General features: G+C 64.8%; 87 protein-coding genes, 1 tRNA gene, 1 rRNA gene and 1 pseudogene (1 of these 90 cut by a window edge). 61 read left to right on the forward strand and 29 right to left on the reverse strand.

Translation table 11 applies throughout. The features are described 5' to 3' along the window. The 4 genes in view from nadA to ASH04_RS10335 are tightly spaced (at most 33 nt apart) and all read left to right on the forward strand, a layout consistent with a single transcriptional unit that may run on beyond the window. Nucleotides 1–259: the end of a quinolinate synthase NadA gene (nadA, locus tag ASH04_RS10320; RefSeq protein ID WP_048318691.1), read on the forward strand. Its footprint begins 800 nt before the window's first position; 259 of the gene's 1,059 nt are visible here — the last part of the coding sequence; its start codon lies beyond the left edge, outside the window; the stop codon is at nucleotides 257–259. Beyond that, nucleotides 256–1,824: an L-aspartate oxidase gene (locus ASH04_RS10325; protein ID WP_057473428.1), complete on the forward strand. Its 1,569-nt coding sequence runs from the start codon at nucleotides 256–258 to the stop codon at nucleotides 1,822–1,824. Before nadA ends, ASH04_RS10325 begins: the two co-directional genes overlap by 4 nt. Nucleotide 1,825: 1 nt before the next feature. Further along, nucleotides 1,826–2,701 (forward strand): carboxylating nicotinate-nucleotide diphosphorylase, encoded by an 876-nt coding sequence (gene nadC / locus ASH04_RS10330; RefSeq protein WP_032368081.1) that lies wholly within the window; start codon nucleotides 1,826–1,828, stop codon nucleotides 2,699–2,701. Between the two features lie 33 nt (nucleotides 2,702–2,734). After that, nucleotides 2,735–3,109, forward strand: a complete 375-nt coding sequence (locus ASH04_RS10335) for an RNA-binding S4 domain-containing protein (protein ID WP_057473429.1) — start codon at nucleotides 2,735–2,737, stop codon at nucleotides 3,107–3,109. 51 nt (nucleotides 3,110–3,160) lie between these two features. Here ASH04_RS10335 and ASH04_RS10340 read toward each other — a convergent pair whose 3' ends face one another. Next, complete coding sequence (locus ASH04_RS10340; RefSeq protein ID WP_057473430.1) at nucleotides 3,161–4,144, reverse strand: LysR family transcriptional regulator; 984 nt, start codon at nucleotides 4,142–4,144, stop codon at nucleotides 3,161–3,163. Nucleotides 4,145–4,222: 78 nt separating this feature from the next. Here ASH04_RS10340 and ASH04_RS10345 point away from each other — a divergent pair, with 78 nt between their 5' ends. Beyond that, nucleotides 4,223–4,639 (forward strand): DUF5997 family protein, encoded by a 417-nt coding sequence (locus ASH04_RS10345; RefSeq protein WP_082519216.1) that lies wholly within the window; start codon nucleotides 4,223–4,225, stop codon nucleotides 4,637–4,639. On the opposite strand, the gene ASH04_RS10350 is transcribed toward ASH04_RS10345, so the two are convergent. The 3 genes from ASH04_RS10350 to rhtB are packed head-to-tail and all read right to left on the reverse strand — an operon-like array spanning nucleotide 4,636 to nucleotide 5,803. Continuing rightward, a complete protein-coding gene (locus tag ASH04_RS10350) occupies nucleotides 4,636–5,019 on the reverse strand; it encodes a YchJ family protein (protein WP_057473431.1) in 384 nt (127 codons plus the stop codon). The genes ASH04_RS10345 and ASH04_RS10350 overlap by 4 nt on opposite strands. After that, nucleotides 5,016–5,180, reverse strand: a complete 165-nt coding sequence (locus ASH04_RS26905) for a hypothetical protein (RefSeq protein ID WP_200937309.1) — start codon at nucleotides 5,178–5,180, stop codon at nucleotides 5,016–5,018. Before ASH04_RS26905 ends, ASH04_RS10350 begins: the two co-directional genes overlap by 4 nt. Further along, nucleotides 5,177–5,803 carry a homoserine/homoserine lactone efflux protein gene (rhtB, locus tag ASH04_RS10355; protein ID WP_057473432.1) on the reverse strand — a complete coding sequence of 209 codons (627 nt, stop codon included), beginning with the start codon at nucleotides 5,801–5,803 and terminating at the stop codon, nucleotides 5,177–5,179. Before rhtB ends, ASH04_RS26905 begins: the two co-directional genes overlap by 4 nt. Before the next feature lie 83 nt (nucleotides 5,804–5,886). Between rhtB and ASH04_RS10360 the strand changes: the two genes are divergently transcribed. From ASH04_RS10360 to hisI, 12 genes are all read left to right on the forward strand, one after another. After that, the gene (locus ASH04_RS10360; protein WP_032374332.1) at nucleotides 5,887–6,354 is read left to right on the forward strand and encodes an SRPBCC family protein; all 468 of its coding nucleotides are present in this window, start codon (nucleotides 5,887–5,889) and stop codon (nucleotides 6,352–6,354) included. Between the two features lie 49 nt (nucleotides 6,355–6,403). Beyond that, the gene (locus ASH04_RS10365) at nucleotides 6,404–6,922 is read left to right on the forward strand and encodes a DinB family protein (RefSeq protein ID WP_032400064.1); all 519 of its coding nucleotides are present in this window, start codon (nucleotides 6,404–6,406) and stop codon (nucleotides 6,920–6,922) included. 89 nt (nucleotides 6,923–7,011) lie between these two features. After that, nucleotides 7,012–8,364, forward strand: a complete 1,353-nt coding sequence (hisD, locus tag ASH04_RS10370; RefSeq protein ID WP_057473490.1) for a histidinol dehydrogenase — start codon at nucleotides 7,012–7,014, stop codon at nucleotides 8,362–8,364. Next, nucleotides 8,361–9,491, forward strand: coding sequence for a histidinol-phosphate transaminase (locus ASH04_RS10375; RefSeq protein WP_057473433.1), 1,131 nt, complete (start codon nucleotides 8,361–8,363; stop codon nucleotides 9,489–9,491). Before hisD ends, ASH04_RS10375 begins: the two co-directional genes overlap by 4 nt. Next, nucleotides 9,488–10,111 (forward strand): imidazoleglycerol-phosphate dehydratase HisB, encoded by a 624-nt coding sequence (hisB, locus tag ASH04_RS10380; RefSeq protein ID WP_027497292.1) that lies wholly within the window; start codon nucleotides 9,488–9,490, stop codon nucleotides 10,109–10,111. Before ASH04_RS10375 ends, hisB begins: the two co-directional genes overlap by 4 nt. A gap of 61 nt (nucleotides 10,112–10,172) precedes the next feature. Further along, nucleotides 10,173–11,279 (forward strand): MFS transporter, encoded by a 1,107-nt coding sequence (locus ASH04_RS10385; protein ID WP_032386917.1) that lies wholly within the window; start codon nucleotides 10,173–10,175, stop codon nucleotides 11,277–11,279. A 9-nt stretch (nucleotides 11,280–11,288) separates the two neighbouring features. Beyond that, nucleotides 11,289–11,918 (forward strand): imidazole glycerol phosphate synthase subunit HisH, encoded by a 630-nt coding sequence (hisH, locus tag ASH04_RS10390; RefSeq protein ID WP_032386916.1) that lies wholly within the window; start codon nucleotides 11,289–11,291, stop codon nucleotides 11,916–11,918. Further along, nucleotides 11,915–12,130: a hypothetical protein gene (locus ASH04_RS10395; protein ID WP_027497289.1), complete on the forward strand. Its 216-nt coding sequence runs from the start codon at nucleotides 11,915–11,917 to the stop codon at nucleotides 12,128–12,130. Before hisH ends, ASH04_RS10395 begins: the two co-directional genes overlap by 4 nt. Nucleotides 12,131–12,213: 83 nt before the next feature. Continuing rightward, entirely contained in the window at nucleotides 12,214–12,948 is a 735-nt protein-coding gene (gene priA / locus ASH04_RS10400; protein ID WP_032370327.1) for a bifunctional 1-(5-phosphoribosyl)-5-((5-phosphoribosylamino)methylideneamino)imidazole-4-carboxamide isomerase/phosphoribosylanthranilate isomerase PriA, read from the forward strand. 6 nt (nucleotides 12,949–12,954) lie between these two features. Further along, a complete protein-coding gene (locus ASH04_RS10405) occupies nucleotides 12,955–13,785 on the forward strand; it encodes an inositol monophosphatase family protein (RefSeq protein WP_032370328.1) in 831 nt (276 codons plus the stop codon). After that, nucleotides 13,782–14,555, forward strand: a complete 774-nt coding sequence (gene hisF / locus ASH04_RS10410; RefSeq protein ID WP_027497286.1) for an imidazole glycerol phosphate synthase subunit HisF — start codon at nucleotides 13,782–13,784, stop codon at nucleotides 14,553–14,555. The genes ASH04_RS10405 and hisF overlap by 4 nt, the downstream gene beginning before the upstream one ends. Nucleotides 14,556–14,569: 14 nt before the next feature. Beyond that, nucleotides 14,570–14,923 (forward strand): phosphoribosyl-AMP cyclohydrolase, encoded by a 354-nt coding sequence (hisI, locus tag ASH04_RS10415; RefSeq protein WP_032374328.1) that lies wholly within the window; start codon nucleotides 14,570–14,572, stop codon nucleotides 14,921–14,923. Here the strand turns inward: hisI and ASH04_RS10420 are convergent. Both ASH04_RS10420 and ASH04_RS10425 read right to left on the reverse strand, forming a co-directional pair. Beyond that, nucleotides 14,914–15,420 carry a MarR family winged helix-turn-helix transcriptional regulator gene (locus ASH04_RS10420; RefSeq protein WP_045841353.1) on the reverse strand — a complete coding sequence of 169 codons (507 nt, stop codon included), beginning with the start codon at nucleotides 15,418–15,420 and terminating at the stop codon, nucleotides 14,914–14,916. The genes hisI and ASH04_RS10420 overlap by 10 nt on opposite strands. A gap of 88 nt (nucleotides 15,421–15,508) precedes the next feature. Continuing rightward, on the reverse strand, nucleotides 15,509–15,970 hold the full coding sequence (locus tag ASH04_RS10425; protein WP_027497283.1) for a peroxiredoxin: 462 nt from the start codon (nucleotides 15,968–15,970) through the stop codon (nucleotides 15,509–15,511). A 104-nt stretch (nucleotides 15,971–16,074) separates the two neighbouring features. Here ASH04_RS10425 and ASH04_RS10430 point away from each other — a divergent pair, with 104 nt between their 5' ends. From ASH04_RS10430 to ASH04_RS10485, 12 genes and pseudogenes are all read left to right on the forward strand, one after another. Further along, nucleotides 16,075–17,631 carry an anthranilate synthase component I gene (locus ASH04_RS10430; RefSeq protein WP_228139413.1) on the forward strand — a complete coding sequence of 519 codons (1,557 nt, stop codon included), beginning with the start codon at nucleotides 16,075–16,077 and terminating at the stop codon, nucleotides 17,629–17,631. Next, nucleotides 17,628–18,293, forward strand: a complete 666-nt coding sequence (locus ASH04_RS10435; RefSeq protein WP_027497281.1) for a TIGR02234 family membrane protein — start codon at nucleotides 17,628–17,630, stop codon at nucleotides 18,291–18,293. The genes ASH04_RS10430 and ASH04_RS10435 overlap by 4 nt, the downstream gene beginning before the upstream one ends. Before the next feature lie 79 nt (nucleotides 18,294–18,372). Further along, nucleotides 18,373–19,182, forward strand: a complete 810-nt coding sequence (trpC, locus tag ASH04_RS10440) for an indole-3-glycerol phosphate synthase TrpC (protein ID WP_027497280.1) — start codon at nucleotides 18,373–18,375, stop codon at nucleotides 19,180–19,182. A 120-nt stretch (nucleotides 19,183–19,302) separates the two neighbouring features. Next, a complete protein-coding gene (gene trpB, locus ASH04_RS10445) occupies nucleotides 19,303–20,574 on the forward strand; it encodes a tryptophan synthase subunit beta (protein ID WP_045841352.1) in 1,272 nt (423 codons plus the stop codon). Beyond that, the gene (gene trpA, locus ASH04_RS10450) at nucleotides 20,571–21,374 is read left to right on the forward strand and encodes a tryptophan synthase subunit alpha (RefSeq protein WP_032374327.1); all 804 of its coding nucleotides are present in this window, start codon (nucleotides 20,571–20,573) and stop codon (nucleotides 21,372–21,374) included. The genes trpB and trpA overlap by 4 nt, the downstream gene beginning before the upstream one ends. Then, entirely contained in the window at nucleotides 21,371–22,357 is a 987-nt protein-coding gene (lgt, locus tag ASH04_RS10455; protein WP_057473434.1) for a prolipoprotein diacylglyceryl transferase, read from the forward strand. Before trpA ends, lgt begins: the two co-directional genes overlap by 4 nt. Further along, the gene (locus tag ASH04_RS10460) at nucleotides 22,350–23,249 is read left to right on the forward strand and encodes a TM2 domain-containing protein (protein WP_057473435.1); all 900 of its coding nucleotides are present in this window, start codon (nucleotides 22,350–22,352) and stop codon (nucleotides 23,247–23,249) included. Before lgt ends, ASH04_RS10460 begins: the two co-directional genes overlap by 8 nt. Before the next feature lie 145 nt (nucleotides 23,250–23,394). Further along, nucleotides 23,395–23,904: pseudogene (locus ASH04_RS26135) on the forward strand (TM2 domain-containing protein); the annotation flags it as partial. Between the two features lie 263 nt (nucleotides 23,905–24,167). Continuing rightward, nucleotides 24,168–28,736, forward strand: coding sequence for a glutamate synthase large subunit (gltB, locus tag ASH04_RS10470; protein WP_442971191.1), 4,569 nt, complete (start codon nucleotides 24,168–24,170; stop codon nucleotides 28,734–28,736). Next, nucleotides 28,729–30,234, forward strand: a complete 1,506-nt coding sequence (locus ASH04_RS10475; RefSeq protein ID WP_057473436.1) for a glutamate synthase subunit beta — start codon at nucleotides 28,729–28,731, stop codon at nucleotides 30,232–30,234. The genes gltB and ASH04_RS10475 overlap by 8 nt, the downstream gene beginning before the upstream one ends. Before the next feature lie 122 nt (nucleotides 30,235–30,356). Continuing rightward, nucleotides 30,357–31,775: a pyruvate kinase gene (gene pyk, locus ASH04_RS10480; RefSeq protein ID WP_027497274.1), complete on the forward strand. Its 1,419-nt coding sequence runs from the start codon at nucleotides 30,357–30,359 to the stop codon at nucleotides 31,773–31,775. Next, nucleotides 31,776–32,705, forward strand: coding sequence for an acyl-CoA thioesterase (locus ASH04_RS10485; protein WP_032374325.1), 930 nt, complete (start codon nucleotides 31,776–31,778; stop codon nucleotides 32,703–32,705). Here ASH04_RS10485 and ASH04_RS10490 read toward each other — a convergent pair. Continuing rightward, nucleotides 32,671–33,192, reverse strand: coding sequence for a DNA-deoxyinosine glycosylase (locus ASH04_RS10490; RefSeq protein ID WP_032368067.1), 522 nt, complete (start codon nucleotides 33,190–33,192; stop codon nucleotides 32,671–32,673). The two genes, ASH04_RS10485 and ASH04_RS10490, sit on opposite strands and share 35 nt — an antisense overlap. Nucleotides 33,193–33,248: 56 nt before the next feature. On the opposite strand from ASH04_RS10490, the gene ASH04_RS10495 reads away from it, so the two are divergent. After that, nucleotides 33,249–33,452: a hypothetical protein gene (locus ASH04_RS10495; protein ID WP_027497271.1), complete on the forward strand. Its 204-nt coding sequence runs from the start codon at nucleotides 33,249–33,251 to the stop codon at nucleotides 33,450–33,452. On the opposite strand, the gene ASH04_RS10500 is transcribed toward ASH04_RS10495, so the two are convergent. Further along, entirely contained in the window at nucleotides 33,428–33,919 is a 492-nt protein-coding gene (locus ASH04_RS10500) for an anthrone oxygenase family protein (protein WP_032374324.1), read from the reverse strand. The two genes, ASH04_RS10495 and ASH04_RS10500, sit on opposite strands and share 25 nt — an antisense overlap. Before the next feature lie 122 nt (nucleotides 33,920–34,041). Between ASH04_RS10500 and ASH04_RS10505 the strand changes: the two genes are divergently transcribed. After that, the gene (locus ASH04_RS10505; protein WP_032374323.1) at nucleotides 34,042–35,031 is read left to right on the forward strand and encodes an AraC family transcriptional regulator; all 990 of its coding nucleotides are present in this window, start codon (nucleotides 34,042–34,044) and stop codon (nucleotides 35,029–35,031) included. On the opposite strand, the gene ASH04_RS10510 is transcribed toward ASH04_RS10505, so the two are convergent. The 3 genes from ASH04_RS10510 to ASH04_RS10515 form a co-directional block, all read right to left on the reverse strand. Further along, on the reverse strand, nucleotides 35,016–35,747 hold the full coding sequence (locus ASH04_RS10510) for an AAA family ATPase (protein ID WP_032374322.1): 732 nt from the start codon (nucleotides 35,745–35,747) through the stop codon (nucleotides 35,016–35,018). The genes ASH04_RS10505 and ASH04_RS10510 overlap by 16 nt on opposite strands. 3 nt (nucleotides 35,748–35,750) lie before the next feature. Next, nucleotides 35,751–35,927, reverse strand: coding sequence for a hypothetical protein (locus ASH04_RS26910; protein WP_165430221.1), 177 nt, complete (start codon nucleotides 35,925–35,927; stop codon nucleotides 35,751–35,753). Nucleotides 35,928–35,990: 63 nt separating this feature from the next. Then, nucleotides 35,991–36,067: transfer RNA gene (locus tag ASH04_RS10515), tRNA-Leu, on the reverse strand. A 120-nt stretch (nucleotides 36,068–36,187) separates the two neighbouring features. On the opposite strand from ASH04_RS10515, the gene ASH04_RS10520 reads away from it, so the two are divergent. Together ASH04_RS10520 and ASH04_RS10525 are read left to right on the forward strand one after the other, a co-directional pair. Further along, nucleotides 36,188–36,820, forward strand: a complete 633-nt coding sequence (locus tag ASH04_RS10520) for an ANTAR domain-containing response regulator (RefSeq protein ID WP_027497267.1) — start codon at nucleotides 36,188–36,190, stop codon at nucleotides 36,818–36,820. Between the two features lie 174 nt (nucleotides 36,821–36,994). After that, a complete protein-coding gene (locus ASH04_RS10525) occupies nucleotides 36,995–38,329 on the forward strand; it encodes an ABC transporter substrate-binding protein (RefSeq protein WP_032374321.1) in 1,335 nt (444 codons plus the stop codon). Nucleotides 38,330–38,480: 151 nt separating this feature from the next. Here ASH04_RS10525 and ASH04_RS10530 read toward each other — a convergent pair whose 3' ends face one another. Genes ASH04_RS10530 through ASH04_RS10545 form a run of 4 tightly spaced genes read right to left on the reverse strand, consistent with a single transcriptional unit; the run spans nucleotide 38,481 to nucleotide 42,708 of the window. Further along, entirely contained in the window at nucleotides 38,481–39,284 is an 804-nt protein-coding gene (locus ASH04_RS10530) for an ABC transporter ATP-binding protein (RefSeq protein ID WP_027497265.1), read from the reverse strand. After that, entirely contained in the window at nucleotides 39,284–40,378 is a 1,095-nt protein-coding gene (locus ASH04_RS10535) for an ABC transporter ATP-binding protein (protein WP_027497264.1), read from the reverse strand. The genes ASH04_RS10530 and ASH04_RS10535 overlap by 1 nt, the downstream gene beginning before the upstream one ends. Continuing rightward, nucleotides 40,371–41,360 carry a branched-chain amino acid ABC transporter permease gene (locus ASH04_RS10540; RefSeq protein WP_027497263.1) on the reverse strand — a complete coding sequence of 330 codons (990 nt, stop codon included), beginning with the start codon at nucleotides 41,358–41,360 and terminating at the stop codon, nucleotides 40,371–40,373. Before ASH04_RS10540 ends, ASH04_RS10535 begins: the two co-directional genes overlap by 8 nt. 7 nt (nucleotides 41,361–41,367) lie before the next feature. Further along, the gene (locus tag ASH04_RS10545; RefSeq protein WP_051365155.1) at nucleotides 41,368–42,708 is read right to left on the reverse strand and encodes a branched-chain amino acid ABC transporter permease; all 1,341 of its coding nucleotides are present in this window, start codon (nucleotides 42,706–42,708) and stop codon (nucleotides 41,368–41,370) included. A gap of 259 nt (nucleotides 42,709–42,967) precedes the next feature. On the opposite strand from ASH04_RS10545, the gene polA reads away from it, so the two are divergent. Beyond that, nucleotides 42,968–45,709 carry a DNA polymerase I gene (gene polA, locus ASH04_RS10550; protein WP_032370336.1) on the forward strand — a complete coding sequence of 914 codons (2,742 nt, stop codon included), beginning with the start codon at nucleotides 42,968–42,970 and terminating at the stop codon, nucleotides 45,707–45,709. Between the two features lie 78 nt (nucleotides 45,710–45,787). Here polA and trxA read toward each other — a convergent pair whose 3' ends face one another. From trxA to ASH04_RS10565, 3 genes are all read right to left on the reverse strand, one after another. Continuing rightward, a complete protein-coding gene (gene trxA, locus ASH04_RS10555) occupies nucleotides 45,788–46,159 on the reverse strand; it encodes a thioredoxin (protein WP_027497260.1) in 372 nt (123 codons plus the stop codon). 89 nt (nucleotides 46,160–46,248) lie between these two features. Then, the gene (locus ASH04_RS10560; RefSeq protein WP_032365530.1) at nucleotides 46,249–47,247 is read right to left on the reverse strand and encodes a helix-turn-helix domain-containing protein; all 999 of its coding nucleotides are present in this window, start codon (nucleotides 47,245–47,247) and stop codon (nucleotides 46,249–46,251) included. A gap of 210 nt (nucleotides 47,248–47,457) precedes the next feature. Continuing rightward, nucleotides 47,458–47,964: a 2'-5' RNA ligase family protein gene (locus ASH04_RS10565; RefSeq protein ID WP_027497258.1), complete on the reverse strand. Its 507-nt coding sequence runs from the start codon at nucleotides 47,962–47,964 to the stop codon at nucleotides 47,458–47,460. A gap of 9 nt (nucleotides 47,965–47,973) precedes the next feature. Here ASH04_RS10565 and ASH04_RS10570 point away from each other — a divergent pair, with 9 nt between their 5' ends. Then, nucleotides 47,974–49,071: an isocitrate/isopropylmalate dehydrogenase family protein gene (locus tag ASH04_RS10570; protein ID WP_057473492.1), complete on the forward strand. Its 1,098-nt coding sequence runs from the start codon at nucleotides 47,974–47,976 to the stop codon at nucleotides 49,069–49,071. A 12-nt stretch (nucleotides 49,072–49,083) separates the two neighbouring features. Here ASH04_RS10570 and ASH04_RS10575 read toward each other — a convergent pair whose 3' ends face one another. After that, entirely contained in the window at nucleotides 49,084–49,911 is an 828-nt protein-coding gene (locus ASH04_RS10575; protein ID WP_032382851.1) for a class I SAM-dependent methyltransferase, read from the reverse strand. Nucleotides 49,912–50,125: 214 nt separating this feature from the next. On the opposite strand from ASH04_RS10575, the gene rpsA reads away from it, so the two are divergent. After that, nucleotides 50,126–51,604, forward strand: coding sequence for a 30S ribosomal protein S1 (rpsA, locus tag ASH04_RS10580; RefSeq protein ID WP_027497255.1), 1,479 nt, complete (start codon nucleotides 50,126–50,128; stop codon nucleotides 51,602–51,604). A gap of 148 nt (nucleotides 51,605–51,752) precedes the next feature. Here rpsA and ASH04_RS10585 read toward each other — a convergent pair whose 3' ends face one another. After that, on the reverse strand, nucleotides 51,753–51,962 hold the full coding sequence (locus tag ASH04_RS10585) for a hypothetical protein (RefSeq protein ID WP_027497254.1): 210 nt from the start codon (nucleotides 51,960–51,962) through the stop codon (nucleotides 51,753–51,755). Between the two features lie 129 nt (nucleotides 51,963–52,091). Here ASH04_RS10585 and coaE point away from each other — a divergent pair, with 129 nt between their 5' ends. Continuing rightward, a complete protein-coding gene (gene coaE / locus ASH04_RS10590) occupies nucleotides 52,092–53,309 on the forward strand; it encodes a dephospho-CoA kinase (protein WP_057473493.1) in 1,218 nt (405 codons plus the stop codon). A gap of 16 nt (nucleotides 53,310–53,325) precedes the next feature. Here coaE and ASH04_RS10595 read toward each other — a convergent pair whose 3' ends face one another. After that, nucleotides 53,326–53,871 carry a DUF402 domain-containing protein gene (locus ASH04_RS10595; RefSeq protein ID WP_032365527.1) on the reverse strand — a complete coding sequence of 182 codons (546 nt, stop codon included), beginning with the start codon at nucleotides 53,869–53,871 and terminating at the stop codon, nucleotides 53,326–53,328. A gap of 78 nt (nucleotides 53,872–53,949) precedes the next feature. Here ASH04_RS10595 and uvrB point away from each other — a divergent pair, with 78 nt between their 5' ends. Both uvrB and ASH04_RS10605 read left to right on the forward strand, forming a co-directional pair. Then, nucleotides 53,950–56,112 carry an excinuclease ABC subunit UvrB gene (gene uvrB / locus ASH04_RS10600; protein WP_027497251.1) on the forward strand — a complete coding sequence of 721 codons (2,163 nt, stop codon included), beginning with the start codon at nucleotides 53,950–53,952 and terminating at the stop codon, nucleotides 56,110–56,112. A gap of 64 nt (nucleotides 56,113–56,176) precedes the next feature. Continuing rightward, nucleotides 56,177–57,043: an SCO6745 family protein gene (locus tag ASH04_RS10605; RefSeq protein WP_057473437.1), complete on the forward strand. Its 867-nt coding sequence runs from the start codon at nucleotides 56,177–56,179 to the stop codon at nucleotides 57,041–57,043. A gap of 6 nt (nucleotides 57,044–57,049) precedes the next feature. On the opposite strand, the gene ASH04_RS10610 is transcribed toward ASH04_RS10605, so the two are convergent. Both ASH04_RS10610 and ASH04_RS10615 read right to left on the reverse strand, forming a co-directional pair. After that, complete coding sequence (locus tag ASH04_RS10610; protein ID WP_057473438.1) at nucleotides 57,050–57,907, reverse strand: ABC transporter permease; 858 nt, start codon at nucleotides 57,905–57,907, stop codon at nucleotides 57,050–57,052. After that, nucleotides 57,904–60,774: an alpha/beta fold hydrolase gene (locus tag ASH04_RS10615; protein WP_057473439.1), complete on the reverse strand. Its 2,871-nt coding sequence runs from the start codon at nucleotides 60,772–60,774 to the stop codon at nucleotides 57,904–57,906. Before ASH04_RS10615 ends, ASH04_RS10610 begins: the two co-directional genes overlap by 4 nt. 182 nt (nucleotides 60,775–60,956) lie before the next feature. On the opposite strand from ASH04_RS10615, the gene ASH04_RS10620 reads away from it, so the two are divergent. Continuing rightward, the gene (locus tag ASH04_RS10620) at nucleotides 60,957–61,409 is read left to right on the forward strand and encodes a universal stress protein (protein ID WP_008715916.1); all 453 of its coding nucleotides are present in this window, start codon (nucleotides 60,957–60,959) and stop codon (nucleotides 61,407–61,409) included. Nucleotides 61,410–61,487: 78 nt separating this feature from the next. Here the strand turns inward: ASH04_RS10620 and ASH04_RS10625 are convergent, their stop codons facing one another. From ASH04_RS10625 to ASH04_RS10635, 3 genes are all read right to left on the reverse strand, one after another. Then, entirely contained in the window at nucleotides 61,488–63,809 is a 2,322-nt protein-coding gene (locus tag ASH04_RS10625) for a HelD family protein (RefSeq protein WP_057473440.1), read from the reverse strand. 146 nt (nucleotides 63,810–63,955) lie between these two features. Beyond that, nucleotides 63,956–65,146 carry a DoxX family protein gene (locus ASH04_RS10630; protein WP_027497246.1) on the reverse strand — a complete coding sequence of 397 codons (1,191 nt, stop codon included), beginning with the start codon at nucleotides 65,144–65,146 and terminating at the stop codon, nucleotides 63,956–63,958. Nucleotides 65,147–65,286: 140 nt separating this feature from the next. Beyond that, on the reverse strand, nucleotides 65,287–65,976 hold the full coding sequence (locus tag ASH04_RS10635; protein WP_032374317.1) for an MBL fold metallo-hydrolase: 690 nt from the start codon (nucleotides 65,974–65,976) through the stop codon (nucleotides 65,287–65,289). Between the two features lie 258 nt (nucleotides 65,977–66,234). Between ASH04_RS10635 and uvrA the strand changes: the two genes are divergently transcribed. Beyond that, complete coding sequence (uvrA, locus tag ASH04_RS10640; RefSeq protein WP_032374518.1) at nucleotides 66,235–69,159, forward strand: excinuclease ABC subunit UvrA; 2,925 nt, start codon at nucleotides 66,235–66,237, stop codon at nucleotides 69,157–69,159. Between the two features lie 81 nt (nucleotides 69,160–69,240). Here uvrA and ASH04_RS10645 read toward each other — a convergent pair whose 3' ends face one another. Beyond that, a complete protein-coding gene (locus ASH04_RS10645) occupies nucleotides 69,241–69,621 on the reverse strand; it encodes a DUF1844 domain-containing protein (protein WP_032365519.1) in 381 nt (126 codons plus the stop codon). Nucleotides 69,622–70,000: 379 nt separating this feature from the next. Here ASH04_RS10645 and infC point away from each other — a divergent pair, with 379 nt between their 5' ends. From infC to ASH04_RS10730, 17 genes are all read left to right on the forward strand, one after another. Continuing rightward, nucleotides 70,001–70,741, forward strand: coding sequence for a translation initiation factor IF-3 (infC, locus tag ASH04_RS10650; protein ID WP_045841242.1), 741 nt, complete (start codon nucleotides 70,001–70,003; stop codon nucleotides 70,739–70,741). Between the two features lie 116 nt (nucleotides 70,742–70,857). Then, a complete protein-coding gene (rpmI, locus tag ASH04_RS10655; protein WP_008715923.1) occupies nucleotides 70,858–71,052 on the forward strand; it encodes a 50S ribosomal protein L35 in 195 nt (64 codons plus the stop codon). 86 nt (nucleotides 71,053–71,138) lie between these two features. Next, entirely contained in the window at nucleotides 71,139–71,528 is a 390-nt protein-coding gene (gene rplT / locus ASH04_RS10660; RefSeq protein ID WP_008715924.1) for a 50S ribosomal protein L20, read from the forward strand. A gap of 38 nt (nucleotides 71,529–71,566) precedes the next feature. Beyond that, nucleotides 71,567–72,373 (forward strand): TrmH family RNA methyltransferase, encoded by an 807-nt coding sequence (locus ASH04_RS10665; protein WP_032365517.1) that lies wholly within the window; start codon nucleotides 71,567–71,569, stop codon nucleotides 72,371–72,373. Between the two features lie 70 nt (nucleotides 72,374–72,443). Next, on the forward strand, nucleotides 72,444–73,511 hold the full coding sequence (gene pheS / locus ASH04_RS10670) for a phenylalanine--tRNA ligase subunit alpha (protein ID WP_032365516.1): 1,068 nt from the start codon (nucleotides 72,444–72,446) through the stop codon (nucleotides 73,509–73,511). 55 nt (nucleotides 73,512–73,566) lie between these two features. Further along, nucleotides 73,567–76,053 (forward strand): phenylalanine--tRNA ligase subunit beta, encoded by a 2,487-nt coding sequence (pheT, locus tag ASH04_RS10675; protein WP_057473441.1) that lies wholly within the window; start codon nucleotides 73,567–73,569, stop codon nucleotides 76,051–76,053. Nucleotides 76,054–76,122: 69 nt separating this feature from the next. After that, entirely contained in the window at nucleotides 76,123–76,677 is a 555-nt protein-coding gene (locus ASH04_RS10680) for a hypothetical protein (protein ID WP_057473442.1), read from the forward strand. 52 nt (nucleotides 76,678–76,729) lie between these two features. Further along, the gene (argC, locus tag ASH04_RS10685; RefSeq protein ID WP_032391049.1) at nucleotides 76,730–77,785 is read left to right on the forward strand and encodes an N-acetyl-gamma-glutamyl-phosphate reductase; all 1,056 of its coding nucleotides are present in this window, start codon (nucleotides 76,730–76,732) and stop codon (nucleotides 77,783–77,785) included. After that, the gene (gene argJ, locus ASH04_RS10690; RefSeq protein WP_048318716.1) at nucleotides 77,782–79,020 is read left to right on the forward strand and encodes a bifunctional glutamate N-acetyltransferase/amino-acid acetyltransferase ArgJ; all 1,239 of its coding nucleotides are present in this window, start codon (nucleotides 77,782–77,784) and stop codon (nucleotides 79,018–79,020) included. Before argC ends, argJ begins: the two co-directional genes overlap by 4 nt. Beyond that, entirely contained in the window at nucleotides 79,017–79,931 is a 915-nt protein-coding gene (gene argB / locus ASH04_RS10695; RefSeq protein WP_027497235.1) for an acetylglutamate kinase, read from the forward strand. Before argJ ends, argB begins: the two co-directional genes overlap by 4 nt. After that, nucleotides 79,928–81,133 carry an acetylornithine transaminase gene (locus ASH04_RS10700; RefSeq protein WP_027497234.1) on the forward strand — a complete coding sequence of 402 codons (1,206 nt, stop codon included), beginning with the start codon at nucleotides 79,928–79,930 and terminating at the stop codon, nucleotides 81,131–81,133. Before argB ends, ASH04_RS10700 begins: the two co-directional genes overlap by 4 nt. Continuing rightward, nucleotides 81,130–82,065: an ornithine carbamoyltransferase gene (argF, locus tag ASH04_RS10705; protein ID WP_032365513.1), complete on the forward strand. Its 936-nt coding sequence runs from the start codon at nucleotides 81,130–81,132 to the stop codon at nucleotides 82,063–82,065. Before ASH04_RS10700 ends, argF begins: the two co-directional genes overlap by 4 nt. Continuing rightward, nucleotides 82,062–82,577, forward strand: a complete 516-nt coding sequence (locus ASH04_RS10710) for an arginine repressor (protein WP_032365512.1) — start codon at nucleotides 82,062–82,064, stop codon at nucleotides 82,575–82,577. Before argF ends, ASH04_RS10710 begins: the two co-directional genes overlap by 4 nt. A gap of 52 nt (nucleotides 82,578–82,629) precedes the next feature. Continuing rightward, entirely contained in the window at nucleotides 82,630–83,829 is a 1,200-nt protein-coding gene (locus ASH04_RS10715; protein ID WP_032370344.1) for an argininosuccinate synthase, read from the forward strand. Further along, nucleotides 83,826–85,274 (forward strand): argininosuccinate lyase, encoded by a 1,449-nt coding sequence (gene argH, locus ASH04_RS10720; protein ID WP_057473443.1) that lies wholly within the window; start codon nucleotides 83,826–83,828, stop codon nucleotides 85,272–85,274. Before ASH04_RS10715 ends, argH begins: the two co-directional genes overlap by 4 nt. Before the next feature lie 100 nt (nucleotides 85,275–85,374). After that, nucleotides 85,375–88,392, forward strand: a complete 3,018-nt coding sequence (locus ASH04_RS10725; RefSeq protein WP_032365532.1) for an AMP-binding protein — start codon at nucleotides 85,375–85,377, stop codon at nucleotides 88,390–88,392. A 104-nt stretch (nucleotides 88,393–88,496) separates the two neighbouring features. Then, on the forward strand, nucleotides 88,497–88,703 hold the full coding sequence (locus ASH04_RS10730) for a Trm112 family protein (RefSeq protein ID WP_032365531.1): 207 nt from the start codon (nucleotides 88,497–88,499) through the stop codon (nucleotides 88,701–88,703). Between the two features lie 10 nt (nucleotides 88,704–88,713). Here ASH04_RS10730 and ASH04_RS10735 read toward each other — a convergent pair whose 3' ends face one another. Next, nucleotides 88,714–89,469, reverse strand: a complete 756-nt coding sequence (locus ASH04_RS10735; RefSeq protein WP_057473444.1) for an ABC transporter permease — start codon at nucleotides 89,467–89,469, stop codon at nucleotides 88,714–88,716. After that, a complete protein-coding gene (locus tag ASH04_RS10740; RefSeq protein ID WP_027497226.1) occupies nucleotides 89,466–90,197 on the reverse strand; it encodes an ABC transporter ATP-binding protein in 732 nt (243 codons plus the stop codon). Before ASH04_RS10740 ends, ASH04_RS10735 begins: the two co-directional genes overlap by 4 nt. Before the next feature lie 73 nt (nucleotides 90,198–90,270). Between ASH04_RS10740 and ASH04_RS10745 the strand changes: the two genes are divergently transcribed. The 3 genes from ASH04_RS10745 to ASH04_RS10755 form a co-directional block, all read left to right on the forward strand. Next, nucleotides 90,271–90,924 carry a DNA-3-methyladenine glycosylase gene (locus tag ASH04_RS10745; protein WP_057473445.1) on the forward strand — a complete coding sequence of 218 codons (654 nt, stop codon included), beginning with the start codon at nucleotides 90,271–90,273 and terminating at the stop codon, nucleotides 90,922–90,924. 38 nt (nucleotides 90,925–90,962) lie between these two features. After that, nucleotides 90,963–92,237 (forward strand): tyrosine--tRNA ligase, encoded by a 1,275-nt coding sequence (tyrS, locus tag ASH04_RS10750; protein WP_027497224.1) that lies wholly within the window; start codon nucleotides 90,963–90,965, stop codon nucleotides 92,235–92,237. Between the two features lie 662 nt (nucleotides 92,238–92,899). Continuing rightward, nucleotides 92,900–93,011, forward strand: a 16S ribosomal RNA gene (locus ASH04_RS10755); the annotation flags it as partial.

Genomic DNA, 93,011 nt, shown 5'->3' on the forward strand with positions numbered 1-93,011 from the left:
CACCGAATCCAAGCAGGTTCTGGTCGCCACCGAGATCGGGATGCTGCATCAACTCCGCAGGGCTGCACCCGATGTCGACTTCTTGGCCGTCAACGACCGCGCGTCGTGCGGATACATGAAGATGATCACGCCCGCCGCGCTGTTGCGCTGCCTCGTCGAAGGGCGCGACGAGGTCCACGTCGACCTCGAAACGGCGAACATCGCCAGCAAGTCGGTGCAACGCATGATCGAGATCGGCACACCCGGCGGCGGCGAGTGAACCCGTCGGTCGCCTGGGAAACCGCGGCCGACCTCGTCGTCGTCGGCGGCGGAATCGCCGGACTGACCGCGGCTCGCACGGCCGCCGCTCGCGGCCTGCGCGTGCTGACGGTCAGCAAGGGCAGTTCGGTCGATACCGCGACCAAGTATGCGCAGGGCGGAATCGCAGTCGTCGGCACCGATCTCGGCGACTCGATCGACGCGCACGTGTCGGATACCTGCGCAGCAGGCGCGGGCCTGTGCGACGCGGATGCGGTGCGTTCCATCGTGTCGGGCGGCCGCGCGGCGATCGCGTCGCTCGAAGTCGCCGGCGCACATTTCGATCGTGCGCCCGACGGTTCGGTTTCCCGCACCCGAGAGGGTGGCCACAGTGTGCGCCGAATCATCCATTCCGGCGGCGATGCCACCGGAGCGGAGGTACAACGCGCACTGGACTCCGCAGTGCCTTCGGTGGAATTCGACACCACCGCGCTCCGTGTACTGACCACCGACGGCGAGGTGGCCGGACTCCTCGTGCGCGGGCCTCGCGGTGTCGGCGTCGTTCGCACTCCGACGGTGTTGCTCGCGACAGGCGGCCTGGGACAACTGTTCTCGTGCAGTACCAACCCGGCCGGTGCCACGGCCGACGGCATTGCGCTGGCTCTGGATGCGGGCGCACGTGTCGCGGATCTGGAGTTCGTTCAGTTCCACCCGACCGTGCTGTTCGCTGCAGGGTCGACGGGCCGTCGCCCGTTGATCAGCGAAGCGGTGCGCGGAGAGGGTGCACGCTTGGTCGATGCCACCGGCCGCGCATTCATGGACGGTGTTCATCCCATGGGCGACCTCGCACCACGCGACGTGGTCTCGCGTGCCATCGCCGAGTTGCTGTACCGCAGCGGCGACGACCACGTGTTGCTGGACGCCCGTCGCGTCGAGCACGTGCGTGAGCGTTTCCCGACCGTGACGGCATCGTGCCTGGACGCCGGCATCGATCCCGCAACGGATCTCATCCCCGTTGCACCCGCCGCGCACTACTCGTGCGGAGGGATCGTGACCGACACGTTCGGACGGACGTCCGTCTCGGGATTGCTCGCCGCGGGCGAGGTGGCGCGCACCGGGCTGCACGGTGCCAACCGGTTGGCGTCGAACAGTCTGCTCGAGGGTCTGGTGGTCGGCGAACGCGCTGCGCTCGTCGCCGCGGAGCGGGTCGGAACCACGGTCGCCGTGTCCGATACCGCGCTGCCTGTCTACCGGCGGATCGATCGCGCGGTACTGCAGCGAACCATGACCACGGACGTCGGTGTCGTCCGCGATGCGTCCGGTCTAGCGGCGGCACAGAACGTGCTGGCACACGGCGTGGTGTCGGAACCGCCGGTCGACGGCGTAGCTGTCGAGGATGCCGCCCTGACGGCAGCGGCAGACGTGATCGTGCTGGCTGCGGCGCACCGCCGAGAGAGCCGAGGGTGTCACACCCGACGGGATTTCCCGGACAGCATGCTCGAGTACCGACGGAGCCTGTATGTCGAACGCGACGACGACGGACGACTGACGATCGTGAACGATGACGTGATGACGGGAGCAAGCTGACATGACCGGTACTGCCGACGAAGTGAACCCGGGAGTCGACCGCGACGAGGTTCTCGCACTCATCCGCACCGCGCTCGACGAGGATCTCCGGTACGGGCCGGATATCACCACCATGGCAACGGTTCCCGAGGACGCCGTGGCCACGGCGTCGGTGGTGTCTCGACAGTTCGGCACCCTCGCGGGCCTGGATGTCGGACTGCTGGTTCTCGACGAGGTGATCGGTTCGGGCGCGTACTCGATCCGCCACAGGACCGCCGACGGATCGAATGTCGAACCCGGACAGGCTGTTCTGACGGTCGAAGCTCCCACCCGTGGATTGCTCACCGCCGAGCGCACCATGCTCAATATCGTCTGTCACCTGTCGGGTATCGCAACTGCCACGGCCGGCTGGGTCGCCGAGGTCGCAGAGACCGAGTGTCGCATTCGAGACAGTCGAAAGACGTTGCCCGGACTGCGATCGCTGCAGAAGTACGCGGTACGGGCGGGCGGCGGTGTCAACCATCGGATGGGTCTCGGTGACGCCGCGCTGATCAAGGACAACCACGTCGCGGCGGCCGGCTCCGTCGTCGCTGCCCTGCGAGCCGTGCGTGCCGCTGCGCCGAACATCGCCTGCGAGGTAGAGGTCGACAGTCTCGAACAACTCGACGAGGTGCTCGCCGAGAACGTCGAACTCGTTCTGCTGGACAACTTCGCGCTGTGGCAGACGCAGATGGCAGTGCAGCGCCGCGACAAGTTCGCGCCGGACACCAAGTTGGAATCCTCGGGTGGACTGACCGTCGACGTGGCTCGGGATTACGCGCGTACGGGGGTCGACTTCCTGGCGGTGGGCGGTCTGACACACTCGGTGACAGTGCTCGACCTCGGCCTGGACATGTAGCCGAGCCTAACGATTCGAGGAAGACGTTCGAAGATGGAATTGCAGAGTGCCCGTCTGGACAGCTGGATCTGGGCGGTGCGACTGTTCAAGACGCGGTCTGCCGCTGCCGCAGCCTGTCGCGGTGGGCATGTCCGCGTCAACGGCACCCCCGCAAAGCCCGGCCAACGCATCGGGCCGGACGACGAGATCCGGTTGCGCGTGGAGGGCGTGGAGAAGATCGTCGTCGTCGTACGTGCCATCACCAAACGCGTCGGCGCGTCGCTGGTACCCGAGTGCATGATCGATCGCAGTCCGCCGCCGCCACCGAAAGAGGTTCTGGCGTCGGTTCCCCGGCGTGACCGCGGAACGGGCCGTCCGACCAAGCGTGATCGACGTGACATCGATCGGCTGCGGCTGCGCCCCTCGTGAGTGTTGTGCGTACCTCCGGGGGCGCACAACGCGCACGAGGGCGAAGCCCGGCTAGCGTCTCTTTCCGCTGCGACGTGCGTTCGTTTTGGTCTTGACGACCGGTCGAGCCGGTTTGGAGGGCTGCGCCTTCTTCTTCTTGACGGGCGCGTCGTCCGACGATCCGCGTGAACTTCGCGTCGACCGGCCCCGCACGATGCCGATGAATTCTTCGATGCGGTCGTCTTCCCGCTCCGCCACCCAGGCCAGTGCGATCTGTGACTGCTCGACGTCGGTGACCGGGCGGTACACGAGATCTTTGCGAGCGTTGAAACGCGCAACCGAGTGCGGGACGATCGCCACCCCCAGCCCGGCAGCCACGTATTCGAAAGTCTCCGCAGTGCTGTTCATCGGTGGCAGTGCGGGACGATCGCCGGTGCTCAGTTCTGTTGCAACAGCAGCGCATTCGGGCACCGAGGCCGGATCGGCGAGCAGGTGTTCGTCGGCGAGGTCCAGCGCGGTGACCGAGTCGAATGCTGCGACCGCATGGTCTTTGGGCACCACCACGACCTGAACTTCCTGATACAGCCCGATGGCGTTCAGACCCTCACGGTCGATCGGCGGCCTGACGAAGCTGACGTCGACCGTTCTGTCACGCAGATGAGACACCTGCGTGTCCGGAGTCGTCGCCACGACGGACAACGCGACATCGGGAAACCGATCGGCCCAGATTCGCGTCCACTTGGTCAGCGTCACGCCCTCGGCGTATCCGATGGTGAAACTGCGCGGCTCGCCGGCAGCAACCTGCGCAACCTCCGAACGCCGATCGTCCTCGGCGATCTCGACCAACGCGCGTTCGAGCAGATCGCGTCCGTCGGCGGTGAGTTCGGTGGGGGAGGCACCCGGCACGAACAGGTCGACGCCGAGCAACTCTTCGAGTTCCACCACGGTCTTGCTGAGGCGGATTCGGGAGATTCCGAGCGACTGAGCAGCGCGGGCGAAATGCAGTTGTTGCGCCACTGCCGCATACCAGCGCAGTGTCTGCACATCGATGTTCACGGAGTCGAGCCTATGGGACGGTGCACGAAGCGCGGGACGGTGGCGTCGGGACCACCGATTGGCGGATAAGCTGGTCCGGTGAGCCCGGAGAACAAACAGCAGACCATGAAGCCATTGACCGCGGCGAACAAGCTCGGCATCTATCTACCCGCAGCGCCGGAAGAGTTCCAGAACTCGATGATCAGCAGATCCGACCTGGACGCCCTGCGCAGCGACCCGCCGCAGTGGCTGACCGACTTGCAGACCGACGGACCCTTCCCCCGCGACGTGATCGCGAAGAAGCTCGGCGTGTCCATCGCCGGATTGGCACGCGGCGGAGTCACCGAAGCGTTGACCAGCGTGGAGATCGAGGAACTGATCGCCAGCCCACCGCAGTGGCTGGTACGCGAGCGTCGGACTCAGATCCAGGTTCGCAAGGATGCCGAGCGCATCAAGGAGAAGCAGGAAGCGCGTCGCACCGCGGGCAATCGGCCCACGAAACTACGCAACCTCTAGGGCGCGACGACTCCGTCGAGGTAGCGCCACCGGCCGTCGACCCGGACGAAACGGCTGATCTCCGACATCGTGCCGGCACCGTCGGGATGCCTGTACCGTGCCTCGAACTGCACGGTGCCGGTCTCGTCGAAAAGTCCGCCTGCGTCGGCAGCAAGGATGTCGAGTCGATACCACCGTTGGTCGGGGTCCAACTCCAGGTCGGCCGGTGCGGTGTCGGGATGCCAGGACGTCCGCAGGTAGGCAACGTCACCGACGGCGAACGCGGTGAAGCGCGAGCGCATCAGCTTCTCGGCCGTCGGTGCATCGACGGGGCCCGTCAGGTACGGCTCGCAACATGCATCGAACGTGTCCCCACTCGAACACGGACACCGTCCACTCACTCGACGACCTCCACTTCGACCGAGTACGTGCCGAGTTCGTGCTCGTCCCGCTTGCCCACGTCCTGAATCCACGTGTTGGCTTCGAGCAGAGTGTCGAAGAGCCCCAACGGAATCGGATCTCCGCCGAGCGCATTCTTCATGATCACGCGGTATTTCCTCATGGGGTCACCCTTCGTACCGTGGCCAGAAATGTTGCGGCGGTAAAGAACAGGCCGGCGAACGTGCGGTTCATGGTCTTCTGCTGACGGTGCGACCGCATCATGCGGAGGACTCGCGATGCCAGAGAGGTGTAACCGGTCATCACCAGCATGTCGACGACGACCATGGTCGCGGCGATGGCGAGGTACTGGGTGATCAGCGGCCGCGTCGGGTCGAGAAACTGGGGCAGCACAGCGACCATGAACACGACGGCTTTCGGGTTGCTCGCGTTGACGAGAAATCCCCGCGCGAGCATCGTCGTGCCTCGATCCGCCACCGCGGGGGCGTCCGCGACTTCGGACGGAGCCGACCGCCACTGGCGGATGCCGAGGTAGACCAGATAGGCGACACCGAACCACTTGATCGCGGTGAAGGCCAGGGCCGAATTGGCAAGGACAGCACCCAGTCCGACTGCGACGATGCCGATCTGGACCAGTAGGCCGATCTGCAGCCCGAAGATGTTCCAGTACCCGCGGCGCAGGCCGTAGCGCAGACCTGTGGACATCGACGCGATGGCTCCGGCTCCGGGAGACAGACTGATGACGATGCTCGCGCCGAGGAAGGCGAGCCACACTGACCAGGACATGTGTTCATTGAACTACGCCCGTCAATTCGCATTCTGCGCGGTGGCCGGGTGTCGATACGGTCATTGTGGGGTAGACGCTGCAGATGGCAGACATCAGAACCATCGACACCGGTCCCCAGCAGGTCACGAGACAGACCGAGGTTCGGGCACCGGCAGCCGAACTGTTCGACATCGTGGCCGATCCCACCCGGCACGGCGAGCTGGACGGATCCGGCACAGTCAAGGACACCGTCCGTGGACCCGAGAGGCTGAGCAGCGGCGCGAAATTCTCCGTCGGCATGAAGCAGTACGGCGTGCCGTACAAGATCACCAGCACCGTGACCGAGTTCGTGGATGCGGATCGACACAAGATCATCGAGTGGCAGCACCCGATGGGCCACAGCTGGCGCTGGGAATTCGAGGAGAAGCAGCCCGGCCTGACCACTGTCACCGAGAGCTTCGTCTACGGCACCGCCAAGGTTCCGAAAATGCTCGAGTTGTTCAAGATGCCGCAGAAGAATGCGCAGGGCATCACGAGCACACTGCACAATCTGGCTGCTCGTTACGCCTGACCTCTCGGACAGCCCGTGGCGGTACGGGCCCTGCTCTACAGTGACCCGCATGCCGATCGAACCCGATACCAAGAACTGGACGTGGGTCCTCGACAGTGCCTGCCCCGACTGCGGGTTCGACTCGAGCGCCGTCGAATACGACGCCGTACCCGCGTTGATCCGCGCTGACGTGGATCGGTGGATCGCAGTGCTCCGTCGCGAGGACGCGGCAGTGCGTCCCGACGATTCGACATGGTCGGCGCTCGAATACGGCGCACATGTTCGGGATGCACACCGCATATTCCGCACTCGGTTGGCGCTGGTGCTGACCGAGGACGATCCCGAGTTCGACAACTGGGACCAGGACGCCACGGCCGTGGCCGAGAACTACAACGCGCAGAATCCGGCGACGGTGGCGTCGGAACTCGGGGAAGCGGCACATGCGTTGGCCGACGCCTTCTCGGCTGTGCCGCCGGAAGACCGTGATCGCAGAGGGCGACGCAGCGACGGTTCCCACTTCACCGTCGAAACTCTGGCGGCCTACTACATTCACGATCCCATCCACCATCTGTGGGACGTGCGGGGCTGAGCCGAATTCGGTGGAACTATCCTGGTGGTTCGGACAACACTGATTCGACCGAACCCCGGCACCGAACCGACTCCACGAAGGGGCCCACTATGCCTGCCCGCATCGAGCTCGCCCGCGTCGATCTACGCGGACGAACTCCATCCACTGCCGAACTACGCGGCGCTCTTCCCCGAGGCGGAGTGGATGTCGATTCGGTGCTGCACCAGGTTCGGCCCGTCGTCGACGCCGTCAAGGAACGTGGGGCCGACGCGGCCCTCGAGTTCAGCGAGAAGTTCGACGGAGTCCGACCGGACCGCGTTCGGGTTCCGCAGCAGGAATTGGTTCGAGCTCTCGACGAGCTGGACCCGGCCGTCCGGGCCGCCCTCGAGGTCGCGATCGGGCGAACCCGACTGGTGCACTCGGATCAACGCCGCACCGACCACACCACCCAGGTGGTGCCCGGCGGCACGGTGACCGAGCGCTGGATTCCGGTCGATCGCGTGGGTCTCTACGTGCCCGGTGGCAACGCTGTGTACCCGTCGTCGGTCGTGATGAACGTGGTGCCTGCGCAGATCGCTGGCGTCGGTTCGCTGGTGGTGGCGTCGCCGCCGCAGAAGAACTTCGGTGGATTACCCCACCCGACGATCCTGGCGGCCGCGCAGCTCCTCGGAGTCGACGAGGTCTGGGCCGTCGGCGGCGGTCAGGGCATCGCTCTGCTCACGTACGGCGGTGTCGACACCGACGGCGAAGAACTGGCACCGGTCGATCTGATTACCGGCCCGGGCAACATCTACGTCACGGCGGCCAAGCGACTGTGTCGTTCGCTCATCGGAATCGACTCCGAGGCAGGCCCTACCGAGATCGCGATTCTCGCCGACGCCACCGCAGACCCGATCCACGTGGCAGCAGACCTGATCAGTCAAGCCGAGCACGACGTGATGGCCGCCAGTGTGCTGGTGACCGACAGCCTCGAACTCGCCGATGCCGTCGACGAGGCTGTCAATGCGCAGATGGCGTCCACCCGGCACGCGGAACGCGTCACCACGGCGCTGAGCGGTAGCCAGTCCGGAATCGTTCTGGTCGACGACGTCACACAGGGCCTGGCCGTGGTCAACGCCTATGCGGCCGAACACCTGGAGATTCAGACGAAGGACGCGTCCGACGTCGCCGCTCGCGTGCGCAGCGCCGGCGCTGTATTCGTGGGGGCGTGGTCACCGGTCAGCTTGGGTGATTACTGCGCCGGGTCGAATCACGTACTGCCGACGGCCGGGTGCGCTCGGCATTCGTCCGGCCTGAGTGTGCAAACGTTCCTGCGGGGGATCCACGTGGTGGACTACAGTGAGGCCGCGCTGAAAGACGTTGCTGCGCACGTCATCGCGCTGGCCAACGCAGAAGATCTCCCGGCTCACGGTGAGGCCGTTCGGCTGCGTTTCGAGGGGTTGCGTACCGGTGGTGCATCATGAGTGATGCTCTGGGGCAAGCGATTTCGCTCGACGACCTGCCGTTGCGCGAGGCGCTGATCGGCAAGTCGCCGTACGGCGCGCCGCAGCTCACCGTGCCGGTTCAGTTGAACACCAACGAGAATCCACACCCGCCGACGCAGGCACTGATCGACGACGTCGCCGAATCGGTGCGTATCGCCGCGGCGCAGTTGCACCGGTATCCGGATCGCGACGCGGACGACTTGCGAGCTGACCTGGCGCGGTATCTCACCGGGCAGACCGGCTTTGCGGTCGACACTGCCAACGTGTGGGCGGCCAACGGCTCCAACGAGATTCTGCAGCAACTCCTGCAGGCCTTCGGTGGGCCGGACCGTATCGCGCTGGGTTTCGTGCCGTCGTACTCGATGCACCCGATCATTTCGTCGGGGACTCAGACCGAGTGGATTCCGGCGCAGCGTCGGGCGGATTTCTCTCTCGACGTCGACTACGCAGTGCAGGCGATCGAGGAGCGTAAGCCGGACGTCGTGTTCGTGACCAGCCCCAACAATCCGACCGGGCACAGCATCGACGAGGCAGACCTACGTCGAATCCTCGACGCCGCACCGGGAATCGTCGTGGTCGACGAGGCGTACGCCGAATTCTCCTCGGCGGCAAGCGCAATCGGATTGATCGAGAGCTACCCCAGCAAGATCGTCGTCAGTCGGACCATGAGCAAGGCGTTCGCGTTCGCCGGCGGACGGCTGGGATACCTCGTTGCGGCCCCGGCCGTGATCGACGCAATGCTGTTGGTGCGCTTGCCCTATCACCTCTCGGTGGTCACGCAAGCTGCCGCTCGGGCCGCGTTGCGGCACGCCGACGACACCCTGGCGAGCGTGGCCGCATTGTCGGCCGAACGCGATCGCGTTGCCGAAACGCTCGTCGCACAGGGGTACGACGTGGTGCCGTCCGACGCCAACTTCCTGCTCTTCGGCCGGTTCTCCGATGCGGCCGCCACCTGGCAGCGGTACCTGGACGACGGCGTGCTCATCCGGGACGTCGGAATTCCCGGGTATCTGCGTGTCACCATCGGACTCGCTCACGAGAACGACCGATTCCTTACCGTCAGCTCGGAACTCGCATCGACCGAAAGAGCAGAGGCACTGCAGTGACCACACCCGCTCCCCGCATCGCCAAGATCGAGCGCACCACCAAGGAATCCGACATCTCCGTCGAGCTGAACCTCGACGGCACCGGCATCGTCGACATCTCCACCGGCGTGCCGTTCTACGACCACATGCTCACTGCCCTCGGCACCCATGCCCGCTTCGATCTCACCGTGCGGGCCAAGGGCGACATCGAGATCGAGGCGCATCACACGGTCGAGGACACTGCGATCGTGCTCGGGCAAGCGCTGGGACAAGCCCTCGGCGACAAGTCCGGCATCACCCGCTTCGGCGACTCGTTCATTCCGATGGACGAGACACTCGTGCATGCGGCGGTCGACGTGTCCGGCCGTCCCTACTGCGTGCACACCGGCGAGCCGGACTACATGGTGCACTCGGTGATCGGCGGCTACCCGGGTGTTCCGTACTCCACCGTGATCAACAAGCATGTGTTCGAGACCTTGGCGTCCAACGCTCGGATCGCGTTGCATGTCCGCGTCATCTACGGCCGCGACCAGCACCACATCACCGAGGCGGAGTTCAAGGCCGTCGCTCGGGCGCTGCGTCAGGCCACCGAATACGACCCTCGGGTCACCGGAATTCTCTCCACCAAGGGCAGTCTGTGATCGGTCGAGCGGTGCTCGTGCGTTGAGTGGTCTGAGTTCGATTCGTGGCCTCCCGGCCGCGATGGCCATGGGTGCGGCCGCGTTCGGCGGCTGGGGCCTGCTGCTCCCGGTGGTTCCGCTGGCGGTGTCGCAATCGGGTTCGTCCGACGCGGTGGCGGCAGCCAGCACCGCGATCTTCATGGCCACCACGGTCATCACCCAACTGTTCGTTCCCTCGATGCTGGTTCGCGTCGGCCATCGGCCCGTGCTCGCGGCCGGTTGCCTGCTTCTGGGTGTTCCCGCGTTGCTGTTCATCGTGTCGGTGCAGGCCGTACCGGCACTCGCCGTGTCGGCGCTACGGGGTACGGGTTTCGGAATGTTGACGGTCGCCGGGGCCGCCATCGTCGCCGAGTTGGCACCGACCCACTTGCTCGGCCGCGCGACGGGAGCACAGGGAATCGCGGTCGCGTTGTCGCAGATGGTGACGTTGCCGCTGGGCCTGGTGATCTTCGCGGCCAGTCCGACGGCGGTGTTCGTCCTGGGGGCTCTGGTTCCCGCTGCGGGCTTGATCGGGGTGGCTCTGTTGCCGCCGACCCGGCCTGCACCGCAACCGGCTCGGGTCGACCGGGTCCGCCTCGACGCCAGGCGATTCCTGGTGCCGTGCCTCGTCGTTGCGTCGGTGTCGGCGTCGTACGGCGGCATCACCAGTCTGCTGCCGATCGCCGAATCCGAGCGAGCCGCGATGATCGGTGTGGCCCTCGCCGTGGTCAGTGCCGCGATGTTGGTCGGTCGATATGCCGCCGGCTCGGTTGCCGATCGCATCGGAATCGGCCGGTCGGTGGTGCCTGCGCTCATCTCCGCGGCCCTGGGCGTCGGCCTGTTCGCCGTTGCCGCCGCGGGTGCCATGCCTGCCGCACTGTTCTTCGTTGCCGCGGTGTTGTTCGGAATCGGTTACGGCGCATGCCAGAACGACAGTCTGGTGATGGCCTTCGATGCGGCGGGGCCCGCTCGCTACAGCAGCGCCAGCGCCGTGTGGAACATCAGCTTCGATGCCGGTACCGGCGCAGGGGCGCTCGCCCTCGGTGTGGTCGCGACGAGTGTGGGCTACACCGCCGGGTTCACTGCAGGTGCAACCACCGTTGCCGTTGTCGCGGCGGTGGCACTGATCGCGCGTCCACGTCCCCGATAGACTCGTTCCATGACTTCTGTGGTGTTGCTCGACTACGGCTCGGGCAATCTGCACTCGGCGAAAAGGGCGTTGGCCCGCGTCGGTGCCGACGTGACGGTGACCTCCGACTTCGACGAAGCCCTGAATGCAGAAGCGCTGGTGGTTCCCGGGGTCGGTGCATTCGCCGCCTGTATGGAGGGTCTGACGGCCGTTCGAGGTGAGCGCATCATCGGGCGTCGTCTCGCGGGTGGCCGCCCGGTACTGGGAATCTGCGTCGGCATGCAGATCCTCTTCGATCGCGGTGTCGAGTTCGGCGTCGAGGCGGACGGGTGCGGCGAATGGCCGGGCACTGTCGAACGCCTGCAGGCGGACGTGCTCCCGCACATGGGTTGGAACACCGTCGAGGCTCCGGAGAACAGCGTGTTGTTCGACGGCATCGACCGCGAGACACGGTTCTATTTCGTCCATTCCTACGCCGCGCAGCAGTGGGAGCTCGAACCGAGCGAGACCATCGCCGCGCCGTTGCTCACGTGGGCCGATCACGGTGGCCGCTTCCTCGCTGCCGTGGAGAACGGCGCGCTCTCGGCCACACAGTTCCACCCGGAGAAGTCCGGCGACGCCGGTGCCGCGTTGCTCGAGAACTGGGTTCGATCGGTGTGAGCGAACGCGAGTTCTCGCTCGGCCGGTTGGCGTTTCGAGCGCTCGGGGCGGCAGTTGCGGTACTTGCCCTCGCGACCGTGTCGATTGCTGTGTGGCAGCCCACCGCCGGCGTTGCTCTGCTCATCGCGTTGGCCGGAGTTGTCGGGGCGATCACGGCCATGGGGGTCGTGTCCACGCGCATGACGCGCAAGGAACTCGGTCCCGACAGCTGACGGTCCGTCCCGGCGGCCTGCGGATCCGGGCAGTGCTGACCCGTTTTGAATTCGACGCGAGTCGGCCCGTAGCATAACCGCACGTGAGCCTGGTCTTATTGCCTGCTGTCGATGTCGCAGGCGGCGAAGCTGTCCGTCTCGTTCAAGGGGAAGCCGGTAGCGAAACGAAGTACGGTTCGCCCCGTGATGCCGCCCTGGCGTGGCAGAACGACGGTGCCGAGTGGGTCCATCTGGTGGATCTCGATGCCGCGTTCGGGCGCGGGTCCAACCGTGAACTGTTGGCCTCGGTGGTCGGTGAGCTCGATGTGAAGGTCGAGCTCTCGGGCGGAATTCGCGACGACGATTCCCTGCGCGCCGCCCTCGCAACCGGATGCGCACGCGTCAACCTGGGTACGGCGGCTCTGGAAGACCCCGAGTGGTGCGCTCGCGCGATCGGCGAATTCGGCGATCGTGTCGCGGTCGGCCTCGACGTGCTGATGGTGGACGGCGCGCCTCGTCTGCGTGGCCGCGGTTGGGTCAGCGACGGCGGTGGCCTGTGGGAGGTACTCGAGCGGCTCGAACGCGACGGCTGCTCGCGGTACGTCGTCACCGACGTCACCAAGGACGGCACCCTGACCGGCCCGAACCTCGAACTTCTCGCCGACGTGTGCGACAGGACCGACAAGCCGGTCATCGCGTCCGGCGGCGTGTCGACGATCGCCGACCTCGAAGCGATCGCCGGACTGGTCGACCGTGGCGTGGAGGGATCCATCGTCGGAAAAGCCTTGTACGCCGGGCGTTTCACACTGCCCGATGCCCTCTCGGCAGTGTCTCGGTAACGACGAATGACCCTTCCCGAGGAACCGAGTCGTCTGCTCGAGATCGCCGGTGGGTTGCTCGACGGCATCCATGATCGGTTCCTCGCGGGCGTCGGCGCACCGAGTGCCGTGCAGAAGGGCCCCGACGACTTCGCCACCGCGGTGGATCTCGAACTCGAGCGTCGTCTGGGCGCGGAACTGTACGACGCCACCGGAATCGCCGTTCACGGTGAAGAGTTCGGCGGTCCCGATCTGAACTCCGGTCTCGTATGGGTACTCGACCCGATCGACGGCACATTCAACTACTCGTCCGGATTGCCCTCTGCCGGAACGTTGTTGGCGTTGCTCGATGACGGGGTGCCGGTCCTCGGGCTCACGTGGCTACCACTGGTGAATCAGCGATTCTCTGCCGTGGCGGACGGCCCGTTGCTTCTGAACGGGGCCCCGCTACCCGCACTGCAACCGAAGTCGTTGCGCGAGTCGATGATCGGGTTCGGTGCGTTCAACGTTGCCAGCCGTGGATCCATCCCCGGCCGCTTCCGGTTTCGCATTCTCGAAGAGTTGTCGATGCACTCCTCGCGGCTGCGCATGCACGGTGCCACCGGAGTCGATCTGGCGTACACCGCCAGCGGCGTACTGGGCGGCGCGGTGGTCTTCGGATACCGCGCCTGGGACAACGCTGCCGGGGCCCTGCTGGTTCGTGCTGCGGGCGGAATCGTCACCGATCTCGCAGGCCGACCGTGGACCATCGATTCGAAGTCGGTGCTCGCGGCCGGCCCCGGAGTACACGGCGAACTGCTGAAGGTGATCACCGAACTCGGTGCACCCGGCGACTATTTGGAAGGACCGGTGCGATGAGCGTTGCGGTCAGAGTGATCCCGTGCCTCGACGTCGATGCCGGACGTGTCGTCAAGGGCGTCAACTTCGAAAACCTCCGCGACGCAGGTGATCCCGTCGAGCTCGCGGCAGCGTACGACGCACAGGGAGCCGACGAACTGACGTTCCTCGACGTCACGGCGTCCACATCCGATCGAGGAACCATGCTCGACGTCGTCAGCCGCACCGCCGAGCAGGTGTTCATTCCCCTGACCGTCGGTGGGGGAGTACGCACTGTCGCCGACGTCGACCTACTGCTGCGGGCCGGTGCCGACAAGGTCAGCGTCAACACCGCAGCCATCGCTCGGCCGGAGTTGCTGCGCGAGCTCAGTGAGCGATTCGGGTCCCAGTGCATCGTCCTGTCGGTGGATGCACGCACCGTCCCGCAGGGACAGCAGGACACCCCGTCGGGCTGGGAAGTCACCACCCACGGCGGCAAGCGTGGAACCGGTATCGACGCCGTCGAATGGGCAGTACGCGGTGCCGAACTGGGAGTCGGTGAGATCCTTCTCAATTCGATGGATGCCGACGGCACGAAGGCCGGATTCGACCTGCCGATGATCGCGGCGGTCCGGTCCGCCGTGCACGTTCCCGTCATCGCCAGCGGAGGAGCAGGGCGCGTCGAACATTTCGCGCCCGCCGTCCACGCCGGAGCCGACGCCGTCCTCGCCGCAAGCGTGTTCCACTTCGGGGACCTCACCATCGGCCAGGTCAAAGAATCGATGCGCGCCGAGCGCATCGTCGTCCGCTAGCGAAGAGGTTTTCGATGACTCTCGACCCGACGCTGTCCGCCCGGCTCAAGCGAAACGAAGCCGGACTGTTCAGTGCTGTGGTGCAGGAGCGCTCGACCGGCCAGGTACTGATGGTTGCCTGGATGGACGACGAAGCGTTGTCGCGCACGCTCGCGACGCGCAAGGGCACCTACTACTCCAGGTCCAGGCAGCAGTACTGGGTCAAAGGCGAGACCTCGGGGCACACGCAGTACGTGCACGAGGTCCGGCTCGATTGTGACGGGGACACAGTGCTGTTGGTCGTCGACCAGATGGGCGCGGCATGCCACACCGGCACCCACACCTGCTTCGACTCCGACGTGCTGTTGGGGCCCGCGGCTCAGGCGTGACCGGTTCCTGCGGCAATTCCCTTGTCCAGCTGAGTGAGTAGCGTCGTGCTCAGAGTCGACAGTCGACCCACCTCCGCGTCGGACAATCCGTCGAATATCAGAGCCTGCACTGTCTCGACGTGTCCTGGCGCCGATGCCACGACCTTTTCCATGCCGGCGTCGGTCAGCACCGCATAGGAACCGCGGCTCCCCGGAATACTCTCGCGGCGAACCCATCCCGCTTTCTCGAGCTTGGTGACCACGTGCGACAGACGTGACAGTGACGCGTTGGCGTACTCCGCGAGATCGCGCAGTTGAATTCGTCGCTGTGGATTCTCGCTGACGACCGCGAGGACGAAGTAATCGAAGTGGGTCAACTGCGAATCGCGTTGCAGCTGGGCGTCCAATGCTGCGGGCAGTCGGGTGACCAGGGCGACGAGCGCGCGCCACGCCTCTTGCTGGCTCTCGGTGAGCCAGCGGGGATCCACCGCATCATTCGGTGTCGCCGACGTGTCCATCGCGGGTACCTCTCGATCGAGACAGTTGTGTTCTGCACATGATGCCTCGAGCATCCCCGGGCCCGAGGCATCGCGTCGAACAATCGGCCTAGCTGCGGTGCGCGCGCAGGTATTCCAGCGCCTTGTCCGCGTGGGCCTCGAATCGCAGCTCACTGGAGAAACTCTCGAGGACCTTGCGGTCGGTACCGATGACGAACGTCGCGCGCTTGACCGGGGAGAGCTTGGCGAGCAGGCCGCGCTTGACCCCGAATGCGGTCGCGACGGCACCGTCCTCGTCGGAGAGCAACGGATAGTCGAACGATTTGGCGGCGGCGAACTCGGCCTGCTTGGCGACCGCGTCGGCGCTGATGCCGACCCGGGTGGCACCCACCTCGGCGAATTCGCCTGCGAGATCGCGGAAATGGCAGGCTTCGGCGGTGCATCCGGGGGTGAATGCAGCCGGGTAGAAGAACAGCACTATCGGACCGTCGGTCAGCAATTCGGTCAGCGTTCGCAGCTTTCCGGTCTGGTCCGGCAGGGAAAAATCGGGAACGAGCTCGCCTGGTTTCATGGTCGGCAGGTTACCGCGCGCGAGGGTGTCGCCGCCGAACCTGGGAGGATGGGGTCATGCACGGCGAGACGACTCCCCACACGAGCCCCACCGAGACCGCATCCATGGACGCCGCACCCATCGACGCCCAACCCACCGATGCCGCGGACTCGACCACGTCCCGGGAGGTGTTCCGCCAGCTCGCCGCCGAGCATCGAGTGGTGCCGGTGACGCGAAAGGTGCTCGCCGACTCCGAAACTCCGTTGTCGGCGTACCGCAAGCTTGCCGCCGACCGACCCGGAACGTTCTTGCTCGAATCCGCGGAGAACGGGCGGTCGTGGTCGAGATGGTCGTTCATCGGTGCGGGTGCGCCTGCGGCGCTGACGGTGGTCGACGGCGAGGCGGCGTGGCGCGGCAACGTGCCCGCAGGTGTCCCGAGCGGCGGTGACCCCCTCGACGTGTTGGCTCGAACCTTGGAGCTACTCCATTCCGAGCGCGTGCCGGGCCTGCCGCCGTTGACCGGCGGAATGGTCGGATATCTCGGATACGACTCGGTGCGGCGCATCGAGAAGCTGCCCGAACATGCGCAGGACGACCTCGGCATCCCCGAGATGGTCATGTTGCTGGCCACCGATCTGGCGGCCGTGGACCATCACGAAGGATCGATCACCCTGATCGCGAACGCGGTCAACTGGAACGGCACCGACGAGCACGTCGACCGGGCCTACGACGACGCGGTGAGTCGCCTGGACCGGATGTGCGCGGATCTGTCCGAGCCTGCTGCGTCGACGGTGTCGGTCTTCTCCAAGTCCGCGCCCCGTTTCCGCAGGCAGCGGACATCGGAGGGATTCGGTGCCGATGTCGAGCGGCTGGTCGAGGAGATCGAGGCCGGTGAAGCGTTTCAGGTGGTGCTCTCGCAGCGCTTCGAGATGGACACCGAGGCGTCTCCTCTCGACGTCTATCGCATGCTGCGGGCCTCGAATCCCAGCCCGTACATGTATCTGATGCACGTGCCGGGGGAGAACGACGAGACGGCGTTCTCGATCGTCGGATCCAGCCCCGAAGCTCTCGTGACGGTCAAGGACGGTCTCGCGACCACGCACCCGATCGCCGGTACGCGCTGGCGCGGTGCCTCCGAGGAGGACGACGTGCTGCTCGAGAAGGATCTGCTGGCCGACGAGAAGGAGAACGCGGAGCATCTGATGCTCGTCGATCTCGGTCGCAACGATCTCGGCCGAGTGTGTGCTCCCGGGACGGTGCGCGTGGGCGACTACCGCCATATCGAGCGCTACAGCCACGTCATGCACCTGGTGTCGACGGTGACGGGACGTCTCGCCGAGGGAAAGCGGGCTCTGGACGCAGTCAAGGCGTGCTTCCCCGCGGGCACGCTGTCGGGTGCACCCAAGGTGCGGGCGATGGAACTGATCGACGAGCTCGAGCCGACGCGGCGTGGCATCTACGGCGGCATCGTCGGCTATCTCGACTTCGCCGGGGACGCCGATACCGCAATCTCGATTCGCACCGCGCTCATCAAGGACGGCACGGCGTACGTGCAGGCCGGTGCCGGAGTCGTGGCCGACTCGGTAGCGGAATACGAGGACGACGAAGCGAGGAACAAGGCCATGGCCGTGCTGAGTGCCGTCGCAGCAGCCGAAACGCTGCGTGAGGTCGGTGGCCGATGACCGAACGCTCCGGCGGCCGCGGATCGGCCGTTCTGCCTGTCGTGCTGCTCGTGGTTGCGGCCGCATGCCTGTGGGGTGCGTCCAGAATGACGTGGGTGAGCGTGACGTCCTCCGACGGTCTCGGCGAGAGCCGGACCGACGATCTCGTCGGCAGTACCTGGGCCGCCGCCACGACTCCTCTCGCCTTGGTGCTTGTCGCTGCTGTGGCGGCCTCGTTCGCGGTGCGCGGGTGGGCATCTCGGGTTCTGGCGTTGCTCATCGCGGTGGTTGCGATTGCTGCGGCGATTCCGGCCGTTCGGCTACTCGCCGCGGGGGCTTCGGACTCGGAGGCGGCTGCGCTCGCCGAGCTCCCGGCTCGTGCCGAGGTGACGATGACGACGGCATCGACACTACCCGCGCTGATCACGCTCGCAGGGGCCCTGTGTGCGTTCGCGGCGGCTGCCCTGTCGATTCGGAAATCTTTTGGCCCACAGGTACTCTCGTCCAAGTACGCAGCTCCGGCTGTGCGGCGCGACGAAGTGGCTCGCCGGGCCGCTGGAACCACGTCCGCCGTGGGTGCACAGGACGAGGGTGAAGACCTGACCGAGCGCATGATGTGGGACGCGCTCGATGCCGGTGAAGACCCTACCGACGAGTCCGGTACCCGGCGTTCGTCGGATTGATTCGGCCCTCTACGCTAGGTTCCGACCTCGATGAGATTCCTCACATCGAATGTCGACGCTCAGAAAGGACTGGGGCACCATGACTGTTCTCGACTCGATTCTCGACGGTGTACGAGCCGACGTCGCCGCGCGCGAATCGGTGATCGATTTCGCTGCGGTGAAGGCAGCAGCGAAGCTGGCCCCGGCACCTCTCGACGCGGCGGCTGCCCTCCGCGAGGACGGCATCGGCGTCATTGCCGAGGTCAAGCGTGCGAGCCCGTCCAAGGGCGCGTTGGCCGACATCGGTGATCCTGCGGTGCTCGCGCGTGCCTACGAGCAGGGTGGCGCTCGCGTCATCAGCGTGTTGACCGAAGAGCGTCGATTCCGGGGATCGCTCGCCGACCTCGACGCGGTGCGAGCCGCAGTCTCGATTCCTGTGCTGCGCAAGGATTTCATCGTCGGTCCGTACCAGATCCACGAGGCCCGAGCCCACGGCGCGGACGTCATCCTGCTGATCGTCGCAGCCCTGGAGCAGGACGCACTCACGTCTCTTCTCGATCGCACGGAGTCACTCGGCATGACGGCACTCGTCGAGGTCCACACCGAGGCCGAGGCCGATCGCGCACTCGAGGCGGGTGCCAGCGTCATCGGTATCAACGCCCGCAACCTCAAGACCCTCGAGATCGATCGCGACAGTTTCGGCCGTATCGCGCCCGGCCTGCCCAGTGAGATCATTCGCGTTGCCGAGTCGGGAGTGCGGGGCACCGCCGATCTTCTCGCGTACGCCGGAGCCGGTGCCGACGCAGTGTTGGTCGGAGAAGGTCTGGTCACCGCGGGCGATCCGCGCACTGCGGTCTCGGACCTGGTGACGGCGGGCACGCACCCGTCGTGCCCCAAACCCGCACGCTGAACCGGCACCCCACCCGAACGCGGCGACGGTCCGCCGTTGGGGCACACTGGAGCGGTGAGCACCAGCCAAACTTCTTCCGCCGCGGACGCCCCTCAGGTAGTCCGCTTCAAGGGCGCTGATCTGCCGCAGAGCAGCATCGGCCTCACCGATCGCAGCGCGCACGAGCCCGACGTGGGCGGTCACTTCGGCGTGTACGGGGGCAGGTTTGTGCCCGAGGCGTTGATGGGTGTGATCGAGGAAGTCACCGCCGAGTACGAGAAAGTGCGCAGCGACAACGAGTTCCTCGGTGAGCTGGATCGGCTGCAGCGCGATTACACCGGTCGCCCATCTCCGGTGTTCGAGGCGACCCGGTTGTCCGAGCATGCCGGTGGCGCTCGGATCCTGCTCAAGCGAGAAGACCTGAATCACACCGGTTCTCACAAGATCAACAACGTGCTCGGGCAAGTTCTGCTCGCGAAGCGAATGGGCAAGACTCGTGTCATCGCAGAGACCGGTGCCGGTCAGCACGGCGTCGCGACCGCCACAGCCTGTGCCCTGATGGGTCTCGACTGCGTCGTCTACATGGGTGAGGTCGACACCGAGCGCCAGGCCCTCAACGTCGCCCGGATGCGTTTGCTCGGGTCGGAAGTCGTCGCAGTGAAGTCCGGTTCGCGCACTCTCAAGGATGCGATCAACGAGGCACTGCGAGACTGGGTCACCCACGCCGACAACACTTATTACTGCTTCGGAACCGTCGCGGGGCCGCATCCGTTCCCGGTGATGGTCCGCGATTTCCAGCGCATCATCGGCCTCGAAGCGCGGCAGCAGGTCCTCGCGTCCACCGGCCGCCTGCCCGATGCCATCGCGGCCTGCGTCGGCGGCGGGTCCAACGCCATCGGCATCTTCCACGCGTTCATCGACGACGCCGATGTGCGTCTCGTCGGGTTCGAGGCTGCCGGCGACGGAGTCGAGACCGGTCGTCACGCGGCGACCATCAGCGGTGGTACGCCTGGAGCCCTGCACGGTGCCTACTCGTACCTGCTGCAGAACGAGGACGGCCAGACCGTCGAATCCCATTCCATCTCAGCAGGATTGGACTATCCCGGGGTCGGACCCGAGCATTCGTACCTGCACGACATCGGGCGCGCCGAGTACCGCGGCGTGACGGACACCGAGGCGATGAACGCCTTCAAGCTGCTGTGCCGCACCGAGGGCATCATCCCGGCCATCGAATCGTCGCACGCCATCGCAGGCGCACTCACCCTCGGCAAGGAACTGGGTGAAGGTGCCATCATCCTGGTCAACCTGTCCGGTCGCGGCGACAAGGACGTCGACACCGCAGCCGAGTGGTTCGGCCTGATCGACGGAGACGGCGAAGCGAACGTGGACGACGAAGCAGGTATCAAGCCATGAGCAACAACGACTCTCGCCTCTCCGGGACGTTCGCCCAGTGCCGTGCCGAAGGGCGCGCTGCACTCGTCGGATACCTGCCCGCCGGCTTTCCGACCGTCCCCCGGTCGATCGAGGTCTTCAAGACCATGGTCGATGCCGGGTGCGACATCGTCGAGGTCGGCATCCCGTACTCCGATCCGGTGATGGACGGCCCCACGATCCAAGCTGCTGCAGACGTGGCGCTGCGAGCCGGTGCCCGGGTCAAGGACGTCTTCGCCGTCACCGAGCAGGTCGCAGCCGCGGGTGGCAAAGCGGTCGTCATGACCTACTGGAATCTGGTGCTCAAATTCGGCATCGAGAATTTCGCCCGGAGCCTCGCCGATGCGGGTGGACTCGGAATCATCACTCCCGACCTGATCCCCGATGAGGCTCAGGAATGGATCGAGGTCTCGGATCGGTACGGACTCGACCGAATCTTCCTCGTCGCACCGTCGACGACGGAGGAGCGACTCGTCAGCACCGTCGAAGCCAGCAGCGGCTTCGTCTACGCCGCCTCGACGATGGGCGTGACCGGTGCCCGCGACGCGGTGTCCTCGATGGCACCGGCGTTGGCGGCGCGTATCCGCGAGCATTCCGACATTCCGATCGGCGTCGGTCTCGGCGTTCGGTCGGGCGCACAGGCTGCCGAGATCGCGAAGTATGCTGATGCGGTCATCGTCGGCTCGGCTTTGGTGACCGCTGTCGACAACGGTCTCGACGCGGTTCGTGACCTGACGACCGAACTCGCCGAGGGTGTCCGCTCCGCTAACGTAGCGTCGTGACTTCGACCGCCTTCCTGGCCTACATTCCCAGTCCCGCGCAGGGGGTGTGGCACGTCGGACCGCTCGCGCTCCGTGCCTACGCCCTGTTCATCATCATCGGCATCGTGGTGGCCGTGGTGTGGGGAGATCGCCGGTGGGTCGCTCGCGGCGGAACCAAGGGCACGGTCCTCGACGTCGCCGTGTGGGCCGTACCTTTCGGGCTTCTCGGTGGCCGGCTGTACCACGTGGCCACCGACTGGAAGACGTACTTCGGTGCCGGCGGTCGGCCGATCGAGGCGCTCTACGTGTGGAATGGCGGCCTCGGAATCTGGGGCGCGGTGTTCCTCGGCGGAGTCGGCGCCTGGATCGCGTGTCGTCGACGCGGCATCCCACTCCCGGCATTCGGTGACGCGGTAGGCCCGCCGATCCTGCTGGCCCAGGCAATCGGCCGCATCGGCAACTACTTCAACCAGGAGCTCTACGGTCGCGAAACCACGCAACCGTGGGGTCTCGAGATCTACGAGCGACTCGATGCGAACGGCCGGCTCGATCCGCTGAACGGCGTGTCCACCGGAATGGTCGAGAAGGTCGTCCACCCGACGTTTCTCTACGAACTGCTGTGGAGCGTCCTGATCGTCGTCCTCCTGGTACTCGTCGACCGGAAGTACACGATCGGCCACGGTCGACTGTTCGCGCTCTACGTGGCCGGATACTGCGTCGGTCGGTTCTGGGTGGAACTCATGCGAGACGACTTCGCGACGAAGATCGCCGGCATTCGCGTGAACTCGTTCACCTCGGCGATCATCTTCGTGCTCGCGGTCGCGTATTTCGTTCTCGCCACCAAGGGTCGCGAAGACCCGGCGGCATTGAAGTCGAACGACGACGACGGTCGCGACAGCGAAGACAAGACGGGTGGCGAGTCCGCCGACGGCGATACGCAGGAAGGCACGCGCGAGACATCGTCCGAGAAGAAAGCCGAGGAAGAAGGCAGTACCCGTGGTTGATTTCGAGAAGAGGGCACACCCCGACCCTGCTGATTCGGGCGGCGGCACCGACAAGTCGGCCGGCTCTTTCGGTACACCGTTCGACTACGACGCAACGGCCGAGGCGTCGCTCTCCGAGCCGCCCGCGACATCCGAGTCCGCACCCTCGCACGGTCCCGCCGGTTCTACCGGACCGGGCTGGGACACCTATTCGGGTATCGGCAACGGCCCCGGCTGGTCCAGTACTCCCAGCTATCCGGCCCCCAGCCCGAACGGCAGTATCGACAATTCGATCGGTGGCCTTCCGCCGTCCGCCGGTTACCCGACACCGGGATCCGAGTACCAGGGATACGGTCAGCCGGGATACGGCCAACAGTCGCCCTACGGTCCACCGCAGGGGTACGGCCAACAGTCGCCCTACGGTCCACCGCAGGGGTACGGCCAGACCGGGGGATACGGCCAACAAGGGTATGGCCAGCAGGGGTATGGCCAGCAGTCGGGCTACGGCCAGCAGGTTTACGGCCAGCAGCAGGGTTACGGCCAGCAGGGCTATGGCCAGCAAAATTATGGCCAAGCACAGGGCTTTTCGGCCGGGCCTGGTTTCGGTGTCGGACCCGACGCGCCGTACGGGCGGGATCCAGTCACCGGTGAACCGTTGTCGGACAAATCGAAGATCGTCGGTGGACTACTTCAGCTGTTCCTCGGCTGGCTCGGCGTGGGTCGTTTCTACATCGGTAGCACCGGAATCGGCGTCGCACAGTTGCTGCTGTTCTTCTTCGGCGTGCTGCTGACCGTGGTGTTCGGCCTCGGCCTGATTCTGTTGTTCGGACTGTTCGTGTGGCATGTCGTGGACGCCGTGCTGATTCTCGTCGGCAATGTTCCCGACAGTCGCGGGCTCAAGCTGCGAGACTGATCGACCTACCCGTAGCGCGTCGTCGAGGGAGTTCGTTGTGAGTGATTCAGGTACATCGTCATCGGACGGATCGACACCGGGCGGTTCGGCGGGAGACGGCTCGGGTTCGGAGCCCACCATCTCGTTCGAGAAGAACGCGGCACCGGGTCCGGTATACGGCGCACCCGACCCCGGGTACGGCCCGCCGAATTGGGGCAGTGATCCGTACGACGCGTCCGGAAGTGACGACCGTAGCTCCGGTGCACCGGACGGTCCACCGCCCGGTGCGGGTTACCCGCCGCCCCCGTTCCCGGGCGGCGGTCCCCAATACGGCGGTCCCCAGTACGGAGAACCCCAGTACGGAGGACCCCACTACCCAGGCCCCCAGTACGCCGGTGCTCCCGGTTGGGTGGATCCGAGCGCTCCTTACGGACGGCATCCCGTCACCGGGGAACCGTTCTCGGACAAGCAGAAGCTCACTGCCGGGCTGCTGAACATCCTGCTGGGTGTTTTCGGGGCAGGACGCTTCTATTTGAATCAGCCGGGAATCGCGGTGGCGCAGATCGCGGTCACGTGGCTCACGTGCGGCATCGGCGGTATCTGGCCGCTGATCGACGGGATCATGATGCTCACGGGCAGCGTGCGCGATGAACACGGGCGCCCCCTGCGCGACTGAGCCCAGTGCCGTTCGCGATTGCATCGTTGCGATCGGCAACTGATACGATTCCGCCATCCGAGAGCGATCTCGGATTCTTTCGCGGGCCAGAGCTGTCCCGGTGAATTCCCGATAGGCATCGAATTCGGTCGATCCGGCACTCTATGTCGGTTCGGACGACCAGCCGGCGGGGTAGCCGAGGCTCACAGTGCAGCGTGTCGACACTGCGCCATCCGAAGCACCCACCGGTCTACGTGGAGGTGATCGTGGTGTTGTTTTCTCGGATGCCTGCCGAGCAAGGACTGTACGACCCGAGCGCGGAGAAGGACTCCTGCGGCGTCGCGATGATCGCGGACATCGCCGGACGCCGTTCGCACTCGATCGTGTCCGACGGTGTTCTGGCACTGGAGAACCTGGAACATCGTGGTGCTGCCGGTGCCGAGCCCAACAGTGGTGACGGCGCGGGCATTCTGATCCAGCTGCCCGTCGAACTTCTCGATTCGTTGTCGTCGTTCGAGTTACCGTCCGCCAACGGCGACGGCGAGAACACCTTCGCGGCGGGTGTCTGCTTTCTGCCGCAGGGCATCCGGGAGCGCGGGTCGGCCGTGCATCGTGTCGAATCCATTGCAGCCGAAGAGGGTCTCGAGGTGCTGGGGTGGGTTCCGGTCGAGGTCGATCCCGATCGCGCCGACGTCGGACTGACGGCGCTCGGATGCATGCCGTACATGAGCTATCTGTTCGTCGCGGCCCCCGAGGTCGACGGTTCACGTCCGGCCGGTCTCGAACTCGACCGATTGGTGTACGGGCTGCGTAAGCGGTCGGAGCGCGTCACCCCGGAGATCGAGGCAGAGGGCTCGGGCCTGTTCTTCCCTTCGCTGTCCGCACGCACCATCGTCTACAAGGGCATGCTCACCACCATGCAGCTGCCCCTGTTCTTCCCGGAGCTGCGTAACCCGTTGTGTACGAGTGCAATTGCGATCGTGCACAGTCGCTTTTCCACCAATACCTTCCCGTCGTGGCCGTTGGCGCACCCGCACCGCTACGTCGCGCACAACGGAGAGATCAACACGGTCAAGGGCAACAGGAACCGGATGCGAGCTCGGGAAGCGATGCTGTCCAGCGATCTCATCCCCGGTGATCTGGAGCGGCTCTTCCCCATCTGCAATCCCGACGCCTCCGATTCGGTGTCGCTCGACGAGGTGCTCGAACTGCTGCATCTGGGCGGCCGGAGCGTTCCCCACGTCGTGATGATGATGGTGCCGGAGCCGTGGGAGAACCATCGCACGATGGATCCGCGGGTACGGGCGTTCTATCAGTTCCACTCGTCGATGATGGAAGCGTGGGACGGTCCGGCCTGCGTCACGTTCACCGACGGTAGCTACGTCGGAGCCGTTCTCGATCGCAACGGTCTGCGCCCCGGTCGGTGGTGGCAGACGGCCGACGGTCGGGTGATCCTCGCCAGCGAGGCGGGTGTCCTGGACGTGCCGCAATCTCAGGTCGTCGCCAAGGGTCGCCTCGAACCGGGCAAGATGTTTCTGGTCGACACCGTCGCCGGACGTCTCGTTCCCGACGAGGAGATCAAACTGCAACTGGCGCAGGAACATCCGTACCAGGAATGGCTGCACGCCGGATTGCTGGAAATCAAGAGCCTGCCCGAGCGCGCCCACATTCAGTACAACCACGAGTCCGTGATTCGCAGACAGATCGCCTTCGGCTACACCGAGGAAGATCTCCGCGTCGTGCTCACCCCGATGGCCGCCTCCGGGGGCGAGCCACTGGGATCGATGGGGACCGACACCCCGTCCGCGGTGATGTCCCAGCGATCTCGTCAGCTGTACGACTACTTCATCGAACTGTTCGCGCAGGTCACGAACCCGCCACTCGACTCCATCCGAGAAGAGATCGTGACGTCGTTGTCGCGAGTGATGGGACCGGAGCAGAATCTGCTCGAGCCCACCGCCGCGTCGTGCAGGCAGATCGTATTGCCGTGGCCGGTGCTCGACAACGACGAACTGAACAAGATCATCCACATCGACGACGACGGTGATCATCCCGGTCTGTCGGCGATCGTGCTGCGCGCACTGTACGAGGTCGAGCGTGGTGGCGAAGGTTTGGCCGAGGCCATCGAAGAACTGCGCATGCGGGCATCGGAAGCCATCGCTGCCGGCTACCGCACGCTGATCATCTCCGACCGCGATTCGGACCACACTCGGGCACCGATTCCGTCCCTGCTGGCCACCTCTGCTGTGCATCATCATCTGGTGCGCACCAAGGAACGCACCAAGGTCGCTCTCGTCGTCGAGTCCGGCGATGCACGAGAAGTGCACCACCTTGCCCTGCTGATCGGATTCGGTGCGGCGGCGGTCAACCCGTACCTGGCCATGGAGTCGATCGAGGACCTGGTCGGCGAAGGCGAGCTCACCGGGGTCGAACCCACTGTCGCGGTGCGCAACTACCTCTACGGGCTCGGAAAGGGCGTGCTCAAGGTCATGTCCAAGATGGGCATCTCGACCGTCGGGTCCTACACCGGCGCACAGGTTTTCGAGGCGGTCGGTCTCGATCGCGAGGTCGTGCGCGAGTACTTCAAGGGCACCGTCAGCAAGCTCGGCGGAGTCGGTCTCGACGTCCTCGCCGAAGAGGTCAAACTCCGTCACCGGAAGGCATACCCGGAGAATCCCACCGACCGTGTTCACCGCCGCCTCGAGATCGGCGGCGAGTACCAGTTCCGGCGTGAGGGCGAACTCCACCTGTTCACTCCCGAGACGGTGTTCCTGTTGCAGCACGCAACACGCACCGGTCGCTACGACGTGTTCCAGAAATACAGCGACGAAGTGAACCGGCTCGCCCGCGAAGGGGGTGCACTCCGGGGCCTGTTCGAGTTCAAAGACCATGTGCGCACGCCTGTTCCACTCGACGAGGTGGAGTCGGTGGAGTCCATCGTCACCCGGTTCAACACCGGAGCGATGAGCTACGGATCCATCTCTGCCGAGGCGCACGAGACCATGGCCGTTGCGATGAACAATCTGGGTGGGCGCTCCAACTCCGGTGAGGGTGGAGAGGACGTCGATCGCCTCTACGATCCGAGCCGGCGCAGTGCCGTCAAGCAGGTCGCGAGTGGACGGTTCGGGGTGACCAGCGATTATCTGGTCAACGCCACCGACATTCAGATCAAGATGGCGCAGGGTGCCAAACCCGGTGAGGGCGGGCAGCTGCCCGGTTACAAGGTGTACCCGTGGGTGGCCAAGACTCGGCACTCGACGCCCGGGGTCGGCCTGATCTCCCCGCCTCCGCACCACGACATCTATTCCATCGAGGATCTCGCGCAGTTGATCCACGATCTCAAGAACGCCAACGAGAACGCGCGCGTCCACGTCAAACTCGTCAGCTCGGTAGGAGTGGGCACGGTGGCGACGGGAGTGAGCAAGGCGCACGCCGACGTCGTACTGATCTCGGGATACGACGGTGGCACGGGCGCGGCTCCGTTGACGTCTCTCAAGCATGCCGGTGCGCCCTGGGAAATCGGGCTGGCCGACGCCCAACAGACGTTGGTGCTCAACGGACTTCGCGATCGCATCACCGTCCAGTGCGACGGTGGCATGCGCACCGGCCGTGATGTGATCGTCGCGGCGCTGCTCGGTGCCGAGGAATTCGGGTTCTCGACGGCACCTCTGATCGTCGCGGGATGCATCATGATGCGGGTCTGCCATCTCGACACCTGCCCAGTGGGTGTCGCGACTCAGAACCCCGAACTGCGCAAGCGATTCACCGGCAAGCCCGAGTTCCTCGAGGACTTCTTCAGGTTCGTCGCCGAGGATGTGCGAAAGTACCTCGCGCAGCTCGGGTTCCGCAGCATCGACGAGGCCGTCGGCCATGCCGACGTGCTCGAGACCGCTGCCGGCGTCGCACATTGGAAGAGCAAGGGACTCGACCTCACACCCATCTTCGCGATGCCGGTGGATCGACACGGCGCGCCCATGACACAGCGTCGACGCCTACGCGATCAGGACCACGGCCTCGATTTCGCGCTGGATCGCACGCTGATCCAGCTGGCCGAGGGCGCACTGGAGGACGCGCATCCGGTCACGCTGGAGCTGCCCGTGCGCAACGTCAACCGCACGGTCGGAACACTTCTGGGGTCCGAGGTCACGCGACGCTACGGCGCGGCCGGGCTACCCGACGACACGATTCGCGTGTCGTTCACCGGCTCTGCCGGGCAATCGCTCGGTGCATTCCTGCCGCCCGGAATCACGATCGATCTCGTCGGCGACGCGAACGACTACGTGGGCAAGGGCCTGTCGGGAGGACGCATCGTCGTCCGACCGGCCGAGGACGCACCCTTCGTTGCCGAGGACAACGTCATTGCCGGAAACACGATTCTCTACGGAGCCACGTCGGGGGAGGTGTACCTGCGCGGTAAGGCGGGGGAGCGGTTCGCCGTGCGCAACTCCGGAGCCGTTGCGGTCAACGAGGGCGTGGGAGATCACGCCTTCGAGTACATGACGGGCGGACGGGTGGTCGTGCTCGGGCCGACCGGACGCAACATGGCGGCCGGCATGTCGGGCGGTATCGCCTTCGTTCTGGGTCTCGACCCCGCGGACGTGAACACGGCGATGGTCGAGTTGCAGGTTCCCGATCCGGACGATCTGGTGTGGCTGCGCGAGACGGTCGAGAACCACGAGCGCTGGACCGGCTCCACCATCGCGGCATCGCTGCTCGCCGACTGGCCCCGCCGGTCCGCTCTGTTCACCAAAGTCATGCCCGTCGACTACCAGCGAGTGCTGGAGGCGACACGAATGGCGCGCGCCGAGGGGCGCGACGTCGACGCTGCGATCATGGAGGCTGCACGTGGCTGATCCACAGGGATTTCTGAAGGTCGTCAAGCGTGAGGCCGCCAAGCGTCCTATCGACGAACGGGTCAGGGACTGGAACGAGGTGTACTCGGATCAGCCCAGCAGCGAACGCGCAGCCGAGGTCTCGGAACAAGCGCGCCGCTGCATGGATTGCGGAATTCCGTTCTGCCACTCCGGAACTGCCGGATGCCCGCTGGGCAACCTGATTCCGGAATGGAACGATCTCGTGCGCCGCGATCGGTGGGACGCGGCCAGTGATCGGCTGCACGCCACCAACAACTTTCCGGAGTTCACCGGCCGAGTGTGTCCGGCTCCGTGTGAATCCGCCTGTGTCCTGTCCATTTCCGAGGCCGCCACCGGCGGAAGTGTGACGATCAAGCGGGTCGAGCAGACCATCGCAGACCTGGCCTGGGAACAGGGCAGCGTCGTTCCGCAGCCTCCGACGATCACCACCGGTAAGCGAGTGGCCGTCGTGGGTTCGGGTCCGGCGGGACTGGCTGCGGCGCAACAGCTCACCAGGGCCGGGCACGATGTCACCGTGTACGAGCGCGACGATCGGCTCGGTGGATTGCTTCGATACGGAATCCCCGAATTCAAGTTGGAGAAGTCGGTGCTCGATCAGCGGCTGATGCAGATGCGGGCCGAGGGCACGCATTTCGTCACCGACTGCGAGGTCGGCATCGACTTCACCGTCGAGCAACTGCGCGCGAGCTTCGATGCGGTCGTGCTCGCCGTCGGCGCTCTGCGGGCTCGCGACAACACCGAGGTGATCGGCCGGGAACTCGACGGCATCCACCTGGCGATGGAGCATCTGGTGCCGTCGAACAAGGAATGCGAGGGCGACGGGCCGACGTCGATATCCGCTACGGGCAAGCATGTGGTGATCATCGGCGGCGGAGACACCGGGGCCGATTGTCTCGGCACGGCTCACCGTCAGGGTGCCGCGTCGGTCACTCAGCTCGACTACAACCCTGCTCTTCCCGGTGCCCGTGACGACGGCCTTTCGCCATGGCCGTCGTGGCCGTTGGTGCTTCGGACGTCGCCCGCGCATGCGGAGGGTGGCGTCGTGCGTCATCAGGTCGCGGTGCAGCGATTTCTCGGCGACGAGCGTGGACATGTGCGCGCCATGGTGCTCGCCGAGGTCGAGGTGCAGCGCGACGCGGACGGGCGACGCATCGTGACGCCCATCGGTGAAGAGGTCGAATTGCCCTGTGATCTGGCATTGTTCGCCATTGGATTCGAGGGTGTCGAGCATGGACCGCTGCTCGACGACTACGGCCTGGCGCTGACCAAGCGCGGCGCGTTGTCGTGTGGTCCCGATTGGCAGACGACGGCCCCGGGTGTGTTCGTCTGTGGGGATGCCCACCGCGGTGCGTCGTTGGTCGTGTGGGCGATCGCCGAGGGGCGTTCGGCTGCCAACGGGGTCGACGCATTCCTCACCGGACACTCGGAATTGCCGTCCCCGGTGCACCCCACGGCACTGCCTCTGGCGGTGGTGTGACACTCGTCTCTGTACCGGTACAGGTGCTTTCAGCAGCGGCCCGGCGAGGCTACCCGTCGGTAGTATCCGGCCGGGTTCCTCTGCGATAGAGAACAAGGCGTCCAGCGGCTACGCTCGCAACCGTGAGCCGACGTACGAAGATTGTCTGCACCCTTGGACCCGCAACCGCAACCACAGAGCGCATCCGCGAACTCGTCGAGAGTGGAATGGATGTCGCACGACTGAACTTCAGCCATGGCGATCACCCCGATCACCAGGCCAACTACGAGAGAGTTCGCGCCGCATCGGACGCCACCGGCAAAGCCGTGGGCATCCTGGCCGACCTGCAGGGACCGAAGATCCGACTCGGCCGATTCGCCGAGGGCTCCACCACCTGGGCCGCCGGTGAACTCATCCGCATCACCGTCGAGGAGTGCGAGGGCACCCACGATCGCGTGTCGACCACGTACAAGGAGCTGGCTCAGGACGCCAAGGAAGGCGACCGCCTGCTCGTCGACGACGGCAAGGTCGGCCTCGTCGTCACCGGCGTCGAAGGCAACGACGTGCTCTGTCGGGTCACCGAGGGTGGTCCGGTCAGTAACAACAAGGGCGTCTCCCTCCCGGGCATGGACGTCTCCGTTCCTGCCATGAGCGAGAAGGACATTGCGGACCTCGAGTTCGCCCTCGCGCTTGGATGCGATTTCATCGCGCTGTCGTTCGTGCGCTCTCCCGCCGATGTCGAACTCGTCCACGCCGTCATGGACCGCGTCGGCCGCCGAGTTCCGGTCATTGCCAAGCTCGAAAAGCCCGAGGCCGTCGACAATCTCGAAGCCATCGTGCTCGCGTTCGATGCGATCATGGTCGCCCGCGGTGACCTCGGTGTCGAATTGCCGCTCGAGCAGGTGCCCCTGGTGCAGAAGCGCGCCATCCAGATCGCCCGCGCCAACGCCAAGCCCGTCATCGTTGCGACCCAGATGCTCGAATCGATGATCGAGAACTCCCGTCCCACCCGCGCCGAGGCATCCGACGTCGCCAACGCAGTGCTCGACGGTACCGACGCGGTCATGCTGTCCGGCGAGACCTCGGTCGGCAAGTACGTCATGGAGACGGTGCGGACGATGGCTCGGATCGTCGAGACCGTGGAAACCGAGGGCGACAGCGTTCCTCCTCTGACCCACGTTCCTCGTACCAAGCGCGGTGTCATTTCCTACGCCGCGCGCGACATCGGCGAGCGTCTGGACGCGAAGGCACTCGTGGCCTTCACCCAGTCGGGCGACACCGTGCGACGGTTGGCTCGTCTGCACACCAAGCTCCCGTTGCTCGCATTCACCTCGATCTCCGAGGTCCGCAGTCAGTTGTCCCTGAGCTGGGGCACCGAGACGTTCCTGGTTCCCGATGTGGGCTCGACGGATGCGATGGTCAAAGAGGTCGACAAGGCGTTGCTCGAACTCGGTCGTTACAACCGAGGCGATCAGGTCGTGATCGTCGCCGGTGCCCCTCCCGGCACAGTAGGCTCGACCAACTTGATCCATGTGCACCGAATCGGAGAAGAGGACCGGTAAGTGGTCGAAGCGGGGGGAACCGGCGTCAGCGAGAGCGCGCCGAGCAGTACTGCAGTACGCGGAACCGATCTCGAAACCCTTCTCGGTCTCCTCGCCCTCGAGGAGACTGAGGAGGATGTGTTCGTCGGACAGCATCCGGAGCAGGTGGGGAGCCGGACTTTCGGTGGGCAGCTCGTCGCTCAGGCGCTCATCGCCGCCGGCCGGACCGTATCCGGAACGTCCCGGGACGTTCATGCGATCAATGCGCACTTCATTCGCGGTGGTGACGTCAAGAAGCCCATCGAATACCGCGTGAGTCGTCAGCGCGACGGCCGGGCGTTCGCCAACCGGCAGGTCACTGCGCTGCAGGACGGTAACGAGCTGTTCGTCATGCTCGCTGCCTTCCAGGATTTCGGTAAGGGCCTCGAGCACAGCGTCGAGGTGCCCGAGGTTCCGTATCCCGACGCTCTGCCGCCTCTCGGCGACCACTTCGTAGGGTTCGAGGACCGACTGCAGATGTTCGTCGATGCACTCAAACCGATCGACATGCGGTACGCGAACGATCCGGCGTGGATCATGCACGGCACCGGCGAGAAGCTCAACCACAATCGAGTGTGGATGAAAGCGGACGGCGATCTGCCGGACGAGTCGATCTTTCACGCCGCGACCATGGGCTATGCGTCGGACACCACGGTGCTCGATTCGATCATCACCACGCATGGACTGTCCTGGGGACTCGACCGCATCGTGGCGGCGACGGTCAACCACTCCATCTGGTTTCACCGACCGTTCCGATTCGACGAGTGGGCTCTGTATGCGACCGAATCGCCGGTCGCGGCCGGATCGCGGGGACTCGCCACCGGCCGATTCTTCTCGATGGACGGTCAGTTGCTCGCAACCGTCGTGCAGGAGGGCCTCATTCGCCACTTCCCGAAACGCGTTCGCGCCTGAGTGCTGCCGACCACAGTCGAGTCTTGGCTTCGAGGGTGAGTGAGGCGTGCGCTGGACTGGTGGACGGCAGACGGATGCACTCGACGTCCTGCTGCACCGCGTTCGCGACGTATCTGCGATAGCTGTCGGCAGCTTTTGCTCCGTTGAACAGCACGGTGTCGATGCCGGGATGACCTGCGATGAGGTTCGCGACATCGTTTGCCACGATGGATGATTCGACTATGGCCGAGTCCAGGCTTCCGGTCCTGGTACACAGCTTCAGTACGTCCCACACAGCAATCCCGCTGCGCGCCAGTCGCTCTGTTCGCGCCTCGTACGGAAGTTCGGGACCGGCACCGAACAGCGCGCCCATGATCGGCCAGAACGCATTTCGGGGATGAGCGTAATACTGCTGAGCAGCAAGCGATGCGACACCGGGCATCGAACCGAGTATCAGCGTGTGAGCGTGCTCGTCGACTATCGGTTCGAAGCTGTGCACGACGTTCATGTCGCGATTACAGCAAACAGCGCGCGCAGGCACTCGGGTGGGACCACAATGGAGAGATGTTGGATCCACGCGTACTCGACAACAACGAACTCGAAGCCGAACTCGCCGCCTTGCGCAGAGGACGCGACGCCGCGATGGACGAAGGCGCGCGAGATGTGTCCACTGCCGATACCGATCATCTCATCGCCCGCTTCGAGGACGAGATTCGCAGGCGTCACCAGGACGGTGAGTCCGATCAGCCCAGCGCGGATCTGCCCTGACCGAGTATCAGCACGGCGCACGCCGCCGTCGACGAGATGATCCGGACGGTGTTCCACCGCGTCCAGTTCGAGGTGAACGACCGCCAAATGTCGGCTCCCGACGGACTCGCCGGATCCACCGCTGCCAGTGCATCGTTGAGTGGGACGTTGAACGCCACCGTGACCACGAAGCAGCCCACCACGTAGAGCGCTGCTCCCGCGCCGACCCAGGTCGATCGCCCACCCTCCGTGGTGATCGCGAGAACGGTTGCGAGAGAACAGGTCAACGCCGTACCGACGAACAGCGTCAGAAACAGTGGGTTGAGGATCGCGGCGTTCGATCTCTGCATCGCGGCGATCGCGTCGGGCACCGGTAACGACGCCAGGCCAGGAAGAACACTGACCGAGAACGCGAGCATGACGCCCGCGACGAGGCCGCATCCGACTGCTGCGACCAGGGTGGCGATCGAGGAGATCTTGTCGATCATCGGTTTTCCTTCCCGGGGATTCGTCGTGCGCTTCCGACCTTTCCGCGTCGCGGGTGGATGGACAATGCGCGCAGGGCTCGAATTCATGTCCGATCGTCCCGGCCGTGGGGGACAATTGTCCGGTGCGTGGAGCCGACCCCTGGAAGTCACCCGATCCGCTCGGTGAGGCTTTGCATTTCCTCCGAATGACCGGGTCCTTCTACGTGCGTTCCGAGATGAGTGGCTCGTGGGGGCTGGCCCTGCCCGCGATGGACGACGCTGTGTGGTTCCACACCGTGGTCGACGGGTCGTGTGTGCTGTCGGTCCCCGGGGAGTCGACGCGTGAGCTCGTTCCCGGCGACTTCGCGTTGGTTCCCCACGGGCGTGGGCACGTATTGGCGGCCGACATCGAGTCTGTCGGCGACGCGACCAGCGTGTACGAGGTGCCACACGACTACGTCAGCGACCGGTACGCAGTGATCGCCCAGTGCGATGCGAGCGGACCCGACACCGTGTTGGTCTGCGGGGCCGTCCGGATGGATCATCCTGCGGCGCAGCAGCTTCTTCGGCTGCTACCGGCGGTGATCGTGATCGACGCAGACAGCGAACCACAGCGCGCACGTATGCAGAACATCCTCGCCATGGTGGCCGACGAGGCACGATCGCTCGAGCCCGGGGGAGAGGCAGTGATCACCAGGCTTTCCGACGTTCTGGTGATTCAGGCGTTGAGGTCATGGATTGTGGACACTCCGAGCGCGCAGTCCGGTTGGCTGGGAGCGTTGCAGGACGAGCGCATCGGAGGCGCGCTGGCTCGCATTCATCGAAATCCCCACGAGCGGTGGACCGTTGCGACCCTGGCGTCGAGTGCACACATGTCACGTTCGGCGTTCTCGGCTCGATTCACCGCATTGGTCGGCGATTCGGTGATGAGTTACCTGGCGACGTGGCGGATGCAGGTCGCATACGACACATTGCGGTCCGAGGACGTGGTGCTGGCCGAATTGGCCAGGCGCAGTGGGTATTTGTCGGAGGCAGCATTCGGAAAAGCGTTCAAACGGGCGATGGGAGTCTCTCCGGGAAGTGTGCGTCGTCGTCGGGACGTCGCGTTGGTGCCGGTTCAGTCGAGTAGATGACGGAGATACACGTTCGGATCGTCGAGATATCGCCGCCAGTGCTGGACCAATTCGAGTTCGTCCCAGGTGCTTCGGCGCAGACCGTGTTCACCCACTTCGACGATGTCCGCACCGGGTGTCGAAGCCAGGATCGGTGAATGCGTGGCACAGACGAGCTGTGCCCCCTCCTCGCCCAAGTGGGACATCAGCGCGACCAGGTTCAGGCACGCGGTGAACGACAGGGCCGACTCCGGTTCGTCCAGCACATAGAAGCCCGGTTCGGCCAACATAGCACCGAACATGGTGAGAAAGCCCTCACCGTGGCTCATTTCGGCGGTGTTCTCGTCCCAGAAGCCCGGCATGCCGCCGAGGTTCTCGGCCATCTCGAATGCAGTCTCGGCGCGCAGGAAGAATCCCCGCTTCTGCTCGCGCGGACCCCGCAGCATGCGCGCGCCTCGTGGCGTGGTCTCGAGTTCGAGCACCTCGCCGAGGACGCTCGTCACCTCGTCCAGTCGACGAGACTTCTGCGCTGCCCGACCCCCGCGGGCGTCGATGCCGAAACGCTCTGCGATCGCCTCTACGAGAGTCGACTTACCGGAACCGTTGTCGCCCACCAGAATTGTGACCGGTGCGAGAAACTCAAGTCCCTCGCGCGTGAGGTCGGCGACAGCGGGAACGGTGAAGGGCCACTCCGATCCCACATCGTCGGCGCGGACAAAGGCGCGCTCTACGAACATGATTCAGGCGGTGACCAGGCGGTCGACGTAACCGGTTTCGTGGGCGGAGTCGGCGCTGCAGGTGTAGTAGACCCACTGAGCGGACTGGTCCGCGGAATCTCCGAAACGGTGGTCGACCTTCTGCGCGCACAATTTGCCCGCGCTGGTGTCATGGCAACGAAGACTGCTGGGTATGTACATCACCCCACTGTAGGCGTGATCGGGAGTGGACCCGACCGCTGTCGCGGCCGGTCGATCGTGCTGTGGTGCCCTCGGTGAGACTCGAACTCACACTGGACGGGTTTTGAATCCGTTTCCTCTGCCAATTGGGATACGAGGGCTGGCGTCTTTCAAGCAACGATTGACGAGTGTAGAAGATGCGCTTTCGGCCCCGTGCACCGGTACCCTTCAGTTGCTCGATGCCCCTGAGGGGCGACGACTGTCGAAGGAGACCGGTACAGATGAATGCTCCTGATACGCACGGTACTGGCAAGCCTGCGCTGCGGGTGGTGGTCGCGGAAGACGAATCCCTGATTCGTCTCGACCTGGTGGAGATGCTCCGCGAAGAGGGGTACGACGTGGTCGGTGAGGCCGCGGACGGTCAGCAGGCTGTGGAACTGGCTGTCGAACTTCGACCGGATCTGGTGATCATGGACGTGAAGATGCCGCGTCGTGACGGCATCGACGCGGCCTCCGAGATCGCGGAGAAGCGGATCGCGCCGGTGGTGATTCTCACAGCGTTCAGTCAGCGAGAGCTCGTGGAGAAGGCGCGCGATGCGGGTGCCATGGCCTATCTGGTCAAACCGTTCACCAAGGCCGATCTGATGCCTGCAGTCGAGTTGGCCGCGAGCCGATTCGGCGAGATCTCTGCGCTCGAATCGGAGATCGCCGATCTTCAGGATCGACTCGAGACCCGCAAGTTGATCGAGAAGGCCAAGGGCGTCCTGATGGAGTCGCAATCGCTGACGGAACCGCAGGCGTTCAAGTGGATTCAGCGTGCCGCGATGGACCGACGCACGACGATGAAGGCGGTAGCCGAGGTCGTGATCGAAACACTCGGTACTCCGGCGAACAACCCTGTGGCAGAGAGCTGATCGGCCCGCGGAAAGCTACGGCCACGTAAAACTTCGACCTCTTAGGTCACAGTCAGGTCACGAGCGTCGTTCTAGGCCTTGCGAACCGGTTTCGAGCATTAGCGTCTGGTTCACACGTGAGCCACATGTAACTCAGGTGAGCTTCAACGACGAGCAATTTCAAGGAGAACCTAGATGGCAATTCGGACCTATGTCCGCACGGCTGCAGTGCTGAGCGTCACCTCGCTCGCACTGTTCGGCTGTTCGTCGAGCGACGACTCGGGCTCGACCGACTCCACCAGCGCCAGCGGCGGCACGTCGGCCGCGGAAACGACCGTCTCCACCGACTGCACTCCTGAGCAGGCCACCGCCGGATCCACTCCCGACACGTCGCCGCTGGTGGTAGGAACCCTCCTTCCCGAGACCGGCACCCTGGCCTTCCTCGGACCACCCGAGGTCGCCGGTGTCCAGCTGGCCGTCAACGATGTCAACGGTGCGGGCGGCGTCCTCGACCAGCCCGTCACGCTCATCCCCGGTGACTCGGGCGACACCACCACCGACACCGCCAACACCACGGTCGACCGTCTGCTCGCCGGCGGCTCGAACGTCATCGTCGGTGCGGCGTCGTCCTCGGTGTCGCTCAAGGTCATCGACAAGATCGCCAGCGCGGGTGTCGTGCAGTTCTCGCCTGCCAACACCTCCGACCAGTTCGTCTGCTACCCGGACAAGGGCCAGTACTTCCGTACCGCGCCCACCGATGTGCTGCAGGCACAGGCACTCTCGCAGCTGATCGCCGAGGACGGCGCGCAGCGCGTGGCCATCCTGGCTCTCAACGACCCCTATGGAACGGGCCTGGCCAAGAACACCGCCGACAACCTCGAAGAGGCCGGCATCGCGGCAGACCAGATCCAGACCACGATCTACGACCCGAACGCACAGTCGTTCAACGCCGAGGTCGACGGCGTGAAGAACTTCAACCCGGATGCCGTCGCCATCATCGGCTTCGAAGAGTCCGCGAAGATCATCACCCGTATGCACGAGATCGGCATCGGACCGTCCGACGGCACGTTGGTCTACGGCGTCGACGGCAACATGGGCAACGCACTCGGTGAGTCGGTCGCTGCAGGCCTGCTCGACAAGATGCGCGGCACCACCCCGCTGACCGACGTCGGCACCGCGTTCCAGGACCGACTCAAGGGCGTGGATCCGGCATTGGTCGACTTCAACTACGCCGGTGAGTCCTACGACGCGGTCGTCATCTCGGCGCTGGCAGCCGAGCAGGCGAAGTCGACGGCAGGCACCGACATCGCTGCCAACATCAACAGCATCACCAAGGACGGCACGAAGTGCACGACCTTCGCCGAGTGCCTCCCACTCGTCAAGGCCGGCACCGATATCGACTACGACGGAGTCACCGGCGCGCTGAACTTCAGTGACGCAGGCGAGCCCGCCACCGGTTCCTACGGCAACCTGGTCTTCGGACCGGACAACAAGCTGACGACGGACGGATACATCGTCGTCGGTGAGTGATCTGTAGCTGCTGCACAGCCTCCGGGCCCGAGTCCTGACATCAGGACTCGGGCCCGGAGTCGTTCGAATACACCACGTTGGGTACCTATGGCGCAGGTACGAGAAAGCCCCGACTCGAACTATGTCGAGTCGGGGCTTCCTGCCGAGAAGGTCAGGCCTTCTTTTCTTTGCTTCCCGCGAGAGTGCCGAGGTAGAGCTCGATCACCTTGGGATCGTTCATCAACGCCGGCCCGGTATCGGTGTAGGCGTTGCGACCTTGATCGAGAACATAGCCGCGGTCGCAGATCTGCAGGCAGCGGCGGGCATTCTGCTCGACCATGATGATCGAGACGCCCGCCGCGTTGATCTTCTTGCAGCGGATGAAGACCTCGTCCTGGAACATCGGCGACAAGCCTGCCGACGGTTCGTCGAGCAGCAGCACCGACGGTTCCATCATCAGGGCCCGCCCCATCGCCACCATCTGGCGCTCACCGCCGGACAGTGCACCTGCCTTGACCTTCTTGCGTTCGCCGAGCAGTGGGAACAACTCGCTGACGAAGTCGAACCGCTCACCGAACTTCTTGGGCCGCAGATAGATTCCCATCTCGAGGTTTTCCTCGATCGTGAGCGATGGGAACACGTTCTGCGTCTGGGGCACGTATCCGACGCCCTTGGTCACCAGAACGTGCGCCTCGGCGGAGGTGATGTTGTCACCGCGCAGCTTCACGCTGCCCTCGCGGACCGCCACGAGGCCGAACAACGTCTTGAGCAGAGTCGACTTACCGGCACCGTTGGGTCCGATGATGCCGACGATCTCACCGTCGTTCAGAAAGAAGTTGCACTCACTGAGGATGTTCACACCGGGGATGTACCCGGCAACCAGACCGTCGGCGCGCAGCAACGCTCCTTCGGCCAGACGCGCATGCTCGCCCGGCGTGGCCGCGAACTCGGCCGGCGTCAGAGTTTGTTCGCTCATCAGTTGTCCTCCTTGGCTCGGTGCGAGCCGCCCGCAGCAGTGTCGGTGGCTGCGGGGCTGACGAACTCCGGTTCCGAAAGATCGCCTCCTGCTTGCAGTTCCTCCACCTCGGCTTGCTTCAATGCCTCGGCCAGTTCGGCGGTGGCTCCGACGGGATTGCCGTCGGCGTCGAATTCGAGTGCTTGATCGTGATGGCTACCGAGATAGGCATCGACGACGGCACCGTTGTTGGAGAGCTCTTCCGGGGTGGACTCGGCGATGATGCTGCCCTGAGCCATTACCACCACCCAGTCGCTGATGTCGCGGATGACATCCATGTCGTGTTCGACGAACACCACTGTCATGCCGTCGTCGCGCAGCGATTTGATGTGGCCCAGAAGCGATTGCGTGAGAGCGGGATTGACTCCGGCCATCGGCTCGTCGAGCATGACGACCGACGGATCGGTCATCAACGCTCGCGCCATCTCCAGGAGTTTGCGCTGGCCACCCGACAACGAGCCGGCCAGATCGTCGGCCTTGGCGTCGAGTTTGAAGCGCCCCAGCAGTTCATAGGCGCGTTCGGTGATCTGACGCTCCTGTGCTTTCCACGTCCACGGCATGAACGTGTTGATCATGCGCTCGCCGCGTTGGCCCGTCGCGCCCAGTCGAACGTTGTCCAGCACAGTCAGTTTCGACAGTGCCTTCGTCAACTGGAAGGTGCGCACGACGCCTTTGCGTGCCACCTGATGTGGGTGCATCCGGCCGAGTTCCTGACCGTCCATCGACCACGTGCCGGTGTCGGGTCGGTCGAATCCGGTGAGCAGGTTGAACAGTGTGGTCTTACCCGCGCCGTTCGGTCCGATCAGACCGGTGATGCATCCGCGCTGGATCTCGAGGTGCGCCACGTCGACGGCCTTGAGGCCGCCGAAGGTACGCGAGACCCCGTCGACCACCAATGTCGCGTCGGGCTTGGCTGCCCCGGGCTCGTTGGCGACGCCGGCGAACAGACTGGCACGCTGATCGCTCGACAGTGCTTTGGCCGCACGTGCTTCGAGTGTGCTGGCTTTCTTGCTCGGTGTCGCATCTGCGGCGGCACCGGTGCTCGGGTCAGGCATTGAGTTGAACCTCTCGCTTGTTGCCGAGAATGCCCTGGGGTCTGAACACCATCAGCACGGCGATCAGAATTCCCAGGAGTACGAATCGGGTTGCACCGACCTGGGCACCGGTGAGGTTGAGCACCGGATCGTCGCCCGAGATCAGTTGCCGCAGAATCGCGTCGGGAATGGACAGCAGGAACCAGAACAGCATTGCGCCGATCACGGGGCCGAACACCGTTGCGGCACCGCCGAGAATGAGAGCGCCGAACGCGAAGAACGTCTGCGCGGTCGAATAGAAGTCGGGGTTGATCGACTGCGTCTGCAGTGCGTTGAACACGCCGCCCATACCGCCGATCACGCCGCCGAGAACGAGTGCCTGCATCTTGTAGACGAACACGTTCTTACCCAGCGACCGGGCAGCGTCCTCGTCTTCACGAACCGCCTTGAGAACGCGACCCCACGGGCTGTGTGTCAGCAGGTAGACGACCCCGCACAGCAGCAGTACCAACGTCCAGCCGACGAGCATGGCCCACAGGTCGTTACCCAGGAACCGAACGCCGATGAAGCTGTACGTCTTTCCACCCTCGAACGGACTGAGGTTGGTGAACGGAGCTGCGAATCCGGTGATGCCGTTGGTGGACTTGGTCACCGAATCGGTTGCCGTGGAGCGGAATACCAGCCGCAGGATTTCCGATGCGGCGATCGTCACGATGGCGAGATAATCCGCTCGCAATCGCAGGGTCGGAATGCCGAGCACCAGAGCCAACAGGCCGGCCGCAGCGAGACCGACCAGAATGCCGAGCCACAGTGGCTGCTCGTAGGTGATCGTGGTGATGCCGACGCCGTAGCCGCCGAGCAGGGCGAAGCCGATCTGGCCGAAGTTGAGCAGGCCGGCGTAGCCGAAGTGCAGGTTCAGGCCGATGGCGAGCAGTGCGTAGAAGATGGCCGACGGGCCGACCAGCTGAGCAAGAGAGATTTGAAGTGCGCCGATGATATCCATGTGCAGGTCACCCGATCCTTTGTCGCGAGCCGAGGATGCCCTGAGGACGGACGACGAGGATGAGAATCAAGACGAGCAACCCTCCGATGTATTTGAGGTCGGGATTGATGACCAACGTCGACCACTGCACGAGCAGACCCACGATGACGCAACCGAGGAATGCGCCGTAGGCCGTGCCGAGTCCGCCGAGCGTGATTCCGGCGAACATGAGCAGTAGGAGTTTGAAGCCCATCTCCCATTGCACGCGGCCGCCGAGTTCGGAGAGCCCGAACAGCACGCCGCCGAGGGCGGCCAGGCCGCCACCGAGGCACCACACGAACGTCACGACGCGCTCGACGTTGATACCCGACGAGGCAGCCAGATCACGGTTGTCGGCCACCGCACGCATGGCTTTACCGATCTTGGTGCGCTGCAACATCAGTGCGACGCCGATGAGGACGACGACGCTGATGACGATGCAGGCGAGGTTTACGTTGGTGATCGACAGTGGGCCCCAGTCGTTCTCGGTCTGAGCCTGGTAGTCGTCGAATGGCTCCGAGCGGTCGGAGAAGAAGATCAGGATGAGGTAGCGCAGCGCAATGGCGAGTCCGATCGTGACCACCAGCTGAGCGATCAGGCCGGTTCGACGTTTACGCAACGGCCGCCAGATCAGGGCGTTGTTGAGCCAGCCGATCGCGACTCCGACGATGATCGCCAGCACGGTGGCCGGGATCAGTTGTATCCCAAGGCTCACATTGAAGAACCACGCCGCGACGGCTCCGAGCGTCACGAGTTCGCCGTGTGCGAAGTTGGTCAAGCCCGTCGTTCCGAAGATCAAGCTCAGACCGACCGCCGCGAGCGCGATGACCAGACCGAAGCGGAAGCCGTCGACCGTGGTGCGCACGAACTTCTCGTAGAACGGGGTGCTGGTCGCGGTCCTGGCCTCACCGAAGGAGAAGATGACGGTGTTCGAGCGACCGGCCTGCACGTCGCGCTCGACCTCGCCCTGCACGCTCACCCCGTCGGGGAGCGTTTCCTGGACCACCTGGAATGTGTATGTGCCAGGCGACAATTCGAGAGTCCAGCGTCCGCCGGTCTCGCTGGTGGTGCGGGCCACTTCGCTGCCCGACGCGTCGAGCGCCGCAACATCGACCCCTTCGAGGCGTTCTCCACCGTTGTTGAGCGATCCCGCGACGCTGACGGCGTCTGCGGGCGGTGCCTGTTCGGCACTGGTTCCCGGTGCCGCCGGGGGAGTGGGGGTAGGTTCCTGCGCCAACGCAGGCGCACTGAACAGCAGCGCCGCAATGGAACTCAGGATGGCGAGTAGGAGTGTTCGCTGGAATACGCGAACTGCAGATCTTGCGCGCAACCTCGGTGGTTGCACCTTTCTGGTCCATCGAACATTTGGAGCCACGCACGTCCTCCGGACGGTTGTCGTTGAGTCACGGGATGGGGATTTACTGCAATTGTCGGACTCTATCCGTTGAAACGACGCAAAATCGGCAACTGAGATTTCCGGAAAGTATCGGTTGTGTTTCGCGCTGCGGAAGATCGGTGCCGCGGCGATTGCGTCGCGGTGCCCGCATCCGGCTACGTGATGTCGGACCCGCTACCTAGACTGGTCAACCGTGAGCCCAGTAACCGACAAAAGTGCAGCACCCGCAGCCCGGACCGATGCGAAGTCAGCCGAAGAGCGTCCGACGCTGCTCCTCATCGACGGTCACTCGATGGCCTTCCGTGCCTTCTTCGCGTTGCCGGCGGACAATTTCAAGACCACGAGCGGTCAGTCCACCAATGCCGTGTACGGGTTCACCTCGATGCTGATCAACCTGTTGCGAGACGAGAAGCCGACGCACATCGCCGCCGCCTTCGACGTGTCACGGCAAACGTTCCGAGCCGAGCGGTTCCCCGAATACAAGGCGAATCGGAGCAAGACGCCGGACGAGTTCGCGGGCCAGGTGGACATCACCAAGGACGTGCTCGGTGCCATGGGCATTCCCGTGATGGCCGAGGCAGGATTCGAAGCCGACGACATCATCGCCACTCTGGTCACACAGGCCGAGGCACTGGGCTATCGCGTCCTCGTGGTCACCGGCGATCGTGACGCACTGCAGCTGGTCACCGACAACGTCACAGTGCTCTATCCCCGCAAGGGTGTCTCGGACCTGACGCGATTCACTCCGGACGAGGTCGCCACCAAATACGGTCTGACGCCGTCGCAGTACCCGGACTTCGCAGCTCTGCGCGGAGATCCGAGCGACAACCTTCCCGGCATTCCCGGCGTCGGGGAGAAGACGGCGACCAAGTGGATCATCGAATACGGGTCGCTCACCGCCCTCGTCGACAACGTCGACAAGGTGAAGGGCAAGGTGGGCGACGCATTGCGGGCCAACCTGTCGAGTGTGGTGCTCAACCGCGAGCTCACCGAGATGGTGCGCGACGTGCCGTTGCCCTTCACGCCCGATCAACTCGAGCTGGCCCCGTGGGATCGCGAGAAGATCCACGCCCTGTTCGACGATCTGGAGTTTCGCATCCTGCGGGATCGACTGTTCGAGACACTCGCCTCGGTCGAGCCCGAGGCAGAAGAAGGGTTCGACGTTCGGGGCGGCATCGTCGCGCCCGGGGAGTTGGCGGCGTGGCTGGACGAGCACGCGTCCGACGGTCGGCGTAGCGGGGTATCCATCCTCGGACCGCGCAGGCCGTACGACAGCGACGCGACCTCGGTGGCCATCGCGGCAGCAGACGGCGAGGGCGCCTTCGTCACCACGACGGCTCTCGACGAATCCGACGAACGCGCACTGGCCGCATGGTTCGCCGATGCGGATCGACCCAAAGCTCTGCACGAGGCGAAGTGGGCACTGCACGCGGTTCGTGGTCGGGGATGGACGCTCGGTGGGTTGACGACCGATACCGCGCTCGCGGCGTATCTCGTCCGGCCCGGTCAGCGGTCGTTCAACCTCGACGACTTGTCGCTGCGCTACCTCAAGCGCGAACTACGCGTCGAAGATGCGGGCGAGGGGCAGATGTCACTTCTCGACGCCGAGGACACCGCTGACGCGGCATTCGCCGAGGGCGAAATTCTCAAGGCGCGGGCGGTCATCGATCTCGCCGACGCCCTCGACGCGGAACTCGCGGCAATCGAGTCGACCACTCTGCTCTCGGAGATGGAACTGCCGCTGCTGACAGTGCTTGCCGATATCGAAGCCACGGGCATCGCAGTGGACGGCGATCACCTGCGCTCGCTGCAATCGGGTTTTGCTGCGCAGGTCGACGAGGCCGCGAATTCCGCGTACGGCGTGATCGACAAGCAGATAAATCTCGGATCGCCCAAACAGCTGCAGGTGGTGCTGTTCGAGGAACTCGACATGCCCAAGACCAAGAAAACCAAGACCGGGTACACCACCGACGCCGACGCACTTCAGGGGCTGTTCGAGAAGACCGAGCATCCGTTCCTCAAATTCCTGCTCGACCACCGTGATGCCACACGAATGAAGGTGACGGTGGACGGCCTGCTCAAGTCCGTCGCCGACGACGGCCGCATTCACACCACGTTCAATCAGACCGTCGCGGCCACCGGACGACTGTCGTCGACCGAACCGAACCTGCAGAACATCCCGGTGCGGAACGAGGCGGGTCGCCACATCCGCGACGGCTTTGTGGTCGGTGCCGGCTACGACACCCTGCTCACCGCCGACTACAGCCAGATCGAGATGCGCATCATGGCGCACGTATCCGGTGACGAGGGGCTGATCGAAGCGTTCAACACCGGTGAGGACCTGCACAGCTTCGTCGGTTCGCGCGCGTTCGGCGTACCGATCGACGAGGTCACCCCGGAACTACGCCGTCGAGTCAAGGCCATGTCGTACGGCCTCGCCTACGGACTCAGCGCGTTCGGCCTCGCCGCGCAGTTGAAGATCTCCACCGACGAAGCCAAGCAGCAGATGGAGGCGTACTTCGCTCGCTTCGGCGGCGTGCGCGACTACCTGCGCAACGCGGTCGAGGAAGCCCGAAAGGTGGGCTACACCTCGACGCTGTACGGCCGTCGTCGTTACCTGCCAGATCTCAACAGCGACAATCGTCAGCGTCGCGAGGTCGCCGAGCGTGCGGCACTCAACGCTCCGATCCAGGGCACTGCCGCAGACATCATCAAGGTAGCGATGATCGACGTGCACAAGTCTCTGGCGGAGTCGACCTTGAAGTCGCGCATGCTGTTGCAGGTGCACGACGAACTGGTACTCGAGGTCGTCGACTCCGAGCGCGAGGAAGTCGAGGCGTTGGTGCGTGACAAGATGTCGTCGGCCATCGAATTGTCGGTGCCCCTCGAGGTGTCGGTCGGTACCGGCCGCAGTTGGGATGCCGCAGCTCACTGAGTCGAGGCTGGCTCATGCATGACGAAGGGCCGCTCACCGGATTCGGTGAGCGGCCCTTCGTTTTGTGCTGTGAGGGAACTACTCCGCTGCGGGTGCCTGCTCGGCGATCTGCTGACGGACGACGTCCATGTCGAGTGCCTTGATCTGGCCGACGAGGTCTTCGAGCGCCGGAGCGGGCAATGCGCCGGGCTGGGCGTAGACCAGGATGCCCTCGCGGAAGGCCATGATCGTCGGGATCGACTGGATCTGCGCGGCAGCGGCCAAGCCCTGTTCGGCTTCGGTGTCGACCTTGGCGTGCACGATGTCCGGGTGCGCGTCGGAAGACTTCTCGAACGTCGGCGCGAACTGGCGGCACGGACCGCACCAAGAGGCCCAGAAGTCGACCAATACCACGTCGTTGCTGGTGACGATCTCGTCGAAATTCTGCTGAGTCAAAGTCTGAGTGGCCACGCGTACCCTTTCGATTGATTGCGCTTCTTGTTCGTCTCAACGCAGAGGTTCTCCGGAATCTTCCCGGACCCACTCCTCTCCGTGGTCCGTCACACGGGTTGCGGCGCGGCCCGGAATGTTCGGCGGTACGAGTTGGGCGTCGTGCAGCGAAGTCTGACGAAATGCTGGCGCAGGGCTGCGGCATTGCCGAAACCGACGACTTCGGCTATCGAATCCATGGGCAGGTCAGAGTTTTCGAGGAGCTGCTGCGCAGCCAGTACGCGTTGGTCGTTGAGCCACCGCGCGGGCGTCGTGCCGGTCTCGGCGGCGAACTTCCGGGCGAATGTGCGAGCCGACATGTTCACCCGCGCCGCCAGTCGGCCGATCGTGAGTTCCGAATCGAGGTTCTCGGTCATCCAATCGAGCAACGGTGCCAACGTTTCGGTTCGAATCGCCGGTAGTGGACTGGTGACGAACTGCGCCTGGCCGCCGTCACGGTGTGGCGGAACGACCATTCTGCGCGCGATTCCGTTGGCCACGACACTGCCTTGGTATTTGCGGACGATGTGCAGGCACAGGTCGATACCGGCCGCCGTGCCCGCACTGGTCAGTACATTCCCGTCGTCCACGTAGAGAACGTTCGGATCGACCTGGGCCAACGGGTATTTCGCGGCCAGGGAGGCCGAGTGTCGCCAATGGGTCGTACACCGCCTGCCGTCGAGCAGGCCCGCCGCGCCGAGTACGAACGCGCCGTTGCACAGGCTGGCGACCAGCGCGCCTCGGTCCACCGCCGCACGGAGTTTGTCGAGTAGTGGCTCGATCGAGGGGCTGTACTTACTGCCGCACACGTAGCTTCCGTCGTCGGCCGATTCGGTGCCGCCGGCCGGAACGATGATCAGATCGGCGCTGTCGAGCCGGTCGAGATCGTGGGGCACATCGATCGTGTAACCCACCCGGGTGCGAATCGTGTCGGGGACCCCGGCGATCAACGAGAAGTCGTAGGTGGGCAGTCCCTCGTCGGAGCGGTCGAATCCGAACACCTCGCAGGCCACGCCGAGCTCGAACTGCTCGGTCAACGGCAGCAATACTGCGACCACCTTCTTTAGCATGACAGCAGTATGGCAGAAAATCGACGATACATGTCGTTACTGCCACTCGTGTTGGGTCGGCGCAGGTAGGACGCTGGTGGCATGACAATTGTACTGGTGGTTGTGTTGATGTTTCTCGCCCTCGATGCGTGGGTCGCTGTCGGCCGCACGCCGGATACACACGCGGAGGTGACCCAGTTCGGAGACTTCCGGTTCTGACAGGCCCGGCGGTCAGCCGATGCGCCATTCGCACTTGTTGTCGCCGTCCCACCGACGCAAGGCAACGGCAGAGCCGATCAGGTCGTCCAGGTGCGGGCACAGCAGGCGCGTCGCGGCACCGGCTTCGTCGGGTGTCAACCGCCGGGCCAGCGTCACGTGCGGCGTCCAATGCCCGATGGCGACGTTGTCGAACGAGCCCGGGCCTACGGCGGCATGCATCCGAGCATGCAGGTCGAGCAGTTCGACGCTCGGCACGACCAGACGGGCCAGGGTGGCGGTCCGGCCACCGAATACGACGAGGCCGCCGAGACGAACATCGAACGGGTCGAAACGCACGGCCGTACCGGAATCGACGGACGCGGGCATGGACGACGCCACCGAGACGGTGATGTGTGGGCGATTCGACTCGCCCCGATGACGGTTCTGGCTCGGCAGGCCGGCATCGGAGAGTGCCGCCCACTCGCGGCGAACCGCAGTATCGAGCCCCGAGTCGAGGAGGAGTTCGGCGGACTGCACCATGTAGTCATGATGGCGCAGACGGACGGACGAGATGCACCGACTTTACGAATTGGGGCCATGACCGGCGACGGTATCGGTCACGAGATCGTCCCTGCGACGATCCGGGTGGTGGACGCAGCTCTGGCCGCTGTGCACGGTCCCGTCGTCGACTGGCAGCACTTGCCGCTGGGGTTAAGTGCTCTCGACGAGCACGGAACGCCGATGCCCGAGCACACGTTGAACGAGCTCGGCAGGCTCGAGGCGTGGATTCTCGGGCCTCACGACAGCGCGTCGTACCCCGAGCCGTTCCGATCTCAGCTGACTCCGGGCGGACGAATTCGCAAGCATTTCGATCTGTTCGCCAACATCCGTCCGGCCAAGGCACTCCCTGGAGTGCGCGCGATGTCGCCGCAGATGGACCTGGTGGTGGTGCGGGAGAACACCGAGGGCTTCTACGCCGACCGCAACATGTTCGTCGGCGGTGGCGAGTTCATGCCCACGCCCGATGTAGCGCTCGCGGTGGGAGTGTTCACCCGTTCGGCGTGCGAACGCATCGCTCGTGCGGCCTTCTCGCTCGCAGACCGGCGGCGGAGGAAAGTGACGATCGTGCACAAGACCAACGTGCTGTCGTTGACGACGGGGTTGTTTCGCGATGCCTGCCGGTCCGTCGGCGAGGAGTTTCCGCAGGTAGACGTCACCGAAGAGCACGTGGACGCCCTCGCGGCGCATCTGGTTCGACGCGGTGAGGACTACGACGTCATCGTGGCCGAGAACATGTTCGGGGACATCCTCTCCGACCTGACCGGAGAGCTGTCCGGGTCACTCGGTACGGCACCGTCGATCAACTCTTCGCGTACCCAAGCCATGGCACAGGCCTCCCATGGATCCGCCCCGGATATCGCAGGCAAGAATCGCGCCAACCCGACGGCGCTGTTCCTGTCGACCGCGATGCTGCTCGAGTGGCTCGCCGATCGGCACGGGGACGAACGGCTCGCCGCCGCGGCCGGCCGGATTCGGCACGCCGTGGACGACACCGTCGAATCCGGGGTCGCGACAGCAGACCTCGGCGGGCAGGCGTCGACCAGCGCCTTCACCGAGACCGTCGAAGCCAGGGTGCACCGGCGCTGATCGACTACGGACTCACCGCGGTTTTCGACTACTGAAGATCGCGGTGCCGGGAAACAGCTGGCCGCGCAGTGGGCTCCACTGACCCCACTCGCGGTCGAGCCACTCCGGCCAATCCGGCTCGACGATGTCGCGAACCTCGAGACCTGCGGCGACCAGTTCACGCACGCGATCACCGATCGTGCGGTGATGCTCGACGTAGTTGGGGGTCCCGTCGGCGTCGTATTCGACGTACGGGGTTCGATCGAAGTACGGAATCGTCGCGGTCAGACCGCCCACCCCGGGATCGTCGGGGAACACCCAGCGCATCGGATGGTTGACCGCGAACACCCAGATGCCGCCCGGCCGCAGTACCCGCGCCACTTCCTTCATCACATTGGCGGAGTCCGCGACGAACGGAACCGCACCGAAGGCCGAGCACACGATGTCGAACCGTTCGTCGGCGAACGGTAGGGACTCGGCGCTGGCCTGCACCAGCGGAACCGTCGACCCGCCCGCGGTCATCGCGTCGACGCCGCGCTGCAACATGCCCATCGAGATGTCGAGGCCGATGGCGCGCGCCCCCTGAGTCCCGAGCCAGCGGGCGCAGGGTGCGCTGCCGCAGCCCACCTCGAGAATGTCCTTGCCCGCGACGTCACCCAGCAGATGCACGTCGCCCTCGTGCAGTCCCTCCGGGCACCAGACGAACTCTCCGGATTCGGTCGACGCGCCCAGAAACGCGCCGTGCGTACGGTGATAATTGTCGGCATCCGAATCCCACCAGGTTCGACTCGCGCGGTCGCTCGCGACCGAATCGATTCGGCCGCGGCCGGGGGTGGACGACGGTGCGGAAGGATCGGTCACACGCCGACTCTAACCGGGTTTGTGCTGGTACTGCGGCATCGCGTACCCTGATCAACGCGAGTGTGTTCATGCTGCGCCCAGGTCGGGTTCGCCCGGCGTCGACGCGTGCGGAGCCGGCAACGGATCCGCGGAAGATGCTCGTGCTGCACACGTTTCACAAGTCCGACCGAACATCCATCAACCGATACCCAACCCGTCCGGAGCAACTCAACACATGCCCTCAACCACAACCTCACCGCAGGTAGCCGTCAACGATATCGGCTCCGCAGAGGATTTTCTCGCCGCCATCGACGCCACGATCAAGTACTTCAACGATGGTGACATCGTCGAGGGCACCATCGTCAAGGTCGATCGTGACGAGGTTCTACTCGACATCGGTTACAAGACCGAAGGCGTCATCCCTTCCCGCGAGCTCTCCATCAAGCACGATGTCGACCCCAACGAGGTCGTCTCCGTGGGAGATGAGATCGAAGCACTCGTCCTCACCAAGGAGGACAAGGAAGGCCGTCTGATCCTGTCCAAGAAGCGAGCTCAGTACGAGCGCGCTTGGGGCACGATCGAGGAGCTCAAGGAGAAGGACGAGGCCGTCAAGGGCACCGTCATCGAGGTCGTCAAGGGTGGACTCATCCTCGACATCGGTCTCCGTGGCTTCCTCCCCGCCTCGCTCGTCGAGATGCGTCGCGTCCGCGACCTCCAGCCGTACGTCGGCAAGGAGATCGAGGCCAAGATCATCGAGCTCGACAAGAACCGCAACAACGTGGTCCTGTCGCGTCGCGCATGGCTCGAGCAGACCCAGTCCGAGGTCCGCAGCGAGTTCCTGCACCAGCTGCAGAAGGGCCAGGTCCGCAAGGGCGTCGTGTCCTCCATCGTCAACTTCGGTGCCTTCGTGGACCTGGGTGGCGTCGACGGCCTGGTGCACGTCTCCGAGCTGTCCTGGAAGCACATCGATCACCCGTCCGAGGTTGTCGAGGTCGGCACCGAGGTCACCGTCGAGGTTCTCGACGTCGACCTGGACCGCGAGCGTGTGTCGCTGTCGCTCAAGGCAACGCAGGAAGATCCGTGGCGCCAGTTCGCTCGCACCCACGCGATCGGCCAGATCGTGCCCGGCAAGGTCACCAAGCTCGTTCCGTTCGGTGCGTTCGTTCGCGTCGAAGAGGGCATCGAGGGCCTCGTGCACATCTCCGAGCTGGCCGAGCGCCACGTGGAGGTTCCGGACCAGGTCGTGGGTGTCGGCGACGACGCACTCGTCAAGGTCATCGACATCGATCTCGAGCGTCGCCGGATTTCGTTGAGCCTCAAGCAGGCCAACGAGGACTACGCAGAAGAGTTCGATCCGTCCAAGTACGGCATGGCCGACTCGTACGACGAGGGTGGCAACTACATCTTCCCCGAGGGCTTCGACTCCGAGACCAACGAATGGCTCGAAGGTTACGAGAAGCAGCGTGAAGAGTGGGAAGGTCGCTACGCCGAGGCCGAGCGTCGCCACAAGATGCACACCGCTCAGATGGAGAAGACGGCCAAGGACGAAGCTGCCGAAGCCGCCAACACCAACTACTCCTCCGAGTCGGGTCAGGCTCCCGCCGATGCAGAAGGCGATGCTCCCGCAGCGTCGGCTCCCGCCTCGACCGGTGGATCGCTGGCCAGCGATGCGCAGCTCGCTGCACTTCGCGAGAAGCTGTCGGGCAACGCCTGATAGAAGTAGTCCACCCGTGAGGGTGTGACCTCGGCCCCGGTTCTCCCTGTGAGAACCGGGGCTTTCTCGTTCGAATACGCAGGTGCAACGGGAACGACAATGGACCCGGTTCTGGTGAACCGGGTCCAAGGTTGAGGGGGAGTGCGAACTACGCGGCGGTGGCTGGACTCCACTGGCCGACGCTCGCCGTGCGCTTACGCATCGTGGCGAAGCTGTGGCGGGCAGGGGTCAGGAGGTTGGTGAACCAGTTACGCCGGTGGTCGGCCAGCGCCGAGGCAACTTCTGGAATGAGAATGCAATGAACGCCTGCATCCATGCCGAGGCGGTGCCGACCCGGTTGGATCTGATTGCTTTGCATGGGTGTCCTTTTCGCTGGCGGTGGGTCGGCACATCGAGGTCGCGCTCGTCGAAGATAACCGACAGGCTTGCAAAACCGGTGCATTTGGGGCTGGTGGGCTTCGGCGTGTTCGAGTGTCAGACTGGACGCATGCTGAGACTGGGACTGACCGGCGGAATTGGTGCCGGCAAATCGACCGTGGCGAAAGTGCTGACCGAACTCGGGGGAGTGCTCGTCGACTCGGACGTACTTGCCCGCGAAGTGGTGGAGCCGGGAACGCCTGGGCTGCAACAACTGACGGACACCTTCGGTACCGAGATACTGGCACCCGACGGGTCACTCGATCGGCCGGCCTTGGCCGCCAAGGCTTTCGGCGACGAGGAGTCGCGAAAGAAGCTCAACGCCATCGTGCATCCATTGGTCGGACAGCGCACTACCGAGATCATCGAGGGTGCGGCAGCGGATGCCGTGGTGGTGCAAGATATTCCACTTCTCGTCGAAGGCTCGATGGCTCCGTTCTTCCATCTGGTCGTCGTCGTCTGGGTCGACGCCGAGGAACGAGTACGTCGGCTGACCGGCCAACGAAACATGCCCGAGGCCGATGCCCGCGCGCGCATCGCCGCGCAGGCGACCGACGATGCGCGCCGAGCGGCGGCAGATGTGTGGATAGACAACACGGGTGCGCCCGGCAGCGTCGACGATCAGGTACGAAACTTGTGGAACGAGCGCGTGATTCCCTTCGAGCGCAACCTCAGAGAGGGCATTGTCGCCCGGACGCATCCGGAAGTCGTGACTGCAGACCCGGCCTGGGAATCCCAGGCGCGGCGAATGATCGCGCGCCTTGCTCTCGCGTGTGGGGACAAGGCTGTTCGGATCGACCACGTCGGATCGACGGCGGTACCCGGACTCGACGCCAAGGACGTGCTCGACATCCAGATCACGGTGCGCTCGCTGGCCGACGCAGATTCCGTCGGCGAACAGTTGCGCGTCGCCGGGTTCCCCGGCGTCGAGTCCAGTGACTTCGACGATCCGAAGCCCGCTTACGGAGTGGGTGGTGAGGCCGATCCGGCCGTGTGGGGCAAGCGTTTTCACGGCAACGCAGACCCCGGGCGACCGGCCAACGTCCATGTTCGAGTCGACGGTTGGCCGAACCAGACGTTCGCGTTGTTGTTCCGCGACTGGCTCCGGGCGGACGCGGCTGTCGCGACGGAATACGCCGCTATCAAGCGGCGTGCGTCAGAAGCCGCCGCCGGAATCGCCGAATATCAACCGGCGATCGATGCCTACGTAGACGCGAAGGCACCGTGGTTCGACGTGGCTTATCGGCGGGCGTGGCAGTGGGCGGAGGAGACGAACTGGACTGCCTGAGGCAGAGCTGCGCGGTTCAGGCCGGTTTGCCGTTCCATTCCGTCGGCATGCCGACGGACGCGAGCCAGGCGTTCAGGTCGTAATCGTGCCGCGTCAGTCCTTCGATGGCCGCGATCGATCGGGACAGCGCCCGCTCGGCCGTCGGGGTGTCCAGATGCTGCGCCACGCGCGCGTCGAACAGCTCGTCGACGTCCAGCAGGTCGTAGTCGCGGCCGGTGCGAACACTGAGGTCGAGATAGTGATCGACCGAGGTCCATCGGCTGGCCCCGGCCGTGTACTCGCCGATGTCGACGTAGTAGTCCTGGTCTCTCGCGTGCGCGGGCAGGTAGTGGAACACCGAGGCCCGGAGCCCGAGAGCAGGCAGTAGCCAGGACTCCAGGTAGTCGAAGTGGGCATGGTCGGAAGGCCGGGCCATGTACAGCCCCCACGGCTCGACGCGGTATTCGTCGACCACGCGAACGAACCCCTTGGGGTCGACGTTGGTCTTCGCGACCAGGTCGAACGTTTCGTGTTTCGGGGCATGAACGACGGTGTGCGCACCGGCTGACGTGTGAGCGACCATGCCTGTAGAAGCTACCGGGAACAGACCCCCGAGGTCTCTCCGACGGAACTTGTCGGTGGTCGCGTCTACGCTTGTGTAATGGCGTTTGCATCCGAACATCCCGTTGTCGCGCACTCCGAACACCGTCCGGTGGGAGCGATCGAGCGCACCGGTCCGGCGTTCGAGGTCGTCAGCGAACACGTTCCGGCCGGTGATCAGCCGACCGCCATCGCCGAACTCGAACGGCGGATCAAGGCGGACGAGAAGGACGTCGTGCTTCTCGGTGCCACCGGTACCGGTAAGTCGGCCACCACCGCCTGGCTGATCGAGAAACTGCAGCGCCCCACCCTGGTGATGGCACCGAACAAGACTCTTGCAGCGCAGTTGGCGAACGAGCTGCGAGACATGTTGCCCAACAATGCTGTCGAGTACTTCGTGTCGTACTACGACTACTACCAGCCCGAGGCGTACATCGCGCAGACCGATACTTACATCGAAAAGGACTCGTCCATCAACGACGACGTCGAGCGTCTGCGGCACTCGGCGACGGCATCCCTGCTCTCTCGCCGAGACGTGGTCGTGGTGGCGTCGGTGTCGTGCATCTACGGTCTCGGTACCCCGCAGTCGTACGTCGATCGGTCGATCGAGCTCGAGGTCAACGTCGAGGTCCAGCGCGATGCGCTGCTCCGGCTTCTGGTCGACGTGCAGTACACGCGCAACGACATGGCGTTCACCCGCGGATCGTTCCGAGTCCGCGGCGATACCGTGGAGATCATTCCGTCGTACGAGGAGCTCGCTATTCGCATCGAGTTCTTCGGTGACGAGATCGAGGCGCTGTACTACCTGCATCCGCTGACGGGCGACATCGTTCGCCAAGTCGATTCGGTACGCATCTTCCCGGCCACCCATTACGTCGCCGGACCGGAGCGCATGGAACGGGCGGTCAAGGACATCGAGGCCGAGCTCGAGGCGCGCCTGGCGGAACTCGAAGGCAAGGGAAAGCTGCTCGAGGCGCAGCGGCTTCGGATGCGCACGCAATACGACCTGGAAATGATCAAGCAGGTCGGCTTCTGCTCCGGCATCGAGAACTACTCGCGGCACATAGACGGTCGCGGGGCCGGCACCGCACCCGCGACATTGATCGACTACTTCCCCGAGGACTTCCTACTCGTCATCGACGAATCCCACGTCACCGTCCCGCAGATCGGCGCGATGTACGAGGGCGACATGTCGCGCAAGCGGAACCTGGTCGATTTCGGGTTCCGGTTGCCGTCTGCGACGGACAACCGGCCGCTGACGTGGGAAGAGTTCACACAGAGGATCGGCCAGACCGTCTACCTGTCCGCTACTCCCGGCAAGTACGAACTGGGGCAGACCGGCGGCGAATTCGTCGAGCAGGTCATTCGTCCTACCGGCCTCGTCGATCCGAAGGTCGTCATCAAACCGACCAAGGGGCAGATCGACGACCTCGTGCACCAAATTCGCGAGCGTGCCGAGAAGGACGAACGAGTTCTCGTCACCACATTGACCAAGAAGATGTCGGAGGACCTGACCGACTATCTGCTCGAGCTGGGCATCCGCGTCCGGTACCTGCACTCCGACATCGATACGTTGCGCCGAGTCGAGCTGCTGCGGCAGCTTCGGCTGGGTGAGTACGACGTCCTGGTCGGCATCAACCTCCTCCGGGAGGGGCTCGACCTTCCCGAGGTGTCATTGGTCGCCATTCTCGACGCGGACAAGGAGGGATTCCTCCGCAGCGGCACCAGCCTCATTCAGACGATCGGCCGCGCCGCTCGAAACGTCTCCGGTGAAGTGCACATGTACGCCGACAAGATGACCGACTCCATGACGTACGCGATCGAAGAGACCGAACGTCGGCGCGAGAAGCAGATCGCCTACAACAAGGAGCGGGGAGTCGATCCGCAACCGCTGCGCAAGAAGATCGCCGACATTCTCGATCAGGTGTATCAGGAAGCAGAGGACACCGACACGGCCGTCGAAGTGGGTGGCTCGGGTCGGAACGCCAGCCGTGGTCGGCGAGCGCAGGGCGAAGCAGGCAGGTCGGTCAGCTCCGGCGTGTACGAGGGGCAGGATGTCTCGTCGATGCCGCGCGCCGAGTTGGCGGACCTGATCAAGAACATGACCGATCAGATGATGAACGCTGCCCGCGAGTTGAAGTTCGAGCTGGCCGGTCGACTGCGCGACGAGATCCAGGACCTGAAGAAGGAGCTCCGGGGCATGGACGCGGCCGGCCTCAAGTAGGTCGGGCGGGTGGTGCGAGTCGAGCCTGCGGAACGATCCGAAATGGTTCGGTTACGGTTCAGTGATGGACGCAACCACCGCCGGCCGCACCTCTCGTGCACTCGAACTGATCCACTCGATGACCTACTTCCTGCCGGAGACGCAGGACGCTCTCGTTGCTGCTGGGTTACCGCCACGGGCCTGCTATTTTGCCGGTCGTGCAGCACCTCTCGGGCCGGTCGGTGCAGGTGTCGTGACAGCCACGTTCTACAACTTCAACCGCGATCTGATCAGCCCGCTGGTTCCGGCAGCCTGGGCCATCGCCTCTCCCGACGAGATCATGGCAATCCGTTACGCCACACTCGACACCGCATTCGAGCGTCTGTTGGGCTCCGAGACGTTGGCGTCCCCGGATATGGCCGAAGCTGCCGACCTCGCATCGATCGCTGCGCGTGGAATCCCAGGAGACGACGGTCGGCCGCTGTACGCCGCCTACGCCGAACTCGACTGGCCGCAAGCGCCGCACCTCGTGTTGTGGCACGCTCTCACCCTGATCCGCGAATACCGCGGCGACGGCCACATTGCCGCGCTGCAGACGGCGGGGTTGAACGGCCTGGACGCGCTGATCACCCACACCGCCACCGGGTACGGCTTCGAGAAGGAATTCGCGCGCAAGCGTCGTGGATGGTCGACCGAGCAGTGGAACGAAGCCGTGGCGTCCTTGGCCGATCGTGAATTGGTGACGGCCGACGGCGCTTTGACTCAGGACGGCAAAGATCTCCGCACGTTGGTCGAGGACATCACCAACGACCTCGCCGTCGCGCCGTGGGCCGCCCTCGGCGAGGACGGTGCAGCTCGGCTGGTTTCGCTCGCGACGCCGTGGCGTGAGTCGATCGTCGGCCAGGGCACCATTCCCGAGGGCGTCTTCGGGCCAGCGATCAAAAAGAAGTAGGCCGCCTCAGCTGGTGATGTCCTTGGTGGCGAATCGTCTCCACGCGATCAGCCCGAAGACCGCCGCGTAGGTGATGGCCGAGAACGATCCGACCACCATGTCGTTCCAGTCGATGTTCGTGCCGAAGGCGTCGATCCACGAGTTCGCGTAGTGCCCGGGCAGATAGTTGCGCAGCGACCCCAATGCCGTGATCTGATCGAGGATCTGCATCAGAATCGACGTCATCACCGCGCCGCCGACGGCCCCGAGAGGGGCGTCGGTGAGCACCGACAGCAACATCGCCAGACCTGCCACCCACAGCAGATTGACGCCGATGTAGGCGACCGCAATCAGTAGTCGCACCAGGGAAGTGCCGTACGACAGTCCCTCACCCAGCGGCGTGACCAATGATTCGGCGCCGTACATCACCGTCCCGATCAGCAGGGACACTCCGACCAGCACCAGAATGGCGGCGCTGGACAACGTGGCCGAAACGAGTGCCTTCTGGGTCAACAGTCGGCTTCGAGGAACCGGGATGGCGAGCAGGTAGCGCAGGCTCGACCACGATGCCTCGGTCGCAACGGAGTCGCCGAAGAACAGCGCCACCACGACGATGAGCAGAAATCCGACGGACATGAACAGTGCGAAGACGGTGAAGTTCATGCCGCCTCGCGTGCCGAGCTCGATGAGCCCGCCGGCGTCGGAGTCGGCGCTGGAGCTGCCCACGGTGAAGGCGACGACAAGGATCACCGGTAGCAGGGCAAGGAAACCGATGGCGAGCTGAGTGCGTCGCCGGCCCAGCTGTCGACGCAGTTCGGTACGAAACGGCAGGGTGCGGCCGCCGCTGTAGCCCGCTGCGCGGCCGTCTGCGTGCGTTGTACTCATGAGCGATCCTCGCTGGAGTCGGTCTCGTGAACGACTGTGCCTGGGGTATCTCGATGAACGAGGTCGAGGAACACGTCCTCGAGTCGGGTGGACTGGGAGAAGCCGCGGACCGACACCCCCGCCGTGACGAGTTCTCTGATGACAACGGCGGAATCGGCGTCGGTCAGGTCGACGGTCACCGTGCCGTCGTCGACGATCACCGCGCCGTCATGGCCGGCGGCGTCGAGTACCGACTGGGCGCGGCCGGCGTCGTCGACCCTGATCTCGGTCTGCCCTCCGGCCGCTGTCAGCTCGCGGACGGTGCCCGAGCTGATCACGGAGCCACGGTTCATGACCACGACGTGCGTGCACGTCTGTTCCACTTCGGCGAGGAGGTGGCTCGAGACCAACACGGTGCGTCCCGTCTTCGCGTAGTTGATCAGCACGTCACGCATGGTTCGGATCTGTGGCGGGTCGAGGCCGTTGGTCGGTTCGTCCAACACCATGAGATCGGGTAGACCCAGCATGGCCTGTGCAATGGCGAGGCGCTGACGCATGCCTTGGCTGTAGGACTTGACCTTGCGTTCGATCGCTGCGCCGAGGTCTGCGATCTCGAGTGCCTCGTCGAGGTGAGCGTCTTCGATCGGTCGCCCTGTCGCCTCCCAGTACAGCCGCAGGTTCTGGGTGCCGGTCAGATGCGGAAGGAAGCCGGAACCCTCGACGAAGGAGCCGAGCCGCGACAACACCGGGGCACCGGGTGTGACCTTGTGACCGAAGACCCGGATGTCGCCGCCGGTGGGGGTGATCAGGCCCATCAGCATGCGCAACGTGGTGGTCTTTCCGGCACCGTTCGGTCCGAGCAGTCCGAGTACCTGCCCCTGTTTCACCTCGAAGCTGACGCCGTCCACGGCACGGAATCCGTTCGAGTACGTCTTGGCCAGGTCGGTGATCACCAGGGGAGTGTCGACCAGAGCCTCGTCGACTTCGGCCACCGTGCGGCGTCTGGTTCGCACGATCGTCGCCACGACGATACATCCGACGACCAGGACGACCACGCCGATTCCGATCAGTGGAGCGACGGGTACCGTGCTGTTCGCGCTCGCCACCGCGGGAACCGTCGGCAACGCGACGGACGTGTTCGCCATGGTCACGCTGAACTGTGCGGGCTCCAGCGGGACGGCGTAGGCCTGATCGGTGGTGGAGACGCTCAGTTCGAGACGATGACCTTGCTGGACGGTATAGCTGATTCCCGGGAGGGCGACGGTGACGTCGACGGGATCGATGCTCCCGGTGTCGGGCAGTCGGATGGCCGACACTGCGCCGCCGGGAAGGGTCCGTGTGCCGTTCGGGGCGACGTCGTACAGTTTCGCGAACAGCACAGCCTGGCCGGGCCCGGCGAGGGACGCCACCCGGAGATCGACTCTCGGCGCGCCGGTGATGGTCAGTGACGAGTCGACGGGCTCGCTGGTGAAGATCGCGGACTGGCCCGGAAGGTCCGCAGTCAGCGCTGCACCGGCTCCGGTCGATCCGAGTGTCGACAACACCGAACCCAGACCGGGGACCGTCGAGATCGCGGACGGTGACGCGCCGGGCGGACGAATGATCGTCCCGTCGTCCGAGGCGGGGGTGAAGGTCACCGTATTCGTCTGTGTGGGTGCGGAGTTCGGGGTCAGGCCTGGGTAGTCGGGAGCCGTCATCCGACGATTGCGTTCGCCTCCTCGCTCATCGGCTGCGCGCTGCGTCGAATACACGAACGGCGCGCTCTCGGAGGTCGCGGGATCGGGGGTGCCGCGCAGAGTCCGGTCGAAGAAGTCCGCGACGGCTCGATCCGACGCTCCGTTCGTTCCACCGGCATCGTGCCCACCGTCGAACCACCGAACGGTCACGTCACCGCCTGCGGCTGCGATCTGCCGAGCCGTCGCGTCGGCCTGGTCGAGACCGAACAGAGTGTCCTGGGTGCCCTGTAGGAGAAGCGTCGGAGCCGTGATGTTCGACGCCACCGCAACGGGCGAGTGGGCAGTCAGCAGATCGAGCAGCGGCTGGCTGGGGATGCCGGTCACTGCGGATTGTGCGTATGCGTCGCAGAATTCCTGGGCGAATCTGCCGCATGCGGATGCGCCACCGCCATCGTTACCACCACTGTTACCGTCCCCGGCACTACCGGGCGCAGCGCTGGAGGCACCCGCTCCGAAGAAGACGCCGGCCCATCCACGTTTGAGGACGCCGGGTCCGCCGTATTCGGCACCGGCCGGGGAGTCGATGCTTCCGAGCGCTTCTCGACCTGCGGACGAGGTGACGCCGAAGTTGGGGAACAGGGCCTGGCCCAGGTCGTTCCAGGTGATGGCAGCGGCCACCGAGTCCACGCGGGGGTCTGTTCCGCCTGCGCTGAGGGCCAGTGCCCCGCCGTACGACCCGCCTGCCACGCCGACGTGGGGATCACCAGGAGCGTCGAGCTGTACTTCGGGCTGTTCGGCCAGCCAGTCGATCAGGCCGCGGGCATCGGCGACCTCGCGATCGGGGTCGTTGATGGAGATGGAACCCGTGCTGTCACCGAAGCCGCGCGCGGTGTAGGCGAGAACCACGTATCCGCGCGCGGCGAGATCACGAGCTTCGCCGTCGACCGAGTCCTTGCTGCCGCCGAAGCCGTGCGCGAGCAACACAGCCGGAGCGGGGGTGGACTCGGGAATGTAGAGCCGGGTGTCGAGGTCGACGGTCTCCGTCGAACCGGGGCTGTCCGGTAGCGTGATGCGCGCGTCACGCGTAGCAGTGTCGGCTTCGCGTCCCTGGGGGAGGAGTGCGAATGCGAGGGCGGCCACGATCACGATCGAGATCGCGACGGCACCGAGAGCGAGGGCCCGTCTCGACAACGGCGGGCGGGGGATCGGCATGCAAACCAATGTATGTGAGTGGCGCGGATCGTGTTGTTCCCCAAGTTCACGTGCCGATCGTCGACTTCCGGCTACTGTCAGCGCATCAGTCCCCGGACCACGTCTTTCGGTCCTGTGACTTGCACCAATCCAGTTCGACCAGAAGTGTCACATCTGTGTGTGACCGACAAATGGAGGAATGAATGAGCGCCTACCGCACCGTCGTCGTCGGAACCGATGGCTCCGAATCGTCACTGCGGGCAGTGGAGAAGGCCGCGGCTCTGGCGGGAGATGCCGATGCCACCCTGGTGATCGCGTGTGCTTACTACCCGGCCGATCCGAAAGACACCTCTGCCGCCGCCGACGCACTCCGCGAGGACGCCTACCAGATCACCGGTTCGGCACCGACGCGCGAAATCCTGCGCACCGCCCGAGAGCACGCCACCAAGGCCGGCGCGAAGAACATCGAGGAGAAGCCGATCGTCGGAGCGCCCGTCGAGTCCCTCCTGGCACTCGTGGACGAGGTCAAGGGCGATCTACTCGTCGTCGGCAACCGTGGGCTGAACTCGCTGACCGGGCGGTTGCTCGGTTCGGTTCCGTCCGACGCGGCCCGCAAGTCGACCTGTGACGTCCTGATCGTCCATACCGTCCGCTGATTTTCTCGTAGTACGACAATCGGCCCGCCCCGTCGACGATGACGGGGCGGGCCGATTGTTCTCGTCGGACTGTTCTCGTCAGACCTCGGCGCCGAAGGGCTGCAGGGCCCCGAGCTCCTGGGGCAGAGGATCCACATGGACGACTCCGAGTCGCTGGGTTGCTCGGGTCAGGGCCACGTAGAGGTCGTTCATACCCTTGACGGACTCCGCAACGATCGCGCTCGGCTCGACGATGAGCACCGAGTCGAACTCGAGCCCTTTCGCGTCCTTGACCGTCGACACGGTCACCACATCCGACGCCAGGTGCTGCAGTTGGGAGACGAGTTCGGAGGGAACGAGCACTGCGCTCAGGCCGGGACGAGGGTGGTCGGCCACTCGCTTCTCGACCGTCGTCACCAGATCTGCTGCGGCTACGCGTTGAGCCCACGGCTCGACGCCGGTGCTGCGAATGGATCGCGGTTCGGACTGCTCCGGATCGATCGCCGCGAGCACGTCGTGCGCCACGGTCATGATCTCCGACGGCGTTCGGTAGTTGACCGTCAGTTCGGTGAGCTTCCAGCGTTGAGCCACATACGGTTCGAGCACCGATCCCCAGGACGAGGTTCCGGCCGGATCACCGGTCTGCGCGGTGTCACCCACCAGTGTCATCCACCGATTGGGGATGCGCCGCATCACCATTCGCCACGCCATCGCCGACAGCTCTTGTGCCTCGTCCACGATCACGTGCCCGTAGGTCCAGGTACGGTCGCCGGCTGCGCGTTCCGCGGTGGTGAGTCGCTGACCCGAATTCTGGCGTCGCGCAAGCTGATCGGCGTCGATCAGGTCGTACGCCATCAGAATCTCCGGGTCCAGTTCGTCCTCGAGGTCCTGTGGTGCAGACCCAGTCAGGATGTCCAGCGCGCCCTGGGCATCGGCGATCTGGCCACGCCATTGACGCTGGGCCTGCTCACGTTCGGCAGCATCGTCGACGCCGAGCAGCTCGGCGAGCTCGTCGAGCAGCGGGGCATCCGCGGACGAGAAGCCGTGGCCGCGGCGCAGCAGCGACTCGCGCTCCGACTCGCCGAGCGCAGGTGCGGCCGATGCGATCTTCTCCGGCGATGCGAACAGGTCTCGAAGAACCTGCTGGGGTGACAGATCCGGCCACAACTCGTCTATCGCAGCCATCACGTCGTGGTCCTCGCGCATCTCGTCCCGCATGTCCGCAATGTCGTCGGCGCTGAGCAAGCTCGATCCGTCCACCACGTTCTGGCCGAGTTTCGCGGCCAGCTGATTGGCCAACTGGTCGATGACCGAGGACACGAACAGAGGTCGAGCCAAGTTGTGTGGTCGCCGGGAGGACCGGGCGCGGCCGCGGGCACGCGTGACTATCTTTCGATCGAGGGTGATGTCGTAGGTGTCGAACTTCAGCCGGCGCGGCTGTGCGGGCACCTCCTGGCGATCACGCACTGCCTGCGTCAGTACGTCGACCATCGACAGTCTGCCCTTGACCTCGGTGGCCAGAGCCGAATCCTCGCGCTGCGCACGGACTCCGGGGTACAGATCGCCGATCGTCGACAGCAGTACCCCGGTTTCGCCCAGCGACGGCAGCACCTGGCCGATGTAGTCGAGGAACGTGGCGTTGGGCCCGATGATCAGGACACCGCTCTTGCCGAGCTGTTGACGGTACGTGTACAGCAGATACGCTGCTCGGTGCAGTGCCACGGCCGTCTTGCCGGTGCCCGGTCCGCCCTGCACCACCAGCACACTGCGATGCTGTGAGCGGATGATCGCGTCCTGCTCGCTCTGGATCGTTTCGACGATGTCGTTCATCTGACCGGTTCGCGCCGCATCGAGCGCGGACAGCAGCGCACCCTCACTGGCGACGCCACCCGCGACAGCCGCATCGTTCGACGACTGCGCGGACTCGAGGTCCAGGAATTCGTCGGCGATGGCGGTCACCTTGCGTCCGCGGGTACGAATATGCCTGCGGCGCAACACGTTTTCGGGGGCTGCCGGTGTCGCCAGATAGAACGGACGGGCCATGGGGGCTCGCCAGTCCAGCAGTAGTGTCTCGTAATCGTTCTTGTCGTCGAGGATGCCGACACGGCCGATGTAACGCTCGGGGCGGTCGTCGACTTTCGGATCGAGGGTGTCCGGGTCGAGGTCGATGCGTCCGAAGCAGAGCCCGTTCTCGGCTGCGTCGTACTTGGCGATGTCCTCGGTGTACATCTGGTTGAAGGATTCGCGCTCGCTTCGGGCCTGCGGTGTTCCGCCGGTCTCGAGCAGCACGGCGCGAAGTCGGTTTGCTGCATACTCGCGCAGCGAATCGAGCTGCGTGTACAACCGCGTCAGGTGCGCCTGTTCGAGGTCTTCCTCGATGGGTGCACCGGGATCGTTCGATGTGTGGCCGTCGTCCGGCAAAGGTTCTCCTCGGGAGTTCGGCCGAGGCGACGATATCGCCTCGAAATCAGCCAGAGCAGTCTACGCCGCAGAACGGCCCTGCCGCAGAACCGCGAGTTCTGGGACAGGGCCGTGCGCGCGAACGACGCCGAGCGTCGTGGGTAGACCTACTTCGCGTACTGCTGGAGCTTCTTGTCCAAGTTCTTCTGCGCCTTGGCAACTCGCTTCTCGAGCTTGGCCCGAGCCTGCTCGGTTGCCTTCTCGAGTTCCTTGTTCTGCTTCTCGGCCCGCTTACGAGCGCGCTTGCCGAGCGTGTCTACCCGATCCGACGCGATGTCGGCCCACGTGGCACCGCGCTTCTGAGCCTCTTCGGCCAGAACGGATCCCTTCTCGGCAGCGAGATCGGCGAGCTTCGCTCCGCGCTTCTGTGCCACCTCGGCCAGTTCACTGCGACGGTCGGCAGCGACGTCGACCAACTTCGAGCCCCGCTTCTGAGCGAGCTCGGCCCAATCCGAGCTGCGGTGCGCGGCCTTGTCGGCGAGCTTCGAGCCACGCTTCTGCGCTTCTTCGGCCAGATCGCTTCCGCGGTCGGCAGCAAGCTCGGCCAGCTTCGAGCCACGCTTCTGGGCTTCTTCGGCCAGCTCCGAACCCTTGTCGGCGGCGATGTGAGCCCACCGGTTCAGAGCGGGCTGCGCGACCTCTGCCAGCTCCGAGCCCTTCTCGCCGGCGATGTCGGCGAACTTGGCCAGCTTCGGCTGTGCGGCGTCGGCGAGCTTGGCCAGCTTCGGCTGTGCGGCGTCGGCCAGATCGGCACCGCGGCTCGCTGCGATCGAGGCAATTTCCTTGACGCGTTCCCCGGTGTCGTGAGTGGTGTGACCGGGCAGCGCAGAGACCACAGATTCCTGTGCGCGGCGTGCCGCCCGCTTGCTGCGCCACGCGACGGAGGGCTTGCCCTCGGTGTCGACGGCCGCGATCAGCAGTCCGCCGAGGAGGCTGAGGTTCTTGAAGAAGTGGATGCGTTGCGCAGCCTTGGTCTCCGGGTCGGTTTCGTTCCAGAACGCGTGTCCGGCCAGCGTCGTCGGAACGAGGCTTCCAGCCAGAGCGAGCGATGCGATACGCGGTGCCTTGCCGGTGGCCAACAGAATGCCGCCGGCGACCTGGATTCCGCCGTTGATCCGAACCAACGTCTCGGGATCGGTCGGCACGTTCGCGGTGACCTCGTTGGGCAGAGCATCCTTGCTCTGCTCGATCAACGGAGCGGCTGCCTTCGCCCTGCCGGCGGGATTACGAAGTGCATCGACGCCCCCGGAGATGAAAATCGTAGACATCAGCGGACGGGCGATACGGCGGACCAGCATTGACAGCCTCCTGCGTAGTTTCTCGTGTCATGGCGGTTGTACGTGCGGACTCGCACCGAAAGTAGATCGAAATCACCGGTGCGTGCACTTTTGTCACACTCTTCATACCCCGTGTTTCACGGTCTCAAGCACGTGCGGCGTCACCAGCCGCGTTCGCGCCATTCCGCCAGGTGCGGCCGCTCGTCACCGAGAGTGGTGTCCTTGCCGTGCCCGGGGTAGACGACGGTGTCGTCGGCGAAACGGTCGAACAATTTGGCGCTCACGTCGTCGAGCAGGTGGGTGAAGTCCTCGGGGCCGTTGGTTTTGCCGACGCCGCCGGGGAACAGGGAATCACCGGTGAAGAGGTGCGTCGTCTTGCCCTCGGCGTCGGTCAGCGCGAGCGCTATCGAGCCCGGAGTGTGACCGGTCAGATGCACCACATCGAACGTGAGCTCTCCCACCGACACCGTGTCGTGGTCGGCAAGAAAACGGTCCGGAGCTACCGGCAGCGGTTCTGCGTCCAGCTCGTGGGCCGCGGTGGGGGAGTCGGTGCCACCGGCGATATCGGCCAGCGCCTGCCAGTGGTCGGCATGCTGATGTGTGGTGACGATCAGAGACAGCGTCGGTGCGTTCTCGTCGAGAAGCAGTGAGATGCGGTCGGCCTCGTTGGCGGCGTCTATCAGCAGGGAATGGCCCGTTGCGGAACAGACGACCAGGTAGGTGTTGTTGTCCATGGGGCCGACCGACATCTTGGTGATCGTGGCTCCGGGGATCGTCCGCCGCTGCGGGGGTGAACCCTGTGCAACGACGCCGGTGTAATTGTCGTCGATGACCATGAGGTGCTCGTCCATTTCGAGGACGCTACCGTCGGCAGCAACGACGGGAGCGCCGGGGTCACGCTCGTGGAAAAGTGTGTCGGTACCTGGACCTACCATTGCTACGAGGTGAGGTTCGTCCCTCACCTCGACAGGTTTTCGACGTGGAGTCCTCGGCTACACGGCGTGTGATCGGTGCATCGGCACCACGCGTCATCATCGACTCGACGTCGGACAATGCTGCGCCGAGCAGCAACACGGCTCGACGTGCTCGTGAGAAAAGAAGGGAACACAGTGGCGGATCGCCTGATAGTGCGAGGTGCACGGGAGCACAACTTGAGGGGGGTCGACATCGACCTGCCCCGGGACGCGCTGATCGTGTTCACCGGTTTGTCCGGTTCGGGCAAGTCGTCTCTCGCCTTCGACACGATCTTCGCCGAAGGCCAGCGTCGCTACGTGGAGTCGCTGTCCGCATACGCACGGCAGTTCCTCGGGCAGATGGACAAGCCCGACGTCGACTTCATCGAAGGCCTGTCGCCCGCGGTCTCGATCGACCAGAAGTCGACCAACCGCAACCCACGCTCCACCGTGGGCACCATCACCGAGGTCTACGACTACCTACGGTTGCTCTACGCCAGGGCGGGCACTGCGCACTGCCCGGTGTGCGGCGAGCAGATCGCCAAGCAGACCCCACAGCAGATCGTCGATCAGGTTCTCGACATGGAGGAGGGCCTCAAATTCCAGGTCCTCGCGCCGGTGGTCCGAACCCGTAAGGGCGAGTTCGTCGACCTGTTCGACTCGCTCAACACCCAGGGCTACTCACGTGTGCGCGTCGACGGTGTCGTCCACCAGCTCAGCAGCCCGCCGGTCTTGAAGAAGCAGGAAAAACACGACATCGAGGTCGTTGTCGACCGACTCACCGTCAAGTCCAGCTCGAAGCAGCGGCTCACCGACTCGGTGGAGACCGCACTGCGGCTCGCGGACGGCATCGTGGTTCTCGACTTCGTCGACCGTGAGGAGAACGCCCCCGATCGGGAGCGTCGTTTCTCGGAGAAGCTCGCGTGCCCCAACGGCCACCCGCTGTCCATCGACGACCTCGAACCGCGATCGTTCTCGTTCAACTCGCCTTACGGCGCCTGCCCCGACTGTGTCGGGCTCGGCGTGCGCAAGGAGGTCGATCCCGAGCTGGTGGTGCCCGACGGTGATCTGAGTCTGGCCGACGGTGCCATCGCGCCCTGGTCGATGGGCCAGACGTCGGAGTACTTCGGTCGCTTGCTGTCCGGACTCGCCGACGCCATGGGCTTCGATCTGCACGCTCCGTGGAACAAGCTGCCGGCGAAGGTCAAGCGAGCTGTCCTGGAGGGCAGCGACCACCAGGTGCACGTGAAGTACAAGAACCGGTACGGCCGCACCCGGTCGTACTACGCCGAGTTCGAGGGCGTCATGCCCTTCCTGCACCGCCGCCTCGAGCAGACCGAATCCGAACAGATGAAGGAACGCTACGACGGCTACATGCGCGACGTTCCGTGTCCTACCTGCAACGGAGCCAGGCTGCGTCCGGAAATTCTGTCGGTCACCATCGCGGCAGGTGATTTCGGGCCGAAGTCGATCGCCGAGGTGTGTGAACTCTCCATCGCCGATACGGCCGACTTCCTCAACAGTCTCACTCTGGGGCGACGCGAGGAAGCGATTGCGGGCCAGGTCCTCAAGGAGGTTCAGGCTCGACTCGGCTTCCTGCTGGACGTGGGTCTCGAATACCTGTCGTTGGCGCGCACCGCGGGCTCGCTGTCCGGCGGCGAGGCCCAACGTATCCGGCTCGCCACGCAGATCGGCTCCGGCCTCGTCGGCGTGCTCTACGTACTGGACGAGCCGTCCATCGGACTGCACCAACGGGACAACCGCCGGCTCATCGACACGCTGACGCGACTGCGCGATCTCGGCAACACATTGATCGTCGTCGAGCACGACGAGGACACCATCCGTACCTCCGACTGGGTCGTCGATATCGGACCGTTGGCCGGTGAGCACGGCGGACGCGTCGTGCACAGCGGTTCCTACGCGGACCTGCTGACCAACGACGAATCGCTCACGGGTGCGTATCTGTCGGGTCGCATGGAGATCCCGCTGCCGGACACCCGTCGGGTGGTCGACAAGAAGCGACAGGTCACCGTCGTGGGTGCCCGTGAACACAACCTCCAGGGAATCGACGTCAGCTTCCCTCTCGGTGTTCTGACGTCGGTCACCGGTGTCTCGGGCTCGGGTAAGTCGACGCTGGTCAACGACATCCTCGCGACCGTGATGGCCAACAAGCTCAACGGTGCCCGGCAGGTTCCCGGTCGGCACACCCGGATCAACGGTCTGGACCAACTGGACAAGCTGGTTCGCGTCGACCAGTCGCCGATCGGCCGCACGCCCCGGTCCAACGCCGCGACGTACACCGGGGTGTTCGACAAGATCCGTACGTTGTTCGCGGCCACCACCGAGGCCAAGGTTCGTGGGTATCAGCCCGGGCGATTCTCGTTCAACGTCAAGGGCGGCCGGTGCGAGGCATGCTCGGGAGACGGCACGTTGAAGATCGAGATGAACTTCCTGCCCGACGTCTACGTCCCCTGCGAGGTGTGCGAAGGCGCTCGCTACAACCGCGAGACGCTCGAAGTGCACTACAAGGGCAAGACCATCGCCGAGGTCCTGGACATGCCGATCGAGGAGGCTGCCGACTTCTTCGAGGCCATCACGTCTATTCACCGGTACCTCAAGACACTCGTCGAGGTCGGCCTCGGTTACGTCCGCCTGGGGCAACCGGCGACGACACTGTCCGGCGGCGAAGCTCAGCGTGTGAAACTCGCAGCCGAGTTGCAGAAGCGATCGACCGGCCGCACCGTCTACATTCTCGACGAGCCGACCACGGGCCTGCATTTCGAGGACATCCGGAAGTTGCTCGGAGTCGTGAACGGACTCGTCGACAAGGGGAACACCGTGATTGTCATCGAGCACAATCTCGATGTCATCAAGGTCTCCGACTGGGTCATCGACATGGGGCCCGAAGGTGGTTCGGGCGGCGGAACGGTTGTGGCGCAGGGTAATCCGGAAGCCGTAGCAGCGGTGCCCGAAAGCTACACCGGAAAATTCCTGCAGGAGGCGCTCTCCCGCGAGGTAGTGGCGTCCACGCCGAAGGCGGCCCCGAAGAAGCGTCGGGCTCGTAAGGTCGCTGCGGTCTGACGCGAACACGTCGACGACGAAGCCGCATCCGGATTGCCGGATGCGGCTTCGTCGTCTGTGGGTTGGGTGGGGTGCGCTCGTTCAGTGCACCGGGCCGGTGTACTTCTCACCGGGGCCGAGTCCTGGCTCGTCCGGGTGTGCTGAGGCTTCCCGGAACGCGCGTTGCAGTGCCTGGAGGCCGTCGCGAATCGGTCCAGCGTGGGGACCGAGGTACTCGACCGACGCGGTGACCAAGCCGGCGAGTGCGGTGATGACGCGTCGGGCCTCGTCGAGATCGAGGTAGGGGCTCTCCGCGGGATCGGGCTCGGACAGACCCAGTTTCTCGGCCGCGGAACTCATCAGCATCACCGCTGCACGGCTGATGACCTCGACCGCGGGAACCTCGGCGAGTTCCCGGACTTCTTGCTCGATACCGGTGGGGTCGGAGCCTGCGGGATCGGCGGGCGTGGATGAACTGGTCATACCTACGAGAATCCCACGCCGCGGGTGCCGTCGGTCGGATCGGGTGTCGACTCGGCTTCATCGACCGGTGCGATTGTCGGTTTCGGCATTCTGCTGGTACGCTGACTCGACGACCGTCTTCGGCGTGCGCTCCTCGATGGAGTTCACCGCATGGAGGCAGCAAGTGGAGCCCGACTCCCACCGGTATGTGATCCGAATGGATCGCTTCCGGTCCGGTCGCACGAAGGTCTCCCAGTCGGGATTCCCCAGTGCTTCCTCCTCGTGAGGAGACTGTACGACGCGCTATGTCGTACGGATCGACCGGTCGACATCGGGCCCTGCTGTCGGTAAAGACCGGCTGCAGGGTTTTTTCGTTTTCGGTGTTGGTTCGCCGAGCGTGATGTCGAGGTTCGAGGGCGACGGGCTGTGTAAGTGGCAGGCGGTCGGGTTACACACCACACCGCACTACCTAGGAGGCCCCATCAGCACTGAGACCCGCATCAACGATCGCATCCGAGTTCCCGAGGTCCGTCTTGTCGGACCAGGCGGTGAACAGGTGGGGATCGTGCGTGTTGAAGATGCACTCCGCTTGGCTCTCGAAGCCGACCTCGATCTTGTCGAAGTAGCTCCCGACGCACGTCCGCCGGTCTGCAAGATCATGGACTACGGGAAGTTCAAGTACGAGGCTGCGCAGAAGGCGCGCGAATCGCGCAAGAACCAGACGCTCACCGTCATCAAGGAGCAGAAGCTCCGCCCCAAGATCGACGCGCACGACTACGAGACCAAGAAGCGCAACGTGGTTCGCTTCCTCGAAGCCGGCTCGAAGGTCAAGGTCACCATCATGTTCCGTGGTCGCGAGCAGTCGCGCCCCGAGCTGGGTTTCCGTTTGTTGCAGCGCCTGGGAGCCGACGTCGCGGAACTCGGTTTCGTGGAAACGTCGGCCAAGCAGGACGGCCGCAACATGACCATGGTCCTGGCTCCGCACAAGGGTGCCAAGACTCGCGTGAAGGCTCAGGAAAGCGCTGCCGCGCCGCCTGCGCAACGCGCACCGGCCCCCGCGCCGGAACAGCCCGCCGCAGCAGCTCCGGCTGCAGAGGCACCGGCCGCAGCAGCTCCGGCTACTCCGGCTCAGACCAACTGAGCTTCGCGCTCTACCAGTAAGACAGTCCCGCACCCGCCTCGGTGCGCAGTCCGTTCCGAGGCGCTGCGTGGCTGTGCCATGCACCACCGAAGAGCTAATACAGAACAGAGGATTTCATGCCCAAGCAGAAGACGCACAGTGGTGCCAAGAAGCGATTCAAGGTGTCCGGCAGCGGCAAGATCCTGCGCCAGAAGGCCGGCCGTCGCCACCTGCTCGAGCACAAGCCCACCAAGGTGACTCGTCGCCTCGATGGTGTCGCCGTTGTCAAGAAGGCCGACGTGCCTCGGATCAAGCGCCTGCTCGGCATCTGATCCGGCTCGCCGCCGACTGATTTCGGTCGGCTTCATCCCATTACCATTCGGGGTTTCACACGCCCCCAGATCGACAGGATTCACCAGTGGCACGCGTAAAAAGGGCCGTCAACGCCCAGAAGAAGCGCCGTTCGATTCTCGAAGCGTCCAAGGGCTACCGCGGACAGCGCTCACGTCTGTACACCAAGGCCAAGGAGCAGCAGCTCCACTCGCTCACCTACGCGTACCGGGACCGCCGCGCGCGCAAGGGTGACTTCCGCAAGCTGTGGATCACGCGTATCAACGCTGCAGCGCGGGCCAACGACATCACCTACAACCGCTTCGTCCAGGGACTGAAGGCTGCGGGCGTCGAGGTGGACCGCAAGATCCTCGCCGAGCTCGCTGTGTCCGATGCCGAGGCATTCGCCGGCTTGGTCGCCATCGCCAAGGCTGCACTGCCTGCCGATGTCAACGCTCCTGCTGGAGAAGCAGCCTGAGCGAGTCGCCGCACGACTATTCAACTCCGAAACGACCCGTGGATTCGCTGACCGAGCGAACTCCGCGGGTCGTTTCGGCCGTCAAGCTCGGTCGCGCTGCAGAGCGCAAGAAGACGGGACTGTTCCTTGCCGAGGGCTTCAACGCTGTGTCCGAGGCTGCTCGATTCGGTTCGGTCCGCGAGCTGTTCTTCACCGCGGATGCCCTCGACCGACACGAGAGCCTCATCGCCTCCATCGAGGCCGGTGGCGCACGGGTGTTTCCGATCACCGATCGTGCTGCGAAGGCATTGTCGGACACCGTCACCCCGCAGGGTCTGATCGCAGTCACCGAGTTGGTCGACGTCCCGATCGACCGTGCGTTGGCAGGAAAACCGCGGCTGGTGGCCGTTCCGGTGGAAATGGCCGAGCCTGGTAACGCCGGCACGATCATTCGTGTTGCCGATGCCGCCGGGGCCGATTCGGTGGTCCTGCTCGGCGACTCCGTCGACCCGCACAACGGCAAATGCGTGCGGGCCTCGGCCGGCAGCGTCTTCCATCTTCCCATTGCGCGGGAGCGCTCGATCGAAGACGGTATCGACGCACTGCGCCGTGCCGGCCTGACGGTCGTGGCGACTGCCGCCGACGGCGAAGTCGACTTGGACGACGCAGACGAGCTGCTCCAGCAGCCGACTGCGTGGTTGTTCGGCAACGAAGCCCACGGTTTGTCCCTCCCCGTTGCCCAAGCTGCCGATCACCGGATCAGAATTCCCATCCACGGTCGGGCGGAGAGTCTGAACCTGGCGACCGCCGCGGCGCTGTGCCTCTACGCGAGCGCCCGTGTTCGACGACGGTCGGCGAACCCGTGAATACGGTCGCCTAGGATCGTTACCACTCTGCTTCGTGCAGACCGACCATTATTCGAGGAGTGCATCTGTCGTGGCGAAGAAAGAGTCCGGGCCCGAGCCGGTAGATCCGAGCGTTCTCGAAGAGTCCGCACTCGACGCTGCGGTGGCCTCGGCCGAGCAGGCGTTCGCCGACGCGTCGGACCTCGATGCGCTCACGAAGGTCAAAATCGATCACGTGGGTGGAAAGGCACCACTGGCGTTGGCTCAGCGCGCCCTCGGAGCTCTACCCGGTGACCAGAAGGCGGACGCGGGCAAGCGCGTCAAGGTGGCACGAGACCGGGTGCAGAAGTCCTTCGACGAGCGCCGCGCAGTGCTGTCGGCGGAGCGCGATGCAGCGATTCTCGTGGCCGAGACGATCGACGTGACGCTGCCGACCGACCGGGCACCCGTCGGAGCGCGCCATCCCATCACGATCATCTCGGAGCAGGTCGCCGATGTCTTCGTCGGTATGGGCTGGGAGGTCGAAGAAGGCCCCGAGGTGGAAACCGAGCACTTCAACTTCGACGCGTTGAACTTCCTGCCCGATCACCCGGCTCGCACGATGCAGGACACGTTCCACATCGCACCGGAGGGCTCGCGGCAGGTACTGCGTACACACACGTCGCCGGTGCAGGTGCGGTCGATGCTCTCCCGCGACGTACCGATCTACGTCGTCTGCCCTGGCCGAACGTTCCGTACCGACGAGCTCGATACGACGCACACTCCGGTCTTCCATCAGGTCGAGGGGCTTGCGATCGACAAGGGCCTGACGATGGCGCATCTGCGCGGAACGTTGGACGCGTTCGCGCAGGCTCTCTTCGGCAGCGATACGCGTACCCGGATGCGGCCCAACTACTTTCCGTTCACCGAGCCCTCCGCCGAGGTCGATGTGTGGTTCCCCAAGAAGAAGGGTGGAGCCGGTTGGGTCGAATGGGGTGGCTGCGGAATGGTCAACCCGAAGGTGTTGCAGGCCAGCGGCATCGACCCGGAGGTGTACACCGGTTTCGCGTTCGGCATGGGTCTCGAGCGAACTCTGCAGTTCCGCAACGACATCCCGGACATGCGGGACATCGTCGAGGGGGATATCAGGTTCACTCTGCCCTTCGGTGTTCAGGCCTGACGCGGCCACTCTCCAGCCCCACTTCATCTCGGATACAAGAAAGAGCTGAGCACACGTGCGAGTCCCACATTCCTGGTTGACCGAGGTCCTGCACGCGGGTACTCCCGACTGGTCCGTCTCGCCCGACGAGCTCGACGCGGGTTTCGTACGCGTCGGTTTCGAGGTCGAGGAGCTGGTCTCGTTGGACAACGTGACGGGGCCCCTCGTGGTGGGTCGGGTCGAGTCGATCGAGGAACTGACCGAATTCAAGAAGCCCATTCGGTTCTGCCTCGTGAACGTGGGGGCCGACGAGCCGCAGGAGATCGTCTGCGGTGCACGCAATTTCGCCGAGGGGGACCTGATCGTCGCGGCGCTGCCCGGCAGCGTTCTGCCCGGCGGGTTCGCCATCGCGTCGCGCAAGACGTACGGCCGCAACTCCAACGGGATGATCTGCTCGACGCTCGAGCTCGGTCTCGGCCGGGACCACTCCGGCATCCTGGTGCTACCGGAAGGGACTGCGCAGCCCGGCGACGATGCCAAAGTCGTTCTGGGTCTCGATGATTCGGTGATCGAGCTGAACGTGACACCGGATCGCGGGTACGCCTTCTCGGTGCGCGGCCTGGCCCGTGAGTTGGCGTGCAGCTTCGATCTTCCGTATGTGGATCCGGCGCGCACGATGCCCACCGAGGTCACCGGTGACGCCTGGCCCGTGACGGTCGAGCCCGAGTCCGGTGCTTCTCGGTTCGCTCTGCGCAAGGTCGTGGGTATCGATCCCGCTGCCGTCACTCCCTGGTGGATGCAGCGGAGATTGCTGCTGGCCGGGGTGCGACCGATCTCGGCGGCGGTGGACGTGACCAACTACGTGCTCCACGAGCTCGGCCAGCCGTTGCATGCTTTCGACGCGAGCAAGCTCGACGGTGATCTCGTCGTGCGGCGCGCGAATGCGGGGGAGACGCTCACGACGCTCGACGGCGTCGAGCGGTCGCTCGATGCGGAAGACGTGGTCATCGCCGACGGAACGGGAGCCATCTCGTTGGCCGGCGTCATGGGCGGGGCGTCCACCGAGGTCGACGACTCGACCAGCGATGTCGTTCTCGAAGCAGCATCGTTCGATCCGCTCGCGGTGTTCCGAACCGGCCGTCGCCACAAGCTGTCGAGCGAGGCGAGCAAACGTTTCGAGCGGACTGTGGATTCGGCGCTCCCGGTTGCGGCGCTCGATCGGGCCGCACAGTTGCTCGTCGAGATCGCCGGTGGACGTATCGAACCGGTGCTGACCGACATCGGCGAGGCTGCCCGTTTCCCGTCGGTGACGATGGACTTCGACCTGCCCGATCGGATCGCGGGTGTGCAGTACCCCGACGGGACCGCTGCTCGACGGCTCACTCAGATCGGATGCACCGTCGAGGTGGATGTCGACGGTGGCGGCCACGGACAACTGGTCGTCGATCCTCCCTCGTGGCGACCCGACTTGGTGCAGCGCGCCGATCTGGTCGAAGAGGTGCTGCGGCTCGAAGGGCTCGAGAAGATCCCGTCGATTCTGCCGTCCGCTCCCGGTGGGCGCGGCCTCACCGCCGAGCAGAAGCGTCGGCGGGCAATCGGCAAGGCCCTTGCGTTCGCCGGCTATGTCGAAGTTCTTCCGCCGGTGTTCCTGCCCAAGGGAATCTTCGACACGTGGGGCCTGGACGCGGACGACCCGCGCCGAGCGACGACGTCGGTGTTGAACCCGCTCGAGGCCGACCGCCCCGAGCTTGCGACGACCGTGCTTCCCGGTCTGCTCGAAATGCTGAGCAGGAACATCGCGCGCGGACAGCGGGACGTGTCGTTGTTCGGAATCGCCCAGGTCGTTCTCCGGCACGACGCGACCGCTGCAGTGGACGCGTTGCCGGTCGATCGGCGACCGACCGACGATCAGATCGCGATGCTCCGTGGGTCCCTCCCCGCACAGCCGGTACACGTGGGCGTGGTGCTCGCCGGTCAGCGTGAGCCCTCCGGGCCTTGGGGACCGGGCCGAGCAGCCGAGGCCGCGGACGCGTTCGCCGCTGTGCGCACGGCTGCCGCGGCGTCCGGCGTGCAGGTCGATCTTCGTGCAGCACACCACCTTCCCTGGCATCCGGGCCGGTGCGCCGAGGTTCTTCTCGACGGTGAGGTCGTCGGGCACGCAGGCGAACTGCATCCGGCCGTGCTCGAGCGAGCCGGTTTGCCGCCGCGTACGTGTGCGGTGGAGCTGAGTTTGAGCGCTCTGCCCGTCGTCGAATCGCTTCCGGCCCCCGAGGTATCCCCATACCCGGCCGTGTTGCAGGACGTCGCTGTCGTGGTCGACGCGTCCGTGCCCGCGGCCTCCGTCGAGGCAGCACTGACGATCGGCGGTGGAGAACTGCTCGAGTCCATCCGACTGTTCGACGTCTACGAGGGTGAGCAGGTCGGCGAGGGGCGTAAGTCGTTGGCGTTCGCCCTCCGGTTCCGCGGTTCGGACGGAACCCTGACCGAGGATCAGGCGACGGCGGCTCGCGACGCAGCCGTGGCGGCGGCATCCACAGCGGTCGGTGCCCAGCTGCGTAGCTGAACCGTCGACGGCGCGGCCGGTGTGGTGCGTAGCGTGGTGTCATGACGGGCACGACGACGGGAGCAGCCGATGAGTGAATCCGACACGCAGGCCACGGCCTCGGATCTGCAGGTGTTGAACGAGGTTCTCGCGGCGGTGGTTGGCCGACCTCGGTTGGCTCCGGTGGCAGCGGCGGCATCCGCTCTGGCGGCCGAGTTGGGGACGGCGGAACCCGAGCCAGCCGGTCCGGATCGCGGCGTCCCGCCGGGAACCGTTCCCGATGTGGATGTTCCGCAGGTGACGAAACCTCGTATCGACCAGCCGCTCGGCGATCCACCACCGGGAGCTCCGTTGGGCGGAACGGTGCCGGGCGTCATCGATGCGGAATTGGTAGACGACCTGCCCGTCGGCGGGGGTGGGGGTTATGTCGGCGGTGCGACTACGGGCGAGTTCACCGACTCCGGGGTGCCGACCTGGGACGGGGTGCGAGAGAAGGTGGAGCACCGCTCGGGTACGGCTGTCGGGGCGGAGGAGCTGGACCGGGAATCGAGAGCCGGTCAGGACCTGGACAAACAGTGGAACGATCGGCAGGAAGCGGGCCGAAAGAAGCTCGACGAAATTCGTAGATCGATGGGTAGCAGCTAGCGTTTCCGGCCCGCCGATGAATGAGCTTGCATGATGCTGCATAATAAACCGCATGACTATTTCGGAGGCAACGCCGAAGCGCATCGCGGTGGCGGGTGCCAGTGGCTACGCCGGTGGTGAGATCCTTCGCCTGTTGCTCGGCCACCCAGCTGTTCGCGACGGCTCGTTGGTCATCGGAGCTCTGACTGCGGGCGGCAATGCAGGCGCGACGCTGGGTGAGTTCCATCCCCATCTGCTGCCGCTTGCCGACCGTGTTCTCGGCCCCACGACGGTCGACGAACTCGCCGGGCACGACGTGATCTTCCTCGGGTTGCCGCACGGCAAATCCGCCGAACTCGCGCTCCAGTTGCCGGAATCCGTGGTGATCATCGACTGCGGTGCCGATTTCCGCCTCAACGACTCGGCAGCCTGGGAGAAGTACTACAAGTCCCCACATGCGGGGACTTGGCCGTATGGGCTCCCGGAGCTACCGGGGCGCCGCGAGCTCCTGGTCGGGGCAACGCGTATCGCCGTGCCCGGGTGCTATCCGACGGTGTCGAGCCTTGCCCTGGCCCCGGCAGTTGCCGCCGGAATCATCGAGCCACGGGTCAACATCGTTGCGGTCACCGGCACGTCCGGTGCGGGCCGGGCACCCAAGGCCGACCTGCTGGGCTCCGAGGTGATGGGCTCGGTTCGCGCATACGCGGTAGCAGGCGCGCACCGGCACACTCCCGAGATCGTGCAGAACCTGTCGGCTGTGGCCGGTACCGACGTGTCGGTGTCGTTCACTCCGGTACTCGCGCCGATGCCGCGTGGCATTCTGGCCACCTGTACGGCCGTGACCACCGCTACCGAGGCTCAGGCCGTCGAGGTGTACGAGAAGGCCTATGCCGCAGAGCCTTTCGTTCATGTTCTTCCGGCCGGGCGGCTGCCGCAGACCGGTTCGGTCATCGGATCGAACGCCGTGCAGATGAGTGTGTCCGTCGATGCAGACGCCGGCTTGCTGGTGGTCATCGCGGCCATCGACAACCTGGCCAAGGGAACAGCCGGTGCAGCAGTGCAATCGATGAATCTGGCGTTGGGAATCGACGAGACCGACGGTCTCTCTACCGTAGGAGTTGCTCCATGACCGGCCTGAAGAGCGAGACGGATACGGTCGCCTCGATCGCGGGGAAGCTCGTGCGTTCCCAGGGCGTGACGTCTCCCGCCGGATTCCGTGCGGCCGGGATTCCCGCGGGTATCAAGGCAAGTGGCAGGTCCGATCTGGCTCTGGTGTTCAACGAGGGCCCGGACTTCACGGCAGCGGGCGTCTTCACCCGCAACAAGGTCAAGGCCGCGCCAGTGCTGTGGTCGCAGCAGGTGCTCACCACCGGTCGGCTTCGCGCGGTGGTGTTGAACTCGGGCGGTGCCAACGCCTGTACCGGTGCACCCGGTTTCCAGGACGCGCATCGGACGGCCGAGGAGGTCGCGTCCGTGTTGAGCAACTGGGGTTCGGAAACAGGGGCCATCGAGGTTGCCGTGTGCTCGACAGGTCTCATCGGCGATCGGTTGCCGATGGACAAGCTGTTGCCGGGGGTGACCGAGGTGGTGCACGAACTGGCCGGCGGTATCTCCGGTGGCACCGATGCCGCTTACGCGATCATGACCACCGATACCGTTCCGAAGCAGGCCGCGATTCATCACGCAGACAAGTGGAATGTCGGTGGCATGGCCAAGGGCGCGGGCATGCTCGCACCCTCGCTGGCCACGATGCTCAGTGTCATCACCACCGACGCCGTCGCGACCGCGGAGCAGCTCGACACCGCGCTTCGTGCGGCCACCCGGTTGTCCTACGACCGACTCGACGTCGACGGCGCATCCTCCACGAACGACACGGTACTGCTGCTCTCCTCCGGGGCGAGCGGTGTGAGCCCGTCGCAGGAGGACCTCGACGCTGCTGTTCTGGCGGTATGCGACGACCTCGCCGATCAGATGATGGCCGATGCCGAGGGCGTCACGAAGCGAGTGAAGATCACCGTCTCCGGTGCTGTATCCGAGGACGAGGCTCTCGTCGGTGCGAGGACGGTCGCCAGGGACAGTCTCACCAAGACGGCCCTGTTCGGTTCGGACCCCAACTGGGGCCGTGTACTCGCGGCGATCGGTATTGCTCCGATCGAACTCGATCCGGATCGGATTGCCGTGTCGTTCAACGGCAATCCGGTGTGCATCGACGGCGTCGGCGCTCCGGGTGCGCGCGAGGTCGACCTGTCGGGAGTCGATATCGCCGTGACCATCGACCTCGGACTCGGGTCCGGTACGGCCACGATCAGAACGACGGATCTCTCCCACGCCTACGTCGAAGAGAACTCGGCGTACTCGTCATGACTGCTGCTGCAACGCAATTGACGGCAGCGCAGAAGGCGTTCACGCTCGCCGAGGCACTGCCCTGGCTCCAGCGCTTCTCGGGCAAGATCGTCGTGGTGAAGTACGGCGGGAACGCCATGATCGACGACGATCTCAAGCGAGCGTTCGCCGCCGACATGGTGTTTCTACGCACCGTCGGAATTCACCCCGTCGTCGTGCACGGCGGAGGCCCGCAGATTTCGGCCATGCTCACCAGGCTGGGCCTGACGGGTGAGTTCCGCGGCGGATTCCGGGTCACCACACCGGAAGTCATGGACATCGTTCGGATGGTGCTGTTCGGGCAGGTCGGCCGTGAACTCGTCGGCTTGATCAACAGTCACGGGCCGTATGCCGTCGGAATCTCGGGGGAGGACGCACACCTGTTCACCGCGACGCGTCGTTCGGTCCTGGTCGACGGCGTCGATACCGATATCGGTCTGGTGGGCGACGTCACCTCGGTAGATCCGAAGGCGATCTTCGATCTGATTGCCGCAGGCCGCATTCCGGTGGTCTCCACCATCGCACCCGACAGTGACGGCGTGGTGCACAACATCAACGCCGATACCGCTGCTGCTGCTCTCGCCAGTGCGATCGGGGCAGAGAAGTTGGTCGTGCTCACCGATGTCGAGGGTCTCTACACGGCGTGGCCCGATCGCAGTTCCCTGACCTCTCGAATCGACGCGTCGGAACTCGACGCATTGCTGCCCACGCTCGATGCCGGGATGGTTCCGAAGATGGAAGCCTGCCTGCGGGCCGTTCGTGCCGGAGTGCCGTCGGCGCACGTCATCGACGGTCGCGTCGAACATTCGGTTCTGGTGGAGCTGTTCACCGGAGAGGGGATCGGCACCATGGTCACCCCCGATCACTCGTCTACGTCAGGAGTCACGTCATGACCGGCACGCAGTCCACGGTCGATCTACAGCAGCGGTGGTCCACGTCGCTGATGGACAACTACGGTGTGCCGCGCGTAGCGCTCGTCCGAGGCGAAGGCGCTGTGGTGACCGACGCCGACGGCAAGCAGTACCTCGACCTGCTGGCCGGTATCGCCGTCAATATCCTGGGCCACGCTCATCCTGCGGTGATCGAGGCGGTCACTGCTCAGCTCTCCACGCTGGGTCATACGTCGAATCTGTATGCGACGGAACCGGGTATCGAACTGGCCGAGCAATTGCTCGCACATCTGGGTGCGGGTGCGACGGGACGAGTGTTCTTCTGCAACTCGGGTACCGAGGCCAACGAGGCGGCGTTCAAGATCGCGCGTCTGACCGGTCGTCCCCACATCATTGCCGCCGAGAAGGCCTTTCACGGACGGACGATGGGTGCACTGGCGCTCACCGGACAAGCCGACAAGCGAATTCCGTTCGAACCCATGCCTGCCGGTGTCCAGCACGTGCCCTACGGAGACATCGCCGCGCTCGAGGCAGCCGTCGATTCCGACACCGCCGCAGTGTTTCTCGAACCCATCATGGGGGAGGGCGGCGTGGTCGTTCCTCCCGACGGGTATCTCGTTGCCGCACGTGAGATCACGGCGAAGCACGGCGCGCTGTTGGTCCTCGACGAGGTGCAGACCGGTATCGGCCGCACGGGCTGGTTCTACGCCCACCAGTCGGTCGGCATCGTGCCCGACGTGATCACCTTGGCCAAAGGACTGGGCGGGGGTCTGCCCATCGGAGCCTGCATCGGTATCGGGGCGGCGGGGGAGTTGTTGCATCCGGGCAAGCACGGCACCACCTTCGGCGGCAACCCGGTCTGCGCCGCTGCTGCGTTGGCTGTGTTGCGGACCATTGCCGCCGACGACCTCGTTTCGCACGCCGACAGTCTCGGCAAGACCATCGCTCATTCCATCGAGGCTCTCGAACACCCTCTCGTCAGCCATGTTCGGGGCTCCGGGCTTCTGCTCGGAGTGGTGCTCACGGCCGCAGTTGCGCCTGCGGCCGAGGCGGCGGCCCGTGACGCAGGCTTCCTGATCAATGCAGCGCAACCAGACGTATTGCGGCTCGCACCGCCGCTGATCATCACCGAAGAGCAGGCCGCGTCGTTCGTCTCGGCACTACCGGCAATTCTCGACGCAGCACAGGAGGCACACCAGCCATGACCGTTCAGCACTTCCTTCGCGACGACGACATCACCCCGCAGCAGCAGGGAGAAATCCTGGCGCTCGCGGCCGAGATCAAGCGGGCTCCGTTCTCCAAGCGGCCGCTCGAGGGGCCGAAGGGCGTCGGTGTGATCTTCGAGAAGAATTCCACCAGAACTCGGTTCTCGTTCGAGTTGGGCATTGCGCAGTTGGGTGGCCACGCCGTTGTGGTCACCGGAAGCGACACTCAACTGGGACGCGAGGAGACTCTGCAGGACACCGGCCGCGTGCTGTCCCGCTACGTCGAGGCGGTCGTCTGGCGTACGTTCGGCCAGAAGCGGCTGGAGCAGATGGCAACGGGTGCAACGATTCCCATCGTCAATGCGCTGTCCAACGAGTTCCATCCCTGCCAGGTCCTCGCCGATCTGCAGACGCTGATCGAGCACAAGGGAAACCTGACCGGGAGGACGCTGGCGTACTTCGGCGACGGTGCCAACAACATGGCACATTCGCTTCTCATCGGCGGAGTGACCGCGGGACTCGATGTCAGGATCGCCGCTCCGAAGGAATTCGCACCACTCGGTTACGTCCTCGATGCCGCACGTGCGCGCGCCGAGGAGACCGGAGCGTCCATCACGGTGACCGAAGACCCCGACGAGGCCGCCGACGGTGCCGACGCTCTCGTCACCGATACCTGGACATCGATGGGTCAGGAGAACGACGGACTCGATCGAGTCGCTCCGTTCCGGCCCTACCGCATCGACTCCGAGCTGCTGTCGAAGGCGAAATCCGATGCGGTCGTGCTGCATTGCCTTCCTGCCCACCGCGGCGAGGAAATCACCGACGAGGTGCTCGACGGTCCGCACAGTGTCGTCTGGGACGAGGCCGAGAACCGTCTGCACGCGCAGAAAGCACTGCTGGTCTGGCTCCTCGAGCAGGCTCGGCGACCGTGAGTGACGACGTCACTGCGGTTCCGCTGACCGCGTCGACCCGCGCGGGCAGACAGGCGCGGATCATCGCGTTGCTGGCCACGCATCAGGTGCGCAGTCAACCGCAGCTGGCGTCGTTGCTCGCCGCCGAGGGGATCGACACTACCCAGGCGACGCTGTCGCGTGACCTCGAAGAGTTGGGTGCGGTGAAGTTGCGCGCTCCCGACGGCGGCGTCGGGGTGTACGTGGTCCCCGAGGACGGCAGCCCGGTGCGCGGGGTGTCGGGCGGAACCGACCGTCTCCTGCGGCTGTTGGGGGAGCTGTTGGTGTCCACCGATCACAGCGGAAACCAGGCAGTTCTGCGGACACCGCCCGGAGCTGCGCATTACCTGGCCAGCGCCCTCGATCGTGCTGCATTGCCGGAAGTCGTGGGAACGATCGCCGGGGACGACACGATCCTGCTCATCGCCCGTGAACCGACCACCGGCGGCGAGATCGCCGACAAGATAGAAAAGCTCGCTCGACGCGGAAACTGAGATCCGGTCACTCCGCACTGCACCACACGAACCACGAAGGAGCGTCATCACCATGGCCGAACGCGTCATCCTCGCCTACTCCGGCGGACTCGACACCTCTGTCGCCATCAGCTGGATCGGACGGGAGACCGGCAAGGAGGTCGTCGCTGTTGCCATCGACCTCGGCCAGGGCGGTGAGGACATGAATGTCGTCCGCCAGCGCGCATTGGACTGCGGCGCAGTCGAATCGGTCGTCGTCGACGCCAGGGACGAGTTCGCCGACGAGTACTGCCTGCCGACGGTGCAATCCAACGCGCTGTACATGGATCGGTATCCGTTGGTTTCGGCCATCAGCCGCCCGCTGATCGTCAAGCATCTGGTGGAGAACGCACGTGCGCACGGCGGAACCGTCGTCGCCCACGGATGCACGGGCAAGGGCAACGATCAGGTCCGGTTCGAGGTCGGTTTCAACACGCTCGCTCCGGAGCTCGAAGTGCTGGCACCGGTACGCGATTACGCGTGGACCCGGGAGAAGGCGATCGCGTTCGCCGAGGAGAACGACATTCCGATCAACGTCACCACCAAGTCACCGTTCTCCATCGACCAGAACGTGTGGGGACGAGCAGTGGAGACCGGCTTCCTGGAAGATCTGTGGAACGCGCCGACGAAGGATGTGTACGACTACACCGAGGATCCGACGGTCAACTTCCAGGCACCCGACGAACTGATACTCACGTTCGACAAGGGTCGCCCGGTCGCCATCGACGGCCGTCCGGTGTCGGTGCTCGGTGCGATCCAAGAACTCAACACCCGTGCGGGCGCTCAGGGTGTCGGCCGATTGGACGTCGTCGAGGATCGGCTCGTCGGCATCAAGAGCCGTGAAATCTACGAGGCTCCCGGTGCGATGGTCCTGATCCGTGCGCACGAAGAACTCGAGCACGTGACCCTCGAGCGCGAACTCGGCCGCTACAAGCGTCATACCGACCAGAAGTGGGCCGAGCTGGTCTACGACGGCCTGTGGTACTCGCCGCTCAAGGGTGCACTCGACACGTTCGTTCAGCACACGCAGGAACACGTCTCGGGCGACATCCGCTTGGTGCTGCACGCGGGCGGAATCATCGTCAACGGCCGTCGCAGCGGGGAGTCTTTGTACGACTTCAACCTCGCTACCTACGACGAGGGCGACACGTTCGACCAGTCGGCGGCCAAGGGATTCGTGCAGCTGCACGGGCTCTCCTCCAAGATCGCAGCGAAGCGGGACCTGGGCCTGTGACCACTTCGAGCAACGCACACGGAACCAACGAAGGCTCGCTGTGGGGCGGGCGCTTCGCCTCCGGCCCGGCGGCTGCCATGGCTGCCCTGAGCAAATCGACACACTTCGACTGGGTTCTCGCGCCCTACGACATCCGTGCGTCCATGGCGCACGCTCGGGTTCTGAACGGTGCCGGACTGCTGACCCCGCAGGACCTCGAGACCATGCTCGACGGTTTGCAGCGGCTGGCCGACGACGTGGCGTCCGGTGAGTTCGTCGCGGCCGAGTCGGACGAGGACGTGCACGGCGCCCTCGAACGCGGTTTGATCGACCGGGTCGGACCCGAGGTGGGTGGTCGCCTGCGCGCCGGCCGCTCACGCAACGATCAGGTCGCGACCCTGTTCCGGATGTGGTTGCGCGACGCCGTCCGTCGGGTGGCGGTCGGTGTTCTCGACGTCGTGGACGCATTGGCAACTCAGGCTGCGGCTCACCCCACCGCGGTCATGCCCGGCAAGACTCATTCGCAGGCGGCGCAGCCGGTGTTGTTGGCGCATCATCTGCTCGCACATACCCATCCGCTGCTGCGTGATGTCCAGCGGTTCGCGGACTTCGACAGGCGAGCGGCAGTGTCGCCCTACGGTTCCGGCGCTCTGGCCGGCTCCTCGCTCGGTCTGAGCCCCGAGAAGATCGCCGCCGAACTCGGGTTCGATTCGTCCGCCGAGAACTCGATCGACGCCACGTCCTCGCGTGATTTCGCGGCGGAAGCCGCGTTCGTCCTGGCGATGACAGCGGTGGACCTGTCTCGGTTCGCCGAGGAGGTCATCTCGTGGAGCACACCCGAATACGGTTACGTGACTCTCGCAGATGCATGGTCGACGGGCAGCTCGATCATGCCGCAGAAGAAGAATCCCGACGTCGCGGAGTTGACTCGTGGCAAGACGGGCCGCCTGATCGGAAATCTGACCGGCCTGTTGGCCACCCTCAAGGCACAACCCTTGGCGTACAACCGGGATCTTCAGGAAGACAAGGAGCCGGTGTTCGATTCGGTGGCTCAGCTCGAGTTGCTGCTCCCGGCTTTCACCGGTTTGACGGCGACATTGGAGTTCCACACCGATCGCATGGCCGAACTCGCGCCGGCCGGGTTCACGCTCGCCACCGACATCGCCGAATGGATGGTGCGGCAAGGGATTGCGTTCCGGGTCGCTCACGAGGCAGCGGGAGCCTGCGTGCGCGCGGCGGAAGCGCGGGGCGTCGGGCTGGTGGATCTGACCGACGACGAGCTCGCGTCGATCGATCCGGCGCTCACTCCGGCGGTGCGCGAGGTGCTCACCGTGGAGGGCTCCATTTCCTCGCGTGATGCTCGCGGCGGCACCGCGGCGGTTCAGGTGGCGCACCAGCTCGGTGGTGTGCGGGCGACTGCGTCGACGTTGCGCGCGTGGGCCGAGGTGCCGGTGTTGCGGCACTAGTCGACATCCTCGCCGATTCCACGAGTGTGATGTGAGAAGCTTTCGTCACGCGAAGACCGATGTCGGTCGTTCCGTCGGGGCCGAACGCAGGAGTGTATTTGTGGGACTGAATGCAGACGCGGTACGTGGTCCACTGCGGCGTGCTATCGCAACGGCCCAGAACGGCCTCGAGGTCATCCGGCTGGGTGGTCTCGAGACCGAGGTCGATCCGTCGCCTTTCCGGGTGATGGACCGCGAGCCGATGTATCGGTTGCGGCGTTACTTCCCCGACGACGTTCCCGTGGACAGTCCTCCGGTGGTGCTGATTCCGCCGATGATGGTCTCCGCGGACGTGTACGACGTCACCACCGATCAAGGTGCGGCCGGCATTCTGCACGGCATGGGCATGGACCCGTGGGTGGTCGATTTCGGTTCGCCCGATACCGAAGAGGGCGGGTGGAGCCGTACTCTGGCCGATCACGTCGTCGCCATCAGCGAGGTCGTGGACAAGGTGCACGAGCACACCGGCCGCGACGTTCACCTCGGCGGGTATTCGCAGGGCGGCATGTTCTGCTACCAAGCTGCCGCCTATCGAGGTGGACGAAACCTGGCCAGCCTCATCACGTTCGGGGCTCCGGTCGACACCTTGGCCGGCTTGCCGTTGGGTATCCCGGCCGGTGTCGCTACTCGGGGCGCAGAGTTTCTCGCCGACCATGTATTCACGCGCTTGGCCGTGTCGGGGTGGATGGCGCGGACGGGATTTCAGCTGCTCGACCCGGCGAAGACCGTGCGGTCTCGTTTGGATTTCCTGCGACAGTTGCACGATCGGGAAGCACTGTTGCCTCGGGAGCCGCAGCGCCGCTTCCTGGCGATGGACGGCTGGGTGGCGTGGTCCGGGCCCGCCGTGGCCGAGTTGCTCAGGCAGTTCGTCGTGCACAACCGCATGATGACCGGCGGTTTCGTCATCAAGGACAGGTTGTTGACGCTTGCCGAGTTGACGGTGCCGGTCTTGGCGTTCGTCGGCGAGGTGGACGACATCGGACAGCCGTTGGCGGTGCGCGGAATCCGGCGTGCCGCACCGCGTGCTCAGGTATTCGAAACGACCTTGCGTGCAGGCCATTTCGGTCTCGTGGTGGGTAGCACGGCAGCTGCGCAGACGTGGCCGACCACCGGAAACTGGATTCGGTGGCGCGAGAACCTCGGACCGAAGCCCGAGGCCGTGCGCGTGATGGAACACGAGGAGCACTCGGACAGCGACAGCGGAGTGTCGATCACCAACAGGCTGATTCATACCGCTGCCTCCATCGCCGAAGTGGGAGTCGGTGTAGGACGCGGATTGGCGTCGGCCGCGACCGGTGCCGTGCGCGGCACTCGTGAGATCTCGACCGAGGCCGTGCGCACCCTTCCGCGGCTGGCACGGCTGGGGCAGATGCAGCCGCACAGTCGGGTCTCGTTGGGCCGCTTGATCGCTGAGCAGGGAAGAAAGTCCCCGCTCGGCGAGTGCTTCCTCTTCGACGACCGAGTGCACACCTACGACGCCGTCAACGTGCGTATCGACAACGTGGTTCGAGGTCTGATCAGTGTCGGTGTACGGCCGGCATCGCGCATCGGTGTGCTGATGGAGACCAGGCCGAGTGCCCTCGCCGCCATCGCAGCTCTCTCGCGCATCGGCGCTGTTCCGGTGTTGCTGCAGCCAGGTAGCGACCTCACTGCCGCGTTACGCACCGTGGACGTCGACACCGTGATCGCCGATCCGGAAAATGCCGCGGCGGCGGTTCCGGTCGCGCCCAACGTACTGGTGCTCGGCGGCGGCGAGACGCGGCGGCTCGATGTTCCGGACGGCTACGAAGTGATCGACCTCGAAGCCATCGACCCCGACGCCGTCCGGCTACCGGCCTGGTTCGAGCCGGATCCCGGTCGCGCTCGCGAACTGGCAATGATTCTGTTCACCACCACCGACCGTGGTCTCGAACCGCGATACATCACCAACCATCGCTGGGCACTGTCCGCATTCGGTACCGCGACGACGGCCGCTCTCGGTCCCGGCGATACTGTGTATTGCCTAGCACCGCTCCATCATTCGGCGGGCATACTCGTGACCATCGGCGGCGCGCTTGCCGGCGGATCGAGGATCGCGCTCTCCCGTGGTCTCGATCCCGAGCGCTTCAGGGAAGAGGTGTACCGCTACGGCGTCACTGTCGTCAGCTACACCTGGACGATGATGCAGCAGATCGTCGACGACGGGCGCTTCCCGGTCGACACCGGTCACCCGGTTCGGCTGTTCATCGGCTCCGGTATGCCGGTGGGATTGTGGCGTCGCACCCTGGCGAAGTTCACCCCGGCGCGAGTGCTCGAGTTCTATGCCTCCACCGAGAACGACGTCATTCTGGCCAATGTCGCCGGGACGAAGATCGGCTCGAAGGGACGCCCTCTGCCCGGCAGTGCGCGAGTGGCCCTGGCGGCGTACGACCCGATCACCGGCCGACTCGAAGAGGACGACGACGGATTCGTGCGGCAGTGCCGCGACGACGAGATCGGGCTGCTCCTGGGCCGCCCGAGCGGTGACGGTGAAGCGACCAGCCATGTCATGCGTGGGGTCTTCGAGCCCACCGACGCGTGGATACCCACCGAGAACCTGTTCCGGCGTGATTCGGACGGCGATTACTGGCTCATCGATCGTAAAGACACCGTTGTTCGCTCGGCGCGGGGTCCGGTGTACACCCAGCCGATCGTCGACGCCGTCGGCGATCTCGACCAGGTCGGTTCGGCCGTGGTCTACGGGGTTCGTGTAGCCGTCGACGGGCCACGGTCGATCCGCATGGAAGCGTCGGCCACCGAGGTTGCCGTGTGTGCTGTCTCCCTGCAGCCGGAAGCGGTGATCACCGCTCGCGCCCTCACCGATGCCCTGGGAGTTCTGCTTCCGGACGAGCGCCCGGCGATCGTCCACGTTGTGTCCGACATCCCGGTCGGTCGCGCCTATCGACCCAACGCGTCTGCATTGAAGCAGGCAGGAATTCCTACTCCGAGCGCACGATCGTGGTACTACGATCCGGAGTCGAACAGCTACCGACGACTGACGAAAGCTGTTGTGGCAGAACGCTTCGTGGGACGTCAGGCCACCGCCGAGAAGTCTTCCTGACATGAAGGTACGGCCGGCGGCCCCGACGACGGAAACAATCGGCGTTCGGTAGCGTGAACGAAGACCATCACTCCGACTCGGTCGGAGCAGACAGAAGGACACCTGTGGCAATCGACTCGACTCTGCTCTCCATCCTCGCGTGCCCTGTGGACAAGGGCCCGCTCCTGCTCGTCGAGGATGAATTGCTCTACAACCCGCGACTGCGTCGCGCATATCCGATAGAAAATGGCATTCCGGTGTTGCTCGCCGACGATGCGCGCGATGTCGACGACGCCGAGCACGAGTTGATTCTGGCGCGCGCCACGTCCTAGATCACTTCGTTCATGGTGTCCGCCGACGCAATGTCGCTGCCGCACCGGTCAGCGCTGCCACGGTGAACATCACGACCACGGCGATGTCGGCCCCCATGCGCCTGGTTGCATCGGGGTGGACGGATATTTCCTGCAGGGCGTCCACCAGGTAGCTCAGCGGCAGAAGGTTGCTGACTGCACCGAGCCAACTCGGCATCTGATCGCGGGCCACCAGGAGCCCGCAGAGGAAGAGCTGCGGGATCACGACGACCGGCATGAACTGGACCGCTTGAAATTCGGTACGTGCGAAAGCGCTGCACAACAGCCCGATCGCCACTCCGAGCATCGCCCCGAGTACCGCGATCACCAGAACCCACCCGATCGAGCCTTCGATGTCGAGCCCGAGCAATCCGAATGCGAGTGCGCACGCGAGCAGCGCCTGCCCTACAGCGGCGAGCGAGAACGCCGAGCCGTAACTCGCAAGCAGGTCCATCTTGGACATCGGTGTGGTCAGCAGGCGTTCGAGTGTTCCCGTGCTGCGTTCACGCTGCATCGAGATCGACGTGAGCAGAAACATGACGACGAACGGCAGAATGCCGAGCATCGTGATCGCAATTCGATCGAACGACGATTGTTGGTTCGGCGGAGCCGGGACGTCTCGGTACAGGAAATACAGCAACACCATCAGTAGAGACGGCACGAGCAGGACCATGGCCACCGATCGGTGATCGGCTCTGAGCTGGCGCAGGATTCGACCCGTACCCGCTGCGTAGATTCGTCCGTTCACGATGTCTGTTCCGTGGATCTGATGAGCGAGAGGAATGCGCGGTCGAGGTTCGTTTCCTTCGTCCGCGCCAGTAGCGCTTCGGGGCTCGATCGGTCCAGGACGGCACCGTCGCGCATCAGTACGAGCTGGCTGCAGTGTTCTGCCTCCTCCATCACGTGGCTCGAGACCAGCACTGTCGTACCTACCGCTGCGATTGCGGCGAATCGTGACCACAGTTCCGAGCGAAGGACGGGATCCAACCCGACCGTCGGCTCGTCGAGGACGATGAGTTCGGGTTCGGCGACCAGCGCGCTGGCCAGGGAGACCCGGCTCAGTTGGCCACCGGAGAGCTCACCCGCCCGCGACGCCGCATGGTCGGTGAGTCCGACAGCCGCGATGGCGGACGCCACCTCGGAGTGGCGGCGACCGTAGAGCGACCCGAAGTACTGCACGTTCTCGCGAACGGTGAGGTCTCGGTACACGCTCGGTGCCTGCGTCACGTACCCGACGGTGCGGCGCAGGGAGGTGGAGCCGGCTGGGCATCCGAGCACTGTCACGGTTCCGCCGGCAACGATCTGCGTGCCGACTATGGCGCGCATCAACGTGGTCTTTCCGCAGCCCGATGGGCCGAGGAGGCCGGTGATGGCAGCCCGCGGAATCGTCAGGGACAGATTGTGCAGCACCGTTCGGTTGCCGCGGCGAACCGTCAACCCTGTGATCTCGACGGCATGTTGCCCGGTGAACGCCATGTCGGCCTCCAGACTCTCATCGATCGATGCAGTCATAGCCCCGTCGATGCCTCGAGGTCAAGGGTTCAGCATCATGGGACGGGTGAACGCTGCTGACTTGGAAATCGGAGAGCCGGACGACGCAGCCCGACGTATCCTCGGGGCCACCGTCCATGCAGGCGCGGTGTCGGTGCGCATCGTGGAGGTCGAGGCATACGGCGGTCCAGTCGACGGTCCGTGGCCCGATCCCGCTGCGCATTCTTTCCGTGGTCCGACACCCCGAAATGCCGTGATGTTCGGTCCGGCGGGTCGGCTGTACGTCTACCTGAGTTACGGCATGCACCTGTGCATGAACGTCAGTTGCGGGCCGGACGGGACGGCCGCTGCCGTCCTGCTTCGAGCCGGTCAGGTAGTTGCAGGTCACGATTTCGTCGACGGCAGGCGCGGTGGCGGAAAGTCGCGAACAGCGCGGGTCGAGGCCGGGTGGGCTCGAGGGCCCGGCAATCTCGGACGAGCACTCGGAGTGGGACTTGCCGACAACGGGACCGATCTGTTCGACGCGTCGTCACCGATCACCCTCGAGCTGCTCGAACATCCGCTGGGCGACGAGGCGTTGAAAGTCGGTCCACGCGTGGGTGTGAGCGTGGCAGCAGACAGACCGTGGCGTTTCTGGCTACCGGCCTCGCCTGCAGTGTCGAACTACCGGCGCAGTCCCCGCGCTCCCCAGCCCGGCTTGCGTGAGGGCTGAACGAGGCGGCGGCAAGTGCATGCGGGAAGATCGACGTCGTGAGCGAGAACATCATCGACGAATTGACCTGGCGCGGACTGATCGCGCAGTCCACCGACGTGGAAGCACTGAAGAAGGCCACCTCGGACGGGCCGATCACGTTGTACTCCGGTTTCGACCCGACCGGACCCTCGCTCCACGCCGGCCACCTCGTTCCGCTGCTCGCCTTGAAGCGGTTCCAGCGGGCCGGTCATCGGCCGATCATTCTGGCGGGCGGCGCAACCGGACTGATCGGTGATCCTCGCGATGTGGGGGAGCGGACCATGAACTCCCGTGAGGTGGTCACCGAATGGGCGTCGCGTATCCGGGGGCAGCTCGAACGGTTCGTAGACCTGGACGACGGCCCTACCGGTGGCGTGGTGGTCAACAACCTGTCCTGGACAGGGGAGCTGTCCACCATCGACTTCCTCCGAGACGTCGGCAAACACTTCTCGATCAACGTCATGCTCGCGCGGGAGACGGTCAAGACTCGGCTCGAGGGCGACGGCATGTCGTACACCGAGTTCAGCTACATGCTGTTGCAGGCCAACGACTACGTCCAGCTGCGCCGGGAGTACGGCTGCAGTCTGCAGATCGGTGGCTCGGATCAGTGGGGCAACATCATCGCCGGCGTGGAACTGAACCGTCGGCAGGACGCCGAACAGGTTCACGCGCTGACCGTTCCCCTGGTCACGTCGTCGGACGGCAAGAAGTTCGGTAAGTCCACCGGTGGTGGCAGTCTCTGGTTGGACCCCGAGATGACCAGCCCGTACGCCTGGTACCAGTACTTCGTGAACACCGGTGACGCCGATGTGGTCAAGTACCTGCGCTGGTTCACCTTCCTGTCCCAGGACGAACTGGCCGAATTGGAGACAGCAACCGAGGAGCGACCGCACGCGCGAGAAGCTCAGAAGCGACTGGCAGCAGAGATGACGACTCTGGTTCACGGCGAAGAGGCGACTCGCTCGGTCGAACTCGCCAGCCAAGCACTGTTCGGGCGGGCCGAGCTCACCGACCTCGACGAGAGCACTCTGGCAGCGGCGTTGCACGAGGCATCTGTGGCCGACATCGAGGTGGGTGCTCCGAACACGATCGTCGACCTCCTTGTCGCGACAGGGTTGAGCGAGAGCAAGGGTGCTGCGCGACGGGCGGTCAAAGAGGGCGGGGCAGCGGTGAACAACGTCAAGATCGCCGACGAGAACTGGACACCGTCGAGCGACGACCTCTTGCACGGACAATGGTTGGTGGTCCGGCGCGGGAAGCGGAACTTTGCGGGAGCACGCGTGGCTCGCTGAATCCAGGATCGGCAAGTGGCCGGAGTCACATTGATGTAATTTGGTTTGGACATCCGCTCGAGGGGCAATCCATCGAGCGCGACCAGGCTGTTCACACCGATTGTGTCCGAGCGACCTGGGGATTTGACGCGTTGTTATCCGGGGCGTAACTTTGTCCAAGTCAGAGCGACACGGACGCCAGCCCAGACCGCAAGGCCTGAGCGAAGCGGACGCGCTCTACACAATCTGGTTCGGACACTACTTCGGTTGTGTCTTAACCGCGGATCGAAGGCCAGTTTGACTGAGCCTGAACATCCGATCTAAGCTGGAACGGTTGCCCCGGACACCGACGAGATCATCTCGGACGTGAATGGTGTGTGCGTGTTCTTTGAGAACTCAACAGTGTGTCGATGAATGTCAGTGCCGAATTTTATTTGGTGAAAGCATTCGATGTATCAGCCATCCGCTTGTGGTGGTTGTTGTCGGGTGTTTGAGAACTCAACAGTGTGTCGATGAATGTCAGTGCCGAATTTTATTTGGTGAAAGCATTCGATGTATCAGCCATCCGCTTGTGGTGGTTGTTGTCGAGTGTTGCTTGAAAATGCTAGTTGAGTTTWTTTGCTAGTGATTTGACTCTTTATGTTTATGACTGATTTGCAGTTTCGACTGTTGATCGAGAGTCTTTTACGGAGAGTTTGATCCTGGCTCAGGACGAACGCTGGCGGCGTGCTTAACACATGCAAGTCGAGCGGTAAGGCCTTTCGGGGTACACGAGCGGCGAACGGGTGAGTAACA

This window comes from Rhodococcus sp. Leaf233, from assembly GCF_001426165.1.
Lineage (GTDB): Bacteria > Actinomycetota > Actinomycetes > Mycobacteriales > Mycobacteriaceae > Rhodococcoides > Rhodococcoides fascians.

Excerpts from the sequence above, each read along its gene's own strand:
- nadC (WP_032368081.1), top strand. The coding sequence starts at position 1,826 with ATGACCGGTACTGCCGACGAAGTGAACCCGGGAGTCGACCGCGACGAG.
- ASH04_RS10335 (WP_057473429.1), top strand. The coding sequence starts at position 2,735 with ATGGAATTGCAGAGTGCCCGTCTGGACAGCTGGATCTGGGCGGTGCGA.
- ASH04_RS26905 (WP_200937309.1), bottom strand. The coding sequence starts at position 5,180 with ATGAGGAAATACCGCGTGATCATGAAGAATGCGCTCGGCGGAGATCCG.
- rhtB (WP_057473432.1), bottom strand. The coding sequence starts at position 5,803 with ATGTCCTGGTCAGTGTGGCTCGCCTTCCTCGGCGCGAGCATCGTCATC.
- ASH04_RS10360 (WP_032374332.1), top strand. The coding sequence starts at position 5,887 with ATGGCAGACATCAGAACCATCGACACCGGTCCCCAGCAGGTCACGAGA.
- ASH04_RS10365 (WP_032400064.1), top strand. The coding sequence starts at position 6,404 with ATGCCGATCGAACCCGATACCAAGAACTGGACGTGGGTCCTCGACAGT.
- hisD (WP_057473490.1), top strand. The coding sequence starts at position 7,012 with ATGCCTGCCCGCATCGAGCTCGCCCGCGTCGATCTACGCGGACGAACT.
- ASH04_RS10375 (WP_057473433.1), top strand. The coding sequence starts at position 8,361 with ATGAGTGATGCTCTGGGGCAAGCGATTTCGCTCGACGACCTGCCGTTG.
- ASH04_RS10385 (WP_032386917.1), top strand. The coding sequence starts at position 10,173 with ATGGCCATGGGTGCGGCCGCGTTCGGCGGCTGGGGCCTGCTGCTCCCG.
- hisH (WP_032386916.1), top strand. The coding sequence starts at position 11,289 with ATGACTTCTGTGGTGTTGCTCGACTACGGCTCGGGCAATCTGCACTCG.
- ASH04_RS10405 (WP_032370328.1), top strand. The coding sequence starts at position 12,955 with ATGACCCTTCCCGAGGAACCGAGTCGTCTGCTCGAGATCGCCGGTGGG.
- hisF (WP_027497286.1), top strand. The coding sequence starts at position 13,782 with ATGAGCGTTGCGGTCAGAGTGATCCCGTGCCTCGACGTCGATGCCGGA.
- hisI (WP_032374328.1), top strand. The coding sequence starts at position 14,570 with ATGACTCTCGACCCGACGCTGTCCGCCCGGCTCAAGCGAAACGAAGCC.
- ASH04_RS10420 (WP_045841353.1), bottom strand. The coding sequence starts at position 15,420 with ATGGACACGTCGGCGACACCGAATGATGCGGTGGATCCCCGCTGGCTC.
- ASH04_RS10425 (WP_027497283.1), bottom strand. The coding sequence starts at position 15,970 with ATGAAACCAGGCGAGCTCGTTCCCGATTTTTCCCTGCCGGACCAGACC.
- ASH04_RS10430 (WP_228139413.1), top strand. The coding sequence starts at position 16,075 with ATGGACGCCGCACCCATCGACGCCCAACCCACCGATGCCGCGGACTCG.
- ASH04_RS10435 (WP_027497281.1), top strand. The coding sequence starts at position 17,628 with ATGACCGAACGCTCCGGCGGCCGCGGATCGGCCGTTCTGCCTGTCGTG.
- trpC (WP_027497280.1), top strand. The coding sequence starts at position 18,373 with ATGACTGTTCTCGACTCGATTCTCGACGGTGTACGAGCCGACGTCGCC.
- trpA (WP_032374327.1), top strand. The coding sequence starts at position 20,571 with ATGAGCAACAACGACTCTCGCCTCTCCGGGACGTTCGCCCAGTGCCGT.
- gltB (WP_442971191.1), top strand. The coding sequence starts at position 24,168 with ATGCCTGCCGAGCAAGGACTGTACGACCCGAGCGCGGAGAAGGACTCC.
- ASH04_RS10490 (WP_032368067.1), bottom strand. The coding sequence starts at position 33,192 with ATGAACGTCGTGCACAGCTTCGAACCGATAGTCGACGAGCACGCTCAC.
- ASH04_RS10495 (WP_027497271.1), top strand. The coding sequence starts at position 33,249 with ATGTTGGATCCACGCGTACTCGACAACAACGAACTCGAAGCCGAACTC.
- ASH04_RS10500 (WP_032374324.1), bottom strand. The coding sequence starts at position 33,919 with ATGATCGACAAGATCTCCTCGATCGCCACCCTGGTCGCAGCAGTCGGA.
- ASH04_RS10510 (WP_032374322.1), bottom strand. The coding sequence starts at position 35,747 with ATGTTCGTAGAGCGCGCCTTTGTCCGCGCCGACGATGTGGGATCGGAG.
- ASH04_RS26910 (WP_165430221.1), bottom strand. The coding sequence starts at position 35,927 with ATGTACATACCCAGCAGTCTTCGTTGCCATGACACCAGCGCGGGCAAA.
- ASH04_RS10520 (WP_027497267.1), top strand. The coding sequence starts at position 36,188 with ATGAATGCTCCTGATACGCACGGTACTGGCAAGCCTGCGCTGCGGGTG.
- ASH04_RS10525 (WP_032374321.1), top strand. The coding sequence starts at position 36,995 with ATGGCAATTCGGACCTATGTCCGCACGGCTGCAGTGCTGAGCGTCACC.
- ASH04_RS10530 (WP_027497265.1), bottom strand. The coding sequence starts at position 39,284 with ATGAGCGAACAAACTCTGACGCCGGCCGAGTTCGCGGCCACGCCGGGC.
- ASH04_RS10535 (WP_027497264.1), bottom strand. The coding sequence starts at position 40,378 with ATGCCTGACCCGAGCACCGGTGCCGCCGCAGATGCGACACCGAGCAAG.
- ASH04_RS10540 (WP_027497263.1), bottom strand. The coding sequence starts at position 41,360 with ATGGATATCATCGGCGCACTTCAAATCTCTCTTGCTCAGCTGGTCGGC.
- ASH04_RS10560 (WP_032365530.1), bottom strand. The coding sequence starts at position 47,247 with ATGCTAAAGAAGGTGGTCGCAGTATTGCTGCCGTTGACCGAGCAGTTC.
- ASH04_RS10565 (WP_027497258.1), bottom strand. The coding sequence starts at position 47,964 with ATGGTGCAGTCCGCCGAACTCCTCCTCGACTCGGGGCTCGATACTGCG.
- ASH04_RS10570 (WP_057473492.1), top strand. The coding sequence starts at position 47,974 with ATGGCGCAGACGGACGGACGAGATGCACCGACTTTACGAATTGGGGCC.
- rpsA (WP_027497255.1), top strand. The coding sequence starts at position 50,126 with ATGCCCTCAACCACAACCTCACCGCAGGTAGCCGTCAACGATATCGGC.
- ASH04_RS10585 (WP_027497254.1), bottom strand. The coding sequence starts at position 51,962 with ATGCAAAGCAATCAGATCCAACCGGGTCGGCACCGCCTCGGCATGGAT.
- coaE (WP_057473493.1), top strand. The coding sequence starts at position 52,092 with ATGCTGAGACTGGGACTGACCGGCGGAATTGGTGCCGGCAAATCGACC.
- ASH04_RS10595 (WP_032365527.1), bottom strand. The coding sequence starts at position 53,871 with ATGGTCGCTCACACGTCAGCCGGTGCGCACACCGTCGTTCATGCCCCG.
- uvrB (WP_027497251.1), top strand. The coding sequence starts at position 53,950 with ATGGCGTTTGCATCCGAACATCCCGTTGTCGCGCACTCCGAACACCGT.
- ASH04_RS10605 (WP_057473437.1), top strand. The coding sequence starts at position 56,177 with ATGGACGCAACCACCGCCGGCCGCACCTCTCGTGCACTCGAACTGATC.
- ASH04_RS10610 (WP_057473438.1), bottom strand. The coding sequence starts at position 57,907 with ATGAGTACAACGCACGCAGACGGCCGCGCAGCGGGCTACAGCGGCGGC.
- ASH04_RS10615 (WP_057473439.1), bottom strand. The coding sequence starts at position 60,774 with ATGCCGATCCCCCGCCCGCCGTTGTCGAGACGGGCCCTCGCTCTCGGT.
- ASH04_RS10620 (WP_008715916.1), top strand. The coding sequence starts at position 60,957 with ATGAGCGCCTACCGCACCGTCGTCGTCGGAACCGATGGCTCCGAATCG.
- ASH04_RS10630 (WP_027497246.1), bottom strand. The coding sequence starts at position 65,146 with ATGCTGGTCCGCCGTATCGCCCGTCCGCTGATGTCTACGATTTTCATC.
- ASH04_RS10635 (WP_032374317.1), bottom strand. The coding sequence starts at position 65,976 with ATGGACGAGCACCTCATGGTCATCGACGACAATTACACCGGCGTCGTT.
- ASH04_RS10645 (WP_032365519.1), bottom strand. The coding sequence starts at position 69,621 with ATGACCAGTTCATCCACGCCCGCCGATCCCGCAGGCTCCGACCCCACC.
- infC (WP_045841242.1), top strand. The coding sequence starts at position 70,001 with ATGTCGAGGTTCGAGGGCGACGGGCTGTGTAAGTGGCAGGCGGTCGGG.
- rpmI (WP_008715923.1), top strand. The coding sequence starts at position 70,858 with ATGCCCAAGCAGAAGACGCACAGTGGTGCCAAGAAGCGATTCAAGGTG.
- ASH04_RS10680 (WP_057473442.1), top strand. The coding sequence starts at position 76,123 with ATGAGTGAATCCGACACGCAGGCCACGGCCTCGGATCTGCAGGTGTTG.
- argC (WP_032391049.1), top strand. The coding sequence starts at position 76,730 with ATGACTATTTCGGAGGCAACGCCGAAGCGCATCGCGGTGGCGGGTGCC.
- argJ (WP_048318716.1), top strand. The coding sequence starts at position 77,782 with ATGACCGGCCTGAAGAGCGAGACGGATACGGTCGCCTCGATCGCGGGG.
- argB (WP_027497235.1), top strand. The coding sequence starts at position 79,017 with ATGACTGCTGCTGCAACGCAATTGACGGCAGCGCAGAAGGCGTTCACG.
- ASH04_RS10700 (WP_027497234.1), top strand. The coding sequence starts at position 79,928 with ATGACCGGCACGCAGTCCACGGTCGATCTACAGCAGCGGTGGTCCACG.
- argF (WP_032365513.1), top strand. The coding sequence starts at position 81,130 with ATGACCGTTCAGCACTTCCTTCGCGACGACGACATCACCCCGCAGCAG.
- ASH04_RS10715 (WP_032370344.1), top strand. The coding sequence starts at position 82,630 with ATGGCCGAACGCGTCATCCTCGCCTACTCCGGCGGACTCGACACCTCT.
- ASH04_RS10740 (WP_027497226.1), bottom strand. The coding sequence starts at position 90,197 with ATGGCGTTCACCGGGCAACATGCCGTCGAGATCACAGGGTTGACGGTT.
- ASH04_RS10745 (WP_057473445.1), top strand. The coding sequence starts at position 90,271 with ATGGGACGGGTGAACGCTGCTGACTTGGAAATCGGAGAGCCGGACGAC.